Annotated in this window: 96 protein-coding genes, 1 rRNA gene, 2 pseudogenes and 1 riboswitch; of the genes and pseudogenes, 81 read left to right on the top strand and 18 right to left on the bottom strand. The window is 38.9% G+C overall.

The annotated features are described in order from the left end of the window. From EM808_RS29855 to EM808_RS28785, 11 genes are all read left to right on the top strand, one after another. On the top strand, nucleotides 1-109 hold a 109-nt coding region (locus EM808_RS29855; RefSeq protein WP_164849636.1), incomplete at its 5' end, for an IS3 family transposase. A gap of 2,363 nt (nucleotides 110-2,472) precedes the next feature. Beyond that, nucleotides 2,473-3,321: a hypothetical protein gene (locus EM808_RS24520; RefSeq protein WP_127741801.1), complete on the top strand. Its 849-nt coding sequence runs from the start codon at nucleotides 2,473-2,475 to the stop codon at nucleotides 3,319-3,321. A gap of 14 nt (nucleotides 3,322-3,335) precedes the next feature. Further along, nucleotides 3,336-3,620 (top strand): hypothetical protein, encoded by a 285-nt coding sequence (locus EM808_RS24515; protein WP_127741799.1) that lies wholly within the window; start codon nucleotides 3,336-3,338, stop codon nucleotides 3,618-3,620. Nucleotides 3,621-3,776: 156 nt separating this feature from the next. Beyond that, nucleotides 3,777-4,820 carry a hypothetical protein gene (locus tag EM808_RS24510; protein ID WP_127741797.1) on the top strand — a complete coding sequence of 348 codons (1,044 nt, stop codon included), beginning with the start codon at nucleotides 3,777-3,779 and terminating at the stop codon, nucleotides 4,818-4,820. A 2-nt stretch (nucleotides 4,821-4,822) separates the two neighbouring features. Continuing rightward, a complete protein-coding gene (locus tag EM808_RS24505; protein WP_127741795.1) occupies nucleotides 4,823-5,428 on the top strand; it encodes a hypothetical protein in 606 nt (201 codons plus the stop codon). Nucleotides 5,429-5,648: 220 nt separating this feature from the next. Next, the gene (locus tag EM808_RS24500) at nucleotides 5,649-6,446 is read left to right on the top strand and encodes a hypothetical protein (protein ID WP_127741793.1); all 798 of its coding nucleotides are present in this window, start codon (nucleotides 5,649-5,651) and stop codon (nucleotides 6,444-6,446) included. A 2-nt stretch (nucleotides 6,447-6,448) separates the two neighbouring features. Beyond that, the gene (locus EM808_RS24495) at nucleotides 6,449-6,679 is read left to right on the top strand and encodes a hypothetical protein (protein ID WP_127741791.1); all 231 of its coding nucleotides are present in this window, start codon (nucleotides 6,449-6,451) and stop codon (nucleotides 6,677-6,679) included. Between the two features lie 16 nt (nucleotides 6,680-6,695). After that, nucleotides 6,696-6,848 (top strand): hypothetical protein, encoded by a 153-nt coding sequence (locus EM808_RS28795; protein ID WP_164849777.1) that lies wholly within the window; start codon nucleotides 6,696-6,698, stop codon nucleotides 6,846-6,848. 75 nt (nucleotides 6,849-6,923) lie between these two features. Continuing rightward, a complete protein-coding gene (locus tag EM808_RS24490; RefSeq protein ID WP_127741789.1) occupies nucleotides 6,924-7,706 on the top strand; it encodes an HNH endonuclease in 783 nt (260 codons plus the stop codon). Continuing rightward, on the top strand, nucleotides 7,703-7,843 hold the full coding sequence (locus EM808_RS28790) for a hypothetical protein (RefSeq protein WP_164849776.1): 141 nt from the start codon (nucleotides 7,703-7,705) through the stop codon (nucleotides 7,841-7,843). The genes EM808_RS24490 and EM808_RS28790 overlap by 4 nt, the downstream gene beginning before the upstream one ends. 275 nt (nucleotides 7,844-8,118) lie before the next feature. Next, the gene (locus EM808_RS28785) at nucleotides 8,119-8,280 is read left to right on the top strand and encodes a hypothetical protein (protein WP_164849775.1); all 162 of its coding nucleotides are present in this window, start codon (nucleotides 8,119-8,121) and stop codon (nucleotides 8,278-8,280) included. 47 nt (nucleotides 8,281-8,327) lie between these two features. Here the strand turns inward: EM808_RS28785 and yfkAB are convergent. After that, nucleotides 8,328-8,999: pseudogene (gene yfkAB, locus EM808_RS24485) on the bottom strand (radical SAM/CxCxxxxC motif protein YfkAB); the annotation flags it as partial. A gap of 101 nt (nucleotides 9,000-9,100) precedes the next feature. On the opposite strand from yfkAB, the gene EM808_RS24480 reads away from it, so the two are divergent. The 6 genes from EM808_RS24480 (at nucleotide 9,101) to EM808_RS24455 (ending at nucleotide 14,439) form a co-directional block, all read left to right on the top strand. Then, nucleotides 9,101-9,592: a YtxH domain-containing protein gene (locus tag EM808_RS24480; RefSeq protein ID WP_127741787.1), complete on the top strand. Its 492-nt coding sequence runs from the start codon at nucleotides 9,101-9,103 to the stop codon at nucleotides 9,590-9,592. 214 nt (nucleotides 9,593-9,806) lie between these two features. After that, nucleotides 9,807-9,992, top strand: coding sequence for an SE1561 family protein (locus EM808_RS24475; protein WP_127741785.1), 186 nt, complete (start codon nucleotides 9,807-9,809; stop codon nucleotides 9,990-9,992). Nucleotides 9,993-10,126: 134 nt separating this feature from the next. Further along, the gene (locus EM808_RS24470) at nucleotides 10,127-11,656 is read left to right on the top strand and encodes a fumarate hydratase (RefSeq protein ID WP_127741783.1); all 1,530 of its coding nucleotides are present in this window, start codon (nucleotides 10,127-10,129) and stop codon (nucleotides 11,654-11,656) included. 111 nt (nucleotides 11,657-11,767) lie between these two features. Continuing rightward, nucleotides 11,768-12,511: a delta-lactam-biosynthetic de-N-acetylase gene (gene pdaA, locus EM808_RS24465; RefSeq protein WP_127741817.1), complete on the top strand. Its 744-nt coding sequence runs from the start codon at nucleotides 11,768-11,770 to the stop codon at nucleotides 12,509-12,511. 116 nt (nucleotides 12,512-12,627) lie between these two features. Next, entirely contained in the window at nucleotides 12,628-13,488 is an 861-nt protein-coding gene (locus tag EM808_RS24460) for a DNA-3-methyladenine glycosylase family protein (RefSeq protein ID WP_127741781.1), read from the top strand. A 138-nt stretch (nucleotides 13,489-13,626) separates the two neighbouring features. Next, on the top strand, nucleotides 13,627-14,439 hold the full coding sequence (locus EM808_RS24455; RefSeq protein ID WP_127741779.1) for a DUF1385 domain-containing protein: 813 nt from the start codon (nucleotides 13,627-13,629) through the stop codon (nucleotides 14,437-14,439). Between the two features lie 35 nt (nucleotides 14,440-14,474). Here EM808_RS24455 and EM808_RS24450 read toward each other — a convergent pair whose 3' ends face one another. Then, entirely contained in the window at nucleotides 14,475-14,810 is a 336-nt protein-coding gene (locus tag EM808_RS24450) for a DUF3139 domain-containing protein (protein WP_127741777.1), read from the bottom strand. Nucleotides 14,811-15,181: 371 nt separating this feature from the next. On the opposite strand from EM808_RS24450, the gene EM808_RS29695 reads away from it, so the two are divergent. The 11 genes from EM808_RS29695 (at nucleotide 15,182) to EM808_RS24395 (ending at nucleotide 27,302) form a co-directional block, all read left to right on the top strand. Continuing rightward, complete coding sequence (locus EM808_RS29695; protein WP_127741775.1) at nucleotides 15,182-17,878, top strand: family 43 glycosylhydrolase; 2,697 nt, start codon at nucleotides 15,182-15,184, stop codon at nucleotides 17,876-17,878. A 148-nt stretch (nucleotides 17,879-18,026) separates the two neighbouring features. Beyond that, nucleotides 18,027-19,418, top strand: a complete 1,392-nt coding sequence (rlmD, locus tag EM808_RS24440) for a 23S rRNA (uracil(1939)-C(5))-methyltransferase RlmD (protein WP_127741773.1) — start codon at nucleotides 18,027-18,029, stop codon at nucleotides 19,416-19,418. A 147-nt stretch (nucleotides 19,419-19,565) separates the two neighbouring features. Further along, nucleotides 19,566-19,820 carry a hypothetical protein gene (locus tag EM808_RS24435; protein WP_127741771.1) on the top strand — a complete coding sequence of 85 codons (255 nt, stop codon included), beginning with the start codon at nucleotides 19,566-19,568 and terminating at the stop codon, nucleotides 19,818-19,820. A 652-nt stretch (nucleotides 19,821-20,472) separates the two neighbouring features. Then, a complete protein-coding gene (locus tag EM808_RS24430) occupies nucleotides 20,473-21,273 on the top strand; it encodes an SDR family oxidoreductase (protein ID WP_127741769.1) in 801 nt (266 codons plus the stop codon). 111 nt (nucleotides 21,274-21,384) lie between these two features. Beyond that, complete coding sequence (locus EM808_RS24425; RefSeq protein ID WP_127741767.1) at nucleotides 21,385-23,316, top strand: BglG family transcription antiterminator; 1,932 nt, start codon at nucleotides 21,385-21,387, stop codon at nucleotides 23,314-23,316. Between the two features lie 67 nt (nucleotides 23,317-23,383). After that, nucleotides 23,384-23,809, top strand: a complete 426-nt coding sequence (locus EM808_RS24420) for a transcriptional regulator GutM (RefSeq protein WP_127741765.1) — start codon at nucleotides 23,384-23,386, stop codon at nucleotides 23,807-23,809. A gap of 21 nt (nucleotides 23,810-23,830) precedes the next feature. Further along, nucleotides 23,831-24,376, top strand: coding sequence for a PTS glucitol/sorbitol transporter subunit IIC (srlA, locus tag EM808_RS24415; protein ID WP_127741763.1), 546 nt, complete (start codon nucleotides 23,831-23,833; stop codon nucleotides 24,374-24,376). A gap of 20 nt (nucleotides 24,377-24,396) precedes the next feature. Next, entirely contained in the window at nucleotides 24,397-25,395 is a 999-nt protein-coding gene (srlE, locus tag EM808_RS24410; RefSeq protein WP_127741761.1) for a PTS glucitol/sorbitol transporter subunit IIB, read from the top strand. A 63-nt stretch (nucleotides 25,396-25,458) separates the two neighbouring features. Continuing rightward, entirely contained in the window at nucleotides 25,459-25,818 is a 360-nt protein-coding gene (locus EM808_RS24405; protein ID WP_127741759.1) for a PTS glucitol/sorbitol transporter subunit IIA, read from the top strand. A gap of 101 nt (nucleotides 25,819-25,919) precedes the next feature. Next, on the top strand, nucleotides 25,920-26,591 hold the full coding sequence (locus EM808_RS24400; protein WP_127741757.1) for a transaldolase family protein: 672 nt from the start codon (nucleotides 25,920-25,922) through the stop codon (nucleotides 26,589-26,591). A gap of 36 nt (nucleotides 26,592-26,627) precedes the next feature. Then, entirely contained in the window at nucleotides 26,628-27,302 is a 675-nt protein-coding gene (locus tag EM808_RS24395) for an HAD family hydrolase (protein ID WP_127741755.1), read from the top strand. A gap of 119 nt (nucleotides 27,303-27,421) precedes the next feature. On the opposite strand, the pseudogene EM808_RS24390 reads toward EM808_RS24395, so the two are convergent. Beyond that, a pseudogene (locus tag EM808_RS24390) lies at nucleotides 27,422-28,168 on the bottom strand (SDR family NAD(P)-dependent oxidoreductase); the annotation flags it as partial. Between the two features lie 444 nt (nucleotides 28,169-28,612). Between EM808_RS24390 and nirB the strand changes: the two are divergent. The 5 genes from nirB to EM808_RS24365 are packed head-to-tail and all read left to right on the top strand — an operon-like array spanning nucleotide 28,613 to nucleotide 34,349. Further along, nucleotides 28,613-31,015, top strand: coding sequence for a nitrite reductase large subunit NirB (gene nirB / locus EM808_RS24385; protein WP_127741750.1), 2,403 nt, complete (start codon nucleotides 28,613-28,615; stop codon nucleotides 31,013-31,015). Between the two features lie 31 nt (nucleotides 31,016-31,046). Beyond that, the gene (nirD, locus tag EM808_RS24380) at nucleotides 31,047-31,364 is read left to right on the top strand and encodes a nitrite reductase small subunit NirD (RefSeq protein WP_127741748.1); all 318 of its coding nucleotides are present in this window, start codon (nucleotides 31,047-31,049) and stop codon (nucleotides 31,362-31,364) included. 3 nt (nucleotides 31,365-31,367) lie between these two features. Then, nucleotides 31,368-32,840, top strand: a complete 1,473-nt coding sequence (gene cobA, locus EM808_RS24375) for a uroporphyrinogen-III C-methyltransferase (protein ID WP_127741746.1) — start codon at nucleotides 31,368-31,370, stop codon at nucleotides 32,838-32,840. After that, entirely contained in the window at nucleotides 32,801-33,526 is a 726-nt protein-coding gene (locus EM808_RS24370; RefSeq protein WP_127741744.1) for a sirohydrochlorin chelatase, read from the top strand. The genes cobA and EM808_RS24370 overlap by 40 nt, the downstream gene beginning before the upstream one ends. 22 nt (nucleotides 33,527-33,548) lie before the next feature. Further along, nucleotides 33,549-34,349 (top strand): formate/nitrite transporter family protein, encoded by an 801-nt coding sequence (locus EM808_RS24365; protein WP_127741742.1) that lies wholly within the window; start codon nucleotides 33,549-33,551, stop codon nucleotides 34,347-34,349. A gap of 92 nt (nucleotides 34,350-34,441) precedes the next feature. Here EM808_RS24365 and EM808_RS24360 read toward each other — a convergent pair whose 3' ends face one another. The 3 genes from EM808_RS24360 to EM808_RS24350 form a co-directional block, all read right to left on the bottom strand. Then, nucleotides 34,442-35,101: an ankyrin repeat domain-containing protein gene (locus EM808_RS24360; RefSeq protein ID WP_412758977.1), complete on the bottom strand. Its 660-nt coding sequence runs from the start codon at nucleotides 35,099-35,101 to the stop codon at nucleotides 34,442-34,444. Nucleotides 35,102-35,237: 136 nt separating this feature from the next. Further along, complete coding sequence (locus EM808_RS24355) at nucleotides 35,238-36,470, bottom strand: amidohydrolase family protein (protein WP_127741739.1); 1,233 nt, start codon at nucleotides 36,468-36,470, stop codon at nucleotides 35,238-35,240. A 4-nt stretch (nucleotides 36,471-36,474) separates the two neighbouring features. Continuing rightward, nucleotides 36,475-37,704 (bottom strand): amidohydrolase, encoded by a 1,230-nt coding sequence (locus EM808_RS24350; RefSeq protein ID WP_127741737.1) that lies wholly within the window; start codon nucleotides 37,702-37,704, stop codon nucleotides 36,475-36,477. Between the two features lie 173 nt (nucleotides 37,705-37,877). Here EM808_RS24350 and EM808_RS24345 point away from each other — a divergent pair, with 173 nt between their 5' ends. The 3 genes from EM808_RS24345 to EM808_RS24335 all read left to right on the top strand — a co-directional run bounded on the left by EM808_RS24345 (nucleotide 37,878) and on the right by EM808_RS24335 (nucleotide 39,788). Continuing rightward, nucleotides 37,878-38,651, top strand: coding sequence for a DeoR/GlpR family DNA-binding transcription regulator (locus tag EM808_RS24345; protein ID WP_127741735.1), 774 nt, complete (start codon nucleotides 37,878-37,880; stop codon nucleotides 38,649-38,651). 98 nt (nucleotides 38,652-38,749) lie between these two features. Further along, complete coding sequence (locus EM808_RS24340; protein ID WP_127741733.1) at nucleotides 38,750-39,205, top strand: AraC family transcriptional regulator; 456 nt, start codon at nucleotides 38,750-38,752, stop codon at nucleotides 39,203-39,205. A gap of 187 nt (nucleotides 39,206-39,392) precedes the next feature. After that, a complete protein-coding gene (locus EM808_RS24335) occupies nucleotides 39,393-39,788 on the top strand; it encodes a VOC family protein (RefSeq protein WP_127741731.1) in 396 nt (131 codons plus the stop codon). Nucleotides 39,789-40,331: 543 nt separating this feature from the next. Here EM808_RS24335 and EM808_RS24330 read toward each other — a convergent pair. Beyond that, on the bottom strand, nucleotides 40,332-41,732 hold the full coding sequence (locus tag EM808_RS24330) for an MFS transporter (protein ID WP_235856705.1): 1,401 nt from the start codon (nucleotides 41,730-41,732) through the stop codon (nucleotides 40,332-40,334). Between the two features lie 262 nt (nucleotides 41,733-41,994). On the opposite strand from EM808_RS24330, the gene EM808_RS24325 reads away from it, so the two are divergent. The 5 genes from EM808_RS24325 to sspO all read left to right on the top strand — a co-directional run bounded on the left by EM808_RS24325 (nucleotide 41,995) and on the right by sspO (nucleotide 47,415). Next, the gene (locus EM808_RS24325) at nucleotides 41,995-44,364 is read left to right on the top strand and encodes a polyprenyl synthetase family protein (protein ID WP_127741729.1); all 2,370 of its coding nucleotides are present in this window, start codon (nucleotides 41,995-41,997) and stop codon (nucleotides 44,362-44,364) included. A gap of 134 nt (nucleotides 44,365-44,498) precedes the next feature. Continuing rightward, nucleotides 44,499-45,407 carry a C39 family peptidase gene (locus EM808_RS24320; RefSeq protein ID WP_235856704.1) on the top strand — a complete coding sequence of 303 codons (909 nt, stop codon included), beginning with the start codon at nucleotides 44,499-44,501 and terminating at the stop codon, nucleotides 45,405-45,407. 156 nt (nucleotides 45,408-45,563) lie between these two features. Further along, nucleotides 45,564-45,785 carry a YdbC family protein gene (locus EM808_RS24315; RefSeq protein ID WP_127741727.1) on the top strand — a complete coding sequence of 74 codons (222 nt, stop codon included), beginning with the start codon at nucleotides 45,564-45,566 and terminating at the stop codon, nucleotides 45,783-45,785. Between the two features lie 215 nt (nucleotides 45,786-46,000). After that, nucleotides 46,001-47,212 (top strand): MFS transporter, encoded by a 1,212-nt coding sequence (locus EM808_RS24310; protein ID WP_127741725.1) that lies wholly within the window; start codon nucleotides 46,001-46,003, stop codon nucleotides 47,210-47,212. A 68-nt stretch (nucleotides 47,213-47,280) separates the two neighbouring features. Continuing rightward, nucleotides 47,281-47,415: a small acid-soluble spore protein O gene (gene sspO / locus EM808_RS24305; RefSeq protein WP_127741723.1), complete on the top strand. Its 135-nt coding sequence runs from the start codon at nucleotides 47,281-47,283 to the stop codon at nucleotides 47,413-47,415. A gap of 37 nt (nucleotides 47,416-47,452) precedes the next feature. Here sspO and EM808_RS24300 read toward each other — a convergent pair whose 3' ends face one another. Next, complete coding sequence (locus tag EM808_RS24300; protein WP_127741721.1) at nucleotides 47,453-48,616, bottom strand: endonuclease; 1,164 nt, start codon at nucleotides 48,614-48,616, stop codon at nucleotides 47,453-47,455. Nucleotides 48,617-48,811: 195 nt separating this feature from the next. On the opposite strand from EM808_RS24300, the gene pepF reads away from it, so the two are divergent. The 14 genes from pepF (at nucleotide 48,812) to EM808_RS24230 (ending at nucleotide 64,610) form a co-directional block, all read left to right on the top strand. Then, nucleotides 48,812-50,623: an oligoendopeptidase F gene (pepF, locus tag EM808_RS24295; RefSeq protein ID WP_127741719.1), complete on the top strand. Its 1,812-nt coding sequence runs from the start codon at nucleotides 48,812-48,814 to the stop codon at nucleotides 50,621-50,623. Between the two features lie 117 nt (nucleotides 50,624-50,740). Continuing rightward, nucleotides 50,741-51,355 carry an acetate uptake transporter gene (locus EM808_RS24290; protein WP_127741717.1) on the top strand — a complete coding sequence of 205 codons (615 nt, stop codon included), beginning with the start codon at nucleotides 50,741-50,743 and terminating at the stop codon, nucleotides 51,353-51,355. A gap of 149 nt (nucleotides 51,356-51,504) precedes the next feature. Continuing rightward, nucleotides 51,505-51,717, top strand: a complete 213-nt coding sequence (locus EM808_RS24285; RefSeq protein ID WP_127741715.1) for a hypothetical protein — start codon at nucleotides 51,505-51,507, stop codon at nucleotides 51,715-51,717. Between the two features lie 763 nt (nucleotides 51,718-52,480). Further along, entirely contained in the window at nucleotides 52,481-53,452 is a 972-nt protein-coding gene (locus EM808_RS24280; RefSeq protein ID WP_127741713.1) for an ABC transporter ATP-binding protein, read from the top strand. A gap of 24 nt (nucleotides 53,453-53,476) precedes the next feature. After that, the gene (locus EM808_RS24275; protein ID WP_225314813.1) at nucleotides 53,477-54,481 is read left to right on the top strand and encodes an ABC transporter ATP-binding protein; all 1,005 of its coding nucleotides are present in this window, start codon (nucleotides 53,477-53,479) and stop codon (nucleotides 54,479-54,481) included. Nucleotides 54,482-54,565: 84 nt separating this feature from the next. Further along, complete coding sequence (locus EM808_RS24270) at nucleotides 54,566-56,296, top strand: peptide-binding protein (RefSeq protein WP_127741709.1); 1,731 nt, start codon at nucleotides 54,566-54,568, stop codon at nucleotides 56,294-56,296. A 242-nt stretch (nucleotides 56,297-56,538) separates the two neighbouring features. Further along, a complete protein-coding gene (locus EM808_RS24265) occupies nucleotides 56,539-57,501 on the top strand; it encodes an ABC transporter permease (protein ID WP_127741707.1) in 963 nt (320 codons plus the stop codon). Between the two features lie 12 nt (nucleotides 57,502-57,513). Next, nucleotides 57,514-58,434: an oligopeptide ABC transporter permease gene (opp4C, locus tag EM808_RS24260; protein ID WP_127741705.1), complete on the top strand. Its 921-nt coding sequence runs from the start codon at nucleotides 57,514-57,516 to the stop codon at nucleotides 58,432-58,434. A 142-nt stretch (nucleotides 58,435-58,576) separates the two neighbouring features. Next, on the top strand, nucleotides 58,577-60,244 hold the full coding sequence (locus tag EM808_RS24255; RefSeq protein WP_127741703.1) for a sensor histidine kinase: 1,668 nt from the start codon (nucleotides 58,577-58,579) through the stop codon (nucleotides 60,242-60,244). Beyond that, nucleotides 60,241-60,981, top strand: a complete 741-nt coding sequence (locus EM808_RS24250) for a LytR/AlgR family response regulator transcription factor (RefSeq protein WP_127741701.1) — start codon at nucleotides 60,241-60,243, stop codon at nucleotides 60,979-60,981. The genes EM808_RS24255 and EM808_RS24250 overlap by 4 nt, the downstream gene beginning before the upstream one ends. A 153-nt stretch (nucleotides 60,982-61,134) precedes the next feature. Beyond that, a complete protein-coding gene (locus EM808_RS24245) occupies nucleotides 61,135-62,373 on the top strand; it encodes an L-lactate MFS transporter (protein ID WP_127741699.1) in 1,239 nt (412 codons plus the stop codon). A 263-nt stretch (nucleotides 62,374-62,636) separates the two neighbouring features. Beyond that, nucleotides 62,637-63,296 (top strand): 5-bromo-4-chloroindolyl phosphate hydrolysis family protein, encoded by a 660-nt coding sequence (locus EM808_RS24240; RefSeq protein WP_127741697.1) that lies wholly within the window; start codon nucleotides 62,637-62,639, stop codon nucleotides 63,294-63,296. Then, the gene (locus EM808_RS24235) at nucleotides 63,293-64,399 is read left to right on the top strand and encodes a toxic anion resistance protein (protein WP_127741695.1); all 1,107 of its coding nucleotides are present in this window, start codon (nucleotides 63,293-63,295) and stop codon (nucleotides 64,397-64,399) included. The genes EM808_RS24240 and EM808_RS24235 overlap by 4 nt, the downstream gene beginning before the upstream one ends. A 28-nt stretch (nucleotides 64,400-64,427) precedes the next feature. Then, nucleotides 64,428-64,610 carry an N-acetyltransferase gene (locus tag EM808_RS24230; RefSeq protein ID WP_127741693.1) on the top strand — a complete coding sequence of 61 codons (183 nt, stop codon included), beginning with the start codon at nucleotides 64,428-64,430 and terminating at the stop codon, nucleotides 64,608-64,610. 38 nt (nucleotides 64,611-64,648) lie between these two features. On the opposite strand, the gene EM808_RS24225 is transcribed toward EM808_RS24230, so the two are convergent. After that, the gene (locus EM808_RS24225; protein ID WP_127741691.1) at nucleotides 64,649-65,164 is read right to left on the bottom strand and encodes a QueT transporter family protein; all 516 of its coding nucleotides are present in this window, start codon (nucleotides 65,162-65,164) and stop codon (nucleotides 64,649-64,651) included. A 10-nt stretch (nucleotides 65,165-65,174) separates the two neighbouring features. After that, nucleotides 65,175-65,219, bottom strand: a riboswitch (PreQ1 riboswitch). A 201-nt stretch (nucleotides 65,220-65,420) separates the two neighbouring features. Between EM808_RS24225 and EM808_RS24220 the strand changes: the two genes are divergently transcribed. From EM808_RS24220 to EM808_RS24185, 8 genes are all read left to right on the top strand, one after another. Beyond that, on the top strand, nucleotides 65,421-66,260 hold the full coding sequence (locus EM808_RS24220) for an SAM hydrolase/SAM-dependent halogenase family protein (RefSeq protein ID WP_127741809.1): 840 nt from the start codon (nucleotides 65,421-65,423) through the stop codon (nucleotides 66,258-66,260). 176 nt (nucleotides 66,261-66,436) lie between these two features. Beyond that, complete coding sequence (locus EM808_RS24215; RefSeq protein ID WP_127741689.1) at nucleotides 66,437-67,690, top strand: M20/M25/M40 family metallo-hydrolase; 1,254 nt, start codon at nucleotides 66,437-66,439, stop codon at nucleotides 67,688-67,690. A 216-nt stretch (nucleotides 67,691-67,906) separates the two neighbouring features. Beyond that, nucleotides 67,907-68,905: an efflux RND transporter periplasmic adaptor subunit gene (locus EM808_RS24210; protein WP_164849774.1), complete on the top strand. Its 999-nt coding sequence runs from the start codon at nucleotides 67,907-67,909 to the stop codon at nucleotides 68,903-68,905. After that, on the top strand, nucleotides 68,905-69,606 hold the full coding sequence (locus tag EM808_RS24205) for an ABC transporter ATP-binding protein (protein WP_127741685.1): 702 nt from the start codon (nucleotides 68,905-68,907) through the stop codon (nucleotides 69,604-69,606). Before EM808_RS24210 ends, EM808_RS24205 begins: the two co-directional genes overlap by 1 nt. After that, on the top strand, nucleotides 69,603-70,781 hold the full coding sequence (locus EM808_RS24200) for an ABC transporter permease (protein WP_127741683.1): 1,179 nt from the start codon (nucleotides 69,603-69,605) through the stop codon (nucleotides 70,779-70,781). Before EM808_RS24205 ends, EM808_RS24200 begins: the two co-directional genes overlap by 4 nt. A 120-nt stretch (nucleotides 70,782-70,901) precedes the next feature. After that, nucleotides 70,902-71,591 carry a response regulator transcription factor gene (locus tag EM808_RS24195; protein WP_127741681.1) on the top strand — a complete coding sequence of 230 codons (690 nt, stop codon included), beginning with the start codon at nucleotides 70,902-70,904 and terminating at the stop codon, nucleotides 71,589-71,591. Further along, nucleotides 71,530-73,071, top strand: a complete 1,542-nt coding sequence (locus tag EM808_RS24190) for a HAMP domain-containing sensor histidine kinase (RefSeq protein ID WP_164849773.1) — start codon at nucleotides 71,530-71,532, stop codon at nucleotides 73,069-73,071. Before EM808_RS24195 ends, EM808_RS24190 begins: the two co-directional genes overlap by 62 nt. Nucleotides 73,072-73,149: 78 nt before the next feature. Beyond that, nucleotides 73,150-73,665: an acyl-CoA thioesterase gene (locus EM808_RS24185; RefSeq protein WP_127741807.1), complete on the top strand. Its 516-nt coding sequence runs from the start codon at nucleotides 73,150-73,152 to the stop codon at nucleotides 73,663-73,665. 281 nt (nucleotides 73,666-73,946) lie between these two features. Here the strand turns inward: EM808_RS24185 and EM808_RS24180 are convergent, their stop codons facing one another. Next, nucleotides 73,947-75,005: a lactonase family protein gene (locus EM808_RS24180; RefSeq protein WP_127741677.1), complete on the bottom strand. Its 1,059-nt coding sequence runs from the start codon at nucleotides 75,003-75,005 to the stop codon at nucleotides 73,947-73,949. 229 nt (nucleotides 75,006-75,234) lie between these two features. Between EM808_RS24180 and EM808_RS24175 the strand changes: the two genes are divergently transcribed. Both EM808_RS24175 and EM808_RS24170 read left to right on the top strand, forming a co-directional pair. After that, nucleotides 75,235-76,305, top strand: coding sequence for an ATP-grasp domain-containing protein (locus tag EM808_RS24175; RefSeq protein ID WP_127741675.1), 1,071 nt, complete (start codon nucleotides 75,235-75,237; stop codon nucleotides 76,303-76,305). Between the two features lie 223 nt (nucleotides 76,306-76,528). Further along, a complete protein-coding gene (locus EM808_RS24170; protein WP_127741673.1) occupies nucleotides 76,529-76,711 on the top strand; it encodes a hypothetical protein in 183 nt (60 codons plus the stop codon). A 266-nt stretch (nucleotides 76,712-76,977) separates the two neighbouring features. On the opposite strand, the gene EM808_RS24165 is transcribed toward EM808_RS24170, so the two are convergent. Both EM808_RS24165 and EM808_RS24160 read right to left on the bottom strand, forming a co-directional pair. Next, the gene (locus EM808_RS24165) at nucleotides 76,978-77,103 is read right to left on the bottom strand and encodes a YfhE family protein (RefSeq protein WP_127741671.1); all 126 of its coding nucleotides are present in this window, start codon (nucleotides 77,101-77,103) and stop codon (nucleotides 76,978-76,980) included. A gap of 60 nt (nucleotides 77,104-77,163) precedes the next feature. Then, nucleotides 77,164-78,063: a TIGR01777 family oxidoreductase gene (locus tag EM808_RS24160; protein ID WP_127741669.1), complete on the bottom strand. Its 900-nt coding sequence runs from the start codon at nucleotides 78,061-78,063 to the stop codon at nucleotides 77,164-77,166. Between the two features lie 115 nt (nucleotides 78,064-78,178). Between EM808_RS24160 and recX the strand changes: the two genes are divergently transcribed. Next, nucleotides 78,179-78,985 carry a recombination regulator RecX gene (gene recX, locus EM808_RS24155; protein ID WP_127741667.1) on the top strand — a complete coding sequence of 269 codons (807 nt, stop codon included), beginning with the start codon at nucleotides 78,179-78,181 and terminating at the stop codon, nucleotides 78,983-78,985. Nucleotides 78,986-79,069: 84 nt separating this feature from the next. Continuing rightward, entirely contained in the window at nucleotides 79,070-79,393 is a 324-nt protein-coding gene (locus tag EM808_RS24150; protein WP_127741665.1) for a YfhH family protein, read from the top strand. A 28-nt stretch (nucleotides 79,394-79,421) separates the two neighbouring features. Here the strand turns inward: EM808_RS24150 and EM808_RS24145 are convergent, their stop codons facing one another. Beyond that, nucleotides 79,422-79,574: a small, acid-soluble spore protein K gene (locus tag EM808_RS24145; protein WP_127741663.1), complete on the bottom strand. Its 153-nt coding sequence runs from the start codon at nucleotides 79,572-79,574 to the stop codon at nucleotides 79,422-79,424. A gap of 127 nt (nucleotides 79,575-79,701) precedes the next feature. Between EM808_RS24145 and EM808_RS24140 the strand changes: the two genes are divergently transcribed. Next, on the top strand, nucleotides 79,702-79,971 hold the full coding sequence (locus EM808_RS24140) for a YfhJ family protein (protein WP_127741661.1): 270 nt from the start codon (nucleotides 79,702-79,704) through the stop codon (nucleotides 79,969-79,971). Between the two features lie 28 nt (nucleotides 79,972-79,999). Here the strand turns inward: EM808_RS24140 and EM808_RS24135 are convergent, their stop codons facing one another. Continuing rightward, on the bottom strand, nucleotides 80,000-80,980 hold the full coding sequence (locus EM808_RS24135) for a metal-dependent hydrolase (RefSeq protein WP_127741659.1): 981 nt from the start codon (nucleotides 80,978-80,980) through the stop codon (nucleotides 80,000-80,002). A 280-nt stretch (nucleotides 80,981-81,260) separates the two neighbouring features. On the opposite strand from EM808_RS24135, the gene mutY reads away from it, so the two are divergent. Then, nucleotides 81,261-82,349 carry an A/G-specific adenine glycosylase gene (mutY, locus tag EM808_RS24130; RefSeq protein WP_225314810.1) on the top strand — a complete coding sequence of 363 codons (1,089 nt, stop codon included), beginning with the start codon at nucleotides 81,261-81,263 and terminating at the stop codon, nucleotides 82,347-82,349. Between the two features lie 41 nt (nucleotides 82,350-82,390). On the opposite strand, the gene EM808_RS24125 is transcribed toward mutY, so the two are convergent. Next, nucleotides 82,391-82,615, bottom strand: coding sequence for a hypothetical protein (locus EM808_RS24125; RefSeq protein ID WP_127741657.1), 225 nt, complete (start codon nucleotides 82,613-82,615; stop codon nucleotides 82,391-82,393). A 117-nt stretch (nucleotides 82,616-82,732) separates the two neighbouring features. Between EM808_RS24125 and fabL the strand changes: the two genes are divergently transcribed. Then, nucleotides 82,733-83,476 carry an enoyl-[acyl-carrier-protein] reductase FabL gene (gene fabL, locus EM808_RS24120; RefSeq protein WP_127741655.1) on the top strand — a complete coding sequence of 248 codons (744 nt, stop codon included), beginning with the start codon at nucleotides 82,733-82,735 and terminating at the stop codon, nucleotides 83,474-83,476. Nucleotides 83,477-83,512: 36 nt separating this feature from the next. Here fabL and EM808_RS24115 read toward each other — a convergent pair whose 3' ends face one another. Continuing rightward, the gene (locus EM808_RS24115; RefSeq protein WP_127741653.1) at nucleotides 83,513-84,127 is read right to left on the bottom strand and encodes a TetR/AcrR family transcriptional regulator; all 615 of its coding nucleotides are present in this window, start codon (nucleotides 84,125-84,127) and stop codon (nucleotides 83,513-83,515) included. Nucleotides 84,128-84,311: 184 nt separating this feature from the next. Between EM808_RS24115 and EM808_RS24110 the strand changes: the two genes are divergently transcribed. The 6 genes from EM808_RS24110 (at nucleotide 84,312) to EM808_RS24085 (ending at nucleotide 89,341) form a co-directional block, all read left to right on the top strand. Continuing rightward, entirely contained in the window at nucleotides 84,312-85,049 is a 738-nt protein-coding gene (locus EM808_RS24110) for an SDR family NAD(P)-dependent oxidoreductase (RefSeq protein ID WP_127741651.1), read from the top strand. Nucleotides 85,050-85,080: 31 nt separating this feature from the next. After that, entirely contained in the window at nucleotides 85,081-85,866 is a 786-nt protein-coding gene (locus EM808_RS24105; protein ID WP_127741649.1) for an SDR family oxidoreductase, read from the top strand. Nucleotides 85,867-86,000: 134 nt separating this feature from the next. Further along, a complete protein-coding gene (locus tag EM808_RS24100; protein ID WP_127741647.1) occupies nucleotides 86,001-86,174 on the top strand; it encodes a gamma-type small acid-soluble spore protein in 174 nt (57 codons plus the stop codon). Between the two features lie 296 nt (nucleotides 86,175-86,470). Continuing rightward, nucleotides 86,471-86,731, top strand: coding sequence for a YgaB family protein (locus EM808_RS24095; protein ID WP_127741645.1), 261 nt, complete (start codon nucleotides 86,471-86,473; stop codon nucleotides 86,729-86,731). A 185-nt stretch (nucleotides 86,732-86,916) separates the two neighbouring features. Continuing rightward, nucleotides 86,917-87,447: a nucleoside tri-diphosphate phosphatase gene (ntdP, locus tag EM808_RS24090; RefSeq protein ID WP_127741643.1), complete on the top strand. Its 531-nt coding sequence runs from the start codon at nucleotides 86,917-86,919 to the stop codon at nucleotides 87,445-87,447. 145 nt (nucleotides 87,448-87,592) lie between these two features. Next, entirely contained in the window at nucleotides 87,593-89,341 is a 1,749-nt protein-coding gene (locus tag EM808_RS24085) for an ABC transporter ATP-binding protein (RefSeq protein ID WP_127741641.1), read from the top strand. A 42-nt stretch (nucleotides 89,342-89,383) separates the two neighbouring features. On the opposite strand, the gene EM808_RS24080 is transcribed toward EM808_RS24085, so the two are convergent. Then, nucleotides 89,384-90,472 (bottom strand): FUSC family protein, encoded by a 1,089-nt coding sequence (locus EM808_RS24080; RefSeq protein ID WP_127741639.1) that lies wholly within the window; start codon nucleotides 90,470-90,472, stop codon nucleotides 89,384-89,386. A gap of 396 nt (nucleotides 90,473-90,868) precedes the next feature. Continuing rightward, nucleotides 90,869-92,167 carry a glutamate-1-semialdehyde 2,1-aminomutase gene (locus tag EM808_RS24075; protein WP_127741637.1) on the bottom strand — a complete coding sequence of 433 codons (1,299 nt, stop codon included), beginning with the start codon at nucleotides 92,165-92,167 and terminating at the stop codon, nucleotides 90,869-90,871. A 188-nt stretch (nucleotides 92,168-92,355) separates the two neighbouring features. Here EM808_RS24075 and EM808_RS24070 point away from each other — a divergent pair, with 188 nt between their 5' ends. From EM808_RS24070 to EM808_RS24050, 5 genes are all read left to right on the top strand, one after another. Beyond that, nucleotides 92,356-92,766 carry an ion channel gene (locus tag EM808_RS24070; RefSeq protein ID WP_127741635.1) on the top strand — a complete coding sequence of 137 codons (411 nt, stop codon included), beginning with the start codon at nucleotides 92,356-92,358 and terminating at the stop codon, nucleotides 92,764-92,766. Between the two features lie 78 nt (nucleotides 92,767-92,844). Next, nucleotides 92,845-93,309: a thioredoxin-dependent thiol peroxidase gene (bcp, locus tag EM808_RS24065; protein ID WP_127741633.1), complete on the top strand. Its 465-nt coding sequence runs from the start codon at nucleotides 92,845-92,847 to the stop codon at nucleotides 93,307-93,309. 343 nt (nucleotides 93,310-93,652) lie between these two features. Then, the gene (gene perR / locus EM808_RS24060) at nucleotides 93,653-94,096 is read left to right on the top strand and encodes a peroxide-responsive transcriptional repressor PerR (protein WP_127741631.1); all 444 of its coding nucleotides are present in this window, start codon (nucleotides 93,653-93,655) and stop codon (nucleotides 94,094-94,096) included. A 211-nt stretch (nucleotides 94,097-94,307) separates the two neighbouring features. Continuing rightward, nucleotides 94,308-95,183 carry a nucleotidyltransferase-like protein gene (locus EM808_RS24055; RefSeq protein WP_127741803.1) on the top strand — a complete coding sequence of 292 codons (876 nt, stop codon included), beginning with the start codon at nucleotides 94,308-94,310 and terminating at the stop codon, nucleotides 95,181-95,183. 298 nt (nucleotides 95,184-95,481) lie between these two features. Then, nucleotides 95,482-95,546 (top strand): 16S ribosomal RNA (locus EM808_RS24050); the annotation flags it as partial.

Below are 95,546 nucleotides of genomic sequence, written 5' to 3'. Positions count from 1 at the left end.
AGAATTCAGTGACTATGTTAACTGGTATAACAAGCTTCGAATCCATGGAACACTAGGTTATGTAAGCCCCATTGACTACAAACAATCGTCCCTTAAAAAAGCTGTTTGATTTAATGTTGACAATCCAATGTTTCTTTTTGTCGCTGTTAGGCATCAGTATCAGGACTGCATCAGGAATGTCAGAGCTTTGTATTTCCCCTAAGTGTAAAAAATCATTGTGTATATGTTATGTACAGGACTCTCCCTCCTCTCCTACCCCTAGTCCCCCTATGTATCCCCCTTTGAGCCTTGATTGACAAAAATTAAATATTATGCTAATAACACTTATTTATTTGTATGTCAATGTTAATTAATTACATCAGATTGTACAGCATCAGGACAGCAAGCATAACTATCTTATCAGTCTGTTCTGCTGAGGCTTTGTCTCTTACAGCTCAGGCAATAGTTATTACTTACATCATTATTACTGTACATTACAGCTAAGACTAAGCAGTCTCAGCTAAATATCATAGCAGTAATAGAATAGGCTTTGGCTCAGTCTTATCTATGCTTATATTGTCACTGTAACTAGTACAGTATCATGCTGTATCATAGTCTCAAAAGGAGGTGTTAAAGGTAAATATTGTGAAAAGATAGACATACTCTTAACAGCAGTAGCTCATCCTGTCTCATATCCCTGTATCAAAAGTATTAACCCTATCCCTGTACAAATAGTAGTCCTACCTGCTGTAAAAAGAAGGGTACTCCTACCTGTAAAGATACTCCCTCCTAGCTGTACAATAGCCCTATGCTACTAATAGCAGACCTCCCTATATTACTGTTATTCGCTCAGTATGTATGTTCCTCTTAGGCTATTAGGGCATAGTCCTCAGATTGCTCAGGATGCTCTCTAAGAGCTGTTAGCCTACCCTTGATAAATGTTACTACCCTGAGAACAAAAGAGCTGATGCTTTGTATAATCCCTGTTAAACAGTACAGGCTAATCAGTACCCTCCTGCTGTGTAAATAATGTTCCCTACCTTGTATAGTCTCACTACCCTACCCACAGCAGAGAGGCAAGGGCTGAGGCATAGCTATAAAAGCAGATGTTACAAGGGATAAGGCTGTGTTATCCTAACTGCCCTACTGATTTCTAACTGAGAGGAAGGGTATACATCATGCAGGACTCATGGATATTTTTACAGTACATTTCCTCCCTGCATCTGACTGTATTATCACTGTTTTTCTATACAATATCAGCATATATAAAGCCTCCTGACTGCCTCAAAACAGCCTTAAAATACCTCCTATTGTTATCCTAACTTGTACAATCACTATCCTTTGTACCAATTTCTTGTACCTAACATATAGCTTATAACTGTATTTAACTGTATATATAACTGTTATGTACCTACCTACTATCCAGTATCCTTATAGTCCTCCTGACAGTATTCTATAGCCTAATTGACTGATACCCTCCCCCTATCATTTACAGCCTCCCTACAGACAAAAAAAAAGACCTGCCCTACCTACAGAACTAACTGCAAGTAAGACAGGTCAAATGGAGTTAATGTACAGCAATACAGATTAGAAAAAATATAAAGCTTGATACATTAGAGCTGATATTAAACAGAGATTGAAAGGAGAAGTAAGGAGAGTCTACTGGACAGAGTTACATAGTAAGTCTGCTGTAGCAAACTGCTCCTTAAATTGAAAACTAACATCAGCAAATAAGCCAACTACAACTTATAAGGACTGTTTAAGAGGTATTACCCCCTTAACTACTATACCTACAGCTACACAACTGCAATTCAAGTCCCTTAACAGTTTATAACAGTAATTATAGTCCTAGCAGAGCTAGTCCTAGAGTCTGCCTATGGCATCCTCAAAACATACTTATAAAAGAGTAGAGAGAGTATTAGAGCTTTATACAACAGAGCTGATACTAAGGCTTTACCAACTGCTCTAACTGCCTCCTACAGTCCTCCTGACTGTCTTAACTGCTATAAGGGCTGAGATATTGTAAAGATAAGAAACTGTTATGATTATTCCCTTTGTTGTAATGGAGGTTGCTCCTGAGCCTATGCTCAAGATATAAGATAAAACTTTTGAGGTTAAAGTGTGTCAATCCCTTGCAGAAGTAAGGCTGATGGCACTTTTTTTCATGTTCATAAAATACCCCCATTAAGCCCTGTTTATGTTCACAAAATACCCCCTATTAAATTAGCTACTCTAGCAATCCTTACAGCCTCAAGGCTTTAGGGCTTTTTTGCTTGTGTTTAGTTAGCTGTTTTGCCCTCCTATAATGTCACAGTTATAAATTTGATTCCTAATATAGATAGTAGAGGGACAAATAAAAAAATCTTACGATCTTGCTCTCCATACTTGTTAACCAATAGTCGCAGCTGTGTATATAAGTGACCATCCAAAAGAGCTAATTTAAGAGGCTCTTTGACAAATAAAACACTTATAAAAATATGGAGGTATGGAGCAATGAGTGAGGTTAAAGGAACTGAGTTTGTAAATTTGGAGACTGGTGAGATAAAGGAGTTTGCTTATGCCAGGACAGTAGAACAAGAAAAAGCATTTCAAGAGAAAAAGAAAAGGGAGGACAGCAGAAAGAAAGCTAAAGCATTCACCTTTTCAGATATGGACAATGCTAGGGAGGCTATAGAGATGCTAACAACAATAGAGCTAGGTTACTACCTTGTATTACAGACCTATGTGAGATATGAGGACAATGCTTTAGTAAAGTCCACTCATAATCCTGTACCAATGAATAGGGGAGATATTGGAGAGGTCTTAGGTATTAACAATAGGAGTCATGTTAAAAAACACATAGATAACTTTTTAGCTAAAGGGCTAATGCAGGTCAAAACAGTAGAGGCCAAAGGGAAACAGGTTGAGGCATTTGTTATCAATTCAAAATATCATTTCAAAGGCACAACTAAAAACAAGAAAGTAGTTAAGACATTCTCTGAGCAGATTAGAAAGCTCTACAATGACAGCAAGAAAAAGAGAAAGCCTGCTGATATGGGGTTTTTATATCTAATCCTGCCTTATATCCACTATGAGAATAACATCCTTTGCTCTAATCCTTTTGAGGTTAATCCTGAGAGCATTGAGGCTTTATCTATTGCAGATATTTGTGAGATTACAGGACTAGATAAGAAGAATGTACAGGCTAAAATCAACTCTCTTACATGGGATGGGATGTCAGTCTTTGCAAAGGTATTAAAGGGCAGGAAAACACATCTAAAAGTTAATCCATTTGTCTTTTACAGGAAAGATGGAGAGCCTGATAAGTCATTACAAGCAGATTTCTTAATCAGAGGGAAATAAGGAGGAGTAAACAAATGAGCAAGCAGATTAAAGCAGACTACACAGTATCAGAGGGAGCTTACAAGGTATTAGCTTTCCTTGCTAAATATAAGTTTTATGTAGGAGAGCCAACTGTAATAGATGGCAAAGCCTTAAAGGAGTTTATTGAGGAGGATGTAAAAGCATCCATCTTGGAGCTAGTGAACAATGGAACTATAGAGCTGATTGATGTAGATAGCACAGAGAAAACAATCACTCTCAAACTGTTAAGAGGAGCAGAGATTTTAGTAATGCCTCTGCCTCCTTCCTACAGGTCTTAAAAAGTAAAAAAAGTTTTAAAAGGTGACATATGTGCTTTAGATGTGTTCACTCAGATGCATATATAAGAGAACAGGGAGACAGAGTTTTAAACCTGCTCTGTCCCTTCCCTAAATACAGATTAGAAAACATATAAAAGAGCAGAGGAGTTAAAGAGAATGGCAGATAATTTACAACTAATTGAGCAGTACATTAAAGACAAAGCTCCTGATACAGAGCTAGATATAGTCCTTTGCATGGCAGAGGTAAAAGCTAAGTACAATGCAGTACAGAATGATACAGCTAAGTACTTTGGTATCTCTGAGAGGACTTTAAAGAACTACAAGGCAAAGTATAAAGCAGAGTTTGAGGCAAGACTTGAGGAGTCTATGGCAGAGGAAGTTAATGAGCTTGCAGGTATCAATCCTAATCAGTTTGTATCTGAAGAACAAACAGATAAATTCTTTAGGGTTATGTATGAGAAAGCAGTAAGCCCTCAAGGAACTGCAAGAGACAGAGAGTTATACATGGAGGCTACTGGACTATATGGCAGAGATTACTTTCACTTACAGTCAGTAAAAGCTAATACTCTCAGATGGTTTATCAAGCAAAACTTAGGAAAGATTGGGCAGTACATGGATACTAAAGAGCTAGGGATTATGCTCCAATCATCTCCATATTTGTACAGTGGAGACAAAGAGTCAGCAGGTAATACTGAGAGGTTTATTGATAAGAGCCTACAGGATGAGAGTTTTAAATTAGAGCTGATGATGGCAGGTCTTGCTTTCTACAGCTTATATAATGGCACACAGCATCCAGACTTAGAGCTGATGCAGACAGTAGTTAAACTGGACAGGCTTGAGCAGAACATCAAAGAGCCTATGAATATGGATGAGGTTAAAGACTTTGCTAAAGGTGAGGACATTGTTAAGGATGCTCCTAAAGCAAAGGATGTAGATAAGACTAAGATTGAGGCTTTATTGCAGGAGCTTGATGGACTTACAAGCAGTATTCCTAAAGCTAATGATGTTAAGGCATCTGATTATAGTGAGGCTACTAACAAGATTAAAAACATTGTCAGGACTCCTAAGCTACCTGAGATAGAGGCTGTAGAGGCTAAAGTAACTGAGCATTATGAGGAGCTACAGGTACTCCTTACAGCAGAGGAAAAAGCTAGAGCATGGATGAGACAAACAACTAATAAAACTAAAGGAGATATGTAAAGATGGAAAACAAAAGAGCAGAGTACACAGTAGGAATGGACAGCAAGATTAAGGAGATGGAGACAGCTTTAGAGGCTGTAAGAGCTAAGTTTGATGGGCTAGAGGAACTTAAAGAAGTAGGAGCAGAGGAATTGGCTTTACTACAGGCTAGAAAGGCTCAACTTAAAGAAGATATGCAACTAGCTACAAACCTAAAGGATGCTAAGCAGATTATGCAACAAGTTGAGGAGATTGAGAAAGACATTGAGTTACAATCAGCAATTAACAATGGACAAGCTGTTAAGTTTGCTAAAGAGCTAGAGGAGCAGTTTAAAGCATTCTTTGCAGTCCATGCAGGAGCTAAAACAGTCTTTTCTGTAATTGATAAGGAGTATGTAGAAACAATGTCTATCAGGACTGTAGAGGAGGATGTTGCTAAGATGAGTGGCATTGCAAGCAAGTTAAATGTAGCTTTCTCTGAGGCTAATGCTTTGCTGATTGATGCAGGCATTGTACCTCAAGGAACTAGGATTTATAACAATATCCATCTAGGGCAACAAGTAATGCTTTCTAAAACTAGAGACCTGAAAAGGGAAATGGAACAGCTTAAAAGAAAGCTGAGCATCTAAGTAGCAACAGTTAGGAGACCTGAGGAGAGAGATGAGGGCAACAACTAACATCAGCTAAGGAGGTCTCTACCATGATTGTACTAGAAGTCATTGGAGCAGTATTGATAGCAGGTTTTGTTAATAAATATTGCACTAAATAAAAAGCCAACTACAACAAGGCAAGGGAGTAACATCCTGAGCCTTTTTTAAACCAACTACAACTATCAGGAGGATTACAACAATGGATTTTAACAAAGCATATAAAGCCCTATACCTATACCATGAGGAAGGCTACAGCAACTATAAAAAGATTGCAAGTGAGGCAGATATTGAAAGTACTGAGCTTGTAAAGAAAGTCATTGAGGGCAGGTTATTCAAGTCCATACAGGATGAATTTAAGCAGGATACAGCTAGAGGAGACTTTGGCAGGACTTATCCTATTCCTGAGCCTAAAAATCTGTCTGAGACTGAGTATGATGAGCTTAAAGACAGATACCTAAGCAGATTAATGAGCAGTAAAAATACTATTGAGGATATTAGAATTTACTTAATCCTAGATGATGTAGAGCCTAAGCAGGCTACTAAGATGCTGGGTGAGTTGACTGCTATTTACAACTCTATGTATGAGGATATGTTAGATAATAAACTGTTTGCAGTCCTTGATGTACTGAATAAGCCTACTAAGTGGGGAATGGATGCAGAGGGCATCATCATCACTGTTTACCCTCATCCAGTCCTAAGCAATGACTACAAGGTTAAAGGCATAGAGTACAAGTCTTATAAGAGCTATGAGATGCCTGAGTTATTGTTAGATAGATACATTGTTTTGCAGGATGAGATTGATGTTATTGAGGCTAAGTATCAGAAGTCTACTTCTAAGAAAAAGGAAGAGAAAAGAGGCAGAAAGTCTAAGTATTCTGCTGAGCTTATTCAGCAATGGAAAGACTTGAGACAGTCAGGCATGAGCTGTAGGGCTGTATCTGAGCAATACAATGTACCTTATAACATTGTTAGCTATCATACTAACAAGGCTGTTTGATTATGGAGCAAATGAGAGAGGAACTGAGAGAGCTTAGGAAAGACCTTAACAGGCAGATAAAGGCTATAGATAAAGAGCTAAAGCATCTTAAAAGAACAATGGATGTAGAGCCTGTTAAGGAGTCTCAGCACTCTGTTATAACCATTGGCAAAGAGGATACTAAGGCTAAAAGGATTATACAGACTAAACTTAATCTACTGAGGAAAGTAGTAAATAACTTACAGAGCAAATAGGGGAGGACTAAGGATAATGTTTAATCAGGAGCAGATGGGACAGTTTTTAAAGCAAGGTCTTAAAGTCAATGAGGCACAGCAGGAGGCTAAAAGCTCAGGGCTTACTAAGATTATGGAGGCTTTGAACAAAGAGGCAAGCAAGGAGAAAGATAAAGAGGCAGAGGGTTAATATGCTGTCTCTTTTTTATTTACTTAGGATGTCACAGCAGGAGTACAGATTAGAAAATAAACTAGGAGGATTACAATGATTAGATTAAATGAGGAGCAGTTAAGGAACAGGGTAGAGCTTATTAAGGGCTATATGGAACTAGATGGCAGTAGCTACAATCTTTCTACTGGTGAGATAAGAATACAGAGCCTTATAGGAGGAGCTGAATACAGGAAAGCCAGTTTTAACAAGCAGGGCTATGCTTTCTACAATCTCAGGGAAAGAGGCAAAAGCAATACAGTTTACTTGCATCATATTGTAATGATTTTAGCTGATGCAGATGAGTACATTAAACAGATGTCAGAGGGTATGACTATCAATCATATATCAGGAGTAAAAACAGATAACAGGCTGAGCAATCTTGAGTATCTGACAAGTAAAGATAACTTTATTCATGCCTATGTAATGGGACTTACTGAGAAACCTGTAGAGGCTAAAGTTAATGAGTATCAGGCTTATGAGATGCTAGAGAGGTTTTATCAAAGAGGAGAGAGCCTAGAGGAGCTGTCAGAGGCTTTTAACATTCCAGTAAGTACAGTTAAGAGAATTGTTATTGGAAAGGCTCATAATCCTATGTTTGCAATGTTCAAGGCTCTTAACAGGTCTGATATGCCTGAGATAAAAAGAGGAGCATCTAAGCTTACTGCAAGTAGTGTTAGAAACATCCTGCATGATGCTTTTATTGAAAAGATGCCTCAGAGGGCTATTGCCAAAAAATACAATGTCAGCAGGTCTGCTATAGGAATGATTGTTACAGGGCAGAGATGGGCTGATGTATATAAGGAATTTACTGCAACTAGAGAGGAGGTAACAGCATGATTAAAAAGAATGCAGAGGCTAATAAAAGCTCACATAAGAAGGATAAGAGCAAGGCTAAAGGTAAGTCTCCTTTGATGATGATAAGCTCAGGACTTTCAAAGGCACAGGCTGACAAAATGGCTAAACTCAGTAAGTAATATTTTAGAGGAGACTTATTGATTTGAGTAAGCTGTAGCTCACAGGAGATATGAGCTAAGGTTAATACTCTCTAGGTAGATGATATACAACAGCATATTATAGCAATTAGTTACCGAGTGGGAGCTTTGCTCCTGCTCTTTTTGTTGTTGTCACTAAGTTTGTCACAATGTAAAAAACAATTCTAAATACCATTATGTAGGAGTCAGGGTCACAATTTTAAGCATTAGCTCTAATGGTGTTGGTGTAAGGTCATTTTAACAGGGAGAGGATACAGATGGGAAAGACAGCAGAGCTTAAAAAGCCTTATTCTAAGATAGCTGAGATGTTAGGAGAGCCACAGCCTGATAATATTTCAGTTACTGCTAAGGGAGTTATTATATCAGAGATAGGAAAACTTAATGTAGATAAGCTGATTAGAAAAGCCTTGAGCCTATAATGGTTTGAGGATATTTTTTTGTTTATCTAATGACATAAGATTTGTTAACTTGGATACATAGGATGAATCTCATGGCGCTGACATTTCATTTCGTCAACAATTTGGCGGTGAATATGCTCTAAGTAAGGCAGTGTTTGCTTGTTCAGCATCGTTTCCGCTGATACGACAACACCAGCCTCGACCAATGCCCGGCTATTTGTGATGATGTTTTGGAAAAGCTTGCCTCTATGCTCATATGACGGCTTTCTTGCCATCATCGCAAAGCCTCTTTCTGCAAACTCTTCTTCTGTGCCCCAGTTATGGGAGATATGAAGAACATCCAAATAAGGAATAATCGGCTCATAGCGGCCAAGATCAAGAGTCAAGTTAGAGTTTATTTGTGTTTTAACGCCTCTGCTGTGGGCGTATTTAAATAATGGAACAACATAGTTTTCCACAGACCTGCGGCTCATCATCGGCTCACCGCCTGTAATGCTCATAGAGCGAAGATGAGGTATTTCATCAAGTCTTTTCAGCAACAAATCAATTGGCAAGGCGTTCGGGTCCTTCGGCTGAAGGGTGTAGCCGACTGCACAATGCTCACAGCGCATATTACATAATGTTGTGGTTGTAAATTCTATATTGGAGAGGGTCATCCCTCCATGCTGGGTTATATCCATATAAGCTTCCCAAGGGTCGTTCTTAGGATTTACAATCGGATTTTTTTGAGAAATCATGATATTACTCCTTTGAAAAAGTTGCGTATTAAGCATCTGCTTGTTTAAATCTCCAATCATATGGGAAATAGACAAGTATTGATATAAACAAGGGAGATGATCTGATGTCTAATGAAAACAAGGGAAACAGTAAACTATTGGCTGGAATTGTCATCGGCGGTGTCATCGGGACAACATTATCCCTCATGGATCGTACAACAAGGACAAATGCTAAGGTGAAAGTGCAGCAGTGGAAGGATTCTACCAACCAGCTAGTACATGAGCTAAGAGAAAATCCTGCTCAAGTAAAGCAAGATACTAGTGAAAAATTGCATTATTTAAGTGATACAATGCGAGAGGTTATGAATGACAGCCAAACGATGTTTCAGCATATTCAAAACACAATCAATGCAAGAACACAGGATTTAAAGGAAATAGCAGGAGATTTCAAGCAGCTTTACTTTCAATCAAAGCGCCAATATCAGTCTATCCAACATAAATTACAGGAGACAAAGTCCCAGATTGGAATGAACACTAACTCATCCGATGATTCAGAGCTTCTCCCTGTAGTTGCACAAGACCACTCCCTAGTAGTAAGGGAAAAGGCTACCTTATAATTATGATGCGAAACGCACGTATAGTATAGTGTAACATAAAAAAAATCGATCTCGTCACCTATATTACCTGTAGGTGATCTTTTTTTTTCGGAACAAGAATGGTGACAGGTGTAAAAAAAGTGTTATTGTGCAAACATATGTATAGAAGGAAAAAGATTGCCGGAAGCTGATATTTTCGGTACGATGGATAGGAAAGTGAAAGGAGAGATTTTTGTTGGGCACTTCTATTACAAACAAAAATGAACAAGTAGATTTTTTGAAAACGAGATTAAATATGTTTCTTGATGTGTTGGATGCTATTGATCCGGAAGAGGCGGAGCTTGAGGATATCGACCGCTTGATTGAGATGATCGATGATATTGAATCGAAATGTAATGAATTTAAACATAGAGACGAATAATGAGAAAGCTCCGTTAAGGGGCTTTTTTACTTTGTAATTATGAAAACGATTACAAATTACTGTTGCAGACTTATGAGTAAGAGTATAATTTAGAAGGTAGACATGCTTTAAAAAGGGTTGAGGGGGAAAAATAAATGAATATCGAAGCTTTAAGGACAAGCATATATCAATTGATTGAAGAAACATCTACAAATCTGCCGAAGGATGTCCGCCGCGCCATCAAATCAGCAGCGCAAAGGGAAAGTGCTGGAACGAGGTCGGCGATGAGCCTTGAAACAATTCAAGAGAACATCGGGATGGCCGATATGGAAGTGTCACCAATTTGTCAGGATACAGGGCTTCCAACATTTAAAATTAAGACACCTGTTGGCACAAACCAACTGGAAATAAAGGCAGTAATTCATGAATGCATAGAATTGGCAACACAAAAAGGCAAGCTTCGTCCTAATTCTGTAGATTCGCTTCATGGAGTAAACAGTGGCAATAATTTAGGAGCAGGAACACCTGTCATTAAATTTGAGCAGTGGGAAAAGGATTACATAGATATAGGATTAATCTTAAAAGGCGGCGGTTGTGAAAACAAAAATATTCAATACAGTTTGCCTTGTGAGCTTGATGGGCTAGGAAGAGCTGGCAGGGACTTGGATGGCATTCGCAAATGTATTCTCCACTCTGTTTATCAAGCACAAGGACAAGGCTGCAGTGCCGGCTTTATTGGTGTGGGAATAGGCGGAGACCGTTCAAGCGGATATGATTTAGCAAAGGAACAGCTTTTCCGGACTGTTGACGATGTTAATGAAAATGCGGAGCTTGCAGAGCTGGAAGCATATATCATGGAAAATGCAAATAAGCTTGGAATCGGTACAATGGGGTTTGGCGGTGAAACGACTTTGCTTGGCTGCAAAATTGGGGTGATGAATCGCATTCCTGCAAGCTTTTTCGTATCTGTTGCATATAATTGCTGGGCATTTCGCAGATTAGGAATAAAGCTTGATGCGAATACAGGCAGCATTATTGCATGGAAGTACCAGGATGGAGAGAAAATCACCTTCGCCGGCAAAGTAAATTCAGCTGAAGAGGATACAGTCATTACGCTTCATGCACCAATCTCTGAGGAGGAAATTCGTCGGCTGAAGGTCGGTGATGTTGTTGAAATCAGCGGAATGATGTATACCGGCAGAGATGCTATTCATAAATACTTAAGCACAAACGATTCTCCTGTTGATTTAAATGGACAAGTTATCTACCATTGCGGGCCAGTAATGCTTAAAGATGATGAAGACATATGGCATGTGAAAGCGGCAGGACCAACAACGAGCATTCGTGAGGAGCCATATCAAGGGGATATTATGAAGAAATTCGGCATCCGCGCTGTCATGGGTAAAGGCGGGATGGGAACCAAAACCTTAAATGCTTTAGCAGAGCATGGCGGTGTCTACTTAAATGCAATTGGCGGTGCAGCCCAGTATTATGCTGATTGCATAAAGGCAGTTAAAGGAGTGGACCTTATGCAATTTGGTATCCCAGAAGCAATGTGGCATTTGCAGGTGGAAGGCTTCCGTGCCGTTGTGACTATGGATTCTCATGGCAATTCCCTGCATGAGGATATTGAAAAATCATCACTAGAAAAGCTCACTCAGTTTAAAGAACCTGTTTATAAATGATTGTTTAATTTACCAATCATTTTTCCCTGCTTCTAACAAATAATAAGTTTAGATTTGTTAAAAGGAGGGAGAAAGGTGAAGCAGTATAAATTAATTTCGGCCTTTTTCGTTATGTTTCTGCTCATTCAGCATCCAGTATTGGCGAACGTTTCCAACCAGCCACAGCATTGGGGCTTCAAAAAATCAAGCAATGAGCAGCCGGCAGAAGCAGGGCAGCCGCTTGATGAGCTATTAGGAAAATATGGAGCATATTATAAGGACAGTCCTGATGAAAAGGTCTTGTACCTGACATTTGATAATGGTTATGAAAATGGCTATACAGGAAAAATCCTTGATGTACTGAAAAAAGAAAAGGTTCCGGCCACTTTTTTTGTGACAGGACATTATTTGCAAAGTGCCACAGATTTAGTGAAACGAATGGCTGACGAAGGTCATATAATTGGAAATCATTCCTATCATCACCCAGACTTTACACAAGTTTCTGATCAAAGACTGAAGGAAGAGCTAGAGAAGGTTGCGAAAGAAACAGAAGCGATAACTGGAAAAAAAGGCATGAAATACTTACGGCCGCCCCGCGGTATTTTCAGTGAGCGGACATTGATGCTCGGCAAGGAGCTGGGATATACACAGGTGTTTTGGTCACTTGCGTTTGTCGATTGGAAAACAGATCAGCAAAGAGGCTGGCAATACAGCTATGATAATATCATGAAGCAGGCCCATCCAGGCTGCATTATGCTCCTTCATACTGTGTCTAAAGATAATGCAGATGCCCTTGAGCAATCAATCAAAGACTTGAAGAAAAGAGGCTATACATTCAAAAGCCTTGATGATTTTATGGCAAAGCAGAAGAAATAAACTAACAAGCCCATTTTGCTGTGGGCTTGTTTTCTTTTTGTAAAAGTATAGGGTGTTTCATAGAACTTCCACATATATCCATGCTATAATAGTGGAAAACAGAACAGGTGATTCTATTGCGTATTGTCCCGGTTTCAGGTCCATATAATTTTGATCTTGTGTTAAGCCGCTTAGCGTTAGACCCATTACATCAAGTAGATGCCACAGAAAGATCCGTAAAGGTGCCTATTGGTTTAGGAAATGAAAAAATTGTTGCCAAGGTGAAAGCAATTGGTACAACGGAAGGACCAGTCTTCCAGCTAGAAGGAATACCAATAAAGCATGAAGAGGGAGTTATTCGAGAGCTTACAAGGATTTTTCAGTGGGAAAGCTCACTTATTGATGTTCATGAGCATTTTCAAGGGACAGAATTGAAGGAGCTCTTTAACAGTCATTTCGGAACACCACTTGTGCTCGATTTTCATCCATATAATTGTCTCGTAAAATGCATCATCCATCAGCAGCTTAATATTAAATTTGCGTATACCTTAACAGAAAGATTTGTGAAAGCATACGGAACAGAAGTTAACGGGGCATGGTTTTACCCGAGTCCTGATCGTGTTGCAGCACTAACAGTAGAGGAATTGAGAGAGCTGCAATTCAGCACAAGAAAAGCAGAATATATTATTGATATATCGAAGGAAATTGCTGAAGGCAGGCTTAGCTTAGAGAGCCTTTATGATAGAACAGATGAAGAGATTATGAAGGAATTAATCGTCTACAGAGGAATTGGCCAATGGACGATTCAGAATGTGCTTTTATTCGGACTTGGACGGCAGAATTTATTCCCGATTGCAGATATCGGCATCCAAAATGCATTAAAGAAACTGCTTGGACTTGATGCAAAGCCGACAAAAGAAGAGATGGAGCATTTAATCCCAGCTTGGGAGCCCTACTTAAGCTATGCTTCCCTTTACTTATGGCGCAGCATTGAATAAATCCATGAAACCAATATGTATGCCTATACGTCTATAAATTAGGATACAAACATATGATTGCAGCACATTTATTGTGCAATTTGGGAATATATTATATAAATGAAGTGAAAAAAATCTTGTGAAAAATGGAGACCCTTTATGAAGTATGGAGGAAAAGCGCTAATCAATGGCGTAAAGTTTCAGTCTGATGATGTCAAAGTAATCTCAGTCCGTAAAAATGGCGAAATCAAGACGACACACCAAATTAAAGCGAAAGAGGAAGAAGTCGATGACTTTGATATCGACAAGTATTTGCAGAAAGTTCCCATTGTAAGAGGCATGTGGTTTTTTATCCGAACATTCCTTGATACATGGAAGTCCTTTATATCACTGTTTGTTTTTGGATTTTTATTTCTTTTTGTCATGTCCAAAGGAAGCTGGTCGATAGGAAATTTCAGTGCAGCGGAGATCGAAATAGCTGTTATCATATTTATCATCTTATACTTAATGATCTTCAAGCTCACACCGCTCGGTAAATACCACGCAGCAGAACATATGGCTGCCAATTGCTTTAATAAAAACGAGGAGCTTACACTAGAAAATGTAAAAAGTCAGTCCCGTATAAGTGAAGCCTGCCACTTAAATCTGGTGATTTTTATTAGCCTTATCAGTTTAATTGTTTGGCTTATTCCGTATTCGACTCAAATAGATGGAATTGTGGTCCTTTTCGTAGTTCTGTCCCTTGCTTACGAGCTGTACATTATCCGTAATAAGCATGTTAAAAAGGTTCTGACCCCGATTTATTATATTGGCTACGGTTTACAATATCTTTTATTTACAGCAAGACCTGCAGCAGAGCATCTTGAAACAGCTATCCGGTCGCTAAAGAAAATGGCTGCCCTTCAGGAAAGCATTGACAAGGAGACAGCTGCAAAAAAGTCCGCAAGTGTGACATTTCATCCTGCTAAATAAGGAGTAGAACAGCTCAAGGGTTTGAGCTGTTCTTTTTATTGAAGATGCTTGCCTTTGTCGTATGTGTTGTTGCCGTCATCATATCTGCCAATAAAGACAGTTTTTTTGTTTCTATAGATGAACTCATAACGTAATCCCTGTTCATCCTTGAATACAACGGTGACATAATAATGGCCCGATTTATTGTCATACGAAGGCATTATGCTTTTCATTTCCTCTTCCTTTTCTCCCGTATCCTTCAAATATTGTAATACTTCCTGCTTTGATTTCTTTTCCATCCAAGTAAATCCATGCCATTCTCCATATGTATAAACGGAAATACCACCGATTGCCAACAGCATAGTGAAAATCCATATTGATTTTTTTATCATGTGACATCACTCCTTTTTTTGTGTAATTTTACATCTTAAAGGTATTTTTGTCTATTTAGTGAATGGTGATATGAAAGAAAGTTCTATTTACAGAAAATTCATTCGTATATGTGACATGTTAATTTTTATGAATATGTGCATACAATTAATTTATGTATATTGACATGTACGTATATGTGTAATACGATAATCAAAGTTATGAAAGTGTTTACATAGTTGGTAGGACAAGAGGGGATGTGCTTTCGTAGCCAACAAATAGAGAACCGTTTTGGCTGTATGGACAGGAGCATGGATATATATTTATGCCTTGTGTACAAGGAACAGGTATATGCTGCTTTCGTAAAGCTGACACGGCAGGGAGGAATGGCGCAATGAAAAGGAATGTATCTCAACGTTTATTGATGTTTTTCTTAGCAGTTGTTCTTGTAATTCCGCAGTATCTTTTGAGTAATGATACAACAGTAGTCAAGGCAGCAGCAGACCCGGTCTATAAAAGGGCTTCTGTCCATGACCCGTCTGTAATTGAGGCAGATGGCCAGTTCTATGTTTTTGGTTCGCATCTTGCTGCCGCAAAAACAAAGGATTTCATGCAATGGGAGCAAATCTCCTCAAGCGTGTCTGCAGACAATCAGCTATTTGAAAATGTTCTCGAGGAGTTGAAGGAAACATTTGATTGGGCAGAGTCTGATACACTGTGGGCAGCAGATGTTATCCAGCTCGAGGATGGAAAATATTATATGTACTATAATGCCTGTAAAGGAGATTCCCCACGATCAGCACTTGGTGTTGCTGTTTCAGATAGTGTTGACGGACCATATAAGGATCAAGGTATTATCTTGAAATCAGGCATGTGGGATGAAGAGAGTGAGGACGGCACCATTTATGATGCAACAAAGCATCCAAATGCCGTTGATCCTGATGTATTCTTCGATAAAAATGGTAAGCTGTGGATGGTGTACGGATCGTACTCTGGCGGGATTTTCATCCTGGAAATGGACCCGAAAACAGGCAAGCAGCTGCCAAATCAAGGCTACGGGAAAAAGCTGCTTGGCGGCAACCACAGCCGGATTGAAGGTGCATATATCCAGTACAGCAAGGAAACAGATTATTATTATATGTACTTGTCATTCGGCGGGTTAGATTCGACTGGCGGCTACAATATGAGGGTTGTCCGCTCGAAAACTCCAGATGGACCGTATTATGATGCCGCAGGCAATGATATGACAAATGTTAAGGCAGACCCGACATTGCCGTTGTTTGACGACAAGTCGATTGAGCCATACGGTGTAAAGCTGATGGGCAGCTATTTGTTTAAACGAGAGGTAGGCGAAAGCGGGACAGGCATTGGCACAGGCTATGTATCGCCAGGACATAATTCGGTTTATTATGATGAAAGCACAGATGAGCAATACTTGATATTCCATACTCGTTTCCCAGAAAGAGGGGAACAGCATGAAATCCGAGTTCATAAAATGTATATGAATGAAGCTGGATGGCCAGTTGTATCTCCATATGAGTATGCCGGAGAAAGCTTGCAGGATGTAGCGGCTGCAGACATTACAGGAGACTATAAATTTATTAACCATGGCAAGGATATTTCTGCAGAAATCAAAAAATCTGTGCTGATTAGCTTGAACAGTGACGGAACTATCAGCGGTGAAGTATCTGGAACATGGAAGGAAAAAGGTTCTAATAAAGCAGAGCTTACCATCGACGGCAAGGTGTATAATAGCGTGTTTGTAAGCCAGTGGGACCCAACATCGAAAACCAATGTGCTGACATTTACAGCTACATCAAGTGAAGGTGTATCGGTCTGGGGAAGCAAAGCAGAAAGCAAAACAGATGAGGAAATTGTCGAGGCAGTTAAGAGTGGCCTTGAATTGGGCGATACAACAGCAGTTATCAGTAACTTGAAGCTTATAACAGAAGGCTTACGCGGTGCACAAATTAGCTGGAGCTCCTCTAATCTCGATGTTGTCACAAATGACGGCAAGGTAATAAGGCCGACTAATGGAGCAGCAGCAACGGTGACATTGACAGCAACAATAACAAAGGGTGAAGCTGTCGCAGAGAAAACCTTTGAGATAACAGTTTTGCCAGAGGAAAAAGGTAAGCTTGCAGCTCATTATGCCTTTGAAGGCAATTTAACAGACAGCACTGGTACACAGGCAGATGGACAGCCGACAGGAAATCTCATTTCTAATACTGGTGGAGCAATTTCCTATACGGAAGGGAAAACGGGCCAGGGGGCAATTTTTGACGGAGTATCGGGAGTTCTTTTACCGAAAGGTCTTATCTCCAGTAATAAATACAGCGTATCCTTCTGGATTAATCCAGAACAGCTGACCAATTATACGACGGCATTTTTTGGTGCAAAATCAGATGTAAACTGGATCAGCTTTGTTCCGAAAGGCCATGATGGTGTCGGCAATAACAGCATGATCTGGTCGAACAATGATGGCTGGTATGATGCAGATGCAGGCACTCAAATACCAGCTAATGTATGGTCCCATATCGCTTTTACCGTTGATAATGGGGCGCTTAATGTCTATATCAATGGGGAAAAGGCATTCAGCGGCACCGATTTCTTTAATGTCTTCACAGACAAAAATGCCTTGTTTGCACTTGGGGTAAACTATTGGGATATTCCATTTAAAGGGCTTATGGATGAAGTGCTCGTATATGACTCTGTTGCATTAAGTGAGGATACAATCAAAGATTATTACAACACTGGCACAATTCCAGTAGTTTCTGAGCCAGTAAGACCAGCCCTAGATGAGGAAACAGATAACCCTGAGGAAGATGACACAACAAGTCCAGAGGATGGAGCAGGTACTGACAAGCCTGACGACAACAACAGCGGGGAAGATGGCAGTGAGGAAACAGCTGAAAATGAAGAATTGGGCAATGTCACAGATGATAGTGATAAAGATAGTGTCAAAGGCGAAGGGCATGGACTGCCTAATACAGCCACGAACTCTTTCAATTATTTGATGGCAGGTATTGCCATGATTGTTATCGGTGCATGTGCGTTTCTTTTTAAAAGGAAAAGAGCTAGAATAGAATAAGAAGAAAATCCCTCAAAGATTTATTTTTGAGGGATTTTTATTTGGAGGATAGCTGGATTATCCACTAAAGAAGTATTAGTATAAAGGTTGCAGTTTAAACTGATTATAATGAATAAAAAAATAGAAACCTACTTATAGGAGCAATAGAATGAATGATAAAAAGCAAGTAAGCACGGCAAAGTTACAGCAAGGACAAACCTTCCCGCTAACAATTAAAAGACTCGGAATCAATGGCGAGGGTGTCGGCTATTTCAAACGGCAGGTCGTCTTCGTTCAAGGAGCACTTCCGGGCGAAGAGGTAGTCGTGGAAGCGACAAAAATTATGCCGAAGTTTTCAGAGGCAAAGGTAAAGAAAATCCGCAAGGCATCACCATTTCGCGTCAAAGCACCATGCCCGATCTACGAGCAATGCGGCGGCTGCCAGCTTCAGCATTTGGCATATGACCAGCAGCTTAGAGAAAAGCGTGATATTGTCATCCAGTCATTAGAAAGACACACAAAACTAAAAATAGAAAACTTAGATATCCGTCCGACAATCGGTATGGAGGACCCTTGGAATTACCGCAATAAGAGCCAATTCCAAATCGGCCAGCAGAAAAACGGCAAAGTAATCGCAGGCTTGTATGGCATCGACTCCCATCGCCTTGTCCCAATCCAAAACTGTATGGTTCAGCACCCGCTGACAAACAAAGTGTCAGAAGAGGTTCGCAGCATCTTAGAAGAGCTGAATGTACCAATTTACGATGAACGCACACAAAAAGGCATTGTTCGTACAATCGTGACAAGAGCAGGCTTCCAATCAGGAGAAGTACAGGTCGTGTTAATCACAACTCAAAAAGAAGTGCCGCGCAAAAAACAAATCATGGCAGAAATTCAAAGTCGTCTGCCTGAAGTGAAGTCACTTGTGCAAAACATTAACGGCAACAAGACGTCCCTCATTTTTGGTGAAAAGACTATCCATCTAAGAGGAGAAGAGGTTATTCAAGAAACATTAGGTGACTTAAACTTTGAACTGTCAGCCCGTGCCTTCTTCCAGCTTAACCCGACACAAACAATCAAGCTGTACGACGAAGTCAAAAAAGCTGCCAATCTGACAGGCAAAGAAAAAATCGCTGACGCCTACTGCGGTGTCGGAACAATCGGCTTATGGCTGGCTGATGGCGCAAGCGAAGTCCGCGGCATGGACACAATCGATGCAGCCATCATTGATGCAAAAAAAAATGCAGATAAACACGGCATCAAAAACGCCACATACGTAACAGGAACAGCCGAGCACTGGCTCCCAAAATGGGTCGAAGAAGGCTGGCGTCCAGACGTAGTAGTAGTCGACCCGCCAAGAACTGGCTGCGACCAAAAGTTGCTTAATGCCATCAAAAAGGTTAAACCGAAGAAGTTCATTTACGTATCCTGCAATCCGTCGACATTAGCGAAGGATATTGATTATTTGAGCAAGGATTATAAGGTAGAGTATATGCAGCCTGTGGATATGTTCCCGCACACAGCACATGTTGAATGTGTAGTGGAGTTAGTTTTGAAATAATCGTATCACCCGGATTTTTTAAGGAATCCGGGTTTTGCTTATTAATTAAATCAAATTTAGAAGGACAGAGGCACTTTTCATCGAACTGTAATTGTAAGATAAATAATAAAAAGTAAGCCAAAATGAGAAGTTGGGGAGTGGAGCAAGGTGAGTGACAATGTATTCTTTAGAATTGTTCGGTTGTCGCTTATTATTTTAATAATATTGGTTATTGTATATGGTTACTATCTTCACACAAAAGGGGCATTACTGCCTTTTATGATGAAAACTGTTTTACCTAATCTGCTCAAGATAATTAAAGACTATGGAATTGTTATTATTATAGTAATTTCTATTTTTTCATTTGGTTTTTATTGCGGGAAAAGGCATGGGAGTAGATCAGGAAATTCAAGAACTAGATGACGTTACAACATGCTCTATTTATTAATACCAGTAGAGTGACCAAAAAGATAAACCTTTCATGTAAAGGGAACAAAGAGGAGGCTGAGTAGCTTCCTCTTTTTAGTAGGAAACAGAAAACAGGTTTAAACTATATTTTCTTTTGTAGTTTAATAGGGTAATATAACTATTGGTCTTTGTCTAAAACAATTGCTTAAAAATTTATACAAAAGGATTTTTTCTGTAGCTTTTTTATACCAGGGGGAGAACAACTTTTATTTAATAAATATGGAGGAAGGACTTTTCAGATTCCCATTTAGATAGCCTAAGCCTAACTCAAATCTTTACCAAGTCTTCTTTCAATCGTTTACGATGTCAGAGTTTGTGCCAGTCTTTAAAGCTATTTTATAAAATCATGCTTTTAAACCATTCTAAACATACCGAATTAATTAGATATACTATTAATTTGTTCTTCATGGCAAGTGGTTAAGCGGATTAAACTTTTCGACTATGTTAAAGTACATACATAAAAATCCTGTATCTAAATAAATCAGATTAATAATACAGACTTTTTCACTATTATGTGAAAAAGTCTGTATTAAATTACATTAGATTACCTCCTATACTGAAATCAAGAAATAGAAAGTGCTTTCAAAATGATGAGGAGGAATTACTAATGAGTGATACATGGTTAAATCTTGAAGGGAAAGTCGCGATTGTAACAGGTGGAGCCTCTGGCATTGGTTTAGAAATTACAAAGGGACTTTTAAACAACGGAGTTAAAGTTGTCGTTGCTGACTTAAATGGAGAGGAAGGAGCTAGAGAAGATGGTTCTTACTTTCTAAAATGTGATGTAACAAATAAAGAAAGTGTAAACAACACTGTTTCTAAAACAGTTGAACTTTTTGGCACTGTCGATATCTTGGTAAATAATGCGGGAGTAAATCTGCCAAGACTTTTAGTGGATGATAAGGGTGAAAGACCGGAGTATGAATTGAGTGAGCGTGATTTTGACTTTATGGTAGCAGTTAATCAAAAAGGACCTTATCTCTTTGCACAGTCTGCTGCTAAAGAAATGTTAAAGGTAAACAAAGGTGTCATCATTAACGTTTCTTCTGAGGCAGGGCAAGAAGGCTCTGCAGGACAAAGCTGTTATTCTGCTACTAAAGGTGCTGTAATTTCCTTTACACGCGCATGGGCAAAAGAGCTTGGGAAGTTTAACATCCGTGTAGTTGGAATTGCGCCAGGTATTATTGAAACTACAGGATTAAGAACAGATGCGTATAACGAAGCACTAGCGTATACTCGCGGGGTTACGGTAGATGGATTATCCACAGATTACAGTAAATCTATTCCTCTTGGCAGAGAAGGTAAGTTGACAGAAATTGGCGATTTGGTGACTTATTTAGCTTCCGATCGTTCCAGTTATATTACGGGTACAACATTAAATATTTCAGGAGGGAAATCTAGAGGTTAATAGTGAAGTCAGAATGCCTTTGATGAGTGTCACAATACAAGGTTGACTGTCGTTCACTTTAAGTTCCCAAACCTGGTGTTTTTGGCATTCATTTAGCAAAGAGGTGGTAGAGTGTCTGACTTTACATTAGAGGATAAAGTAATTCAGATTATTGAAATATCGCAACAAAGAGAGTATAGCTCTTTAGAGTTTTTAGCAGATGCTTTAGGGGTTGGAACAAGATCGGTCAGAAATTATATCAAGAAAGTAAATGAACAATTAGAAGGTATTGCTTTCTTAGATAACAAAAGAGGCAAAGGGTTTTGGTTATCAATAAAAGATCAATCTAGCTTCAACCTCCTGATGGATCATATAAGTACTAAAAAGGACTCTATTGATTCCTCCAAACGCCGTATTGCTTATATCATTGAAAGGCTTTTGAATAGTGAGGAAATTAATACTTTAGATGAGTTGGCATACGCGATAAATATTGGGCGAACAACACTTGTAAATGAGTTGAAAAAAGCGTCTGTATCATTAGAAGCCTATAATCTAAAAATTTATGGTAAACCCAATACTGGAATGCGGCTGGATGGTGAAGAGCTGGATATACGCTTTTTTATCATTAATAATGTATTTGATATCATGTACAGGTCATACCCATTAGATCTTGATATTGCTGAAGAAATAGCAACTATTGCAGCCCACTATGATTTTGAAACTAGTACGCAAAAGCGATTAATGGAATTTGTAGTAGTAATGCTTGATCGGTTGCTTAAAAATCAGTCATTAAAAAGATTGAAAGAAAGTCATTTGAAGCTTAAAGCTACACATGATTATCAAATTGGTTTGGAGATTGCAAAAGTAATTGAAAGATGTCTTCCAATTACAATTCCAGAGGAAGAAGTTTTATTCATTACCATTCCTATAGCTGGAAGAAGAACTCCAACAAATAATCGTACAATGGAAAGCATTGCTATACCAAGTGAAATTAAGAGATTACTAGAGATGATTGTAGAAAATATCGGATTTAAAAAGGATATTATCGAGGAAAATGAATCATTTTTTACCGACTTGCAATATCATTTGACATTTATGTTAAACAGATTAATGTATGGGTTGCGTATAGAGAATCCGATGTTAATGGATGTAAAGGAAAAGTATCCAGTGGCTTTTCAAATGGCAAAGATTGCAGGTGAAATCATTAAGAATGAATATGACATAGAAGTATCAGAAGATGAACTTGGTTATATTGCGTTCTATTTTGGAGTTTTCATTTCGCAGAGTGAAGTGAAGGTGAAAAGCATTAGAAAAGCAGCAGTCATCTGTGGAACGGGAAGAGGAACAGCTAAATTAGTTTCTAATCAGCTGCAGCGAATCCTTAATAAAGATACGGAATTGAGACTTTTCTCAGAAACAGAAATAACAGAAGATATGTTAAACGATTTTGATATCATTTTTTCTACAGTGAAGCTTTCCGTTGAAACAAGTAAACCACTCATAATAATAAATGAAATCTTTGATGAACAAGCTATTGCCAGGAAGATAGAAGAAGTAGCATATATGCAAGCATTTATGTTAAAAGCCGATTTTAACTCGCATACATCCATACTAAATCATTTAATAAGCAAAGAAAGCTTCTTTCTATTGAATAGTGAGGCCGGCTATCATGAAAGCTTATATATGATGGTAGATGAGTTGATTAAGATAGAACATTTGGATAATGAATTCATGAATCGTCTTAAGGAACGAGAGAAAAAAGGCTCTATGGTATTTGACCGCTTTATTGCAATACCACATACCTTTAATTATAAATCAGATCAAATAGAACTGGCGCTAGGAGTATTCCCTGATACAGTAATCTCTGATGGTAAAGACATTAAACTTATTTTCTTATTAGGCATTCCAGAGAAACAATCTGAAATGACCGAACATCAGCTAGTGAGTGTTTATGATGAAATAATCAGAATAGCAAATGATGAGAAGCTAATTAACGAGCTAGCAAGTGTAGCAAATTATGAGGAAGTATCTGAATGTTTAAAGAAAATTAGCAAGTTTAGTTAAACTAAGTTACAAAAATTTGTAAGCGTTTATTTTAACAGCTAGAGAATTTAATGAGGTGGGGTAAAAAATGTTCTTAGGATTTATTATAATGATCGGTATTGCGTGGTTATTGCAAAGTATTTTTGGTTTTCTACAAATCAAACATTTTAATAGGAAATATAGTGAATTAAGACGCTTAGGGCGTGTAGCCATCGGCAAAAAAACAGGTATGTTTAAAGCTGGTACTGTTGTTATGTTTGCCATTGATAAGCGTAATAACATCTTAAAGGCAGCTAAAATGCAAGGTGTTACTGTGTTTTCCCGAGTGCGAGAACTAAAAGGGTTTGAAGGGAAAAACCTTTTAAAAATTTCAGATGCTGATTACAAAGGTATGAACAAGTTAACAAAGTATGCGATAGAAGATGCTTTAAAAAGCTACGATATTATTGCAAAAGGCGGAGAGTTAAGAGTAAAAAAAGGCTGGATTGATTATCTAATTCCTAAAAAGAGCTGATAGAAAAGGAGAGATTAATAGATGGATATCTTAATTAAAGGTGCAGAAAAATTCATGGACTTGTTCCGACATGGGGGCGAGACATTTATAGGTATGGTAACAGATATTGTTCCCTTATTAATTATGCTGCTTGTTGCAATGAACGCACTTGTCCGTTTGGTTGGGGAAGAGAGAGTAGAAAAGCTGGCGAGAAAGTCTGCAAAAAACCCGTTTACTCGCTATTTTGTATTACCGATTATCGGAACTTTTATTTTAGCTAATCCGATGACATTATCCCTTGGAAAGTTCCTTCCAGAGAAATATAAACCAAGTTATTATGCAGCTGCATCGTATTCATGCCACACTCATAACGGGCTATTCCCACATGTTAATCCAGGAGAGTTGTTTGTTTTCTTAGGTGTTGCGGCTGGTATTACTACTTTAGGATTTGATACTGCTGAATTAGCTCTTCGTTATTTCCTAGTTGGTATTGTAACGAACTTCTTGCGCGGGTGGATCACAGATTATATGACAGCATATGTAGCTAAACAACAAAACGTAAAATTAAAAGATACTGTTAAACTATAAATAAGTGGTGGTGAGCGAAAATGACAACATATCAAGCTATTAAAATAACAAAAGGTTCAGGCGGATTCGGCGGGCCATTAATAATTACACCAACAGAAGAAAAAAATAAGGTTGTTTATATTACAGGTGGAGAGAAACCTGATATTGCAGACAAAATTGCTGAATTAACTGGCTGTGAATTAGTGAATGGGTTTAAAACAAGTGTTCCAGAAACAGAAATGGCATGTGTCATTATTGATTGTGGTGGTACATTACGCTGTGGTCTATATCCACAAAAGCGGATTCCAACAATTAATATAATGCCTACAGGCCAAAGCGGTCCATTGGCGAAACACATTACGGAAGATATTTATGTATCAGGTGTGAAAACAAATAATATCCAGCTTGCAGATGGGGCAGTAATGCAAGCTGAGCATATACCTGCTGAGAAAAAGCCAGAAAAAGAATACAAATATGATTCTAGTAAGAAAATCAGTGAACAACAGAAGCCAAAGGGTTTAATGGCAAGAGTCGGTATGGGCATGGGAAATATCACTAGTGTTTTCTACCAAGCAGGCAGAGATGCTATTGATACAGTAATTAAAACAATCCTTCCATTTATGGCTTTTGTTGCGATGCTAATCGGGATTATCTTAGAAACAGGTATTGGTGATCTTTTTGCAAATATTTTATCACCGTTTATTGGTAGCGTTTGGGGATTAATGGCGATAGCACTTGTTTGTTCATTCCCACTTTTATCACCATTTTTAGGTCCTGGTGCTGTTATTGCTCAAGTAGTAGGAACACTGATTGGCGTGGAAATTGGAAAAGGCAATATTCCGCCACACTTAGCACTTCCAGCGTTATTTGCAATCAACTCCCAAGCTGCGGCAGATTTTGTTCCTGTTGGTTTAGGATTAGCCGAGGCAGAACCTGAAACAGTCGAAGTAGGGGTGCCAGCTGTTCTGTATGGCAGATTTTTGACCGGTGCACCAACCGTATTTATTGCTTGGCTAGCAAGCTTTGGCTTATACGAATAACTATTTAATAAAATATAAACAATCATGAAAACTCACAAATAGACATAGAAAAGGAGTAAGGATATGCAAAAGAAATATGAGACAGTAGTTAATAAAATAGGTGAGTCTGTATCCGCGTTTCTAGGAGATAAAATGCTGATTTTGTTTGGTGAAAATGCTCCAGCAGAACTTGCTGATTATTGCTTATCCATTACAGTTAATGATATTGAAAATGAAATAAAAACAGGTGACACCCTTCAATTAGGAGAAAGAAAATACACAATTACTTCAGTTGGTGATGCTGTTGAAAAAAATCTTACATCTCTTGGGCATATTACCCTCAAGTTTGATGGATCTGAACAACCAGAGCTACCAGGAACTTTATATTTAGAAGATAGTGAAATAGCTGATGTGAAGCAAGGGGATATAATCCGAATATACTAATCATGTCTCGCCTATAAAGTTAATAGCTTAACATTTCCAGATGAACTAAAAGATGATTGTCGGTGGTTAAGCTATTTTATTTTTTCCTAAGGAGTGAAAATATGAAACTATTCATTGATTCTGCAGACGTCAATAAAATTCAATTGCTTAATGACTATTATTCAATAGACGGAGTGACCACTAATCCAAGTATTATCGTTAAAGAAGGAAAACCCTATTTACCTTTACTAAAGGATATACAAAGCAGTATAGGCACGGAAAAGGAGCTTTTTGTGCAAGCAATTGCTGACATGGCAGAAAACATAGTGGAAGAAGCGAAGTATATACAGGATTCATTACAAGGGAATATAGTAATCAAGATTCCTGTTACAAGCGAAGGTTTAAAAGCAATTAAATTATTGAGCAGAATGGGAATTCGGACATTAGCTACAACTGTTTATACACCTATGAATGCATACTTGGCAGCAAAAGCAGGTGCAAGCTATGTAGCGCCATACGTGAATCGAATTGACAATTTGTCAGGAAATGGTATCCAAGTAGTTAAAGATATAGTAGAAATATTTGCGAAGTCTAATTTTAATTGTGAAGTATTAGCGGCAAGCTTTAAAAACACCCAACAAGTACTAGAGGTTTGCCTAGCGGGGGCACAAGGAGTTACAGCTTCTCCAGACATTATTGAAGCATTTCTTAAAGTGCCATCTATTAAAGAGAATGTAGAAACATTTAGTAAAGAGTGGTATGGATTATACGGAAGTAACAGCCTTTTGGACTAAGTTGAAGCTGCATTAAAGTAGAAAGAAGGTTAGCAGATGATAAAAGCAATTGTTTTTGATTTTGACGGGTTAACAGTTGATACAGAATACGCTTTATATGAAAGTTTTTGTGATATTTTAGAAATGAACCCAGGTAATCTGCCTATAAATGAATATGCTGTCCATATTGGTACGGACTCTAGCAGCCTTTATAATTTTATCTTAAGCCAATCGAACGGACTTTTAACGAGAGACGAAATCATCGAAAAATCAGCTGTTTTGCATAAAGCTAAATTGAATAAGCCCATTGCACGGGATGGGATAGAGGACTACTTGAAAGCTGCTAAAGCACAAGGATTAAAGATTGGCTTGGCATCAAGCTCCTATAGAGAATGGGTAGAACATTTTTTAATTAAACTGAATATTTTACATTACTTCGATGTCATTCAAACAAGAGATAATGTCAAAAAAGTTAAGCCAGATCCAGAGCTTTACGAAAATGTAGTGGAGCTTTTAGGAGTTAATCCGCGTGAAGCAATAGCTTTTGAAGATTCAGCTAATGGCTCTAAAGCGGCACTTTCAGCGGGACTGAATTGTGTAATAGTTCCTAATAAAATTACAGAGCATCTTCCATTTGAGAATTATCATCTGAAATTAGCGAGTATGGCAGATAAATCACTTGAAGAAGTGATAGACAGTATTGAGAAAACTGTTAAGTTGCTTGAGAAGTGAAAATTTATCTAAAAAGACACAACACTTGCGGTGTTGTGTCTGATTTTTTCCTGAAATTTGAATGGGCGTATATTGGTCAGTCCTTCCAATCCAAAGAAGAACTGACTTATTTAATTAAATCACAAAGCACCCATACCGCCATCAACACGGTACTGTACTCCTGTAATAAATGAACTTTCATCAGATGCAAGGAATAGAACCAGATTAGAAATGTCTTCTGATTCTCCGTATCTTCCTAGTGGAATGGATTTTTCCATGTCTGCTTTTGCTGCTTCAGCTTGTCCTGGTGCAAAGCCTTCTTCTAAGGAACGCATCATTCTTGTGTTGACTGGTGATGGGTGAATGGAATTGACGCGCACTTTGTATGGAGCAACTTCGACTGCGGTTGCTTTTGTTAGGCCGACGACTGCGTGTTTTGATGCGATATATGGTGTTACATTCGGGCTGCCGCTAAGTCCGGCAACAGAAGAGGTATTGATGACACTGCCATATCCTTGTTCTTTCATAACAGCTAGTACGTGTTTTAGTCCTAGAAATACGCCGCGTACATTTACGGCAAGGACCTTGTCTAGATCTTCTACTTTTTGTTCGGTTATTGGAGCGACTTTTCCTTCAATTCCTGCATTGTTGAAGAAAACATCGATTTTACCAAACCTTTCAACGGTTTTATCCACATAATTTTTTACATCTTCTTCTTGGGATACGTCAGCCTGAATGGTGATAACCTCGCCTAATTTATCTAATTCTGCTTTTGTCTGATCAAGGGATTCTTGAAATAAATCTACTAAAACAACTTTTGCGCCTTCTTCTAAAAAGCGTTTTGCAGATACCTTTCCAATTCCTCCTGCTCCTCCTGTAATAATGGCTACTTTGTTTTCTTATCTTTTCAAAATTAAAACCTCCTGATTGTTTTGTTAGCGTTTTCAATTTGTTGCAAATTAATATGTGGCAATTTTGTGAATGATGAACTCTGTTTTTATTATAAGTCACTTTGGTGAAAAATTTCTACTAAAACGCTTGATATCAATATGTGTACGGTATTTTTTTCCTAAGAACAGGTTTTGCTAAATAGTATACTTCAGAGCGATATAATAGTTGTCATAAAATCGTCGAATTTCCAAGACTTGTTTGCTCAGTAGAGCAGATATAATGAATGTATAAAAGAGGTACTTTTACCACTTCTTTTACTAACCTTATGGCTTTAAGAATACTTACAGATAGAGCTATTGCCATAAGAATCATATTGATTGACCATGTGAAAAAGTTCACATGGGTATATTTTTCTAGCCCAACCTTGGAGGGGGAAGACAATGAAGAAATTAGTTCTAATTGGAAACGGGATGGCAGGAGTTCGAACAATTGAAGAAATAGTGAAACGAGATGCGGAGACTTTTGAAATAACGATAATTGGGGATGAACCATATCCGAACTATAATCGCATTATGTTATCAAATGTGTTACAAGGTAAAACGACTATAAATGATATTAATATAAACGATTGGGATTGGTATAAGGACAATCACATTAATCTATTAACAGGGGAAAAGGCTGTTTGCATTGATAAAGATAAGAAGGAAGTAATCACAGATAAACAGCAAATCCTTGCATATGATGAGCTGATCATTGCAACGGGTTCAAGTGCCTTTATTCTGCCGGTACCTGGAAGCGATCTAGACGGTGTTATTGGTTTTCGAACAATTGCGGATACAGAGATGATGATGGAAGCAGCTCAAAACTATAAAAAGGCTGTTGTCATCGGTGGAGGATTGTTAGGACTGGAAGCAGCGAGAGGGTTAATCGACCGTGGCATGGAAGTGCATGTTGTTCATTTATTGCCAACACTGATGGAGATGCAGCTGGATGCTGCAGCAGCAAATCTTCTTAAGAAAGATTTAGAAGCACAGGGCATGAAATTTTTAATGGAAAAGCAGACAGCTGAGATATATGGGGAAAAACGTGTTCAAGGCTTAAAGTTTACAGACGGTACTTCTGTAGAATGTGATCTTGTTGTGATGGCTGTGGGGATTCGTCCGAATGTTGCGATTGCAAGAGTTGCTGGCTTGGAAGTGAATCGGGGCATAGTGGTGAACGATCATATGGTTACATCAGATCCATCTATTTACGCAGTCGGAGAGTGTGCAGAACATAATGGCATTGCTTACGGTTTAGTTGCTCCGCTTTATGAGCAAGGAATTGCTCTTGCTGAGCACATTACAGGAGGACAGGGAAAGGGCTATCAAGGAAGTGTGCTTTCAACTCAGCTGAAGGTAGCAGGCTGTGACCTGTTCTCAGGCGGGAAAATTCATGAAGATGAAAATACTCAAGCAATAATAGTACATGATCAATTTTCGAAATTATACAAAAAAATCTTGGTGACAGATAACAAAATCGTTGGGGTTGTTCTTTACGGAGATGCTTCTGACGGTAATCGTTTGTTCAATATGCTAAAAAAACAAGCTGATATAAGCGAGTATACAAGTTCTTCTGTTTTGAGCAAGGCTGGTCAGGACGGAGAAGAGGATTTAGTTGCAAGCATGAGTGCAGAGGATACGGTGTGTGGTTGTAATGGTGTAACAAAAGGAACCATTGTCCACTCTATCCTCGAACAAGGACTTACAACCTTTGAAGAAGTGAAGGGCTGTACAAAAGCCGGCGGGTCTTGCGGTAAATGTAAACCGATGGTGGAAAGCATCCTTGCACACACACTTGGTGACAGCTTTGACGCTTCCTTGCAAAAAACAGGAATGTGCAGCTGTACATCACTTACTCGTGACGAGGTAGTCGCACAAATAAAAGAAAAGCAAATGAAATCACCGAAGGAAGTTCGCATGGTTCTTGATTTTGCAAGCGCTGAAGGATGTTCAAAATGTCGTCCAGCATTGAACTATTATATGCGCATGCTGTTCCCTGAAGAGTATGAAGATGACAAAGCATCAAGATTTGTAAATGAGAAAATGGAAGGGAATATTCAAAACGACGGGACATTTTCTGTTGTTCCTCGTATGTACGGCGGAACAACAACTGCAGACGATTTAATTAAATTGGGAGAAGCGGCGAAAAAGTACAATGTTCCGTTAGTTAAAATCACCGGTGCAAGCCGCATTGGTTTATATGGTGTCAAGAAAGAGGATGTGCCGCATGTATGGGAGGATTTAGGAATGCGGTCTGGTTATGCCTATTCTAAATCACTGCGCAACGTAAAATCATGTGTCGGTTCAGCATTTTGCCGGTTTGGCACGCAGGATTCTTTGGGACTTGGCATTAAATTAGAGCAAGCAATAGAGATGGTGGATACTCCGCATAAAATGAAAATGGGTGTTACAGGCTGTCCGCGGAACTGTGCAGAAGTGTTAACGAAGGATTTTGGAGTTGTTTGTGTAGAAAACGGCTATCAATTGTATTTTGGCGGAAATGGCGGTACGGAAGTTCGTGAATGTGACAGCTTAATAACTGTAAAAACAGAAGAAGAAGTTATAACATTGGCAAAAGCGTATGTGCAATATTACCGAGAAAATGCAAATTACGGGGAAAGAACGGCTCCTTGGGTCGAACGCACAGGCGCGGCTGTTGTTAAAGAAACACTATTGAATGAAGAAAATGTTAGCAAGCTTGTAACTAGCTTTGATAAAGCAAGAGCAACATACGAAGAAGCATGGTCTTCTGTACTGAGCGACCAAAAGAAAAGAGAAATGTTTGAAGTGATTAAAGGATAATCTTCTCGATAATACTGGAGGGGGAAATAGAATGACTGCAACAAAAGAATGGACGAAAATCATGAAGAAATCTGAACTGCCGCAACAAATCGGTAAAGAGGTTCATATAAAAGGAAAATCAATCGCATTATTTCATCTTTCCAATGGAGAGGTAAGAGCGATAGAGAATCGCAGCCCGCATAGAAATGGTCCTTTGGCAGAAGGGATTGTTTCTGGAGAGTATGTCTTCTGCCCGCTTTATGACTGGAAGATTTCTCTCGTTACTGGACTTGTCCAAAAGCCAGACAATGGCTGTGTAGAAGTATATGAAATAGAAGTAAAAGACGACGATATTTATGTGATGGTGTAAACGATGGATACAAACAAGGGGTATGTAGCATTTGTTGGAGCTGGACCTGGAGATATTGGATTGATTACTGATAAAGGGATGGAGTGCTTAAGAAAAGCAGATGTTGTGTTGTACGACCGTCTCGCTAACCCGCGATTACTGCGTTATACAAAAAATGAGTGTGCTTTTATATATTGTGGAAAGCTGCCTAATAACCATATTATGAGACAAGAGAAGATTAATCAGACTTTAATGGAAGAGTCATTGAAGGGAAAATATGTAGTCCGGTTAAAGGGCGGTGATCCGTCTGTTTTTGGAAGAGTTGGCGAAGAGGCAGAAGCAATAGCAACATATAATATACCGTTTGAAATAGTGCCTGGAATCACATCAAGTATTGCCGCAAGCAGCTATGCAGGTATTCCAGTCACACATCGCGATTATAGCACTAGTTTCACGATCAGAACGGGTCATAAATGTAAAAAAAATGAAGAACTAGTATGTGAGCCTAAGCAAGAAGCAATCGGAGAAACACTTGCTTATTATATGGGTGTTCAAGGCTTGCCGACAATCTGTAAGCAGTTATTATCACAAGGCTATTCTGGTGACACAATGGCAGCTGTTATTGAATGGGGAACTTTAGGAAAACAGCGGGTGGTTGAAGGTACATTAAGTACAATCGCAGAGAAAGTAACAGCAGCAGAAATTAAGAATCCAGCTTTAACGATAGTTGGAGACGTAATCAAGCTGCGGTCCTCCATTGCTTGGTTTGAGAAAAAACCGTTTTATCAAAGAAAACTAATTGTCGCCAAAAGCTCATCTGAGGAAAGCTCCTTGGAAAGATACTTTACAAATAATGGTGCTGAGGCATATGCATTTCCTGCTTTAAAGGCAATTCCTCATTCTTATACGAAGGAGGAATTACAGCTGATAATGGATACAGACAGATTAATTATTGCCTCCAAAGAAGGAATAGACATTTTGTTTTCGCAGCTTTTTATGGCGGGATATGATATTCGTGATTTTCCTAGACGGATAGAATATATGTCTGATAAAACCCGACAGGAGCTTGAAAAAAGAGGGCTGCGATGTGCAAGGGCACACTTTGACGATAGCAGTGCAGTCTTAATTGGCGATAGGTGGCTATTAACAGAAAGTACATTCTCTGATAATCAGCGTGTTTTGCCAAGTCATACTATTGAAATAGACACCCGCTATCAGGAGATAAATGAACGATTATTAACAGAGGATAATTGGGAAACAGTTATCTTTCCGAATAAGCGGTCAATCGATATCTTTTTGCAAGAATGGAATAAGTACAGCGACAGAGATCCAAAAGAAATGTCATTTGCTGCAATTGGTCAATCTGTAAAAAAATATGCATTGCTAATGGGATTCAAACGAATAGATGAGCAGGTACAGCAGGAACTAGATAAAAAAGAATGGATGCGTGATCACGAATGGATGCAGTTGTATACATTGGACATGGCAGCCTTATAGCTGAAGGAAATAACCAGTTTATAAATTTTATCGAAGAAGTAAAAAAGGAAATGAACATACCAGTTCAAGAAATTGCGTTTTTAGAACTAGCTTCACCGACAATCTATGAAACAATGAAAAAGGTAATAAAAGCAGGAGCAAAGCAAATTTTAGTCGTACCTAATTTATTATTTGCTGCAGCACATTTTAAAAGAGATATTCCAGAAGAGCTGGCACTGATAAAAGCGGAATTTCCAGACGTAAGCTTTTATATTTCCAAGCCATTTGATCTTCATCCAAAGATGATAGATTTAGTAATGAAGCGTATAGCAGAAAAACGTAGAGACAATGAAGGGACTATTTTAATTGTCGGCAGAGGCAGCAGTGATCCGGAACCAATATTAAAGCTGATGGAAATAAGCAATAATATTTATCAGAGACTGGAATCACCAGTATATACAGCTTTTTTGACTGCGGGGAAGCCGGCATTTGCTAATGAGCTGTATAAACTTCAGCAAGAGTACAGCAAAATATATATTATGCCATATTTATTATTTACAGGTACGCTGTTAAAAAGAATGGAAAGTGCAGTTGCCAACAGTCAGGACGAGGTCATTCTTTGTCCGCCATTACAATACGATTTCTTGCTGAAGGAAGTATTGTTAGAAAGAATGAAAGAGCAATTAATGGCTGACCGAACTAATTAAAGCAATAAAAGGAGTGATTTAAATGAAGGATGTTATTACAACTTTTAGTAATACTGCATTAACGAAGATTAATGCGCTTAATACGAATAAAAGTAAGTATTTAGTTGGTGCAATGCTTGCTGGATTTTTTGTTGGCTTAGGGATTATTCTTATTTTTACAATAGGGGGAATGCTTGCACCTGCCAATTTTGCAGGTACAAAAATTATTATGGGTATCTCCTTTGGAATTGCGTTGAGCTTAGTAATTATGGCAGGAGCAGACCTTTTCACTGGCAATAATATGGTGATGACGATAGGCATGCTCGAAAACAAAGTAACGTGGAAGGATACTGGGAAGGTTTGGGGATTTAGCTATTTAGGCAACTTTATAGGCTCCATTCTTGTAGCATTATTATTCAGTTATTCTGGTTTAGCTGTTGGCGGAGTAGCAGACTTCATAACACATGGAGCAGAAGCGAAGATGAGTGCTCCTTTTATAGAGTTGCTTATTCGCGGTATTCTCTGTAACATCTTAGTTTGTTTAGCTGTATGGAGCTCCGTTAAGCTAAAGGATGAAACAGCCAAATTAATCATGATATTCTGGTGTCTCTTTGCATTTATCACTTCTGGATTTGAACATAGTGTTGCAAATATGACTCTAATGTCTATTGCTTTAATCATTCCACACCCTGAAACAGTGTCTATTGGTGGAATGTTTGCTAATTTACTGCCAGTGACAATTGGCAATATTATCGGCGGCGCAGTTTTTGTAGGTGCGGCTTACTGGTATAATATTTCTGAAAAGACACAAGCGGTTGTTAAGTCATTTAAGAGGGAAGCATAATAGGATTTTATGTGAAAATATTCACATTTTGAAATGAATTATATTGATTATCAGAAAAGAGTCCAGTTAGAACTGGTCTCTTTTCTCAAATGTTATTTAGCTCCAGCATCTAATAGTATGTCGCTTATCTTTGCAAACCCTAACTTCTTTGCGTGTTGCAGGGGAGTAACCCCACTTGAATCAGGGATGTTTACATCTGCACCGTGGGAGATTAATAATCGAAGTGTATCCTGTTGATTTTTCCCGCCATCCCCCAGCACAATAGCTTCTAATATAGCTGTCCAGCCAAGATTATTGACATGATTAACATCAATATCAGTTTGTTCGAGAAGCTCTTTGACTACATCAACATAACCGTGCTCAGATGCTGGTATTAATGCTGTACCGCCAAATCTATTTAACAGCATTGGATCTGCACCGGCATCTATTGTCAACTTGATGATTTCCAAATATCCCTCTGCCCCAGCGTACAGAAAGGGGTTGTTTTTCATATTATCTTGAATATTAACGTCAGCCCCATTATTAATTAGCAGCTTTACTGTTTCAGGGTCATTATTGTAAGTGGCAAGCATTGCTGCAGTCCGGCCTTCTTGGTCTACGCTGTTAATATCAGCACCGTCTTCTATAAAGCTTGTAATTTCAGAGATATTGCCATTCTCGACTGCTTGAAAAAACTGCTCTTGTTCTTGAGTAGTCATTGGTTCTTCAGCCTCCTTTTTAAGATCAGGCACTGGGTCTTCTGAATCAATCACCTCCGCTTGATCAGGCTCTGACTGATTATTCTGTTGTGCAGGAGCTTTTTGACAACCAACTAAAATGATGGGTATCAATAATAAGCTTAATAGTTTCTTCAAATAGACTTAGCCTCCATTTCTTAAGAATATGCTATTAATGGGAGAGCGAACCAGATAATAATGTCCCTTTATAAAAAACAGCCTCTCTAGTTGCCCGTCTTGCAACTGCTTCAGCACTGCATGACGCCTTAACAAGATTCATATCAGCATCGTCTCCAACAACTGGCCATACTTGTTTGCCTTGCTTATCCAACGGTGTTTTCCCGCCAGTAATAAACTTAAGTGACTGTGATAATGACCATTCATCAGCATATCCATAAAGTTCTGCCAGACGGCCTGCCTTTTCTAAATTATCACCGTTGCCAAAAGGGGACCAATGGTCAGTAAGGCTGTCTGTACCTAGTGATACTTGAACACCTTTCTCCTTCAAAAGGGGAATTGGCATGATCAGTTTTCCGATAGGGACCGTTGAAGTAACCTCTATTCCAAGCTGAGCGAACCGTGCTGCCAATTCAGCAGCTTTTGTATCTGGAATACCAGCAAAGCCAAACGCATGGCTGACTGTTACTTTGTTATGCAGCCGCGCCTGCTCCGTTAAATCTGCTAATCTATTCATCGTAAACAATCCTAAATGATCTCTGTCATGGATATGGATATCAATCTCGGAATTGGTATCAACAGCCATTTCGATTATTGTATTTAATGACTTTTCGATATTTCCATCGACTGTATGAGGATCAACTCCGCCGACATGTGTTGCTCCATGTTTTAAGGCTTCTCTGACAAGGCTCTCCACGCCAGATTGAAGTAAGCCATGCTGCGGGAATGCGACAATCTCATGTGAAATCTTTCCGGAGAATGTTTGCAGAGCATCGAGTGTAGCTTCTAAATTTTTCAGTCCTACTACAGGATCAATGTTAACGTGGGTGCGAACATGTGTTGAACCGAACCCAATCAGTAAATTTAAGATTTTCTTTGCTCTATCCTTGGCAGTCGGCAATAATTGTGGCAACAGTTCTTTCTCCTCTGCAAAGCGATCAAAGATGCTTTTCGCTGGTGTAACGGCTTTCCATGGTCCGCCGTAATAGGTTTTATCAAGGTGAATATGCATTTCTTTAAAGGTTGGCAGCAACAGCCATTTTTGTGCATCATATTTGATTGCATTATCACTAATTACGGTTTCTTGAGGAACAATTTTGGTGAATTTTCCATTTTCAACGAGAAGATGGAAAATGGCTGTGTCTGTGCCTGTAATGGTTTCATTGTTATTGTACTGATAACCGGTTTCTAAACGGACGTTTGTCAGCCAATAAGAAGAATATGTCATGCTATCATCCTTTCGTAAACCCACCTGATACTAGTTTTCCACGGTACATAACGGCAGGGCGGTTTGATCTTCTAGCAATTGCTTCGGCAGAGCAGCTTGCTTCTGTGAAGACAATGCTCGCATCGTCACCGACCTTTGGCCAAGCCTGCTGTCCGTTTTTATTTAACGGTGTAATACCTCCAGTAATAAACCCAAGTGTTTCGGCAAGCATTTGTTCTGTTGATCTGCCTGTAAGTTCAGCTAACCGACTGGCCCGCTCTAAAATATCTCCATTTCCAAACGGTGACCATGAGTCGAAAATATTGTCACATGCTACTGCAACCTGTACTCCCTTGTTATGCAGGAAGTTGACGGGAGGCATGGTTCTGCCAATCGGTACACTAGTAATAATCGAAATACCAAGCTCTGATAGCATCTGTGCCATTTCATCCGCTTCGCCTTCACCCATGTCTGCCAATGCAAACGCGTGGCTGACAGCCACTCTTCCTTGCCAGCCAGACTCTTCAGTCAGTTGTGCCAGCCTTTTTATCGTTTCTAGTCCAAGCTTGCCTGGATCATGCAAATGCAGGTCAATATCAGCATTTCCTTCAACGGCAATCTCCATCATTTGCTGTAATGATTTCTCCATATTCCCATCCACATTAGCAGGATCGACACCGCCTACTAAACTAGCACCGTTACGAACAGCTTCTCTTACTAAATCTGCGCAGTTATTACGAAGCAATCCATGCTGTGGGAAAGCGACAATTTCAGAGGATAATTTTCCTTTATAATCTGCAAGTGCTTCTTGGATTTCAAAGAAGTTTGTGAGCCCAGCTTCTTGATAGATATCAACATGTGTGCGAATATGTGTGGAACCTGCTTGAAGCAGTATTTCAATTAGTGCTTTCGCTCTTTCCTTTGTTGTAGTGGAGAGCGAGGGAAGTACTCTTTTTTCGATTTCAAATCGTTCAAAAATACTAGCTACAGGAGTTACTGCCCGCCATTTTTCTCCTAAAATTGTCTTGTCTAAATGAACATGCTTTTCTATGAAGGACGGTAAGGCCAATAAGTTATCGACATCTTTTTTTGGTAACTGGTCGTCAGGCAATGTATCAGCAGAAATAATTTTGGCGATTTTGCCATTTTCCACAAGCAGATGACAGTTTTCCGTTTCCGTTCCAATAACCACGCCATTTTCGTAGCGAAACCCTTTTTCCAAGCAAACATTCGTTAGCCAGTAGGATGAAGACATGATGCTCACCACTTTCTATTTTGATAATTAATAAGGCGAAATAAGTTAAATATAGCTGTTTATAGTAATCATAACGAACTAAAAATGCATATTCAAGCAGAAAAACTTAAAATAGTTCATTATTTTGCAAGAATACTTAAAAAAACTTATAATATAAGGAATGAGGTGAAGAAATGTTACAGGATGAAAGACTTGAGGCAATTGTCCAATATTTACAAGTAAATGAGAGAATTGATATAGAAACAATCTGTGAGCTGAATCATGTATCAAAAGATACAGCGAGAAGAGATTTGATTCTTTTGGAAGAAGCAAAAAGAGTAATTAGAATCAGAGGCGGAGCAAAAAGAACGCAATTACACAATGAGGTTTATAATTTTGACGAGCGCGCTGAAATGGCGTTTGCAGCAAAGAATGAGATTGGCAAACTGGCAGCGTCCTTGATTCGTGAAGGAGACCATCTTATTTTAGATGCATCAACAACAGTTTTGGCCTTAACAAAATACTTATCAAGCCAGAATCATAATATTGTGACCAATTCGATGGATGTTGCGAATGAATTATTGGGAAAAGAAAATTTCCGCATTAATCTGTTAGGCGGGACAGTTTCTAAAAATCATCGAGCCATATATGGTTCACGGGCAATTAAAGATATCCAAGATTATAAAGTAAACAAATGCTTTATTGGAACCTGCGGTATTTCTGAAGCGGGTTTGTCAACGTCCATTGAGGAAGAAGGCCTGCTAAACCGTGAAATGGTAAGAAGTTCTGATACAGTTATCGTCCTTGTTGATTCTACGAAGTTTAATAAAACCTTTTTCCAAAAAGTATGCGGTTTAGAAGACATTGATATCGTTATTACGGAAAAGGAAGTGCCGGAAAATATGCTTGAAATACTAGAAAAGCACAATATCCAAGTAATTTCTGTTATAAATGAGCTCGGAGTGTAAAAATATAAAACTTTATTAAGATTCCAGTTGTTTTCCATTTTAGTACATTATACGATGTGTTCAGACATCGATGTACTTTAATGGAAAGGAAAGTAAATATGAACCCTAGTATAGAGATAATGCCGTCTTGCACAGTCACCTATATGAGACAAATAGGCCCATATGGTCCTGAGAATCGACGATTAATGGAGAAATTCAAAGGTTGGCTTGATGCTAATAACCTGCTGGAGCAAAAATCTAGTATTTTCGGTATTGCCCAAGATAATCCCTTACTGACAGCACCGGAAGCTTGCCGATACGACGTTTGCTTAATTGTTCCTCAAGGATTTATTACAGATGACAAGGAAGTAAAGCTAAGAGGTATGAGCGGAGGGAAATACGCTGTCTTCAAAATAACCCACACAGCAGAAGCTGTTCAAAGGGCATGGGATGAAGTATTTCTAGTATTGGATGCATTCGGGTTTAAGCTTGATAAAACGAGACCTGTATTGGAGCGGTACAGCATGGAGCTTGTTGAGAGGCATTATTGTGAGCTTTGTGTTCCGGTTAGGTAATGGTTATGGATGTATGAGTTTGTTCATCAGGATAATATAAGAACTCTGCCCCAATAAGATTTATTGGGGTTTTCTCTTTTACAGTGGAATTATTTTTTGAAAATTGTCCATCCTATATAGGAAAATACGACAGTAAAACGGAATTTAATAATGGCAAACAATAATTCTATAAACCTTGGAGGTAAACATGGGAAGATTAGTACATTTCGAGATTCATGTTAGTGACATGGATCGGGCAAAGAAGTTTTATGGAGAGGTATTCGGCTGGACATTTCAGGATTGGACGGAATATGCCGGAATGCCTTACTTTGGAGCTGTAACAGGTAAAGAGGAAGAGTTGGGGATAAACGGGGCATTAATGCAGCGACAAGGCCCAGCTCCTGAGGCTACCCAAGCATTGAATGGATTTGCTTGTACGATGGGAGTAGAAAATTACAATCAAAGTGAAGCGAAAATATTGGAAAATGGCGGGACAGTCGCATTGCCGAAATATGCGCTGCCTGGAATGGCTTGGCAAGGTTATTATAAGGATCCAGAGGGGAATATTTTTGGGATTCACCAGCCAGATGAAAATGCGAAATAATTATCATAAGCATTACAACTCCACTAAGGTAGATAGAGGAAACTTTATTTGCTTTGTGGAGTTTTTTATTTGGAATAGCTGGAGTGTCATTTATGTGTTTTTGCTTTTCAGAAATGGTACATGTTGAATAGTGTTCAAATGGTAAAATTAAGAAGTAATAACAAGTAGGCTTATGCTAGGGAACTTATATCGTTAGAATGGAGCTGCAAATTAAGAAAAATAGGAGGGGGAATAAAGGGGTGAAAAATTTAAAGATAGTAAGCAATGGGTTTTCATTTGTGGTTTAGGATATGTAGTCATTATTTTAGTAGTACCGCTTATTTTAACAGCTGCTGAATATACATGCTTCATACAAACTCCATTTCCTCTCGCTAGAGCTTGGTGAAATGTTTAATAACCCGTCTGAGATGTACAGTTTATTTACTGTTGCTGGAATTATTTTCTTTGGTTTACTTGGTGCCTTCGTTTTTTTACTATTTTCAAAAATACCAAAGTATTTAAAACACAAAAGGCAACGACGATGTCGTTGCCTCCTTCATACAATTATCTGCTTCCAACCTCATCTGTTACCTTCAACACAATATTATCTCGCGTTGCACCAAGGCGGTCGAAGCTGCCATACTTTTCTCGAACTAGCAGCAGGACTGCTCCTCCAAGAATACTCGGAATCGCAAAGGCCATAAAGGCACTTTTTGGTTCAAGATTTGTGGCAAGTAACAAGCCGATAATAATTGGGGCGAGTATGGATCCAATTCGCCCAAACCCAACTGTAATGCCGACTCCTGTAGAACGGATTTCTTTCGGATAAAACTCAGAGATATAAGGATTTGCCAGGTTTTGTGTACCACCTGTGCAGGCTCCTCCTAATGCGATTAAAACATAAAGCAGCAATGCGTTTGATGTTAGGCTTAGTGCGACGAAGCAAACTGCGCCAATCAGCAGCATGGAAACAAGGACATTTCGATGTCCGATTTTATCAACGAGATAGCCGCCAAGCAATGATCCGATAATTTGGCCGACACTCAAGACGAGTGTAAATGAGAGGGCGGATGTTAAGCCATAGCCTGATTCTTGCATGATTTTTGGCAGCCATGTGTTTAAGCCAGAAACCATTAGAAGACTGCAGACAACAAAAATCCAGAAAGCGAAAGTACTGATAGCACGTCCGTTTGAGAATAGTTTTTTAAGTGGTGCGCCACTTTCAGCTTCTTTTCCTGTTGCAAATACATACTCATCTGTTTCTTTATAATTGCCACTCGGGTCTATTTGGTTCATGATATTTGCTATTTTGTCCTTTTGCTTGCGCGCTGTGTAATAGGAAATTGATTCAGGGAACTTCTTCAAAAAGATTGGCAATGTGAATAATGGCAGAATTCCCAGCCAGTATAGAATTCTCCAGCCGAAATCCTCCAACAAGTACATGCCAAGCAGTGAAGCGAAGATTCCGCCGACAGAATAACCGCAATACATTGTCGCTACGATTAATGCTCTATTTTTCTTAGGGGAATAGTCGGTCATCATGGCGATAACGTTTGGCATTAACCCGCCCATTCCGATTGATGCGATAAAACGCATAATTGTAAAGATAGTGACAGTCGGTGCCAGTCCTGAGCCAAGTGTGAAAACACTGAACAGGAACATGCAGATTGCTAATACCTTTTTGCGGCCGATAATGTCCGCGACAGGGCCGAGGATAAAGGAACCGAGCATCATCCCGACAAGTGTATAGCTTCCAACCGCTCCTGCTTCAACAGATGTTAGCTTAAAGTCCTCCATCATTAACGGCAAGCCTACACCGTACATGGCAATATCAAAGCCGTCGAATGCAATGGCGTACACACACCATAAATAAACTAATAAATGAAACCGATTGAACTTGCTTGCCGCAATTACAGCAGACGGGTTAATGCTCCGTGCTTTAATCGTCGTTGATTTTGTTGTCATTATTTGTTCTCCTTGCTATGTTTGATTGTGTTTGTATAATAGCATGGCAAAGCTGGTATAGAGTAACTGTTAATTTAGATAATTGGTTATAGTGTAAAGCTATAACAACAAGATAATTTACATAGTTTGGATATAAAAGCGTTTTCTTTTCGGAAAGAAATGTCTGGTATTTATGGAATGGCTCGTTTCTGGTTATAAACCTGTTTTTCTAGTACTATATTTAAATAGATAGTAAATGAAAAGAGTTGAGGTATTTTACTGTATGAATAAGGAGTTTACAATAAATCCTGATGCGTGCTTTTCTAAGCAAGAGCAGAAGGCGTCCCAATATTTCCAAGAGCTTTATGGACAGGTGGCAGAAAAGACTTTTATCCCAATCCTGACAAAGGATTTTGCTGAGTGGAAGCATAACCATATTCAACCTCCTACTATTTTCTCGCTTTTTTCCCGGCGAAAGGGCAAGGAAGTTTCGTCGGGATATCAGCATTATATCCACTGGTTGAATCAAACAGGCAAACTAGATGATTATTTGGATCGCAGTGTTTCTTATCTTTATATGAGGGATTTAGGGAAATCCTTAGAAGCACCGGAAACACTTGCTGGAATTAGAAGCTCTGTTGAGAGCTTGAAAAAGCATTTGACTGGTAAGAATAAAGAAAAAATCGGGATTTTCAGTATGGCGAGTTTGTATCGTTTTGCGGAGAAGGAAGGTATCGAGCCGACGATGATTTGGCTGATGGATAAGCTTAGGTCGGTTTCTGCCAATATTCCAGCAGGAATGGATGCAGCAAACGCCCAGCGCAAGCTTATCAAAATTATTGCTGGTGTTATCATGCATGTTTTGGATGATTTAGAGGATGGAGCAGAGTCTGCTATTCGCTCGCAAAAGCTAAGTGAAGCAATAAAGCTCGGGTTTTCTTATGGATTGACATATCCGTTCATTGATGACCTCTTTGATGCAAAAATATTGTCTTCAGAAGAAGAAAGACAATACTCTCATTTAATTCGAACGGCACTTACTTCAGGAAATGTTCCAGAATTAGGAGAATGGCGTGGAGATAATGCTGAATTAATCTTCTATATTCATGCTGAACTGCGAGAAGCATTTGAATATATAAAGGCAAACCAGCGGGAGGAAATGATTACTCCGTTTTTAGAGCAGGCTTATGTGTTTTTTCAATCCCAAGAGGTTGATCGGCATAAAAATCTCTCTAACAGAAAATACACAAATGAAGACTTGTTTATCCCAGTCATTTTAAAGTCATCTTCTTCTCGCTTAATTGTTCGATCTGTCATAAGTGCACAGCTCGAAGAAGGCTTTGAGAGCAGATCTTTTTTCTACGGAATTTACAACCAGCTTGCAGATGATTTTGCTGATATGTTTGATGATTGGCAGGATGGATCGGTAACTCCTTATACGTATTATATGAAGCATCATGGTACACGCTCTGACTTGATAAATCCTTATGAACTGTATTGGACGGTTATATCCCACTTAATTCATAATGTGTATAACTCGGACAGGAAGACGTGTGAGGTCATATTGGACCGGGCAATTAACGGTTTAAAGCGTTTTAAGAAGAAGTGGGGAACAGAAAAGTACAACCAAACAATGGAGCTTTTCGCATCTGCTATGCCAGAGTTTAATAGAATCATTCAAAAAATGGTTAAAAGGGCAGATGATGTTGATTTCTTTGATAAGCTTCTTAGAGATCATATGGTTGGTATCCTCCAAAGTGACAGAGCGGAGCATGAGCAGTTTTTTGAACAAGTTAAAACGGTACGCAGCCAGATTAACAGCGCCATGACAATAGAGAGCTCGGAGAATAGTTTGTTTGCAGAGCCGCTCACTGATGGAGCGAACTACAGTCTGAATGGTGACGGGAAACGATTAAGACCAATAATGACGTGGTTTATGGGTGTACATGGCTATGGGTTGGACGGCAAACAAATATTACCGCTGCTGCGTTCCCTGGAATATATGCATACAGCCTCTTTGATTTTTGATGACCTGCCATCACAGGATAATGCCAATATACGCAGGGGAAGACAGACATTACATCAGGTTACGAACATTGCAGTTGCTGAATTAACTGGTCTTTTTCTAACACAAAGGGCAGTAGAGGAGCAGACATCTCTTAGCTCCTTTGACCCAAAGACTGTGCTGCGTTTAATTGAGTATTCCTCCAAAAGGACTGCAGACATGTGCAAGGGCCAGGCGATGGATTTGGACTCTAAGGGCAAAATTTTAACTCTTGAAGAGCTGAACAGGAAGAGCTTCTATAAGACGGGAATGGCATTTGAGGTTTGTTTGATTATGCCTGCCATTCTTGCAAAGGCAGATGAAGCGGAAATGGACATATGGAAGAAGTTTTCCTACCATGCCGGTATTGCTTTTCAAATTAAGGATGATTTGCTTGATGTCGAAGGAGATACAAGTCAGCTTGGAAAGCAGGCTGGAATTGATGCAGACAACAATCAAACCACTTTTGTATCGATCCTCGGGATAGACGGAGCGAAAATGGCGATGTGGGAACATTATTGTCTTGCTGTTGAGACATTAGAGCAAGCGCCACGCAACCCTGCCTTCTTAAAATATTTGCTCGATTATTTTGTGAACAGAGATCGATAAAAGATTACACGAAAAATGCTCTTCTTTAAGGAGGAGCATTTTTTTGTGTAATCTGATAGGATATACCTGTTTCAACATTTTGGATAATGCAGTAATATATACCTGTAATATAGTACGTAAGCAGGGGAAATGAAATGCAAAATTTAACAGTAGAAAAAGCCTATTCAGCCAGAGCATGGATTGCGAGAATTGCCATTGCTGTACTCTTCATCCAACTGATGGGAGGGTCTTTCAGCAGTCAAGCTGAAGCAGCCTCGAAAAAAGTCACAGTGTATTCAGTCAATGCTTCCACACTTAATGTGCGCAGCGGTGAAGGAACGAAGTATAAAAAAATTGGCACATTAAAAAGAAACCAGGTTGTATCTGTCAAAAAAACAATGAAGAGCGGTTGGTATCAAATTAACTATAGTGGGAAGACAGGATATGTGAGCGGAGAGTATATCTCCAAGACGTCTGTTTTAAATGTCCCGCTTATCAAGCAAAGGCCACAGCTTCCTTCTGGATGTGAAGTGACTGCATTGGCAATGGCACTTGCCTTTTACGGCAAAAATGTGGATAAGACAGTGCTGGCGAAGCAAATGCCGAAAGACAAGACAGCAGTTGTCAGAAACAAGGATAATTCAATCAAAATTTGGGGTGATCCTGAGGTTGGATTTGTCGGTGATCCTTTTGGGAATGGAATAACAATTAATCCAAATCCACTTAAAGAGGTTCTCGACAATTACCGAAAAGGTGGACTTGCACTATATGGAAAGAACTTCAGTGTTATCGAAGGATATGTCAAAAAAGGCGCGCCGACTCTCATATGGTTTACAGTTACGCATGAGATGCCGACGAAAAGAACATGGAAAACACCGAAGGGCAAAACAATTCAAGCACCAAGACCACTGCACTGTATTGTAGTCACAGGTGTGGACAGCAAGTATGTCTACTTTAATGATGGTGAATCAACAAGCTTGAGCGGAAAAAATAGCAGAATAGAAAAAACAAAATTTATCAATATTTATAATGCAATGGGAAAAAGAGCGCTTGTTGTTAACTAGATTAGCAGTTTAATAATAATCTATTCGTTAATAGATTAAGCCCTGACAAAGCCAAGACAAGAAAAATAAAGAAAGTACGTCGCCTAAAAGAAGACAAAAAATATATAATAAAAAGAGAATATATATTGTCTGTCATTCTCATTAGGAGGTAGTAGCGTGGCTGAAATTAAATTTGAAATCACTGAACATATTATGGTTCTATCTGAATCCGCAAAAGGGTGGACAAAGGAGCTGAACTTAATCAGCTGGAATGGCCGTGAACCGAAGTATGATATCCGTGACTGGGCTCCAAACCATGAAAAAATGGGTAAAGGAGTAACACTTGATTTGGACGAGGCAGTGAAGCTGAAAAAAGCCTTAAATGACTCTAGACTATAAAATAAATTTTGAAAATGTACAGTGATTACTGTACATTTTTATTTTTTCACAAAATGTTAAAAAGCATAAAAGCCTTGACAGAATAACCATTACAGCCGCCTTTTCTTCGGAAAACAGAAATTTCGGGAATGAAAATAATTTCTGGATGTGTTATTATTAAGAATATTAAAACTACTCATTGATTGTTATATGATGAGCTTAGGAGCGCGAACGGCATGCTAAGATGGAAGCGAAATTTACTTGTGTTGTGGGTTGGTGTTTTTTTTACAGCAGCGAGCTTTTATATGGTCATTCCGTTTTTGCCGATTTTCCTGCTGGAAATCGATGTCCATGAGCATACAGAGTTATGGGCAGGAATCTTATTCAGTTCAGCGTTTTTTGCTGGAGCACTTTCCTCACCGTTTTGGGGAAGAATTGCTGATAAATATGGCAGAAAGCCAATGATAGTCAGGGCAGGCTTTGCTTTGTTTATTATTTACACATTGGCTGCATTTGTTACAAATCCTTATGAATTACTTATATTAAGAATTATGCAAGGACTACTGTCAGGCTTTATTCCTGGTGCGATTGCTTTAGTTGGAACAAATACGCCGACAGAAAGAGTAGGGTATGCACTATCAATGATTGCCACAGCAAGTGCTACTGGTGGAATAGTCGGGCCGCTGCTTGGTGGAGTTATGGCAGAGCTGGTCGGTAACAGATTGGCATTTGCCAGTGCTGGTTTTATTGTTTTTCTGGCAACGTTTTTAATTATCTTCTTTGTAAAAGAGGAGAACTTTAAACCGAGCAAGGAAAAGGGATCTGTTAAAAACGACATTAAGATTGCATGGTCAAACCGTCCACTGATGCTCGTTATGCTTCTGACAATTGTTACTTCTTGTTCCATTCTGTCCATTGAACCAATTCTTCCGCTGTACATTGTTGATTTAGGCGGAACAACTGCCAATGCATCGTTACTTGCAGGGGTTGTCTTTTCCCTCCCTGGAATAGCAAGTGTGCTGTTTGCGCCATATTGGGGTAAACTGGCAGATAAAATTGGCTTTAACAGAATATTGTTTATCGGTTTGCTTGGCGGTGGGTTAGGGACTTTCTCACAAATCATCTTCCAAAACATATGGGGCTTCTCCATTACGCGGTTTGTATTCGGAATTTTCTTCTGTGCAGTTTTCCCAGCATTGAACGGACTTGTAGTTAAAGCGACGGCAGAGGATTTTCGCGGCAGAGCGTTTGGCTTGAACCAAACTGCCAACCAGATTGGCGGAATGATTGGGCCGATGCTCGGCGGATTTTTAGGCGGCATCTTCCCAGCGTATAGTGTTTTTATTCTCACAGGAGTGCTGTTGCTTGCTGCATCAGCAATTGCTTACCAGAAGGATGATGGTTTAAAGCAAATGGTATTCAAAAAAGTTATGCATGGAAAGCAATAGCCTCCCAAAGAGTGCTAGTACATAATAATAAAAATTGTTACGTACACTAAGCTCTGGAGGTGTTATAAATGACAACAAAAAAGAATGGTAAACAAGAAGGCGTTAAAGGAAATTTATCAAGAGCCTATGACCATGAATTCGCGAATGAACCATTGTCAGAAGCAGAAAAGAAAAATAACAAGAAAACTAAAAAACGTCAATAATAAAACGGGCCCGCTGTTTGCCGGCCCGTTTCCTTTTTTACCAGATTGCTTCGACCCATTCAGGGTGGTCAATAAATGGGTTTCGATTATGCTGGTAATCTGTAAAGATGACTTCATTCCTGTTTCGTTCAAAGTCATCGACAGGATCAAGCTCATTCCAGCGTTTTAATGTCGATAGTTTTCCGTGTAATGGAGCAGAACCATTACTTACTTTTTCTGATACTTCTAAATCTAATTCACCACTGTCACCTTCGTAGCGCACAGCCATATAAAAAATCATTCGGGCAATGTCACCTTTGACCTCGTCACGGGGCTCCCAAGAATCACTGTCAGCGAAAGTATCTGGTGCTTCCTTCTGGGCAGTTCCACCATCATCGAAGTCCTTGTTTCCGCGAGCTGAATTGACAGACACATCTGTAGGGCGCAAATGGTGCAAGTCAGTGCCTGCTCCCATTGATGTTCCAAAGTCGCCGTGAGATTTCGCCCAAACATGCTCCCTGTTCCATTGATCGACACCACCGCCGTTGGAGGTTTTGTTTTGTGACCTGCCTGTATATAGCAATATGACATTATTGCGGTTATTTGGATCCTCGTCTGTATGGCGAAGTGCATCCCAAACAGCACTGTAAGAAAGCTTTGTATGATCATCAATTATCTCATGCAAAGCTGCTTTAAGGCTTGAGCCTGTTTTACCGCTGGCACTGTTATAATAGCCTTCATAGTTACCAGAAGGTGGGGCTTGCTCTGAATCTTCTTCAGGCTCATTTGGAACTGGAGTTGATCCTTCAGTGCTTTTTGACATAGCTGTTACATTTTTTAATCCAGGGTGAGAGAAGTAGGCTGAAGTGCTTCCCGTTACGATAATTTTAGTACCAATCAAATTAGGATTTGATTTTAATCCAAAGCTCGCTCGAAAGGATGAGGGAATTTGCACATATAGCATAGAGCCAGTGTTTTTTTCTGTTGGGTTGTCTGCAAGAGCGAGTGCATAATCGTCAGAGAAGCTGCTAGTTTGGACGGAGGAAGCGGAAATTGGCTTACCGACTATGTATCCTTCTAGTTCTTGAGTTGAACCGTTCTGTATCCTTATTGCTTCTGAAACGGACAAAGTAGCAGCTTTTGTAGGAGCTGCAGGGAAAAGCGAGACTGCTAAAGTAAAAATCACGAAAAGTAAAAAATAAATTTTTCCACTTTTTTTCATCATTTACCTCCCTGTTTCATATAGTATATTGCTCTTTTAACATAACATAATTATTTAGAGGTAATTGTAGAAAAGTGTAAAGAATATGATAATATACGTTTATTCGGTAAATAATTTGAAAATTTGCAGTTTTCTTATATAATAAAGTTGTTCGTTTCGAATATCGAAATATAAACAAAGGGGAGAAGCCTTACAATGAATAAGCTGCAAAGTAAAACACTGGCAAGGAAAGATGTTTCAGTTGAAGAAACATGGGATTTATCTGAATTGTTTCCTTGTGAGAAAGCATGGAAGAAGGAGCTTGATGCAATCGCACTCGATTTAGAAAAGCTTGTAGAATATAAGGGGAGCCTTGGAAGCAGTGCTATAAACCTCCTGCAATGTCTTCTTGAAAGAGACTCGTTGGAGGAGCGGGTTGCCCGGGTGATGACGTATGCAAGCTTAAACCAGTCTGCGGATGGGACAGACCCTGCTAATCAAGCAAATGATGCTATTGCAGCCTCTGTGTATGCCACAGTTCGTAGCAGCGTGTCCTTTATTGATTCAGAGATACTTGCACTGTCAGAGGAGAAAGTAGGTATATTTTTAGAGCAAGAAAGCGGACTAAAGGATTATACGAAGATGCTCAGTGATTTATTCGAGGAAAAGGCACATATGCTTTCCCCAGAGACAGAGCAAGTCTTAGCCGCATACAGTGAGATTCATGAGTCTCCTTATATGATTTACCAGCGCAGCAAAACGTCAGATATGAGCTTTTCCTCTTTTACAACAACAGATGGGACTCTTCACCCTTTAACATTTAATTTATACGCTAAGTATGAAGAGTCTCCAGATACAGATATTAGGCGCAAGGCTTATGCTGCTTTTATCGAAACATTAGATAGGTACAAAAATACATATGCAGGAACCCTTGCGACAGAAGTGAAGAAGCAAGTGGTTGAAGCGAAATTACGAAAGTATGAGTCTGTTACGGAAATGCTGCTATTTGAGCAGCAGGTTACAAAGGAAATGTATCATAATCAGCTTGATACAATTTTAACAGAGCTTGCTCCTCATATGCGCCGCTATGCCAGGTTGAAAAGGAGTGTTCTTGGACTTGATCAACTTTGTTACAGTGATTTAAAGGCACCATTAGATGCTGATTATAATCCGGAAATTTCTTATGATGAAGCGGCAGAGCTTGTGCTTGAAGCCCTTAAAATAATGGGGCCGGAATATGCGGAAATAATGAGACAGGGATTGGAAAATCGCTGGGTCGACAGGGCAGACAATCTTGGTAAGCGATCTGGAGCCTTTTGCTCAAGTCCATATGGGGCACATCCGTATATTATGATGACTTGGAATAATTCGATGCGTAATGCCTTTACACTTGCTCATGAGCTCGGACACGCAGGTCATTTTGTTCTGGCAGGCAGGAATCAGTCGATTTCGAATACACGTCCATCAAGATATTTTATTGAAGCACCTTCAACAATGAATGAAATGCTTTTAAGTAAGCATATTTTGGAGAAATCGGATAATGACAGGATGCGCCGCTGGGTTATTCTGCAATCATTGGGAACGTATTATCATAACTTTGTTACACATATTTTAGAGGGCGAACTGCAACGCCGAGTTTATACACTTGCAGAAAAAGGCACGCCGATAACTGCAAAGCTGCTATGTGAACAAAATCTTGAGCTTCTTGCGGCATTCTGGGGGGACAGTGTGGAACTGGATGAAGGAGCCGGCCTTACTTGGATGCGACAGCCGCATTATTATATGGGGCTATATCCATATACGTATTCGGCAGGACTGACAGCCTCAACTGCTGCATCCTTAATGATTCAAGAAGAAGGGCAGCCTGCTGTTGACCGCTGGCTATCAGCACTAAAGGCAGGCGGAACATTAAAGCCCATTGATTTAATGAAGCTCGGAAATGTTGATATGTCCACATCTGAACCAATCAGTAAAGCAGTCGCTTATGTTGGCAGCTTAATAGATGAATTAGAAAAAAGCTTTACTTAATATGAAAAAAACATCCTTGTATAGTTGCAAGGATGTTTTTTATGAAAAATTTAATTGACACAATACTGCTAATCCTATACATTACATAAGTATGTTTTTTTATTATAGGAGGAATTTATGAGCAACAAGAACTATACCCAAGTAAAAATGGTGACGGCAGATCCATCTGCACTTGGACTATTTGGTCTAGCAATGGTTACATTGGTAGCATCTTCACAAAAGCTGGGTTTAACAGAAGGGTTATCTTTTATTTTGCCGTGGGCGTTCTTTTTGGGTGGATTAGCTCAATTGATCGCAGCTTTGCTTGATGCGAAGCATAACAATATCTTTGGAACTACCGCTTTTGCAGCGTTTGGCTTATTCTGGTTTGGTGTAGGCTTTTCTTGGTTAATTCAGCTAGGAGCGTTTGGCGAAGTACTTGCACAAAATGTTGATCCAAAACAACTTGGCTTTGCTTTCATCGGCTATTTGATCTTTAGTCTGTTTATGACAATTGGCGCATTAGAGACACATAAAGTTCTTTTCTTTATTTTCGTCTTTATTGATATCCTATTTATTGGACTTTCTTTAAGCTCTTTTGATGTCATGTACGAAGTAACACATACGATTGCAGGTATTGCAGAGCTTTGTATCGCCCTATTATCTTTTTACGGATGTGGTGCAATCGTGCTTAACACACATTTTGGAAAAATCGTATTGCCGATTGGCAAGCCATTCGGAATATTTAAATAAAAGTTTGCAGAGAGTCTATAAACATAGGCTCTTTTTTTGTGGCTTATTTAACATATATTTGTACAGCATGGAATATCAAAAAGATTTACTCGTTTTACAATGGAAAATTCTATAAGATACGGTTAAAATAAGTAATTGGTGATATAGACATGTCAAATGTGGAGGTATATATGATTAGTGAGCTTCAAAAAAACATAAAGGACCTTTCAGAGGGGGAGGCAAAATCACTGCTAATGCAAACAGTTCTGTATTTACAAATGATGAAGGATGCCGATCTCATTTCACAACAGGAAATCATGAAGGAGCTTTGCGATGAGATTATGGATAAACTAGATCCAACTGAATATTCCAAGCCCACTTGAAAAACAAATAAATCCAAAAACAAATTTCCCCACTTGATGAAGGAGGCTTTTTTGCTTCCTTTTCCCCGTTAATCCTCTAAAAAGATAGTGAATAAAAGGAATTAATATTATTCATTTTAACTTTTTTTTTACACATATTTCATAAGGTTTGTACGTATCTATAGTTAAATTTCTTTTTTAATATAAAAAAATGAATATTAGGTAACAATTTATTCATTTTAAGGATTACAACAGAAAGAGATAGATTAACAGAAAGTAAAAGAATTATATTAGTATAATTTATAGTGTCGACTGAGAATAAATGCTGTCTATCTGAGAGAAACGATTGTGCTTTTTGTTTGTCGATTAATGTTTTTATTCCAATAATATCAAGTTTTTACTATAATTATGATGTTTACTATTTAAGAGGGGATGAGGTCGGAATTATACGAATGTTAAGGGAAACTATTATCTTTGTATATTATATTTAGTGAAATAACCTTCTTGGTAAACGGATAAGAATGTAGGAGAATAGCGGAGAATTCGACGGGAAACCTAGTCGATTCTACAAAAAATCTATTTTTCTGAAAAATTTGTCTTTACAAGAATTATAGAAGGTATTATATTATTTATCAAAACGGTTTCTATTTTCAGAATAATTATTTAAATTAAAAAGTTCCCTCAATTCAAAATTGATTATTAAATTTTATCCTACCCATTTTTTACTACCCAGAGTACATAACACAAATTACAAGAATCCAAGGATTATAGCAGAGGTGAGTATATGACAAAACATGCGTTATTAGAAGTTGAAGGTTTAAAAACGTATTTTCAAGTGGATAAACACAGAGTGGCAAAAGCAGTGGACGGTGTTGATTTTTCCATAAATCCTGGTGAGACAGTAGCACTCGTTGGTGAATCAGGAAGCGGCAAAAGCATCACCTCTCTTTCTATAATGAAGCTTGTTGGTAAGCCTGGAAAAATCAAAGGAGGGCAAATTCGCTTTAACGGCCAAGATATTGTTCCTTATTCTGACAAGCAGATGGCTAAGCTTCGCGGAAGTGAAATTGCGATGGTTTTCCAAGAGCCGATGACAGCGTTAAATCCTGTATTTACAATTGGAAACCAGCTTATAGAAACAATTAGAAAGCATAAGAAAGTCTCAAAGGAGGAAGCGCGTAACAGAGCAATCGAGCTATTAAGAATAGTTGGTTTTCCAAGGGCAGAAGAGACAGTAAATGAATATCCCCATCAACTGTCAGGCGGGATGCGCCAGCGTGCGATGATTGCAATAGCTATTTCCTGTGAGCCGAAGCTGTTAATTGCAGATGAGCCGACTACAGCTCTCGATGTAACAATTCAAGCACAAATTTTGGATCTGTTGGACGAGATGAAGAAAAAATTTAACATGGCAGTATTGTTAATAACACATGACTTAGGTGTCGTAGCTGAATATGCAGACAGGGTTATGGTTATGTATGGAGGACAGATTGTGGAGCAGGCAAAAGTAAATACCATGTTCCTTGATCCGAAGCATCCGTACACTAATGGACTTCTAGAAAGCTTACCTAAATTAGAAGACGATGTCGACAGACTTGGAGTAATTAAGGGAACAGTTCCGCCTGCCTATGATTTCCCTGTTGGCTGCCGTTTTTCTGACAGATGCAAGCATGTGATGGATAAATGCCGTGTTAGCAATCCTAATCTTCTAGATAATGGACAAAACCATAAGGTGCGCTGCTACCTGTATGAATAGGAGGAATAATATTTCATGTCATTGATGGAGCAAGATTTATTAAAAAAGACCGAAGAAGATTATATTCTTCAAGCGAAAAACATTAAGAAATACTTCCCGATCAAGGGTGGCGTCTTGAAGCATACGGTCGGCCATGTTAAAGCAGTTGATGATATTTCCTTAAATGTCATCAGAGGAGAAACGCTCGGACTTGTTGGTGAATCAGGTTCAGGAAAATCTACGTTAGGACGAGTCATTCTGCGGCTGCTTGACCCGACAGAAGGTAGTATTCAGTTTGAAGAGCAAGACATCACTACATTAAATAACAGAAAGATGCGTCCAATCAGAAAAGATATGCAAATTGTCTTTCAGGACCCGTTCGCTTCATTAAACGGAAAAATGAGTGTCCAAGAGCTTATCGAAGAACCGCTGCTTGTACAAACAAAGTTAAATCGACGGGAGCGGGAGGAAAAAGCAATCAGTCTGCTGGAAAAGGTTGGCCTCCGAGCAGATGCACGAACGAAATATCCCCATGAATTTTCTGGTGGTCAAAGGCAACGTATCAGCATTGCGAGAGCGCTTGCGCTAAATCCTAAATTTATTGTTTGTGATGAGCCGGTTTCAGCTTTGGATGTTTCTATCCAGGCACAGGTTTTAAACTTGATGGCTGATTTGCAGGAAGAATTTAATTTGACATACCTTTTTATTGCCCATGATTTGAGTGTTGTTAAACATATAAGTGATCGTGTAGCAGTAATGTATTTAGGAAGAATTGCGGAGCTGGCACCTAAGCAAGGGCTATATGAAACACCGCTTCATCCATATACACAGGCGCTTTTATCAGCAGTTCCGACAACCGATGTGACTAAAAAGAGAGAAAAAATCATTCTGAAGGGTGACCTGCCAAGCCCATCTAATCCACCGTCAGGATGCGCATTCCGAACTCGCTGTCCAAAAGCACATGAAAGATGTGCTATTGTGCGCCCGGACTTAACGGAAGTTTCGGAAGGACACTTCGTTGCATGCCACTTATACAGTAAAGAAGATTGATTATTAATCTTTTAAGGAGGTGGTTGTTGAACCGAGTTTGGTTTGCGATTTCTACAGATAACTATATTTTAAGGGGGAACGACGTTGAAAAAGAAAAATTGGTTACTTGTATTATGCTTGACGTTAGTGCTCGGCAGTATTTTAGCTGCGTGCAGCAACAGTAGTGATGACACGAACTCAGAGCCTGGAGAAGCAGTTGATGGCGGCACTGTAACTGGTGCAATGGATACAGCACCTGCTGGACTATTCAACCCGATTTTTTATGCTGATGCATATGAGAACAATATCTTATCTTTAACGCATGAAGGTTTATTAGGACAAGATGAAAACCTTGATTTCATTCCGAAATTAGCGAAAGACTGGGAATTTAACGAAGACCAAACAGAAGTTACATTCCACTTAGAAGAAAACGTGAAATGGCAAGATGGAGAGCCATTCACTGCAAACGATGTCGTATTTACATACAAATCGATTGCAAGCCCTGGATATGTTGAGGCTGGCGGTATTCGTACGCAATATGTTGAAAGACTGTTAGGCTATGAAGACTTCTCAACAGGCAAAACAGATGAATTCGAAGGTGTTGTTGCAGTTGACGACAATACTGTAACATTCAAATATGCAAATCCGAATGTGCTAGCACTTTCTGATTCAAGCTTCCCAATTATTCCTGAGCATATCTTTAAGGATATTGCAATCGCTGACATGCCTAAAGCTGCAGCTACAACAAAAGACGTTATTGGTACTGGTCCATTCAAATTGACTAATGTTGTAGAAGGTGAGCAATACGTTCTTGAGAAAAACGAAGACTACTGGCAGGGTGCTCCTAAGCTAGACAGCATCGTTTGGAAGGTTGTAGACCAATCTGTCATCCTTGGTATGCTTGAAAGCGGCGAAGTGGATTTTGTTGCAGATCCAACTGGAATTCAGGCTGCAGACTATGAGTCAGTTGCAGCAAACGACAATGTTGAAATCATTGAACAGCCAGACTTTGGCTATCAGGTAATGGGCATGATGGTTAACCATCGTGAACAAGGCGATACATCGTTAGATCCATCTAAATGGACAGAAAACAAAAAGCTTTCTAACCAAAAAGTCCGTCAGGCAATTGCATATGCAGTTGATCGTGAAGCAATCATCAATGGCTTGCTTTATGGTAAAGGAGTAGTTCAGAACTCTCCAATCGCTACACAATTCTGGGCATATGATGATACAAAACCTAACCAGTATAAGTTTGATGCAGAAAAAGCAAAATCATTGCTAGATGAAGCAGGCTATAAAGATACAAATGGCGATGGCTTCCGTGAAGATCCAGATGGAAATGAGTGGGTGTTGAACCTGAACTATCCATTAGGAAACCAAATTCGTGAAAAATCAGCACCAATCATTCAAGAGTATCTTGAAGCTGTTGGCATTAAAATTGACTTGCGCCAGCCGAAGCAAGCTGCTGCTTACTTTGAAGATTTAGAAAAGAATGCACAAGATTGGGATCTATACTTACTTGGCTGGAGCTTAGACAGCACAGATCCAGATCCGAGCGGACTATGGTCTTCTAAAGCTGCGTACAACTATTCCCGTTGGAATAATCCAGAAGCAGAACAGCTTCTAGCAGACGCATTTACACCACCAGATGCATTTGAACAAGATTATAGAAAAGAGAAATACAGCGAATGGCAAGTGAAGTTCTCAGAAGATCTTCCAGCATTAATTCTATATGCTCAAAACAGCCTATGGGCATATAACAAACGTCTACAAGGCGTTGATGTATTGCCATACTCATTCTTGAATAACACACATTTATGGAGTGTTACAGAATAATAGTTATTTAAAAGGGGGCTCCCGCTTTTCAGAGTCCGTATCAAAACTGGATATTTTGCTGGCAAACTATTCTGTTACCGAGGTGCGGGCAACCTTTTAAGGGGAGCCCCTTTTCTCTTGATGATTTCAGCCATATTTTGGTTCATTTCGTGTGGTGCTGTGGTCTGCACGAAATGAACCGAAAAAGGTTTAAAACTAATCTATGACTTTATAAATACAACATTAGAAATGGAGGGGGAGCAATGTATAAGTATATTATTCGTCGTGTATTAGTGTTCATTCCAATGCTATTTGCATTGACGGTTATCGTATTTGGCTTAATGCAGGCGGCTCCTGGCGATCCCTTTACTGGAAAGCTTGATCCGAATGTAGACCCAGAAGTATACGAACAGCAAAAAGAAGCTTTAGGGCTTAATGATCCCATTTATGTGCAATATTTCCGTTGGTTAGGAAATATCGTTCAGGGGGACTTTGGTGAATCAATCGTATATAAGGGGCGTGAAGTGACAGACCTGCTCGAATCCAGAGTCAGCAATACACTCACATTAGGAACCTTTTCTTTAATTATTACGATTTTATTTTCGATTCCAATCGGAATTTACTCAGCTAGAAAACCATATTCTGTGCTGGATTACTCCGTAACAACTTTTAGTTTTTTTGGACTGGCAATTCCGAGTTTTTTCTTTGGGTTAGTGGCAATTTACTTCTTTGCAATTCAGCTCGGCTGGTTCCCGTCGCAAGGTACGGTCTCGAGTCCTAATCTGCAAGGTGCAGAGCTCTTTTGGGATAAACTGCATCATTTAATATTGCCAGGGCTGACTCTGGGATTAGGTGGAATGGCTACATATACACGGTATATGCGTTCAGAAGTGCTTGATGTACTGTCTGGTGACTATATTCGTACAGCAAGAGCAAAAGGGATGACCGAAAACACAGTATTGTACAAGCATACATTGAGAAATGCCTTGATTCCAATCGTAACATTGCTAGGCTTTGAAATCGGCGCCCTGCTGGGTGGAGCGATTATTACAGAGGGGGTATATCAATATCCTGGCCTCGGGACATTGTTCATTAACTCTATTTCCAGCAAGGATTACCCTGTTATCATGGTTATTACTTTAATGATTGGTTTCTTTACATTATTGGGAAATCTGCTGGCAGATATCGGCTACAGCCTTGTTGACCCTAGAATTCGATATGAGTGAGGTGAATGAACAATGCAACTGAATCAACAAACGGTCGAAACAGAACCAAATCTACCTATTAAAGTAGAAAATAAAAAGAGTAAAACTCCTGGCCAAATTGCGCTAGGACGGTTTATGAAAAATAAATTGGCTGTACTCGGTGTAATTGTATTAACGATTATCATTTTAGCAGTGATTTTTGCACCACTTTTAACAGATCAAAATCCGACCAAATCAAATTTGATGATGGTTGAACACGGACCAAGCGCAGACCATCCGCTTGGTAACGATGGTTCAGGAAGAGACAATCTTGCGCGGCTACTGTATGGCGGTAGAATCTCCCTTATTGTCGGTTTCTCTGCAATGGTATGTACATTGGTTATCGGTGTGCTTTTAGGATCTATTGCAGGTTATTATGGCGGCCTTGTTGATGCAACCATCATGCGTATCGCTGATATCATCATGATGCTTCCATTCATCGTTATTGCATTGACGGTAGTTTCTATTATGCCAAAGGTGTCAATCGGCAGCTTCGTCGCCATTATAGCGATAACCTCGTGGCCGAATTTGACGAGGATTATAAGGGGAACCTACTTATCCTTAAGGGAACAAGAATTTGTGCATGGAGCAAAGGCAATAGGCGCAAGTGATTTCCGAATCATCTTTAAGCATTTTATTCCGAATGCAATTGGACCAATTGTCGTTAACGCTACATTGATGATGGCAACATATATTATCATTGAATCTGCAATGAGCTTCATCGGTTTTGGAATACCGCAGCCAACTCCGACATGGGGAAATATGATTTCTGAAGCACAAAGCATTCGTATCTTAAGAAACAGCCCTGAGGCGTGGGTACCGCCAGGATTATGTATCTTTGTAACAGTATTGTGCATTAACTTTATCGGAGACGGCTTGCGTGATGCTCTTGATCCGAAAAGCAATAAGCGCTAGATGAAAACCTGCTGCATTTTTGGCAGGTTTTTTCTTTTGCGATAAAATGACAATATCATTTCGGATGAAGCCAGCATTTTTAACTGCTAATATATAATAGATATACATACATAGCATAATAGCAACTAGAGGGGGATTGTAGATGTACGCTTCAACGGAAATCCAAATGCTCATTCAATTAATTGAAAGAGCAGCATTGCTGCTTATTTCCTTGTTTTTTTTATCAAGGGTGCCAAAATTCAAGGAGACACTTCAAAAGGAAAATCATTCTCCAACAGAATTGACACTCATAACAATTATATTTTGTGCTTTCGCATTGTTTGGTACCTATTCCGGTATTGAGGTGGAAGGCTCCATTGTTAATATCCGCATCATTGCGGTTATGTCCGGAGGGATTTTGTTTGGTCCTTGGGTTGGCATCATTACAGGAATCGTTTCAGGGGTTCATCGATACCTAATTGATATAGGCGGAGTCACGTCCATACCTTGTTTAATTACGAGTATATTGGCCGGTATCGTTTCAGGCATTATTTATTTTCGTGTAAAGAAACAAAACAGGTGGGTTTACGGAATAGCTGCCGGAATGATTTGTGAAGTGCTGACAATGGTATTGATACTTGTTATGGCAGAACCCTTCTCTTTAGGTTTAGACATTGTTTCCCAAATTGCGTTACCGATGATATTAGGACAAGTAAGTATTGGCTTTATCGTGTTAATGATTGCAAGTGTCGAAGGTGAAAAGGAAAGAATTGCTGCAAAGCAGGCACAGCTTGCATTAGGAATCGCCAACAAAACGCTGCCTTACTTCCGGTCTATTAACAGCGAATCACTCCACAAGATTTGCAGGATAATCCAAAAGGAAATTAAAGCAGATGCTGTTGCTATCACAGATACAAGGGATGTCCTTGCATATGTTGGCTTTGGCGAGGAAAAGTACAAGAATGGCCGCGAAATAATCAGTGGTTTAACAAAGGAAACGATAAAAAGCGGCAAGATAACAATACGCAATAATATTGCAGACCATCATACACCGCAAATTCATTGTTTGCTCATTATTCCTTTAGAGGAAAGAGGCATTGTGACAGGGACATTAAAGATTTACTACCGTAAGGCATATACTATCACACATACGCTTCAAACGATGGCGATTGGACTTGCTCAAATCATCTCGACATTAATGGAGGTTTCTAGAGTTGAACAAATTAAAGAAGCTGCCAATAAAGCCGAATTGAGGGCATTGCAAACAAAAATCAATCCTCATTTCCTTTTCAATGCATTAAATGCCATTGCTTCAACAACAAGACGGAATCCGGAAAAAGCCAGAGAATTAATAATTAGCCTATCAGGATATATGCGCTATAACCTGGAGGTCGAGGATGAATTAATTGATATCCATTTAGCATTACAGCAGGTACATGATTATATTGATATCGAAAAGGCGAGATTTGGAAGCAAGCTTCAAGTTGAATATGATATTGACGATGTTCAAATTAAGGTTCCAAGTCTTCTCATCCAGCCATTAGTTGAAAATGCAGTTGTTCATGGCATTCTGAAAAGAAAAGCTCCTGGTCTCATCACTATATCTGTCAAGGATCTTGGTAGCAGTATAAGGGTTAGTGTTGAGGATACAGGGGAGGGCATTAAGGAAGAAATCATCGATCAGCTATATCGTGGCGAAATGTCATCAAGACATATCGGTTTGGCAAATGTCCATGAAAGAGTGAAGTTGATTTATGGAACAGGACTTGTCATTGAAAGATTAAATCCAGGCACAAAAGTATATTTTGACATTACGAAGGAGAAACGATGAGAGCGATAATAGTAGAAGATGAAATTCCGGCAAAGGAAGAACTGGAATATTTAATCGAAACACATAGTGGAATTAAAATTGTCGAGACATTTGAGGATGGGCTGGATGTATTTAAATTTTTACAGGAGGAGGAAGTGGATGCAATCTTTCTTGATATTAATATCCCTTCCCTAGATGGAATGCTCTTGGCAGGCAATATTAGCAAATTTGCCAAGAAACCGTTTATTATTTTCACCACTGCCTATAAGGAGCATGCAGCACAAGCATTTGAATTAGAAGCATTTGATTATATTTTAAAGCCGTATGATGAAAAGCGAATTGCAGCGATGCTGAAAAAGCTTGAAGCCGCCTTTAAGAAGGACCGTAGTGATGAAGGAGAGAAAGAGCCTGCTATAGAGCAAGGGACAAGCAGGAGGATCAACCTTCGTAAAAATGAAAATATCATTGTAACAGACGTTAATGATATTTATTACGCGTCTGCAAGTGAAAAGGTGACGATCGTTTATACGAAAACGGACGAATACATGATGCCGATGAGTATATCCGAGTTTCATGCAAAGCTACCAGAGGATCTTTTCTTCAAATGTCATCGTTCTTATACGGTAAACCTAACAAAAATACATGAAATAGTTCCTTGGTTCAACCATACTTATATTTTAAGATTGAAGGATATTAAAGGAGAGGTTCCTGTAAGCAGAAGCAAAGTAAAAGAATTCCGACAAATTATGCAACTATAAATGCTGTTCATTCCGGATTATGTGCAATTCATTCTGAAAACGATTTTATGATCTGTTTCGGAGGTATAATCCTCCTATAAAGAAAACGCTTAAACTTTCAAGTTAAGAGTTTGATATAGGAAGAAACCGAAACAAGGAAAGAGGAGATTTCAGATGAAAAACCGCACAGAAAACCGACTATTAATAGTAATCGGTACAATCATTGTTCAAATGGGTCTTGGCACAATTTATACATGGAGCTTGTTCAATCAGCCGCTTGTTGATGCATTTGGCTGGAAATTAAGCTCTGTAGCAATAACCTTCTCCATCACTAGCTTCGCATTGGCATTTGCCACATTGTTTGCAGGTAAGCTTCAAGATAAATGGGGGATTCGCCGCTTAGTCGCAGCTTCAGGTGTATTGCTTGGCGCAGGATTGATGCTGAGCTCTCAAGCATCATCACTTGGAATGCTTTATGTTCTTGCAGGAGTGGTAGTCGGTTTTGCAGATGGTACAGCGTACATTACGACATTATCAAACTTAATTAAATGGTTTCCAGAGAAAAAAGGTCTTATTTCAGGTATTTCAGTAGGAGCATATGGTACAGGCAGTCTTTTATTCAAATATATTAACGGATATTTCATTAGTTCATTTGGGGTAACTTCTACCTTCTTATTCTGGGGAATCATCGTGCTGATTATGGTAGTCGGCGGTTCATTCCTTTTGAGAGAAGCGAAGGTCGCATCAAGTGCAACAACAGCAAATGGAGCCCAAAAGGATTATACAGTAAAGGAAATGCTGAAAACAAAGCAAGCATATCTATTATTTGTTATCTTCTTTACAGCATGTATGAGCGGTCTTTACTTAATTGGTATCGTTAAGGATATCGGTGTTAGCCTTGCAGGACTTAATGCTGCAACAGCAGCAAATGCAGTCGCATTGGTCGCAATATTTAATACGACAGGCCGCATCGTTCTTGGAGCATTGTCTGATAAGGTTGGCAGATTAAAGGTTGTTTCAGGCGCATTGTTCGCAACTGCCATTGCTGTTGCAACATTAAGCTTTATTCCATTGAACTTCCCAATCTTCTTCGCCTGTGTTGCAACGATAGCCTTCTGTTTTGGCGGAAATATCACTGTTTTCCCTACAATCGTCGCAGACTTTTTCGGTTTGAAGAACCAAAGTAAAAACTATGGTATCATTTACCAAGGCTTTGGTATAGGAGCACTTGCAGGTTCATTTATCGCAGCATTATTAGGAGGATTTATTCCAACATTTATTATTCTAACAATTCTTTGCATCATCTCCTTGGTAATTGCCGTAACGATTAAACCACCATTCCAAGGAAAAAAAGAGAAAAAGTCAAACCAAAAGCTGCCTAATATGCAGCCACACACAAGAACTGGCTTGTAAAAAGCATAAACCTGCTAAAGAATCTTCTTTAGCAGGTTTTTTGTGCATGTTTATTTGTAAATTCGTATATGCATATAATAGAAGTAACTGATTATTTCTGCTGAATTCAGTCTTAAGTCTTAGTTAAGATTCCTTTTTAAGTCTATGGAAAAAATCTTGCTTATCCGTTATTGTAAAAGCATAAGAGTAATATAAATTGAAACCTTTTTCACGAATAGTTCGTATAAAAATAATAAAGGACGAAAAGTCAGGAGTCGATCAGATTGAACTCATTTTTGCTATTTCTCATCCGAACGGGTGTCTCCCTGCCAACTGGAGTTATTACTTGGTTTATATGTATGTTTGCCTTTAATCAAGACTTTTTCATGTCAGTTGTGTATGCAGTGGCTATCGGAACAGCAGCATATTTCATCACAGATGGAGTGGCATCCCACAGGTTTTTGAAGAAGCATGCCTTGACGAGGAAGGAATATAAATTTATTCAGAAGCAGCTAAAGGAAGCAAACGGCAAAATAATGCGGTTGAACAAAGCGATGTTCCAAATCCGCCATTTTCCATCAATAAAGAAAAGAATTGATTTTATAAGAGTTACGAAAAAAATCTATCGTTTGACGAAGCAAGAGCCGAAAAGATTCTATAAAGCCGAAAAGTTTTATTATGCTCATTTGGATTCAGCGGTCGAAATAGCGGAAAAATATGCTTTGCTGTCTGCACAGCCAAAGAAAAACTATGATTTGCAGGAAACGCTGTCTGAAACGAGAAATACATTAGAGAAGCTTTCCTTCACACTGGAGGAGGATCTTCATGAAATTCTTTCAGATGATATTGATGACCTGCATTTTGAAATGGATGTCGTACGTCACACTATCGACCAGAAAAAACTAGACAATAAGCCAATTGATGAAAGCAGGAGGTTAAAATGACCGAAAGGGATGACATTCATTTAAACGAAAACCTACAAAATAGGTCTGAAGAAAAGGCGAATTCTCATCGCCTTTTTCCTGTTTTGTCTGATGATGAGATGATCAAAGCAAAAGCACTATCAGACGGGCTTGAATGGTCGAGTCATCATGCGCTCATTCGGTTCGGGCATGATGCTCAAAAACGGCTGTTATCTTTCTCACATACGATGATTGACCATGTTCAAAAAAAGGATGTTGGAGAAGTGAGCAGCATCATGAAGGATTTGATGGCACGGCTTGATGATATAAATCCAGATGAATTATCTGTAAAAAAACAAGGCTTCTTTGCTCGCATCTTTAAAAGGTCACAAAGCTCAGTCCAGGAAATTCTCTCGAAATATCAAAAAACAAGTGCACAAATTGACAGGCTAAGTGTAAGACTAACAAGAAGCAAAAACCTGCTAATCTCTGATATTCATTTGCTTGAGCAGTTATATGAAAGCAATAAGCAATATTTTCATGACTTAAATATTCTGATTTACGCAGCAGAAACGAAACTTGCACAGGTTAAAGAGCATAAACTTCCTGAAATGAGGAAGCTTGCAAAAGAGCTGCAGGATGAAATGAAAATGCAGGAAGCGGAAGATATGGAGGACTTCGCAGACAGGCTGGAAAAAAGAATATATGACCTGAAAATCAGCAGACAAATAACAATCCAAACTGCGCCTCAAATCAGGCTTATCCAGAATACAAACCAAACTGTCGTTGAGAAGATTCAGTCCTCTGTTATGACTGCTATACCTCTTTGGAGAAATCAACTGTCGATTGCCTTAACATTATTGAGACAGAAGCATGCAATGGAAACGGACAGAAGCATTCGCAATGCTACAGGAAATATACTCGACAAAAATACAGAAATGCTAAAGCAACATGCAGAGGGAAGCGAGACACAGCAGCAATTGCTTGAAATTGCAGAGCTGAAGGACACACATAAAAAACTGCTGTCTGCGATTGAAGAGACAATTGCTGTTCAAGTAGATGGAAATCATACAAGACAGAAGGCAGAAACTGAACTATTCACCGTTGAAAAGGAATTGAAAACTGCTCTACAGCCGGATAAATAACCTAAAGTCAGGGGGCATAGCCGGGAAAATGCTTGAGCAGCTTCCGCTTGTTGTAAAGGGGAATTTCCCTTTTTCTGATGAAATTATCCTTGCCGTGAATAAAGAAAATGCTGCAGCCCAGCATGTGTACAAAAAGGCGGGCTTTATAGATAAAGGCTTGCGTGCTGTCGGTAAAATTGGAGAACAGCTTATATTGCACAAGACAATATGAAAAAATCACCCTAATTTAATTAAGGTGATTTTGTTATATTATTCTTTTGAATACGTTCTGTTTGATTCTTCTATTAGGGAAGCGAAGTTAACTCGCTTGTTGATGAAATAGATGATTGGAACGCCGATTGCTAGCACAACAAATTCGCCTGCCGCTGTTGTCAGCCATGTGAACAGGAATGGCAAACCAAATGCTAAATTCAGCTCAAACGCTATAATGAACATAGTAAAAGTAAACACGATTGTATTAATAATCATGCGTTTAATAATGTCTTTTACATAACGCCCAATGATGATTGTAATGAGCAAGCTGATAATTGACTGACCTACACCGAATATAAGGTCATAAGCAACCATTGGCGAAAAGAATAAATTAGCCAGAAATACCCCTGCAACAATACCGTAAATGTATTTTTTGTTAAAGACTACAAGATGGTTGAACATTTCGGATAAACGAAATTGAACATTCGTAAAGCCGAATGGGGCAATGGCAACAGTGACCACAATATATAATGCTGCGATAACACCATTGACTGCTAGTGTTTTAGTTTTCATATTTTTTGTCTCTCCCTTAGTTTTTTTACGTGGGATGGTTACGAACCACGTCATGCAAAATAGTATGAAACCAAACAATAATGCTACAGTAAAAAGGCTATGTGAGTCAATATATTTTTATCCTTTAAATAATGGTGCAGCAGTGAAATATTGGGTTGATGCATATAATGTTTTTCCAGCTACATATAATGATAAATACTTGCTAAGCATTAATACGAAAAACAAATATTCACATATTGCAGCTTTGAGAGGAATGATGAGCATGAAAGCATTAGTTCTGCAATCTGATTTTGGATTAAGTGATGGAGCTGTTTCGGCAATGTATGGGGTTGCCAATTCTGTACAGCCTGATTTGCGTATTTTTGATCTGACACATGATATACCTCCCTTTAATATATGGGAAGGTTCATACCGCCTATTGCAAACCGTTGCTTATTGGCCGGCAGGGTCTGTATTTGTTTCAGTAGTGGATCCAGGTGTCGGCTCTGACAGAAAAAGCATTGTTGCCAAAACAACTGAGGGGCACTACATAATCACCCCAGACAATGGCACGATTACACATATGCTAGAAAAAATACAAGAGGTTCGTATTTTGGATGAAGGGAAGAACCGTCTTCCGAATAGCGGAGAATCTTACACCTTTCATGGCAGAGACATTTATGCATATACTGGTGCGAGACTTGCCTCAGAACAGATTAGCTTTCATGACATAGGTCCATTAACAGATAAGCAAGCACTTGTGACATTACCGGTGACAAAGGCGAGCTCAGATAACAGAAAGCTCAATGGGATTATTGAAATTCATGATAACCGGTTCGGTAATATCTGGACAAATATTCATTCTTCACTAGTGAAACAAAGCGGAATAGGTTACGGTGATATATTGAAAATCGCAATCTATGAAGGGGAAGAGGAAATCTTTAGAGAGCAGGTTTTATTTGGTCATTCGTTTGCTGATGCAGCAATTGGTGAGCCAATTGCTTACTTAAATTCTCTCCATTATTTCAGTATTGCCATCAATCAGCAGTCCATGGCGAAGAAATATAATCTTGGAACAGGACATGGCTGGCGTGTGGTAATAGAAAGCAGACAATAATGCTTATAAATACTTCTTTCTTTGGAAGTTATTTTACAATCAAACCAGACATTAGTATGTTTGGTTTTTTTCTTTTTAAAAAAAGAGAAGTTAATTTATAGTATTTATAGAAAATTTAGAATATAATAAAAATATTCTATTTTGTAAGACGAAATAATTGAAAGAAGGGGTATCTTTTGAGAGATAATGTTGCTGATCTAAAAACAAGTGGGGTATTTGAGCAATTGCTTGAGTATTCCCTCGTTCAAAAAGGGCTGGAGTATTTACTAGAGGATGCTGATGCGACACTGGAGGAGCAGATTGAGCTAACAAAAATCCCTGCGCCTGTTTTTATGGAGGATGAAAGAGGACGGGTCTATAAGTCAAAGCTTGAGCTTTTAGGGCTGTCTGATATTCAAACAGACAGACATGGCAATGTGTTTGGGACACGCTACGGAACTGGCAAAGGTCCGAGAATTTTTGTATGTGCCCACTTGGATACCGTTTTTCCGAATGGAACAGATATTATTGTCAGAAGAGAGAATGGCAAGGTATATGCGCCGGGAATTTCTGATGATGGCAGAGGGCTTGCAACTGTATTGACTTTAGTGAGAGCGTTCAATGAGACAAACATCCAAACAAGTGGTGATATTATCTTTGGTGCAACAGTAGGTGAAGAAGGACTTGGCGACTTAAGAGGAGTCAAGGGCTTGTTTGAGGATAGGCAGGATATTGACGGCTTTATCTCCATTGAACCAGGTCATCCAGAGCGAATTACATATTTAGGAACAGGAAGCCATCGTTTTCACATTACATACAAAGGTTCAGGAGGACATAGCTTTGGTGACTTTGGCATTCCGAGCCCGATTCATGCACTTGGAAGGGCAATCAGCAAAATCGGAGATCTGCAGACACCCCTTGAACCAAAAACTACCTTTAATGTAGGCACAATAACAGGAGGTACTTCTGTAAATACGATAGCGGAAGAGGCGAGCATGATGCTCGATATGCGCTCCAATTCTGCAGAAGAGCTAATCCGTCTTGAGGAGCAGGTCATGCATATCCTGCGGAAGGCAGCAGAAGAGGAAAATAACCGCTGGAAAAGCGATAAAACTTCCATTGACGTTACTATTAAACAAGTTGGCGACAGGCCGGCAGGGATACAAAGCCCTACAAGTGAAATCGTCGAGACAACAATTGCGGCAGCAGCCTCCCTTGGCTTAAATCCAGTACTTTCACCAGCCTTCAGCACAGATTCAAATGTACCTATCAGCCTCGGTATCCCTGCAGTAACATTAGGCGGAGGCGGCAGTAACAGCGGCGGATTCCACACTTTAGAGGAATATTTTGATCCGACAGACGCACATCTTGGCCCGCAAAATATCTTTTTAACAATATTAGGGCTTGTAGGAGTAAAGGATGTAACAGCACCCCTACTTTCAAGTAAATAATAGAAAAAAAGCGGAGAAGCCATGTTTCTTCGCTTTTTTGTATGGAAAAAACACATTTTCTAGACAAACTTAAAAAAAGTTTTTCCTCGACTTATTCCTGACACATTTCTTTTATATTCTATTACTTGTAAGAGGCACAAGCCTATTGGAGCTAAGAAAAAATGCAAGTCTAGCATATAAAAATAAACTAAATGTAGAAAGAGGATGAGAAGAAGGATGAAGAAAAGCATAAAGAAATGGATCGTTAGTGGAGCAATTGTAGTAGTAATTGGCGGAGGATTTGGTTCTTACTTTTATTTCAATAAAAATGAAACACAGCAAGTATCAGCGCAAGCAACAACACAAACTGCAACAGCAGAGGTTGGCGATGTGGAAATTAAAGTAAGCGGAACTGGCAGCATTTCAGCTATTAATAAAGAAACAGCGACAAGTACTGGCAATGCAACAGTTGATGAAGTCAATGTAGCGGTTGGAGATGAAGTGGAAGAGGGAGATGAGCTCGTTACATTTGAAGATGATAGCATCGACCCAATAACAGCTTCCTTCTCTGGGGAAATTACTGCTCTTAATGTAGAAGAAGGCGATACAGTTTCAATGGGAACAGAGGTACTGACAGAAACGGATTACGATAATCTTGAAATGGTTGTTAATGTAGATGAACTGGATATCTCTAAAGTGAAGGAAGGACAAGATGCAACGATTACAGTAAGTGCGTTGGATGATAAAGAATTTACTGGGGAAGTAACTAGTGTTGCAAAAGAAGCTGCTTCATCAGAAGGTTCCAGTGTTGCTAAATATGAAGTAACCGTTAAAGTGAAGAAGCCTTCTGGATTATTGGTTGGTATGACAGCAGAAGCGACAATCACAACAAGCAGTAAATCAGATGTAGTAACAGTGCCTGTCGAAGCTGTTCAAAAAGAAAATGATGAGTACTATGTATTGGTTCCATCAGGATCTGCAACAAGTGAAGATGGATCAACTGAAACAACAACAACGAAGCAAACGGTAGAAGTAGGCTTGGAAAATGAAGATGTGGCTGAAATTACTAGTGGTTTAGAGGAAGGAACAACAGTTGTTCTTCCAACATTTGAATCAAGCAGTGACAGCAGCAGTCAAGGTATGATGCCAGGAGGCGGCCAAATGCCATCAGGTGGTCAAATGCCAAGCGGCGGCGGAATGCCATCAGGCGGATTCAGCGGAGGAGGGAACCGTTAATGATTGAAGAGAATAGAATTGTTGAAATAAAGAACTTAAATAAGGAATATACACTTGGCGGAGAGACTGTTAAGGCACTGGATAATGTGAGCTTCTCGATTAATAAAGGCGACTTTATCGCCATCATCGGTCCATCAGGGTCAGGAAAATCGACCTTGATGAATATGATCGGCTGTTTGGATATGCCAGACTCTGGTGAATACTTCCTTGATGGACAAAATGTCTTTCAATTAAAAAGCAAGCAGCTTGCAGATGTGAGAAACCATAAAATCGGTTTTATTTTCCAATCATTTAATTTGCTCACAAAGCAATCTGCATTTGAAAATGTAGAGCTGCCGCTAATATACAGAGGACTTAACAGTAAGGAACGAAAAGAAATTGCCTTGACCGCTTTAAAAAAGGTAGGCTTGCTGGAGCGTGCCGGTCATAGACCGACTGAATTGTCAGGAGGCCAGCAGCAGCGTGTAGCAATTGCTCGTGCTCTTGCTGGAAACCCGCCAATCCTGCTTGCTGATGAACCAACAGGTGCTTTAGACAGCAAAACAGGTGTTGAAGTAATGAAGCTTATTAAGGATTTAAATAAACAAGGCCATACAATTATATTAATCACCCATGATCTTGAAATTGCCAAGCAGGCAAAGCGAGTTATTCGTATTCAAGATGGAAGACTTAGGGAGGAAAAGGAGGTAGGAGTTTCTTGAAATTAGGGCAAGCGATAAAAATATCTTTTAAAAACATAACAATGAATAAGTTAAGAGCAATCTTGACGATGCTTGGTATCATTATTGGAGTTGCCGCCGTAATTGCCTTGACCTCTTTAGGTATGGGTGCTTCTCAATCGGTATCAGATGAGGTTTCCAGTCTAGGAAGCACGACGGTTTCCATCTCACTGTCAGGCAACTCAAGTGATGAAGAAGTTGTCACATATGACGAACTCATGTCGTTTGAAGACTTGTCAGAGGTAGAGGCTGTTTCACCGACTGTTACTACTAGCAGTACATTGAAAAACGGCACTACATCAAGTGAAGGGGTTACGGTGGCAGGTGTTAACACTTCTTATGAAAATGTTAATGACATAACAGTCCGTACAGGGCGTAACATTATGGATATTGATCTTGATAACCGTAATAAAGTAGTTGTGTTAGGCTCTAATGTTGCGACAGAATTGTTCGGATTCTCCAATGCTGTTGACCAGTCGATTAAAATCGATGGCACAACATTTAAAGTAATTGGTGTGTTAGAGGAGCAAGGTGAAGAGCTGTCAGGCTCTGTCGATGACCAAGTATTGATTCCTTTCACTACGGCACAGCGTTTTATCGGACAGACATATGTAACATCTGCAACAGTAAAAATGTCTTCTGAGGATGCTGTTGAAATCGGAATGGCGAAGATGGAGCAGGATCTGTACAACCAGTTTGGCGGAGATGAAACATCTTATTCTGTCCGTAATCAGTCTTCTGTATCTGATGCACTTGATTCTGTCAGCAACACGATGACATTGCTTCTTGCAGGTATTGCGAGCATTTCCTTGATTGTTGGGGGAATTGGTATCATGAATATCATGCTTGTTTCTGTAACGGAGAGAACAAGAGAAATCGGAATTAGAAAAGCAATTGGTGCGAAGAAGAAAGACATTATGCTCCAATTCTTGATTGAAGCAGTTGTATTAAGTGCATTTGGCGGTATCCTTGGTGCATTGATTGGGCTTGGAAGTGCTGAAGTTCTGTCAAGCATGCTAGATATGACGATGCAAATCACTTGGTGGATTGTCGGAGGTTCTGTATCCTTCTCCATATTGATCGGAATTATCTTCGGAATATTCCCTGCAAACAAAGCATCAAACTTAAGCCCGCTAGAGGCATTAAGATATCAATAAAAAATGGGATCAGGCTTTTACTATCAGTAACTAGTAAAAGCCTGATCCTCTTTTATAGTGGTAGTTTTTTGGCACTTGCTTCTTGTATAATGAGTAAAAAACAAAAAAGGACTTAATAGAATGAAACATATATTAATTGTGGAAGATGAATTGGCAATAAGCATGGTGCTTGGCGCCTACCTTGAAAAGGAAGGCTTTGCTGTCAGCTATGCATACAATGGACAAGAGGCATTGGAGAAGCTGGACGAAGCAGTGCCAGCATTGGTGCTGCTTGATGTCATGATGCCACATATGGACGGCTGGGAAGTGCTTGCACATATTCGCAAAAAAAGTGCTTGTCCTGTTATCATGCTCACTGCTCTTTCAGATACAGATCAAAAGCTGAAAGGATTTGACACGGGTGCAGATGATTATATAACTAAGCCATTCGTTGCAGAAGAAGTGATAGCAAGGGTTCAGGCTGTTCTGCGCAGATCGCCTCAGTACCAGGCAGAAGAGGATGTGACCTATTACGGAAATTTAAAAATAAATAATCTTTCCCATCAAATATTCCTGAATGGCATTGAGGTCCCGTTTACACCGAGAGATTTATCGGTGTTGCTGTTTTTAGCTGAAAATCCAAATCAGACCTTTACGAGAGACCAGCTGCTCGACCATGTGTGGGGCAGGGATTATGATGGCAGTGACAGAGCAGTTGATTTGGCGATTAAAAGAATCAGGAAATCTTTGAATGGATGGGATGCAGAATATGGGGAAATTAAAACATTACGCGGACTCGGCTATCAATTCTATATTCAAGAGAAAAAGTAAGGAGAAAACTCCGCTACTATACTATTGGACAAAAAGATATTTATTCACGTTAATACTCGGACTTGTTATTATTGGTGTTGTTTCCATTATTTGGATTAGACATAATGCCTTAGAAAATAGGCTTGAGCTGACAAAGTTCGTTGCCCAGGAAATTGCCGGCAGGGCATCTGACGAGGAGCTAGAGAATATTACAGACATCAGATTCCCTTTTATGCAGGATAGACAGGATTCACAAAGCATTTATCAGCCGATGAGTGTTTATATAAAGGACGACTCAGACGAGATAAATCTTCTTTCTCCCATGCAGGATATGGGCCCAAATGGTAATAAACAGGGGAATGTGATAAATGAACCTACACCTAATAATATTGGTCAGCTTGAACAAATAAAGGCTATGGATATGGTCGAAGAGCTGACGGTTAAAACGATAACGCTTAGCGATAAACGAAAGGCATCTGTTGTAATTGCTCCGATAGAGAAGGATGATAAATTAGTGGGCAATGTGTATATTATCCAGCCCCATGATCAGCTTCGCATAAATACAGAGGAGTACCAGCTGCTTGGACTGCTTTTAACAGGTCTTGCAATTCTTGGCTGGCTTGTCATCTATTCCTTGTCGAAGAAGCTGGCAAAGCCGGTGGAGGAAGTAGCGAATGCGGCCCAAAACTTAATGAATGGAAACTATGATATTCGCCTAAGTGAGGATGTGCAAGAGAAGGAGTTGCATCAGCTTGTGCTGTCCTTTAATGAAATGACGAACAGGCTGCAAATATTAGAAGGTCTGCGTACACAGCTCCTTGCAGGAGTTACACATGAACTAAAAACACCGATTACCTCCATTAGTGCCCTTGTTCAAGCAGTGAATGATGATATCATTTCAGACAGCAGAAAAAAAGAGTTTTTGGCGATGAGCTTGAAGGAAGCCAAAAGACTGCAAAGTATGGTGGAGGATTTGCTTGATTTCAACAGCTTCAGTGCAGGCTCCATCAGAGTGAAGCTCGAAAAGATAAACATTCAGGCTGCTGTCAAAGAAATTATCTATCAATGGGAAATCGTCCATGCAGATGCATTAAAAAATGTAAAGATAACCTATAATAGTATGGAAAAGCCTGTATATGCTAACGCGGACAGTGTTCGGCTGCAGCAAATCATTGTTAACCTGCTCAATAATAGCCTTCATGCTATCAAAGGCAAGGCTGTTGGCGAGCTGTCAGTCAGCTTGAAATACGACAATGATGATATCCTGATAATGGTAGAGGATAATGGCTATGGAATTCCGATTGAAGAGCAGCATTATATTTTCGAACGCTTCTATAGAGGGAAAAATAAAAAGGATGTAGAGCGGGGGCTTGGACTCGGTTTGCCGTACAGCCTGCTTTTGGCAAAAGCGCTTGGAGGACTTTTATCTTTACAAAAATCCGACGGTTCTACTACAATATTTTTATTGGAATTGCCATTATGCAAAGAAGAAAGCAAATAGGCTACTTTTTATTGGCCCTTAAATATCATCTTCGGAAGCAGTCACAATAGGCATAAAAAGGAGTGCAGCATTTTGAATATGCCAACAGAGAAATTTTGCAAAGACTCATTAGTAGTAAAAACAAGCCGAATCTTCCCGATTGATACAAACAATCATAATTCTTTATTTGGGGGGAAGCTGATGAGCTATATTGATGATGTAGCTTCCATTTCAGCATCAAGGCATTCAAGAAGCAATGTCGTTACAGCTTCAACAGATTCCGTCGATTTTCTGATGCCTATAAGGCCGACTGATTCAGTATGCCTAGAGTCATATGTTACACATACAGGCAGATCCTCGATGGAGGTATTTGTTAAAGTAGTGGCAGAAAACTTAAAAACTGGTGAACGTAAGCTTGCTGCAACATCATTTTTAACATTTGTAGCGCTTGATGAGGAAGGCAAACCGACAAAAATTCCACAAATCGTTCCTCAATCAGCGGAAGAGCATATGCTTTTTAACACAGCAGAACAGCGGGTAAAGGTGAGAAAAGACAGAAGGGAACACAGCAAGGCATTTGCGAAGGTTGTTAAGACAGACGCACCTTGGATTTAAATAATAAACAAGATGGTTAAGTATATCAATGCAGTCTGCCGACAAACTTTTTTTTATAAGTTTGTCGGCTTTTTTTATCGATACTTATATGTGACGGCACAAGATAAAAAAAGGTAAATCTACTTTCTAGATTTAGAAATAGGATTAAACATTTTAAGTTACTTTGCAGTCGAGGCAGTCATGGAATATACCATTTTCAGTGATATTTTGGGAAATAATAAACCCCAGTCGAATTCAATTGTCGACTGGGGTTTACACGATATCAGGTGCTTATTTACTTATTAATAGTTCAAGAATTTCACACAAACTGGTTCTGGAGCGTGAATTTCTGATTGAAGCAAAGTCAATTTACCTGTAGCTTCATCTCTTTCAAAAAGAGTAAGTGTGTCTGATTGCTCGTTAGATGCAACAACGAATTGCTCTGTTGGATCAAGAACGAAATCACGAGGCCAATTTCCTTCTGTTGACGTATGTTCAATAAATGTCAATGTACCAGTTTCGCTGTTAACACTGAAAAGGGCAATTGAATTATGTCCGCGATTTCCTGCATAGACAAATTTGCCATCAGATGACAGGTGAATAGCACTGCCTTGGCTGTTTTCAGTAAAGTCGATTGGTAATGCAGAGATATATTGCAAGTCTTTTAATTCGCCAGTTTCGCTGTTATAAGATAATGTAATGACTTCATTGCTTAATTCTGTCATCACATAAGCGAATTTGCCATTCGGGTGGAATGCGATATGTCTTGGACCACTTCCAGGCTTCACAGACAGGCTGCATACTGTTTCTAGCTTTCCATCTGTAAGCTTGTATGTTTCCACTTTATCGATTCCAAGATCAACAGAAACGACAAAACGCTCATCAGGTGTAAAACCAGTGAAGTGCATATGAGGTTTTTCTTGGCGTGCAGTATTTGGCCCTGTACCTGTATGTTCTACCTTTGCAGTTAATTCCTGAACAGCTCCATCAGCATTTAACGGATACGCTTCAACAGTCCCTTTATGGTAATTTCCAGTAAGTGTGTAGCTTTTGTTGTTATCTACACTAACATGACATGGGGAAGCGCCTTCAGTGAACTGCTTATTAATGAATTCAAGCTTGCCTGTAGCAGGGTCAACAGTATAAGCTGCCACTCCTCCAAGTGAGCCTTCCTTACCTACAGCATATAAGTATTTATTATCTTTAGAAACTGTTGCATATGTCGGGTTTTCCAATTCAGCTGCCAGTTCGACATTAGTAATTTTCTTTTCCTCTGTATCCAGAACGAATGAATAGATTCCCTTACTAGTTGACTTTGTATATGTACCTACATAACCTATGAACTTTTTTGAATTTGTCATGAACAGGACTCCTTTAAAAGATTTAAATATATTATAGCAAATTGTAAGCCCACTCACTAATAAAAGAACTCTCAAATTATAAATAGAGAGAAAATTCAGGACGTAAGCAGAAGGAAAACACCTGAACAAGAAGGCATTATTGGAATTTGTGTATAAATAAAAAAAGTTTGAGCATACTGTTAGTTTGAGAGAGATAATAGCAATGCAGTATTATGGAAAGGATAGGAAAATGAAGAAAAAAATATGGTTTAATCAATGGTTCACAACAGCTGCTCACTTTATTGACATGATTAAATATAATGCAGATGGGATGGAATTTGAGGTGTATGGAACCTCACATAATGAACATGCCGCATATTTAAGTTATTGCGATGCAGCATTTATAGAACCAGATATAGCTGGGGAGGATTATATTGAATTTTGTCTGCGATTTTGCAAAATTCATCGCATAAATATATTTGTTCCAAGAAAAGAGAATGTGCTTATAGCAAAGAACCTGTCTAAATTCGAGCAAATTGGTGTTAAGGTCCTTGTATGTCCTGATGCGCCATTGATGGAAATGCTTGATGACAAAGAGGCAACTTATAAATTGATGCAGCAGCATCCCATCCTCAAGACGGCTGTAAATATACCAGATTATATTATTGTCAACAATGCAGAAAGTTTTAAAGAGGCATATACAGCTTTAAGAAAAAAGGGTCATAAAGTCTGTTTTAAGCCGGTAATTGGTGAGGGAGGAAACGGATTTAGACTTGTGCAAGAACAGCCTGATTCAATTGAAGAGCTTTTCTATCAAGGAATTAATGCTAATATATCCTTTGATTCTGCTTATGAGATTCTAAAGCAGCAAACGGTCTTTCCACCACTAATGGTGCTTGAATATCTAGAAGGATATGAATACAGTATTGATTGTCTTTCATATGACGGCAAACTTATGGCTGCCATTCCAAGAAAAAAGGGAAAAGGAAGGCTCAGGGAGCTAGAGGACAACCCTGTTCTACTAAAGCTGGCTAAAGATATTAATGACACACTAAAAATTCCGTTTATATATAATATACAAGTGAAATATCAGAATGGCATTCCAAAGCTACTAGAAATTAACCCAAGAATGTCTGGAGGACTGCATTACAGCTGCCTAGCAGGTATTAATATGCCATACAGAGCAATTCTGCTGCTACTGCAAGGGAAAAAAGCTATAAAACAATTCCGCCCACATTTCGGTGTGAAATCAAGCTATTTAGAGAAAGAGATAGTTTTAAAAGATAATGTCTTTCAGTCGTCAAAAATTGTTCATTTATAAGCAAATTAATACCCCTTAAAGAAAGGGGTTATTTTTTTTGTGTAAAAAGTTCGTTATAAAAAACAAAACATATTGACATAAAGAACAAATCATCGTATTATTTATTCAATAATACGTAATAACAAACAAAAATTGTTCTTTATAAAGAATACATTTATAAAGAACGTTATTTTTTTACCTACCGGTTCTTTATAAAGAACGGTTTATCATTGGAGGAATATTAATGGATGCCATTATTCAATCTATAAAAATTCGCTATTATATCAGGCTTATTAACAAGTATTCACAAAAATCGAATAAAGCTGTATTAGGTTTAGATAGAAACATGTATTTCCAAAAATATTGCTATTATCAAGATAAATTGAGAATGCTGCAAGACAGGCAAGTCTCTGGCAGAGAACTTTAGTATCGAAGCACGACAAAAATCCACCAGTAAACTAACTGGTGGATTTTCTTATTAAGACATTGTGGAAAAATAGATCAGTTATACACGAATTTATACACATGCTAAAACTATGGTATAGAAGTATTCCACAGGTTTATGCACATTATCCACAGTTTTTATGTGGGTATACCAGTGGATTTGTGGATAAATAACCTTATTGTAAGCAAAATTAATGAAAATGCTTACAAAACAGAAGGTTATCCCCAAAAATTAAATTTTCAAATTGTTTACTGTTTTTCTTGGCCGGATTTTCTGCTTGCAGCTCTGTCTGCCATTTTGAATTCATGCTGATATGTAACCTCTTGCATACTAGAAAGTTTTGGTTTACCTTTGAATGCTTTTTTCTTGTCCATTGTTACCATCCTTTCACGTTAAGTTACTGATATTGTTTCCATCTTTTTTAGAAAGATACATTAGTCAAAGCTTGAAATCGCAGATTCTATTGATGCAAAAGCAAAGGAATAGCCTTGCCTTGTTAAAACCGTGGGAAGCACATGCTGGCCCTCTGCCACAAGGATGCTCATTTCTCCTAATACTAGTTTAAGGAGAGGGGAAGGGACTGGCAGCCAATGAGGGCGATGCAAATGCCTGCTTATTGTTTTACCTAAAACGTGCATTTTAACCGGTGCTGGCGCACTGAAATTGACTGGACCGGAAATTGTATCGTCTTCTATAATAAATTGCATTCCACCAACAACATCCTCTATATGAATCCAAGAAGCCCATTGTTTTCCGCTGCCCAAATTACCCCCAACAAATAATTTATATGGAAGAAGCAATGTTGGGAATGCTCCGCCGTCTTTAGACAGGACTAGGCCAAATCGGCAATAAACGGTTCTAATACCTAGATGCTCTGCATGCTGGGCATGTGCTTCCCATTGTTTAACGGTATCTGCAAGAAAGTCATTTCCAAGATTCGATGCCTCTGTGAAGTTATTTGTTAAGGACGTTCCGTATACTCCAATTGCACTTGCATTTAACCAAACCTTTGGTCTGTCTGGAAGCTGTTTAGTAATGGAAAGAAGCTTGTCTGTTGCAGCGAGTCTGCTTTCCACTATTCTTTGTTTGCGAGAGGCTGTCCAGCGACCGCTGTTTAAGGATTCACCAGCAAGATTAATGACAGCATGGATTGGATCAGGGATGGCGATAGCGGAATTATCAAGTGCTTGGTCCCAGTTAATATAGAAAATTTGTCCGCTGTTCTCCCGATTTGTGCTTCTCGTTAAACAATAGATGGTATGCCCTTTTTGCGTTAAACTCTTTATAAGGGCATTACCGATTAAACCAGTTCCGCCTGCAATCAGGAAGTTCATTGTTTTCCTCCTAAAAATATTTTATTTTCATTATAATATTCACATAAGAACATTTCCCAGTTTAACGCCCTAATAATAACTATGTTACCGGTAATGATGAAAGGAGAATGACTAATTGATTATCAGTAAAATAACGAGACAAAAGAATTTAAGTGACCGCTACAATATCTTTTCCGAAATAGCAGGTAAAGATGAATATGCATTTAGTGTGGATGAATCGGTTCTCATTAAATATCAGCTACGAAAAGGCCTGGAGCTTGATAAGCTTCTGTTGAATGAAATACAGTACAGTGATGAAATTCGCAAGGGTTATCATACAGCGGTTAATTATTTAGCAAGGGTGAAAAGAACGGAAAAAGAAGTACGAGCATATCTGCGCACAAAAATAGAAGAAGAAACGGTTATTGCAGAGGTTATCCGGAAACTGTACGATATGAAGTTTTTAGATGATGAGGATTATGCTTTTTCCTATGTAAGAACACAGCGAAATACATCAGATAAAGGTCCTACATTGATAAGAAGAGAATTAAGGGAAAAAGGCTTAGGAGATGACTTGATAAGCAGTGCTTTAGAGGAGCTACCTTTTGATGTACAGCTTGCCAATGCGGAAAAAATAGCTGCAAAGGCGTTAAGCAGCAACAAAAATAACTCCTTTAAAATGGCTAAACAAAAGGTGGAGCAGACTTTGACAAGGAAGGGATATCCTTCTGCAGTTATAAAGGAAGTAAAGCTATCATTAGAAGGAAATGATGAAGAGGATGAACTCAGCGCATTACGTGTTCATGGTCAAAAGGCAGAGCGAAAGTTTGCCGCTTATTCTGGCTATGAATTCAGACAAAAGATGAAGCAGTTTTTATACAGAAAAGGCTTTTCCATTGAATTGATTGAAAGGTATCTTGATGAGCTTGATATGGAGGACTGATTCTTTAGTACATTTTTTTTGCTCAAAGCCTAGACGTCATTTACAATAAAGCCATAGCAGCAGGGATTAAGGAGGAAGTAGTATATGCAAACTAAAAGATACAGCATGATGTCCGAACATGAATTACGTATTGAAATTTCACAATTAAATGATAAGGCCAAAAAAGCAGAGCAGCTCGGTATGGTTAATGAGTTCGCTGTATTGGAACGGAAAATTCATATGGCAAAAGCATATTTACTTGATCCAAATCAATTTATTAAAGGTGAAATGTATGAAATAGAGGGAGATCCGGGTGTGAAATTCCATATTCATTATATGAACGGCATTTTTGCTTGGGGTATACGAGACAATGGTCAAAATACAGAAGAAGGAATTCCAATCTCTTTATTGAAAAAACAAGAGGCATAAGAACAGGCTGTTCTTATGCCAGATTTCATTACTGTTTTTTTTGTCTATGTGAGGAAGCATTCATTCTTTCCTGTGGATGTGTATTAATTGTGCCATCTGCTCTTTTAGATGCATACTCGGGTTTTGCTCTTGGCTCACCTTCAAATTTATTATCATTTATATTATCTACGCCTTTAACCATGGGGCAAATTCCTCCTTTGTATGTTCATGTATGACAGATATGCACTGCATTTCTTTGTCACACATTTTAGTATTTGTATCAGGTAAACAAACTATTAGCGTTATTTAAATGAAAGAAGGTCAATTCAATGTATGATTATCAAAAAAGGCTTGTGGACAGACTGCTGGAGATTAACGAAAGTATCAATGTTATTCAGGCACAGACTTGGATAGAGCTATTATGGGAAGATTTCGAAACAACGTATGCGAAAGCAGGCAGACAATATAAAGGAGCGGAAATGACAGAGAAGGTTGTCAGCCAGTGGATTGAAAATTATGGACCAAAGCTTCATGAATTTGTTGCGGAAAATCCAAAATATAAAGATTTTCTTACTGAAAATAAACGAAGCTTTCATTGAAAAAAAATCCAGCAAAAGCTGGATTTTTTTAGTTCGTCAATATATCTAATTTTTTCTGAAGCTTTTCTTCACTGAATATCCAGCCAGTATAGGAAGACATGATATTTAAGTCTTTATCAAGATGGACAACAGCGACAAATGGATAATGACCGTTACTGCGGTACCGTAAATCGATAAACCGAACCTGGTACTGATCCTCAAGCTCTGTTACTTCCCAGCGATATACGGGAGAGAAGGAAAGAAAAGCAGACAGGTTACTGTCCGTTTTGGCTGCTTCCAAAACTGGTGTTGCCGGGATATCGATTCGCTTAAACTGATCATAAATTTCGATTTTGTAGTTATGTGCTCTACCAACATAGAAGTATTCATCTGTCATAACTGCAACACGCCAATGGCTGAACCTCATTGTTGGGGATAAAATAATCGTATTCGCATCTGGAATGATTTCTCTTACCTTATGCTTCACCCTTCTTTGAGCAATATAGCGGAGTACATAATAAATAACCAATACAATATACAGCACAAGGAAAGTATATCCTGGCGGTGCTCCGAATGCCCAAACGAACAGGCCGACAACGTGCAAGCTGAAAATAATCGGGTCGAATGTATTGATGAAGCCAAGTGCTACCCATTTAGAGGAAAAGGGCCTTAATGCCTGTGTTCCATATGCGTTAAATATGTCTACAAAAACATGGAGGAATACGGCAATAAATGTCCACATCCATAAATGCAGTAAGTTTGCATCAGGGAAAAACGGATATAAAACAGCAACAATCAATAGTGGCCATAAGACTACAGCTGGAATGGAGTGTGTGATGCCCCTGTGATTTCGGATATATACAGCGTTATTTCTTAGTTTTAAGACGGTATCGACATCAGGAGCTTGAGAACCGGCTAATGTTGCAATCATTACACTAATAGTTGTTGCATGGCTTCCTGCAACTGCTGGATCAAGAGTAGCCAAGCCTCCTAGCGCTAATCCCATCACTACATGTGTCCCAGTATCCAAGAATAAAAAACCTCCTTGATTTGCATAAGCAATTATTGGTTAACTACCTAATAATTTCTATAAAAAATAGCTTTATTTTTTTTATGAGTAAAGATACACTTTGATATTAGACATTGATTGGAATTTAAGTAAAAAAATAATCTCTGTTTACTTTGTGAAAGAAAGACGATATCTATACCTTATCATTGAGATTGTTTTGATGAAAGCCCAAAGTGAAAGAGAAGAACACATTTTATGTTATTCCCCATTTCAAAAAATATTAACATGGTGGAGGGTAAAAGTGAAAGAAGAAGCAAAAAACCAATTGGATATCCAGCAATTTAGAGATGACTTACTTAATTGGTTCATAGCAGAACAGCGTGACCTGCCTTGGCGTAAGGACAAGGATCCATATAAAGTTTGGGTATCAGAAATTATGCTACAGCAAACAAAGGTAGATACAGTAATTCCATACTTCAACCGATTTGTTGAATTGTTTCCGACCATTGATGCATTGTCAGATGCTGAGGAGGAAAAGGTGTTGAAGGCATGGGAGGGGCTTGGATATTATTCGCGTGCGCGGAATTTACATACAGCTGTAAAGGAAGTCCGAGAAAAATACGCTGGTGTAGTTCCGAATACTCCTGCAGAGATTGCAACATTACGTGGTGTTGGCCCATACACTGCTGGCGCCATCCTTAGTATTGCGTATGGCGTTCCAGAGCCGGCGGTAGATGGAAATGTCATGAGGGTGCTCTCCAGAATTCTGTCCATATGGGAAGACATCGCCAAGCCCAAAACACGAAAAACATTCGAGGATGCCGTCAGGATGTTAATCTCCCATGAAAATCCTTCTTATTTCAACCAAGCATTAATGGAGCTCGGCGCGCTGATTTGTACACCAACATCACCGTCTTGCCTTTTATGCCCAGTAAGAGAGCATTGTCAGGCATTCATGGACGGCACACAAGGCGAATTGCCTGTGAAGACAAAAAACAAAAAGCAAAAGACTGTACAGATAGCAGCGATCATCTTAGCAGATGAAGACGGAAGAACACTTATTCATAAAAGATCTGATAAAGGCCTGCTTGCCAACCTTTGGGAATTTCCGAACATAGAAATCGTCCAGACCATTACAAGTGAAGCAGAACAGCTGAAAGAGGAACTGCAAAGCCTGTACGGAGCGACGATTGAAGTAGAGGAAAGCATTACAAGGATTGAGCATGTTTTCTCCCATCTAATCTGGCAGATAACCGTTTATAAGGGAAAGCTCGTAAAGCTAGAAGAAGAAACAGATACATTAAGAAAAGTTAATGCCCGTGAAATTGAACCGTATCCTTTCCCTGTTTCTCATCAAAAAATGCTAAAATTCATTCCAGAATCAGAATAAGAAAATGCCTGTTTCCCATATATGGAAGCAGGCATTTTTAGTTAGTCGTAGCTGACTTCCGTACCATTAGTCCATGTTGCTTCATTCCGTTGTAAACCGCCGCGATTCTCAATTTCCTCAATAATCTTGTTATGGATGGAAACACCTTCTACATTTAAGTACTGGGCCATTTGCTGTAAGGAGTGATGAAAATAAGCAAGCTCGCTGTCTTTCCATTCACCTTTATCTATCATTGCTAGCTCTGTCATATCTCTGCCAACATACATAAGAAGCACCTTCCTTTACTAAGTTGTCTATAAGTATTGTGTTGATGTTGATTGCGAACTATGCATAGAACAGGTAAAATGTGAAGCGAGTTAATGACAGAAGGGGATGGAAAAGGAATGGGAAATAAAGTGGCGCTAGTTACTGGCAGTTCAAGAGGAATCGGCAAAGCGACTGCATTACGACTTGCAGAATCAGGTTATGATATTGTTATAAATTATGCCAGAAGTAAAAAGTCTGCAGAGGAAACGGCAGAGGAAATTAGGGCAATTGGCCAAAAAGCTCTTGTTGTTAGAGCGAATGTTGGCGATGTGGACAAGATTAAAGCTATGTTTGTCGAGATAAAAAATGAATTTGGCAGACTGGATGTATTTATTAATAATGCAGCATCAGGCGTATTGCGACCAATTATGGAGCTTGAAGAATCACATTGGGACTGGACGATGAATATTAACAGCAAGGCACTGTTGTTTTGTGCACAAGAGGCTGCGAAGCTTATGGCAGACGGCGGAAAAATCGTCAGCATCAGCTCATTAGGCTCCATCAGATATTTGGAAAATTACACGACAGTTGGTGTGAGCAAGGCGGCAATGGAAGCTTTGACACGTTATTTGGCTGTAGAGCTGTCACCAAAAAATATCGTCGTTAATGCTGTATCAGGCGGAGCAATCGATACAGAAGCACTTAAATCTTTCCCAAACAGAGAAGAGCTGTTAAGTCATTCTGCTGAAAGAACGCCTGCAGGAAGAATTGTTGAAATTGAGGATATGGTTAACTCAGTCATGTTCCTAGTAAGCGAAGAGGCAAGCATGATAAGAGGACAAACAATCATTGTCGATGGTGGCATTTCTTTATTAGTGTGATAAAGAAAGGCAAAGGACCGAATGCAGGTCCTTTTTTTAATGCTTATGTGAATGGTTACCGATAAACTCAAACGAATATATATGCGTTTTTGTCAGCTCGATCACTTCTTTAATGAATTCCTCCTGCGTCTCCTTAAAGCCATCTCTAATCCAATTCAAAATAAGTCCGTAAAATCCATATGCTGTATAACGCTTAAAATAATCCATGTTTACAGGAATATGATTAATTGTATCGAAGACAAATTGTTCTTTATATATTTTCAAAATAGTTTGCGGAAATCTAGTATGCAAGCCAGGTAATGTATCTTCATGCTTTATCAGCTCAAAAAAATGACGGTTTTTATATATGTAAGAAACGATATTAAAAGAATGCGTGTTAAGCTTAGCTGTAAAGAATTTATGGCCATGCATGTATGGAATACCAACTGCTTCCTCTAAGCCTTTTAGCATAGAAACAAGCAGGTCCTCTGCCAATTCTATTTTATCCGGATAGTGAATATAAAAGGTGCTGCGGTTATAAGCAGCATGATCCACAATATTTTTAACGGTGACGGCATGATAGCCTTTGTCTTTAATCAATTCTATTAACGCTTGCTTTAAGTGCTCTCTCGTTCTATTTTGCCGAGCCGTTGCTGGGTGTTCCTGATCCATGAAAAAAAACCTCCCTGAAAATAGACATATTTATGGTAAGTGTCTAACTAATAGTCACATGATAATATCTTAATGATTGTTAATTGTGAACAAAAGAGTAAAATTTAATTTGTTATTTCATATTCACTAGTCTAGTACTTTTTACATGAATATGTAAGTTTATTTTTAACAAGGGGGATTTACAATGGGAAAATTACAAGATAAGGTTGCAGTCATAACAGGTGGAGCATCTGGAATTGGTGCAGCAACAGCACGTTTATTCGTCTCAGAAGGTGCTAAGGTTGTTCTTGTAGACTTAAATGAAGAAAAAGGCAAGGCATTCGAATCAGAATTGAAAGCGCTTAATGCAGATGCGCTATTTGTGAAAGCAAATATTACAAGCGAAGAAGAGGTAGCTAATATCTTCACACAAACAATCGAAAAGTTTGGCAAAGTGGATATTGTCTTCAATAATGCAGGAATTGGCCGCGTTCATCCTACACATGAATTGGACTATGCTGAATGGCGTCAAACAGTAAATGTGGACTTGGATGGTGTATTCCTAGTAGCTCGTGAAGCTATTCGTGAAATGCTAAAAGCAGGCGGAGGCGCTATTGTTAACACTGCTTCTATGTATGGATGGGTTGGTTCACCTGGCTCTGCTGCTTATAATGCAGCAAAAGGCGGAGTGGTAAACTTAACTCGTTCCCTTGCATTGGAGTATGCAGAACAGAATATTCGTGTTAATGCATTATGCCCTGGATTTATTGATACACCAATCATTCCAGAAGAAAGCAAATTAGCACTAGCTGCTGCAACACCTGTAAAACGTCTCGGTAAAGCAGAAGAAATGGCAAAAGCAGTTCTGTTCCTTGCTTCTGATGATTCTTCTTATATGACTGGTAACAGCCTGACTGTAGATGGCGGTTATACTGCGCAATAACGCTTCACACAAAAAAAAGGGGGTAGCAATTATGAATAATCGTTTTGATGGCAAAGTTGTTTTAATCACAGGAGCTGGATCTGGATTAGGTCAGGCTTCCGCTCTGCAAATTGCGAAAGAAGGAGCAAAATTGGCGCTTGTCGATTTAAATGCTGCTTCATTAGAAGAAACAAAAGCAAAAGTGCTTGAAGTAGCACCAGATGCTGAAATACTGCTTATTACTGCAAATGTGGCAGACGAAAAGGCAGTTGAAAACTATGTGAATGAAACAGTTGCCAAATTCGGAAAAATAGACAGCTTCTTTAACAATGCTGGAATTGAAGGGAAGCAGGACTTAACAGAGGATTTCGGTTTAGATGAATTTCAAAAAGTTGTTAGTGTTAACTTGAATGGTGTCTTTTATGGCTTAAAGCATGTATTAAAGGTTATGAGAGAGCAAGGCTTCGGTTCAGTTGTTAACACTGCATCGGTCGGGGGGATCCGCGGTGTTGGTAACCAATCTGGTTATGCAGCAAGTAAGCACGGTGTTGTCGGCTTAACTCGCAACTCTGGTATCGAATACGGCCAATATGGGGTGAGCATTAAAGCAATAGCACCAGGTGCCATCATGACACCAATGGTTGAAGGGTCATTAAAACAAATCGATGCAGACAATTGGGAAGAGGTCGGCAAGCAATTTGTTGAGCCAAACCCGATGAAGCGTTTCGGAAAACCAGAAGAAGTCGGCTACCTAGTAGCTTTCCTTCTTTCAGATCAAGCAAACTTTATCAATGCGACAGTCATTCCGATTGATGGTGGTCAGTCGTACAAATATTAATAGTAAAGATATTTTTTATAATCGAAAGCATGGGATATCCCGTGCTTTTTTTTGTATGGATTTTATTGGAAATAAAAAAATATGGATAGAACTTCTGCATTCGGGACAAATTAATATTCGTGGAGGTGATATTAATGGCTAAAAAAGCAGGTAGCACACAATCAGGAACTAACATCCAAGAAGTGAAACAACAAAACGCTTCAGCAACTTCTGGTCAATATGGAACAGAATTCGCTAGCGAAACTGATGTACAAGAAGTAAAACAACGTAACGCTAAAGCAGAGCAAAACAAATCTAAAAACTCATAATTAGCTGATAACGAAGGCACTTTTCTTAGAGGAAAGTGTCTTCGTTCCTTTTCTCCCAAAAATAACACTCCGATAAGCTCATCTTACAGTTCGACAAAACTTCTTGTCAGTCTACAGAAGTTGTCAAAGGAAATAGACTGGAGGAAGTGGAAATAATCAACAGAGCAAAATAATCTAATTCCCCATAAAAAAGGTTTTTTAAAATCAGTCTGTTATTACGGAAGAGAAACTCTCCTTTTAAATGTTGAGTGATTAATGGATTCTTCCAAAAAATATTAATTAGGATGTGTGTGTTCATGGACGTGTTCAATGGATTAGTAGGAGAACAGATGAAGATTATGGAAAAACTGCTGTACTTGCAGAGTGAGCTTGAACGGTGTGAAGAAATTGAAGATCAGCTGCAGCAATTGCAAAGTGAAACGGAATTGAAAGAAGTACAGCATGAAATCATGAACATGAAAAGCGAATTAAAAGAAATACAGCGAATTTTTGAGATACAGACAGAAAAAGTAATTAAGGTATATCAGGAAAATGAAATGAATTTAAGCTCTATTTAATAGGAATTTTTAAATATTTCTCATTCCTTTCGCAATTTCAATGGTTCTTTTGTTTTAAATTTTTCTATTAACCGTTATAATAATAGAAAAAAGAGGAATTGTTCTTTGTTGCCTTGATTGGGAAATAGGATATTTAAATGTAAGTAGGTTGCAAAGCGTCCGCAAAATGAAAGTAGGGGAGAATAATGGGCGTACCTATCGAGGGTGAACCAATACAAATCCATAGCTACAAGCATAATGGTCACATCCATCGAATCTGGGACGAAACAACGATACTTAAAGGGACGCAAAATTTAATAATAGGCGGTAATGATCGGACAATTGTTACAGAATCAGACGGCAGAACATGGGTCACCCGTGAACCGGCAATATGCTACTTTCATTCCCAATACTGGTTTAATGTAATAGGAATGATAAGGGAAGACGGAATCCATTATTATTGTAACCTTAGTTCGCCATTTATTTATGATGGAGAAGCAGTAAAATATATTGATTATGATTTGGATATAAAGATTTTCCCAGATATGACATTCAATCTTCTTGATGAGGATGAATATGAACGTCATCGGGCAGAAATGAATTATCCAGAAGCGATTGACCGTATTTTGAAATCGCATGTTAATCAATTGATCCAGTGGATACGCCAAAGAAAGGGTCCCTTTGCACCAGATTTTATTGATTTATGGTATGAAAGGTATTTAACGTACAGAAGTTAATATGGTAGGAAGAATAGCTTGTTGAAAGTTCAGCAAGCTTTTTCTTTTGTTTTCATTTATGCAAGTGGTAAAATAACTTCTTGTTTGAGGTTAAGTTCTAATTTCAATTTTTACATAAAATTTTAGAAAGGAAAGAGGAGAGAGTGTGGACAGTATAAAAAGATATTTGCATTTTGTTAAACCATATCGAATGCAAATTATAGGGACAATCATCATTGGAATCGTTAAATTCGCTATTCCCTTGCTCATTCCGCTTTTACTGAAATTTGTAGTTGATGACATCATCAATGCAACAGATTTGGACAAGCAAGAAAGAATCACCAGTCTTTTAAAGATGATGGGGATAATGCTGGTCATTTTTGTCATCATCAGACCGCCTGTTGAATACTACCGTCAATATTTTGCACAATGGACATCAAATAAGATTCTTTATGATATTCGCGATCAGCTGTTTGCTCACCTGCAAAAGCTTAGCTTGAAGTACTACTCCAATACAAGGGCTGGTGAAGTTATCTCACGGGTCATTAATGATGTGGAGCAAACAAAGAACTTCATCCTGACAGGTCTGATGAATTTATGGCTTGATGGTGTCACGATATTAATAACAATCGGTATCATGCTGACAATGAATGTAAAGCTGACGATTATCTCAATCATCCTTTTACCGTTTTACGCCTTGTCAATCAAGCATTTCTTCGGAAACTTAAGAACGCTGACAAGAGAGAGGTCTCAAGCTTTAGCAGGAGTACAGAGTTTCTTACACGAAAGAGTACAAGGAATTTCGGTTATTAAAAGCTTTGCGACAGAGGACCATGAACAAAAGCACTTTAAAAAGTATAATAATGCATTCTTGGAAAAGGCGACAGATCACACACGCTGGAATGCGAAAGCTTTTGCTGTAGTTAATACGATTACAGACATCTCACCGATTATTGTGATTGCATACTCTGGATATCAAGTATTAACAGGTCAGCTTTCATTAGGTGCAATGGTAGCATTTTTTGCCTATATTGAGAGGCTGTATAATCCGTTGCGAAGAATGGTGAATTCATCAACGACGCTGACGCAGTCAATTGCTTCAATGGACCGTGTTTTTGAGCTGATTGATGAGAAATACGATATCCAGGATAAGCCGAATGCAATTCCGTGTAACGAAGTGCGAGGGGAGATTGAATTTAAGGAAGTTGATTTCGCCTATGATGAAAATGATTCCCTTGTGCTCAATAATATCTCTTTGAAAATTAAACAAGGAGAAACCGTTGCTTTTGTTGGTATGAGCGGAGGCGGAAAATCATCACTCATTAGCTTAATACCTCGTTTCTATGATGTTACTGGTGGTACTATTATGCTCGATGGAAAGGATATTCGCGATTTTCAAGTGCGAACATTGAGAGATAAAATCGGAATGGTTCTCCAAGAAAATATTTTATTCAGTGAATCGATAAAAGAGAACATTATGATAGGTAAGCCAGATGCAACAATAGAAGAAGTGATGGAGGCGGCAAAGGCTGCAAACGCCCATGAATTTATCATGCAGCTTCCGGATGGCTATGATACGAAGGTAGGGGAAAGAGGCGTGAAGCTAAGCGGCGGTCAAAAGCAGCGTGTCGCAATTGCTCGTGTATTCCTGAAGAACCCGCCGATCTTAATTTTGGATGAAGCAACTTCAGCGCTTGATTTAGAAAGCGAGCAGTCCATACAAGAGGCAATTGAAAAACTGGCAAAAGAGAGAACGACATTGATTGTCGCTCATAGGCTTTCAACAATTACACATGCAGACCGAATTGTGTTAATCAATAATGGCGAAATTGCGGAAGATGGCAGCCATGAGCAGTTGATGAAGCTAAAAGGCCATTATTTCAATCTGTTTCAAATTCAACAGCTAGGAGTATAGAAAATAAGAAAGGATGACCTCTTTTTAGGTCATCCTTCTTATTTATTCTTCCATTTTCACTTCAGGCTCATGATGATGATGGACTTGAATTGTAGTGATCAGCGTATCTAAATGCTCTACATTCTCATCATACTCAATGATGGCAGAAATGATTTGCATCGCATGATACTGTACAATCTCCTCATTGTGCTCGCACACCCGCTCATTTACCGTTTCCCGGTAATGGTTGATAAGCTGATAGAACAATTCTTTTCTATCTAGTGTGATATTACCCTCTTCAAAGGTTACATTTGGTTTTACCTTTCCGATAAACTTCAACATAACATGCTCATGATGATGGATCAGACAATCGAGCTGCTGCTGAATGATGTTTTGAAAATTCTCTGGCAATGTTTTAAGCTCATTTTCAAAACGGTGCAGCTTTTTCAAAGTATGAAAGGATCTTTTAAGTGTGTTTATCATCTGCCTGTAGATAACAAGCTTTCTTGCTTTAAAAGGGGTGTTCCTCTTAAAATAGTTTCTTTCTTCTTTGTACATTAAATAAAGCTGGTCTATTTTAATTATCCGGTCAGAAATCTTGTCGATGTCATTTTTCAATAGACTATGTTCGGATGCATGCCTTATATTGAGGCGTATCCACTTTGTAATTTCTTCACTTATATCAGAAATGCTGTTGTACAGCTTGTTTTCATATTTAGGAGGCAAAAATACGAGATTAACGATAAATGCAGAAATAATACCAAGCATAATAGTAGAAAATCGTATTATCGCAAAGATGATAAAGTCATCTGTTGTTGTTTCCATAATAGCGATCAATGTCACTGTCGACAAGATGATCGTCTTTTCCAGTTTAAGCTTTAAGTTAATTGTAATGACGATAACGGCTGCTAGACCGATTATAAAGATGTTGTTGCCAAAGCTAAGTACGAAGACAACTGCGATGATCGCGCCGATTATATTACCTTGAATTTGTTCTATTATAGATAAGTAAGATCGATAGATAGTAGGCTGTATCGCAAAAATCGCTGAAATTCCCGCGAATACAGGAGTTGGTACTTGCAGTGTTTGTGCAAGCAGCAATGCTAAAACGATGGCGATTCCTGTTTTAAGAATGCGCGCTCCAAGTGTCATATTGAAATAATCCTCTCTCATACATTTTCTGTTGCGTAGTATACCTTTACTTTAAACAATTTATAGAAAAACTAAACAATAATGTACTATACAGTGATTGCTTGTTAACATCAATAGTCATTTGTATGATTATATGATTTTTTCATGAAAAGTAAATGAAAGTAGTGCTGATGTGGGTGTTTGGTGTTGTTAGATATTCTTAATAGATAACAAGTGGAGAGAATATTAGGATAATTGCTGTAATGTATGGAAACAGAGAGCGGCATGCTCTCTGTTTTTGAATTTTTCACAGCAGGGATTTCTTGTGATGAAGTGTAACGCTGTTGGCCTAACTTTAGTAGAGGAGGTCTCCCTGCTGAGTAAATCAACATTGCTTTTACTGGCAAAGATTGATTCTTATAGTTCTTTTGCTAATGCTTCGAAAGCATTTTGGACTGCGTGTATTGTTGCTTCGATATTTTCTTCTGTATGGGCGATTGTAATGAACCATGCTTCGTATTTGGAAGGTGCAAGCATAATGCCTTGTTCAACCATTAACTTAAAGAATTTACCGAAAAGCTCGCCGTCTGTATTTTCGGCTTGTTCATAATTCATTACTTTTTCGTTAGTGAAATAAACAGTCAAAGCGCCTTTTAATCGATTAATTGTAATAGGCATATTATGTGTAGCGGCAGTTTCGGCAATACCCTTTTCAAGCAATGCTCCAAGTCTGTCTAAATGCTCGTATACGCCTTTTTGCTTTAGTACTTCAAGACAAGCAATACCTGAAAGAACAGATGCCGGGTTTCCAGCATGTGTGCCAGCTTGATATGCTGGTCCTACTGGTGCCACTTTGTCCATGATTTCCTTTTTACCGCCATAAGCTCCGATTGGTAAGCCTCCGCCGATGATTTTTCCTAATGCTGTTAAATCTGGCTGAACTCCTAATAAGTCCTGTGCGCCGCCATATGTAAAGCGGAATGCTGTAATTACCTCATCATAGATGACAAGTGCACCAGCGTTATGCGTATATTCATTGATTAATTCAAGGAACCCTTTAATCGGCTCGACAATTCCAAAGTTACCAACGATTGGCTCTACAAGAACAGCCGCAATTTCTGCACCCCATTTTTCAATAGCATCCTTAAATGCGTCAGGATCGTTGAATGGAACAGTGATAACATCAGCTGCGATTACTGCTGGCACACCAGCTGAATCCGGGGTTCCCAGTGTAGATGGACCAGAACCTGCCGCAACAAGAACCGGGTCAGAGTGACCGTGATAGCAGCCTGCAAATTTAATTACTTTATTTCTGCCGGTATATGCTCTTGCAACCCTGATTGTAGTCATGACTGCCTCTGTACCAGAGTTCATGAATCTGACCTTCTCCATGGAAGGGATTGCCTCTTGAAGCATTTTTGCAAATGTAACTTCATGCGGTGTTGGCGTTCCATATAAAACCCCTGTTTCTGCCGCTTTAGTGATTGCTTTTGTAATATGGGGATGAGCGTGTCCAGTAATGATTGGACCATACGCTGCCAAATAATCAATATATTGGTTTCCGTCCACATCAAAGAAGTAAGCACCTTGACCCCTTTCCATTGCTACAGGTGCACCGCCACCAACTGCTTTATACGAACGAGAAGGGCTGTTGACTCCGCCTACGATTACTTTAAGGGCTTCCTCATGTAATCTCTCAGAATTATTATGCTGCATGATATTCCTCCTAAAACTTTCATCATTAAAAGATGTTCTTTATAATTTTAGCACTTTTTTTCAGAAGATAAACGATAAAGGTATTGTCTTAGCTTGCATAGGGATTTAGAAAAGGTCTTTAAACAGGCAGACAAGCATACATTTTAAATATATTGAACTTGGCGGGAGAAATGGATAGGGGGAGGAACGTGTTTTTTTATTTTTTGTTAGCGATGATTATCTTTTTTATTATGATGAGCTTGCGAACGCTGTTTGTTCCTTATCGCCTGAAAGAAAAATGGGTCTCATTTGAAAACTTTTTGTATCTTTTCTTTGTTTATATCACCATAATGATAGGCTTTGGCCTAATTTACACGCTTCTTCAGCTGAATGGCGTGCAGGTCTATAACGAAAGCCAGCAAATATATGCTTCTTCCCTACATTTTCTAGACGAGCTGCAAACAGGTATATATTTTAGTGGGATTACGCTGTTTTCAGTAGGGTTTGGTGATTTGACGCCAATCGGTCTCGGCAGATTGATAGTAGTAATTGAAGCGCTTATCGGGTATACCATCCCAGCGGCATTTGTTGCAAGAGCTGTGTTAGATATGGAAAGTTAATTTGTTAGAGTATGTTAGTTGAAATTATCTTCTTCATTAGCTAGTCTAATAATAATACCAGCATTGGAGGATAAGAGAATGAGTGTAAATATAGGAGAGCAAGCACCTGATTTCGAATTAGAGGCAAACAGTGGCAAGGTAATTAAACTGTCTGATTATAGAGGGAAAAATATTGTTTTATACTTCTATCCAAAAGATATGACACCTGGCTGTACAACTGAAGCATGTGATTTTAGGGACAGTCATTCGAGATTCGAGGAACTTGAAGCTGTTGTCCTTGGTGTAAGCCCAGACCCTGTAGATAAACATAAGAAGTTTATTGCAAAGCATGAGCTGCCATTCCTTCTGCTTGCAGATGAAGATCACAAAGTGGCAGAGAGTTATGATGTATGGAAGCTGAAGAAAAACTTTGGAAAGGAATATATGGGGATAGAACGTTCCACTTTTCTTATTGACAAGGAGGGAAGGCTTGTTCGTGAGTGGAGAAAGGTTAAAGTTGCCGGTCATGTCGAGGAAATTGCAGAAGAGCTGAAAAAGCTATAACGGTTTTCCTGCCTAATTTTATTGTCTCGAGGCTTTTGTCCATTCCAATATACAAGTTATGAATACATTATATTAGGGCATACCTCCTCAGATATATGTTGCAGACCACAATCGGTGGTCTGCCTTTTTTTTATCCAGATTTGATTGAGGAAAGCATTAAATAGGTGTATTAGCATATAATAAAAAGTATTGAAAGATAATCATTCTAGATTAGAAGCATGATAATTGATAATATCGGTGTATTTAACGGCTATTCCGCCATTCTTATTGACAAATACATGATATTGTTAGTACACTAATTATAAACATTATAAAATAAGAATATCTTTTAGAAATGGGGTGCATGTCTGTGGAACATAATGAGTTACAGGAAGCTCTTGATAAATTAAAAGAAACAGGAGTGCGCATTACCCCGCAGCGTCATGCGATACTTGAATACTTAATAAGCTCAATGTCACATCCGACTGCCGATGAAATCTACAAAGCACTGGAAGGCAAATTTCCAAATATGAGTGTGGCCACTGTTTATAATAATTTAAGAGTTTTTAAAGAAGTGAGTCTTGTAAAGGAATTGACGTATGGTGATTCCTCAAGCCGATTTGATTTTATAACTTCCCATCATTACCATATCATTTGTAAGGAATGCGGGAAGATAGTGGATTTCCATTATCCTGGACTAGACGAGGTAGAACAGTTCGCAAGTCACGTTTCAGGTTTTAAAATCAGTCATCACCGCTTAGAAATTTATGGAACATGTCCTGACTGTGCAAAAAATGAAGCGCACTAAGCAAGTATAAAGAGGATTGTCTCTTTTAAAATTACGAGCCAGGTTCTGGAGGTGATTTTAGATTGGATGACTCCTCTTTTTGTTTTTATTTTGTGTTAAAGAGTAAATAGATCATACCGAAGGGTTCAACTGCGTAAAAAAGGACATGCAGGAATTCGAAACAAAGTGTCGAAAGTATTAAAAACGAATTTTTTATGATGGAGGAATAATGATGGAAGACATTCTTCGTCCGATTTATCAAGAGAGAGCAAGCCAAGCGAATACACTTGGAGTTCTTATGATAGAAAAAAGACAAAAAGAAATGACGGTAACTGATACATTTGACTCGGTGATGCTTATCATCGTGAAAGAGGCAGACAAGCCTGTTTTTATTAAACACTACACGTATACAGACAAAAAAGCTGCACTTCATATTATTACAGAAACACAATTGAAAAAATGGATTTTGCTTGGGACAAATAAAAAAATATTTGAATGGCTTTATAATGGGAGAGTCATATTTGATCGAAATGAATATGTATCCCAGTTGAAAAGCGAGTTGAAGGATTTCCCTGTCATCCAAAGGAAACGTAAGATGGGAGTGGAGTTTGCTAAGTTAATTAGAAGATATATGGATGGTAAAGCTTTTTTTGAGAACAAACATTATCTTGATGCATATAATGATGTCGTTCACTCCTTACATCATCTTGCGCGACTTGCTGTTATTGAAAATGGGTTTCATCCAGAGGTTACAGTATGGAGCCAAGTTAAGCAAATTGAACCAGAGATATACAAATTGTATGTCGAGTTGATTAATAGTGAGGAGCCTTTGGAAAAAAGACTTGAGTTGCTGTTTTTGGCAAGTGAATTCCTTATCCACTCTAAAACGAAAATGAGCATTCAGCATATTTCAGATATATTAACGGAAAAAGATTATTGGTCTTTTAATGACCTTATAGAGAATGAAGAATTGTTTCTTGTATATTCCGTTGATTTGGGCAGGCTGATTGAATATTTAATTGAGAAACACTTTATTGAGGTGGTCGAGGTAGAAACTAAAAGTCCTAAGGTATATCACCGTTATTATAAGGTTTCAAAAAAAGATTAAAGTTTTTTTGGGAAAAGTATTGACGCTAACTAAATTACTTGGTATATTTATATCCGTCGCTGAAACAACACGAAATGTTGCTGAAACGACGGAAAAGTTTTTCAAAAAAACATTTGACATAAAAAACGTCAGATGTTATATTAATAAAGTCGCTTCTGGAAGAAGAAGGAAGCGTTAGAAAAAATTGCTCTTTGAAAACTGAACAAACAAACGTCAACAATAATCGTTTTTATAACTTCGTTATAGAAACAAAACAAGTAACAAAAGCTAGAGTTTAGCAATGAGCTAATCTTACTCTTTATCGGAGAGTTTGATCCTGGCTCAGGACGAACGCTGGCGGCGTGCCTAATACATGCAAGTCGA

The organism is Niallia taxi (assembly GCF_004005475.1).
Classification (GTDB): Bacteria; Bacillota; Bacilli; order Bacillales; family Cytobacillaceae; genus Niallia; species Niallia taxi.
Note: the sequence above shows the minus strand (reverse complement) of the source record. Positions and strands in the feature narration are given on the sequence as shown.

What these genes read in the sequence shown, in the direction of transcription:
- srlE (WP_127741761.1), top strand. Translation starts at nt 24,397, where the DNA reads ATGACAACATATCAAGCTATTAAAATAACAAAAGGTTCAGGCGGATTC.
- EM808_RS28790 (WP_164849776.1), top strand. Translation starts at nt 7,703, where the DNA reads ATGATTAAAAAGAATGCAGAGGCTAATAAAAGCTCACATAAGAAGGAT.
- fabL (WP_127741655.1), top strand. Translation starts at nt 82,733, where the DNA reads ATGGGAAATAAAGTGGCGCTAGTTACTGGCAGTTCAAGAGGAATCGGC.
- EM808_RS24320 (WP_235856704.1), top strand. Translation starts at nt 44,499, where the DNA reads ATGCAAAATTTAACAGTAGAAAAAGCCTATTCAGCCAGAGCATGGATT.
- EM808_RS24195 (WP_127741681.1), top strand. Translation starts at nt 70,902, where the DNA reads ATGAAACATATATTAATTGTGGAAGATGAATTGGCAATAAGCATGGTG.
- EM808_RS24505 (WP_127741795.1), top strand. Translation starts at nt 4,823, where the DNA reads ATGGAAAACAAAAGAGCAGAGTACACAGTAGGAATGGACAGCAAGATT.
- nirB (WP_127741750.1), top strand. Translation starts at nt 28,613, where the DNA reads ATGAAGAAATTAGTTCTAATTGGAAACGGGATGGCAGGAGTTCGAACA.
- EM808_RS24125 (WP_127741657.1), bottom strand. Translation starts at nt 82,615, where the DNA reads ATGTATGTTGGCAGAGATATGACAGAGCTAGCAATGATAGATAAAGGT.
- EM808_RS24225 (WP_127741691.1), bottom strand. Translation starts at nt 65,164, where the DNA reads ATGAAAACTAAAACACTAGCAGTCAATGGTGTTATCGCAGCATTATAT.
- EM808_RS24175 (WP_127741675.1), top strand. Translation starts at nt 75,235, where the DNA reads ATGAAGAAAAAAATATGGTTTAATCAATGGTTCACAACAGCTGCTCAC.
- sspO (WP_127741723.1), top strand. Translation starts at nt 47,281, where the DNA reads ATGACAACAAAAAAGAATGGTAAACAAGAAGGCGTTAAAGGAAATTTA.
- cobA (WP_127741746.1), top strand. Translation starts at nt 31,368, where the DNA reads ATGGATACAAACAAGGGGTATGTAGCATTTGTTGGAGCTGGACCTGGA.
- EM808_RS28795 (WP_164849777.1), top strand. Translation starts at nt 6,696, where the DNA reads ATGTTTAATCAGGAGCAGATGGGACAGTTTTTAAAGCAAGGTCTTAAA.
- EM808_RS24400 (WP_127741757.1), top strand. Translation starts at nt 25,920, where the DNA reads ATGAAACTATTCATTGATTCTGCAGACGTCAATAAAATTCAATTGCTT.
- EM808_RS24510 (WP_127741797.1), top strand. Translation starts at nt 3,777, where the DNA reads ATGGCAGATAATTTACAACTAATTGAGCAGTACATTAAAGACAAAGCT.
- EM808_RS24180 (WP_127741677.1), bottom strand. Translation starts at nt 75,005, where the DNA reads ATGACAAATTCAAAAAAGTTCATAGGTTATGTAGGTACATATACAAAG.
- EM808_RS24055 (WP_127741803.1), top strand. Translation starts at nt 94,308, where the DNA reads ATGGAAGACATTCTTCGTCCGATTTATCAAGAGAGAGCAAGCCAAGCG.
- EM808_RS24395 (WP_127741755.1), top strand. Translation starts at nt 26,628, where the DNA reads ATGATAAAAGCAATTGTTTTTGATTTTGACGGGTTAACAGTTGATACA.
- EM808_RS24310 (WP_127741725.1), top strand. Translation starts at nt 46,001, where the DNA reads ATGCTAAGATGGAAGCGAAATTTACTTGTGTTGTGGGTTGGTGTTTTT.
- EM808_RS24335 (WP_127741731.1), top strand. Translation starts at nt 39,393, where the DNA reads ATGGGAAGATTAGTACATTTCGAGATTCATGTTAGTGACATGGATCGG.
- EM808_RS24245 (WP_127741699.1), top strand. Translation starts at nt 61,135, where the DNA reads ATGAAAAACCGCACAGAAAACCGACTATTAATAGTAATCGGTACAATC.
- EM808_RS24300 (WP_127741721.1), bottom strand. Translation starts at nt 48,616, where the DNA reads ATGAAAAAAAGTGGAAAAATTTATTTTTTACTTTTCGTGATTTTTACT.
- EM808_RS24370 (WP_127741744.1), top strand. Translation starts at nt 32,801, where the DNA reads ATGGATGCAGTTGTATACATTGGACATGGCAGCCTTATAGCTGAAGGA.
- EM808_RS24170 (WP_127741673.1), top strand. Translation starts at nt 76,529, where the DNA reads ATGGATGCCATTATTCAATCTATAAAAATTCGCTATTATATCAGGCTT.
- EM808_RS24115 (WP_127741653.1), bottom strand. Translation starts at nt 84,127, where the DNA reads ATGGATCAGGAACACCCAGCAACGGCTCGGCAAAATAGAACGAGAGAG.
- pdaA (WP_127741817.1), top strand. Translation starts at nt 11,768, where the DNA reads ATGTTTCTGCTCATTCAGCATCCAGTATTGGCGAACGTTTCCAACCAG.
- bcp (WP_127741633.1), top strand. Translation starts at nt 92,845, where the DNA reads ATGAGTGTAAATATAGGAGAGCAAGCACCTGATTTCGAATTAGAGGCA.
- nirD (WP_127741748.1), top strand. Translation starts at nt 31,047, where the DNA reads ATGACTGCAACAAAAGAATGGACGAAAATCATGAAGAAATCTGAACTG.
- EM808_RS24210 (WP_164849774.1), top strand. Translation starts at nt 67,907, where the DNA reads ATGAAGAAAAGCATAAAGAAATGGATCGTTAGTGGAGCAATTGTAGTA.
- EM808_RS24515 (WP_127741799.1), top strand. Translation starts at nt 3,336, where the DNA reads ATGAGCAAGCAGATTAAAGCAGACTACACAGTATCAGAGGGAGCTTAC.
- EM808_RS24455 (WP_127741779.1), top strand. Translation starts at nt 13,627, where the DNA reads ATGAAGTATGGAGGAAAAGCGCTAATCAATGGCGTAAAGTTTCAGTCT.
- EM808_RS24165 (WP_127741671.1), bottom strand. Translation starts at nt 77,103, where the DNA reads ATGGACAAGAAAAAAGCATTCAAAGGTAAACCAAAACTTTCTAGTATG.
- EM808_RS24420 (WP_127741765.1), top strand. Translation starts at nt 23,384, where the DNA reads ATGTTCTTAGGATTTATTATAATGATCGGTATTGCGTGGTTATTGCAA.
- EM808_RS24520 (WP_127741801.1), top strand. Translation starts at nt 2,473, where the DNA reads ATGAGTGAGGTTAAAGGAACTGAGTTTGTAAATTTGGAGACTGGTGAG.
- EM808_RS24280 (WP_127741713.1), top strand. Translation starts at nt 52,481, where the DNA reads ATGACAAAACATGCGTTATTAGAAGTTGAAGGTTTAAAAACGTATTTT.
- EM808_RS24255 (WP_127741703.1), top strand. Translation starts at nt 58,577, where the DNA reads ATGTACGCTTCAACGGAAATCCAAATGCTCATTCAATTAATTGAAAGA.
- EM808_RS24500 (WP_127741793.1), top strand. Translation starts at nt 5,649, where the DNA reads ATGGATTTTAACAAAGCATATAAAGCCCTATACCTATACCATGAGGAA.
- EM808_RS24490 (WP_127741789.1), top strand. Translation starts at nt 6,924, where the DNA reads ATGATTAGATTAAATGAGGAGCAGTTAAGGAACAGGGTAGAGCTTATT.
- EM808_RS24235 (WP_127741695.1), top strand. Translation starts at nt 63,293, where the DNA reads ATGACCGAAAGGGATGACATTCATTTAAACGAAAACCTACAAAATAGG.
- rlmD (WP_127741773.1), top strand. Translation starts at nt 18,027, where the DNA reads ATGAATGATAAAAAGCAAGTAAGCACGGCAAAGTTACAGCAAGGACAA.
- EM808_RS24345 (WP_127741735.1), top strand. Translation starts at nt 37,878, where the DNA reads ATGTTACAGGATGAAAGACTTGAGGCAATTGTCCAATATTTACAAGTA.
- EM808_RS24230 (WP_127741693.1), top strand. Translation starts at nt 64,428, where the DNA reads ATGCTTGAGCAGCTTCCGCTTGTTGTAAAGGGGAATTTCCCTTTTTCT.
- EM808_RS24160 (WP_127741669.1), bottom strand. Translation starts at nt 78,063, where the DNA reads ATGAACTTCCTGATTGCAGGCGGAACTGGTTTAATCGGTAATGCCCTT.
- EM808_RS24265 (WP_127741707.1), top strand. Translation starts at nt 56,539, where the DNA reads ATGTATAAGTATATTATTCGTCGTGTATTAGTGTTCATTCCAATGCTA.
- EM808_RS24480 (WP_127741787.1), top strand. Translation starts at nt 9,101, where the DNA reads ATGTCTAATGAAAACAAGGGAAACAGTAAACTATTGGCTGGAATTGTC.
- EM808_RS24325 (WP_127741729.1), top strand. Translation starts at nt 41,995, where the DNA reads ATGAATAAGGAGTTTACAATAAATCCTGATGCGTGCTTTTCTAAGCAA.
- EM808_RS24405 (WP_127741759.1), top strand. Translation starts at nt 25,459, where the DNA reads ATGCAAAAGAAATATGAGACAGTAGTTAATAAAATAGGTGAGTCTGTA.
- EM808_RS24145 (WP_127741663.1), bottom strand. Translation starts at nt 79,574, where the DNA reads ATGGTTAAAGGCGTAGATAATATAAATGATAATAAATTTGAAGGTGAG.
- EM808_RS24250 (WP_127741701.1), top strand. Translation starts at nt 60,241, where the DNA reads ATGAGAGCGATAATAGTAGAAGATGAAATTCCGGCAAAGGAAGAACTG.
- EM808_RS24080 (WP_127741639.1), bottom strand. Translation starts at nt 90,472, where the DNA reads ATGACACTTGGAGCGCGCATTCTTAAAACAGGAATCGCCATCGTTTTA.
- opp4C (WP_127741705.1), top strand. Translation starts at nt 57,514, where the DNA reads ATGCAACTGAATCAACAAACGGTCGAAACAGAACCAAATCTACCTATT.
- EM808_RS24330 (WP_235856705.1), bottom strand. Translation starts at nt 41,732, where the DNA reads ATGACAACAAAATCAACGACGATTAAAGCACGGAGCATTAACCCGTCT.
- EM808_RS24150 (WP_127741665.1), top strand. Translation starts at nt 79,070, where the DNA reads ATGCAAACTAAAAGATACAGCATGATGTCCGAACATGAATTACGTATT.
- ntdP (WP_127741643.1), top strand. Translation starts at nt 86,917, where the DNA reads ATGGGCGTACCTATCGAGGGTGAACCAATACAAATCCATAGCTACAAG.
- EM808_RS24100 (WP_127741647.1), top strand. Translation starts at nt 86,001, where the DNA reads ATGGCTAAAAAAGCAGGTAGCACACAATCAGGAACTAACATCCAAGAA.
- EM808_RS24275 (WP_225314813.1), top strand. Translation starts at nt 53,477, where the DNA reads ATGGAGCAAGATTTATTAAAAAAGACCGAAGAAGATTATATTCTTCAA.
- EM808_RS24140 (WP_127741661.1), top strand. Translation starts at nt 79,702, where the DNA reads ATGTATGATTATCAAAAAAGGCTTGTGGACAGACTGCTGGAGATTAAC.
- EM808_RS24450 (WP_127741777.1), bottom strand. Translation starts at nt 14,810, where the DNA reads ATGATAAAAAAATCAATATGGATTTTCACTATGCTGTTGGCAATCGGT.
- EM808_RS24290 (WP_127741717.1), top strand. Translation starts at nt 50,741, where the DNA reads ATGAGCAACAAGAACTATACCCAAGTAAAAATGGTGACGGCAGATCCA.
- perR (WP_127741631.1), top strand. Translation starts at nt 93,653, where the DNA reads ATGTCTGTGGAACATAATGAGTTACAGGAAGCTCTTGATAAATTAAAA.
- EM808_RS29695 (WP_127741775.1), top strand. Translation starts at nt 15,182, where the DNA reads ATGAAAAGGAATGTATCTCAACGTTTATTGATGTTTTTCTTAGCAGTT.
- EM808_RS24470 (WP_127741783.1), top strand. Translation starts at nt 10,127, where the DNA reads ATGAATATCGAAGCTTTAAGGACAAGCATATATCAATTGATTGAAGAA.
- EM808_RS24495 (WP_127741791.1), top strand. Translation starts at nt 6,449, where the DNA reads ATGGAGCAAATGAGAGAGGAACTGAGAGAGCTTAGGAAAGACCTTAAC.
- EM808_RS24110 (WP_127741651.1), top strand. Translation starts at nt 84,312, where the DNA reads ATGGGAAAATTACAAGATAAGGTTGCAGTCATAACAGGTGGAGCATCT.
- EM808_RS24365 (WP_127741742.1), top strand. Translation starts at nt 33,549, where the DNA reads ATGAAGGATGTTATTACAACTTTTAGTAATACTGCATTAACGAAGATT.
- EM808_RS24285 (WP_127741715.1), top strand. Translation starts at nt 51,505, where the DNA reads ATGTCAAATGTGGAGGTATATATGATTAGTGAGCTTCAAAAAAACATA.
- EM808_RS24340 (WP_127741733.1), top strand. Translation starts at nt 38,750, where the DNA reads ATGAACCCTAGTATAGAGATAATGCCGTCTTGCACAGTCACCTATATG.
- EM808_RS24075 (WP_127741637.1), bottom strand. Translation starts at nt 92,167, where the DNA reads ATGCAGCATAATAATTCTGAGAGATTACATGAGGAAGCCCTTAAAGTA.
- EM808_RS24205 (WP_127741685.1), top strand. Translation starts at nt 68,905, where the DNA reads ATGATTGAAGAGAATAGAATTGTTGAAATAAAGAACTTAAATAAGGAA.
- EM808_RS24430 (WP_127741769.1), top strand. Translation starts at nt 20,473, where the DNA reads ATGAGTGATACATGGTTAAATCTTGAAGGGAAAGTCGCGATTGTAACA.
- EM808_RS24095 (WP_127741645.1), top strand. Translation starts at nt 86,471, where the DNA reads ATGGACGTGTTCAATGGATTAGTAGGAGAACAGATGAAGATTATGGAA.
- EM808_RS24355 (WP_127741739.1), bottom strand. Translation starts at nt 36,470, where the DNA reads ATGACATATTCTTCTTATTGGCTGACAAACGTCCGTTTAGAAACCGGT.
- EM808_RS28785 (WP_164849775.1), top strand. Translation starts at nt 8,119, where the DNA reads ATGGGAAAGACAGCAGAGCTTAAAAAGCCTTATTCTAAGATAGCTGAG.
- EM808_RS24185 (WP_127741807.1), top strand. Translation starts at nt 73,150, where the DNA reads ATGCCAACAGAGAAATTTTGCAAAGACTCATTAGTAGTAAAAACAAGC.
- EM808_RS24105 (WP_127741649.1), top strand. Translation starts at nt 85,081, where the DNA reads ATGAATAATCGTTTTGATGGCAAAGTTGTTTTAATCACAGGAGCTGGA.
- pepF (WP_127741719.1), top strand. Translation starts at nt 48,812, where the DNA reads ATGAATAAGCTGCAAAGTAAAACACTGGCAAGGAAAGATGTTTCAGTT.
- srlA (WP_127741763.1), top strand. Translation starts at nt 23,831, where the DNA reads ATGGATATCTTAATTAAAGGTGCAGAAAAATTCATGGACTTGTTCCGA.
- EM808_RS24350 (WP_127741737.1), bottom strand. Translation starts at nt 37,704, where the DNA reads ATGTCTTCATCCTACTGGCTAACGAATGTTTGCTTGGAAAAAGGGTTT.
- EM808_RS24220 (WP_127741809.1), top strand. Translation starts at nt 65,421, where the DNA reads ATGAGCATGAAAGCATTAGTTCTGCAATCTGATTTTGGATTAAGTGAT.
- EM808_RS24190 (WP_164849773.1), top strand. Translation starts at nt 71,530, where the DNA reads ATGGGGAAATTAAAACATTACGCGGACTCGGCTATCAATTCTATATTC.